We start from the raw sequence: 115343 nt of genomic DNA, 5'->3' as shown, positions 1-115343 counted from the left end.
TTCATGTCGTCGTAGCGCACCCAGTCGCCGTCCTGGATCGCCCCCACGTACTGACCGTTCTCCGCGGCGGCGTTGTTCTCCACGGCGACGCCGTCCTGGGCGTCGTAGTAGTGCGCCTGGAACCGCTTGGCGCGGTAGACGTGGGTGTCGCTCGAGGTGATCGGCTGGGCGCCGTCGACCCCGCCCTTGTCCGTGTAGCGGGCGTCGATCACCCAGAACGCGTCGGCCTCGGCGTGCCCCTCGTCGAGCAGGGTGGTCGCCTCGCCCTCGCACGCGTGCACGGGCGAGGTCGGGTGGGCGTGGTCGTCGTGCCCGAGCGCCGGCTGCACCGACAGGTCGGCGCAGTCGATCGCGCCGTCCTCGGGGTCGGAGACCTCGACCGACCACGGGATGACGTCGTTCCACCCGAAGAACGCCCCGTTCGGCGGCGAGGTGATCTCGACCGTCGGCGCGGTGTTGCCGACCACCACGGACACGGTCGCCGTGCCCGTCTTCGCGTGCTCGGTGTCCTCGGTCACGGTCAGGCGCGCCTCGTAGTTGCCGTTCGCCGTGTACGTGTGGGTCGGGTTCGGCTCCGTCGAGGTCTCGCCGTCGCCGAACTCCCACACGAAGGAGATCTCGTCCCCGTCCCCGTCGACGCTGCCGTCGCTCGAGAACGCGACCTCGAGCGGGGCCGTGCCGGACGTGACGTCCGCCGTCGCGACCGCCGTCGGCGCCTTGCCCGTGTCGGAGTAGTCGATGCGGTAGAGCCCCGAGTTCGGGTTGTCGCGCCCGAAGCCCCCGCCCCACTCGAGCAGGTAGAGCGCACCGTCGGGACCGAACTGGAGGTCGAGCGGCGCGAGGTAGGTGTTGTTGGTGAGGATCGGGTTGATCGCCAGCAGCTCACCGTCCGCGTCGAGGGGGAGCTCCGCGACGAAGTTGCGCGCCCACTCGAAGAAGAGCGGCGTGCCGTCGAAGTACTCGGGCCACTTGCGGTCCGACTCGAGGTCCGGGTCGTAGTGGTACGCGGGGCCCGCCATCGGGGCGCCGCCACCAGAGCCGAGCTGAGGGAACTCCGGCGACGCGCCGTAGGAGTAGTACACGTCGGGCGAGACCGACGCGGGCAGCTCGGTCAGTCCCGTGTTGTTGGGCGAGTCGTTCACCGGGTTCGCGCAGTCGAACGTCGGCCCCGACGTGCTCGTTGCGAAGTCGAAGTCGTTGTACGCGAGGTCGTTCGCGTGGCAGTAGGGCCAGCCGTAGTTGCCCGGCGCGTCGATGACCTGCCACTCGACGTAGCCCGCCGGCCCGCGGTTCGGGTTCGGGCTGCCCGCGTCCGGGCCGTAGTCGGCGAGGAAGACCGTGCCGTCGGGCTCGACGCTGAAGCGGAACGGGTTGCGGAAGCCCATCGCGTAGATCTCGGGTCGGGTCTTGTCGGCGCCGTCCTCCGCCTCCGGGAACATGTTGCCCTCGGGGACGGAGTACGTGCCGTCGGGCTCCGGGGTGATGCGCAGGAGCTTGCCGCGCAGGTCGTTGGTGTTGGCCGACGTGCCCTGCGCGTCGAAGTGCTGGCGACCGGGTCGCTCGTCGATCGGGGTGTACCCCGACGACTGGAACGGGTTGACGTCGTCGCCGACGGAGAGCCAGAGGTTGCCCTCGGCGTCGAAGCGCAGCGTCCCACCGGTGTGGCCGATGTCGTTCGGGTCGGCCGCGCGGGTCGCGGGGACCTCGAGCATGACCTTCTCGGTCGAGAGGTCCATCGAGTTGCCGTCCATGGTGAACCGGGAGAGCCGGTTGAAGCCGTCCGGTGCCGGGGTGTCAGCCGGCGAGTAGTAGACGTAGACCCACTGGTTCGTGGCGAACTCGGGGTCGAGCGCCAGGCCGAGGAGTCCGTTCTCGCCCCCGCCGTAGACCGGGAGGGTCGCTGCCGTCACGGTCGAGCGCTGCTCGGGGTCGTAGACGCGCACCTGCCCGCGCACGAGCTCCGTGAAGAACACCCGGCCGTCGTCGGCGATCGCGATGCCCCACGGGGCCGACGTGTTCGTGTCGAGCGCGACCTTGTCGTAGTTGCTCCAGTCGGTCGCGCTGCAGTCGCCCTCCGCCACACCGGCCGCGTAGCGCGCACCGCCCAGCGCGTGGGCGCGCACCGCGGGCTCCGCGTACGCGGACTTCGCGTGCCCGATCGACGTGATCCACGTGCGACCGCCCTCGTAGGCGGAGCACCACGTGACCGGGTGGTCCGTCATCCGGCCGGGCGTCGAGGCCGGGACCGAGGTCGGGTCGAGCTGGGCGAGGACGTGCTTGTCGCCGCGTACCGACCTGGTGAACCCGTACCACTCCTCGTCCCGCTGCAGGCGGTCCGGGAGCTCGGCCGTCGAGGGGTGCTCGTGGTCCACGACCGTGAGCTCGCCCGGCGTGCCCGCGGCGGAGTGCGCGGTGAACTCCGTACCGATGAGGTTGCGGTAGAACGCGTTGCCCTGCTCCATGTCGAGCGGGTTGTGCATCGCGACGACGCCTCCGCCGCCCCGGACGTAGCGCTCGAACGCGCCCTCCTCCGCCGTGTTCCAGACGTCGCCCGACGCGTTGGCGAGCACGACGACGTCGAAGTCGGCCAGACCCTCGTCGGTGAACGCCGAGGAGTCCGTCGCCTGGACCGCCTCGAAGCCGTGCGCCGCGGCGAGCTCGTCCCACATCGCTCGCGCCTCGGGCACCGAGTCGTGGACGAACCCCGCGGTCTCGGAGAAGATCAGCGCCCGGAACTCGGGCCCCTCCGCGTGCTCGTGGCCGGGGTGGGCCTGGGCGGTGAGCCCCGCCCCCGCGACCAGCCCCGTGGTGATGGCGAGACCGGCGACGGCCGCCACGCCTCTTCTTCGCATCCTCATGCCTGCTCCTTCGTGTCGCACCGTTGCGTGTGAGTCAGGGGGCCCGTCGATCAGGTGGCAACTTTCGTCTGCCTGTCGTCAGAACCTGCCGAGGATGCTACTGTCGGCGACGACACATCGCAATACTGGTCAGTATGGTGATCTCGTCAGAAGGCTGGCACGACAACACACACGCGGAATCACGCCCCCGACCCGTTGGTACGGCCCGGGGCGCTGGAACAAGGGAGTTCTTCCATGGCAGAGATCGGGATCGGCTTTCACACCGATGCCTTCAACTCCACGCACAAGTCCTTCGAGGAGGCCCTCGCCTGGGCGCAGGAGAACGACGTGCACTACATCGAGCCGGGAGTGATCGAGGGGGCGTGCTGGATCCACGGCCTCGGGTACTTCCCGCACGTCTCCCTGCTCGAGGACCCCGCGCTCCTGCGGCGGAAGATGGAGACGTACGGCGTCCAGTTCTCGCAGATCGACGCGGCCTACCCGCTCTCCGGACGCGACGGCATGAGCGTCGGCGTCCCCTACGTGCAGAAGGCCATCGCCTGGGCCGCCCTCGCCGGGTCGCCCCGCGTGGCGACGACCGACGGCCTGCACAAGCCGGAGGGACTGGAGGACCGCGAGGCGCTGGACCTCATGAAGCGCAGCTACCAGGAGATCGTGCGGGTCGCGGAGGCGCACGAGGTGGTGGTGAACATCGAGGTGCACGGCTACTTCACGACCCGCCCCGACTGGCTCGAGGAGATGCTCGACTACTGCGGGGACACGCCGTGGCTCCGCCTGAACCTCGACACCGGCAACACGTTCATCGCGGGCAACGACCCGGTCGAGTTCGCCACGCGCTTCCTCGACAAGATCGACCACGTCCACGTCAAGGACGTGTCGCCCTCGCTGGCCGAGTCGGTCCGCGGAGGGGCCACCGGGATCGCCCTGAGCCACGTCGCCGCGGGCGACGGCGTCAACGCCGAGAACATCAGCGCGATCCTGCGGTTGCTGAGCGACCGTGCGTTCGACGGCGTGCTGAGCATCGAGTGCGAGGGGCAGGGCGGCCCCATGCTCGCCGACTCGCTGGCGTGGCTGCGGAAGGAGGTGGCCGCCGCGGGGTTCACCGAGCGCACGCCGCTGCTGCCCCGCGCCGCGTGAGGCCGCTCCGGGCGCCGGCTCGCCCTCCGCGCCACGCACTGCTCCGTACCGCGGAGTACGGGCCGGCGCGGTAGCCTGGGGTCGTGACCGAGACGACCACCGCTACGGCCGCACGGAGCGACGAGCTCGCCCTCGCGGCGTTCCGCCTGTTCTCGACGCGCGGGATCGTCGGCGTGAACATGGACGCGATCGCTGCGGAGGCGGGTGTCACCAAGGGCAGCCTCTACTGGCACTACTCCTCCAAGAAGGAGGTCGTCCTCGCCGCGTGCGCCGTCTACTACCGGCGGTGGCGCGACAACATGGCGAGTGCCACGGAGGGTGCGCCGAGCAGGCTCGCGGCCGTCGAGGCCGCCGTCGCCTATTCGGTCCGGGACTGCCTCCTGGACGACGAGAACCGGGTGTTCACCACGGAGATCGTCGCGCAGGCCCTCTACGACACCGACGTCCGCGCGAGCTGGGCAGGGTTCCTCGACGAGGCCGAGCGGTACTTCCTCGGTCTGGTGCACCGCGCCGTCGGTGCCGGTGAGATCGACCTCGACGACGTCGACGGGGCCGTCGAGCTGATGTTCTCCGCCATGGAGGGCATCAAGCAGACCGCGCTGTTCCGCCCGCTGTCCGGCACGAGCGAGAGCGAGACGCGCATCCGTCGGCAGCTCATGTCGCTCCTCGGTCGCTGACCCCGCGCCCCGCAGCACCTCCTCTCGCCCCACCCGCGCCCCCGCGCACACCCTGCCGCTCCGCTCCCGCGGACGCACCGCTGACCCCGCCCGGACCGATCGGGCCGCGGGTCTCCTCGTCGCGCGGTCCTCCGGCCGCGCGCCCCACCCGCCTCCGGCGGGACGACGACGTCTCACCTAGGAGAACCACCTCATGAAGAACCCCCGACTCCTCACCACCGGAGCAGCGTTCAGCGCGCTCCTCCTCCTCGCCGCGTGCACCACCGACTCGCCGACGGCCGGATCCGAGACCGACCCGGCGCCGTCGGAGAGCACGGACACCGGCGGTGCCGGCTCCGAGTGGTTCGTCCAGGCGGACTACGACCGTCAGCTCGCCCAGCGCGAGGTCGTGCCCGAGGGCCCGGCGGACCAGCCGTGGCTGCAGGCGATCGAGCCCGAGTACGTGGACACGGCCGAGTACGCGAACGCGGAGGGCGGCAACACGCTGTGCTTCTCGAACGCGTCGGTGTCCAACCCGTGGCGCGTGACGGGCTGGATCACGATGCAGCAGCAGGTCGACGTGCTGAAGTCCGAGGGCGTCATCGGCGAGTTCCGCGTCTCGGACGCGGCGGACGACGACAACAAGCAGATCTCCGACATCCAGGCCTTCGTCAACGCCGGCGACTGCGACGCGATCGTCATCTCCCCGTCCACGACGGCGACCCTGACGCCCGCGGTCGAGGCCGCGTGCGAGTCGGGCACGCCCGTCATCGTGTTCGACCGCGGCGTGAACACCGACTGCATGGTCACCTTCATCCACCCGATCGGGGGCTACGCCTACGGTGCGGCGGGCGCGGACTTCCTCGTCGAGAACCTCGAGCCCGGGTCCACCGTCCTCGGTCTCCGCGTGGCACCAGGCGTGGACGTGCTGGAGAACCGCTGGGCCGCGGCCGACAAGATCTTCTCGGAGTCCGAGCTCGAGGTCGTGGGCACGGAGTTCACCGGTGGTGACGGCGCGAAGATCAAGGACATCGTCACGCAGTACCTGCAGCGCGGGGACGTGGACGGCATCTGGATGGACGCGGGCGACGGTGCCGTCGCGGCGGTCGAGGCGTTCGAGGACGCCGGCAAGCCCTACCCCGTCATGGTCGGCGAGGACGAGATGAGCTTCCTGCGCACCTGGAAGGACTCCGACCTCACCGCGATCGCCCCGGTGTACTCGAACTTCCAGTGGCGCACCCCGATCCTCGCGGCGCAGATGATCTGGGCCGGCGAGCAGGTGCCCTCGGAGTGGGTCCTGCCGCAGTCGCCGATCGAGGCCGAGGAGCTGGACGCGTACCTCGAGGCGAACAAGGACATGCCGTCGCTGCACTACGCGAAGTTCGGCGGCGAGGACCTGCCGGGCTTCCCGGAGGCATGGACCGACCGCTGACCCGTCGTCCGCCGACCGGTCGCTGACGGAGCGGCGTCGGGTCCTGGGGAACCGGGGCCCGACGCCGCGCGCAGCGTCGCCGCGACCGACGACCAGCCACCGCGCGACCGGACCAGGACGAGGTCGGCCCGCGCCCCGGGGACGAGCGCACCGCGGTCGGTGAGACCGGCCGCGCGCGCGGGGCCGGAGGTGACGAGCGCGACCGCCGACGGGAGCGAGGCCAGCCCCTCGCGCACGAGCACGTCGACGGCGGCGAGCATCGCGGACGGCACGTAGTCGGACGCGAGCGCGTCGACCAGCCCGAGCGCGACGAGCTCGCGCGCCGAGACGTTCGCCGCGTGCGACCCGCCGCGCACCGCGTTCGGGGCTCCGGCGACCACCACGAGCCCGGCGGCCCGCGCCGCGCGCGCCGCCTCGACCGTCGTCGGGAACTCCGCGACCGCGCCGCCCCGCGCGACGAGGGCCTCGACGTCGGCCGTCGTCTCCGGGTCGTGCCCGGCGAGCCGCACCCGCCCGGCCCGGGCGAGACCACCGAGCCAGTCCAGCGTCGCCGCCCCGACGTCGGCGCGCGCCTCGCGGTCCGTGCGCCACCGCGCCACGTGGTCGTGCGCGGCGTCCGCCGACATGCCGGCGCGCTCGACGAGCCACCGCTCCATCGTCGCCGGCCGCGCGTACTGCCCGATGCCGGGGGTGTGGTCCTCGTGCGAGACGAGCGGCACCGCGCCCGCCCCGTCGCGCTCCGGCCCGGACGCCGCCTCGTCGAGGACCGCGCGCAGCTCGTCCACCGCGGCCGGGCACCGCACGTCGAGCCGGTGCAGCGCGCGGGCGCCGTCGACGCGGGCCGCGTCGTCCGCGAGCGCCGCGAGCATCTCGCGCGGCTCCGGCTCGCCCGCGGGCAGCCCGACGGGCGTCCGCTCCCCGTAGGCGACCCCGTGGAAGGCGGTGAGGACGCCCCCGGCGGCGAGCCGCGCGGTCGCGGTGCGCACCGCGAGCGGGACGGGCAGCCGGGCGCCCGGCCGGGGGCGCACCTCGTGGCCGAGGACGTCGGTGTGCACGTCGACGAGGCCGGGCAGGAGCAGGGCGCCGCCGCCGTGGAGGTCGGGGCGTGCGCCGCGCGGGGCGGGGCCGACCTCGACGACGCGGCCGGAGCGCACGACGACGCGCGCGTCGTCGACGACGGCGTCCGGGAGGACGGCGGTCACGCCGCCGAGGACGTAGTCGGCCGGGGCGTCGACGAGGTCGCGGGCACCGTGCCCGGGGTTCCGGGCGGGGAGCACCCCGCTGCCGGGGACGCTGGTGGTCGGGGACATGGGCGCATGTTGTCCGGACGACCTGGCGAGACGGTGAACGACAGTTCACCGGCGGTTCACCCGCGCAGGGCCGTCGGTTCGTCCGCGCCTCCCAGACTCCAGTCGGCGCCGGCCCCGGTGCCGCCTCGGACGTCACACCCCCGGAGTCGACATGAAGACCACCACCACCTCCTTCGCCGCCGTGGCCCTGGCGGGCGTCGCGGCGCTCGCCCTGTCCGCGTGCGGCGGGTCGAGCGAGGCCGCCGACGCGTCCGCGACCGGCACCACCGAGAGCGGCTTCCCGAAGGTCCTGCGCCTCGGCGCCATCCCGGCGGAGAACTCGACCGACCTCGCCGCCGGGTACGAGCCGATCATCGCGATGCTGGAGGCGGAGACGGGCGCGACGGTCGAGGTGAGCCAGGCGTCGGACTACGCGGGCGTCATCGAGGGCCTCATCGCGGACAAGGTCGACCTCGCGTTCCTCGGCTCGTTCGCGTACGTCATCGCGACGCACAACGACGCGGCGATCACGCCGCTCGGCGCGGTGATCGAGGAGAAGGGCGCCGAGCCCGGCTACTACTCGCTCGGCATCACGCAGGGCGACAACGCCGAGATCGACGGGCTCGAGGACTTCGCCGGCCGCAGCGTGTGCTTCGTCGACCCGGGCTCCACGTCCGGTTTCCTCTACCCGAGCTCGGGCCTCATCGACGCGGGCGTCATCACGTCGGGCACCGAGAAGGACCTCGCCGCGGGCGTGCAGCCGGTGTTCGCGGGCGGGCACGACGCGTCGGCGCTCGCCGTCGCCGCGGGCGACTGCGAGGCGGGCTTCGCGATGCAGTCGATGGTGGAGGACACGCTGCCCGCCGCGGGCGACCTCGCCGACGGCGACCTCAAGGAGGTCTGGCGGTCTCCCAAGATCTCGGGCTCGCTGTTCGTCGGCAACGACGCGCTCGGTGCGGAGAACATCGCCACGCTCACGACCCTCCTCACGGAGAAGGCCAACTCGGAGTACCTGCTCTCGCAGGGCTTCTGCGACGGCGAGTGCCTGCTGACGGACGAGGACGCGTGGGGCTTCGCGCCCGCGGAGGACGCGGACTACGACGGCACGCGCGAGGTCTGCACGCTCACGAAGTCGGACAAGTGCGAGGGCTGACCGTGCCCGCCGCGCCGGTGGCGGCGGAGCCGCTCGTCCGGGTGCGGGGTCTCGTCAAGGAGTTCGACGGGACCACGGCCCTGGCGGGCGTCGACCTCGACGTCGCGCGCGGCGAGCTGCTCGTCCTGCTGGGCCTGTCGGGCTCCGGCAAGTCGACGCTCCTGCGCTGCCTCAACGGGCTCCAGCGTCCGACCGCGGGCGAGGTGACGGTCGCGGGCACGCGCGTGGAGCACGCGTCCTCGCGCGAGCTGCGCCGGCTGCGCACCGAGGTGGGCTTCGTGTTCCAGCAGTTCAACCTCGTCGGCCGCCTCACGTGCCTGGAGAACGTCCTCGTCGGCGGGCTCGGCCGCGTGCGCGGCCCGCGGTACGGCGTCTCGACGTACTCGCGCCACATGCGCGCCGAGGCGCTCGCCCACATCGAGCGCGTCGGCCTCGCCGACCAGGCGTACCAGCGCGCGGACACGCTCTCGGGCGGGCAGCAGCAGCGCGTCGCGATCGCGCGCACGCTCATGCAGCGCCCCCAGCTCGTGCTCGCGGACGAGCCGGTCGCGTCCCTCGACCCGGAGAACGCGGGCGCGGTCATGGACCTGTTCGTGCGAGTCTGCGCCGAGGAGGGCCTGACGGTCGTGTGCACGCTGCACCAGGTCGACCTCGCGCTCGGCTGGGCGGACCGCCTCGTGGGGCTGCGCCACGGGGAGAAGGTCCTCGACCGTCCCGCCGCGGGCCTCACGCGGGACGAGGCGCTGGCCATCTACCGGCGCGTCGAGCCGGGCACCGACGCGAGCGAGGGCGCGGCCGGGTCCGGCGCGGCCGCCGACCTCGCCCGCGGCGTCGCGCAGCGCTCCCGCGCGCGGGTGCCGGCGTGAGCGCGCCGGCACCGGAGGCGACGCGCGCGGTCCGGGAGGCGCCCGCCCCGCCGACCGCCCCGCGCCTCCCCGCGCGCCCGCGCGCCACGCACCGCCAGCTCGTGCTGCGCGGGCTGGCCGGGGGCGCGGTGATCGCGACGCTCGTCGCGGCCTCGTCCATCGGGCTCGACCTGCCCACGCTGGTCGCGGGCGGCGAGGACGTCGCGAACCTCGTCGAGCGCATGCTGCCGCCGCGCGTCGACGACCCCGCCCGGATCGCCACGCTCGCCGTGGACACGGTCCTCATGGCGTTCCTCGGCACGGTGCTCGCGACGGTCCTGTCGGTGCCGCTCGCGTTCCTCGCCGCCCGCACGACGACGCCGCACCCCGCCGTCGCGGCCGTCGCGCGCGCGGTCATCACGTTCTGCCGTGCCGTGCCCGACCTCGTCTTCGCCGTGCTGTTCGTCCGGGCTCTCGGGCTCGGCGTCCTGCCCGGGGTCCTCGCGCTCGCGCTGCACTCCGTGGGGATGCTCGGCAAGCTCTTCGCGGACGCGATCGAGGACGCCGACCCGGGGCCGCGCGAGGCCGTGCGCAGCGTGGGCGTCGGGAGGCTGCGCGAGCTGCTGAACGGCGTCGTGCCGCAGGTGGTGCCGGCGTGGGTGTCGGCGTTCGTCTACCGCGTCGACATCAACCTACGGACGTCGGTGGTGCTCGGGTTCGTCGGCGCGGGCGGGATCGGGTTCGCCCTCCAGGACGCCCTGCGCGGCCTGGTGTACCCCAAGGCGCTCGGGATCGTCGCCGTCGTCCTGGTGCTGATCGCCGTCATGGAGGTGCTGGCGGTCGCGGTCCGGCGGACGCTGCTCGCGCCGCGGAGGCCACGGTTCCGCCGCGACCGCGCGGTGCGGTGGATCTCGGGAGGGGCCGCGGCGGCGCTCGTCGTCGTCGCCTTCGCCCGCCTCGGCATCGACCCGCTCGAGATCGTCACGTCGGTCCCCAGCCTGCTCGAGGTCGCCGGCCGCACGTTCCCGCCCGACCTCACCTCGCTCGGTCCCGCGCTGTGGGAGGCGATGCTCCAGACGCTCGCGATCGGGCTCGTCGCGACGGGCATCGGGGTCGTGCTGTCCCTGCCCCTGGGTCTGCTCGCCGCGCGCACCGTGGCCCCGCACCCCGTCGTCTACGCGGCCGCCCGCACGACGATCCTCGTCGTCCGAGCGATCCCCGAGCTCATCCTCGCCGTCGTCTTCGTCGCCGCCGTGGGCCTCGGTCCCGTCGCGGGCGCGATGGCGCTGGGCATCGGCTCGATCGGGTTCCTCGGCAAGCTCGTCGCCGACGCGGTCGAGGAGATCCCGCCCGGCGCCGCGGAGGCCGTCCGGTCCGTCGGCGGCGGGTGGTGGAAGGTCCTCTTCTCCGCCGTGCTGCCCCAGGGGATGCCGTCGATCGTCGGCTCGGGCCTGTACCTGCTCGACGTCAACATCCGCACCTCGACGATCCTCGGGATCGTGGGCGCGGGCGGCGTCGGGTTCCTCCTCTTCGAGGCGGTCCGCACGCTCCACTTCGAGGTGGCCGGCGGGATCGTCCTCCTCGTGTTCCTCGTCGTCCTCGTCATCGAGAGGCTCTCCGGATGGATCCGCGCACAGCTGACCTGACCACCGTCGCGCTCTGGGAGGGAGGCACCGCCGTGCGGCTCGCCGAGGTCCCCCTGCCCGACCTCAAACCGGGCGAGGTCCTCGTCCGGGTCCGGCTCGCGACCGTGTGCGGCAGCGACCGGCACACCGTGACCGGACGACGGCGCTCCCCCGCCCCCTCCGTCCTCGGCCACGAGGCCGTGGGCGAGGTCGTGGCCCTCGGGCCCGACGGCGCGCGTGCCGTGGACGGGCACCGGCTCGCCCCGGGCGACCGCGTGGTCCCCGGCGTCGCCGTCGCGTGCGGCGCGTGCGACCGTTGCGTCGCCGGACGGACCGCGAAGTGCCGCGCCGTCCGCAAGGTCGGGCACGAGTCCTTCGAGTCCGAGTGGGCGCTGAGCGGCACGTACGCCCGCCACCTCGTGCTGCCCGCCGGGGCGACCCTCGCCCGGGTGCCCGCCCGGCTGCCCGACGAGCTCGCGGCGCCCGCGGCGTGCGCGACCGCGACCGTGATGGCGGTCGTCGAGGCCGCCGGCCCGCTCGGCGGCCGTCGGGTGCTCGTGAGCGGCGCCGGGATGCTCGGCATCACGGCCGTCGCCGCCGCGCGCGACGCCGGCGCGGCCGAGGTCGTCGTGACCGACCCCGACCCCGCGCGGCGCGGGCTCGCGCTCCGGTTCGGCGCGACCTCCGCGCGCGCCGTCGACGAGCCCGTCGGCCTCGTCGACGTCGCGATCGAGCTCTCCGGGGCGAGCCCCGCCGTCGCGCGCTGCCTCGACGTGCTCGACGTCGGCGGCCGGCTCGTGCTCGCGGGGTCGGTGGCGCCCGCGCCCACGGTCGCGCTCGACCCGGAGCGCGTCGTGCGGGGCTGGCTCACCGTCACCGGCGTCCACAACTACGAGCCGCGGCACCTGGGCGCGGCGCTCGACCTGCTCGACCGCACGCGCGACGCCGTCCCGTGGCGCGAGCTCGTGTCGGCCCCCGTCCCCCTCGACGCCCTGGGCGACGTGCTCGCCGGGCCCCCCGGCACGGCGCCCCGCGTCGCGGTGCGCCCGTGACGGACGAGTCAGGCCTCGCCGAGCTCCAGCACGACGCGGACCGCGTCGGCGCGCACCCACCGCTCCGTGGACAGCAGCGGGCGACCGCCGACGCCGTCGCGCGCGAGGCTCGCGATGAGCCACGCCGGGTCGCCGGGGCGGCAGCCGAGACCCGCGCTCGCGTCGTCGGGAGCCGACTCCATGCTCGCCCGCGTCCAGGCCCGCTCCGGCACCGCGCGCGCGGACTGGCGCAGGATCGTGTCGAGCGACTCCTCGTGCCGCAGCGCCGCCGGCAGCTCGGGCACGAGCGCGGCGGCCAGCCACTCGACGCCCCACGCCGCGGGCATGCCGTCGATGAACGACCGGCGCACGAGGCGAAATCCCGCCGTGCCGGGCGCGGTCTCCAGGGCCGCCGCGACGTCGTCGGGCAGCGGCACCTCGTCGCAGGCGAGCACGACGGCGCGCGGCTCCGCGCCCACGGCCCGCAGCGTCCGGCTCCACGACGGCGCGCGGCCCGGAGCCACCAGGTAGTCGACCCGGCGCCGGGTGAACGTGCCCTGGCCCTGGATACGGCTCACGAGCATGCGGCGCTCGAGCTCGGCGAGCGCCGCGCGCGCCGCGGCCCGCCCGACGCCGAACCGCTGCCCCACCTCCGCCTCGGACGCCACGCGCGTCCCGGGCGGGAGCCGCGCGAGCTCCTCGGCGAGCACGCGCACGATCTCGGTCGACCTCGTCACGGGCGGACCGTACCGCCCGCAGGTGGACCCCCGGTGAACTCGACCCCTGACGGAAGGACCCCCATGCCCCGCTCCACCCCCGCCCACGTCGTCGTCGTCGGGGCCGGCGTCGTCGGCCTCGGCGCCGCCGCCGAGGCGCACCGGCGCGGCCACCGCGTGACCGTCGTCGAGCAGGCGTCCGCCGTCGTCGGCTCCTCGGTGCAGAACTTCGGCCACGTGTGCACGACGGCGCAGGCCGGCCGGGCGCGCGCGTATGCGCTCGCCGCCCGCGAGCGCTGGCTCGCGCTCGGAGCCGCGGCCGGGTTCGCCGTCGCCCCCACGGGCACGCACGTCGTCGCCCGGACGGCGGGCGAGCTGCGGCTGCTCGCCGAGCTCGCGGACGAGCGCGGTGCGGACGAGGTGCGCCTGCTCGGGGCCGACGAGGCCCGGGCCGCGCTCCCCGTCCGGACGGCGGACGTCGTCGGCGCGGCGCACCTGCCGCTCGACCTCCAGGTGGACCCGCGCGCGGCCGCGCCGGCGCTCGCGGCCTGGCTGGCGTCGCAGGGCGTGACGTTCCGGTGGCGCACGGCCGCCCGCGCCGTGCGGACCGGGCGGGTCGAGACGACGCGCGGGCCGCTCGACGCGGACGTGGTCGTCGTGGCCGCGCACCACGACCTCGACCGCCTCCTGCCCGACGTCGCCGCGTCCGTGGGGCTGCGTCGCTGCCGGCTCCACATGCTCCGGGTCCGGCCCGGGTCGCCGCTCGGGCTCCGCACCCCGCTGCTCACCGGCTGGTCGACCGTGCGCTACGCGGCGCTCGCCGCGTGCCCCTCCGCGCCGGACGTCGCCGCGGAGCTCGCGGCGGCCGACCCGGAGGCGGCCCGGTGGGACGTCAACCTCATGGCGACGCCACAGGCCGACGGGACGCTCCTCCTCGGGGACACGCACGCGCGCGGCGACGACGCGCCCGTCTTCCAGGACGAGACCGGCTTCGAGGTGCTGCTGCGCCTCGCCCGCGACCTGTTCGGCCGCGACGACCTCGCCGTCGTCGAGCGCTGGCAGGGCACGTACGCCTCGGCGCCCGACCGCGAGCTCCTCCTGGCCGAGCCCGAGCCCGGCGTCCACGTCGCGACGGTGACGACCGGCATCGGCATGACGACGGGCCTGGGGCTCGCCGCCGACGCGCTGGACCGCGCGGGGCTCCCCGACCTCTCCTGACGGCGCGCGCCCTCCGCCGCCCCTTGAACCGCACCACCCCACCGGAAGGACACACCCCGTGATCGCTCTCGCAGCCTTCGACATCGCCGGCACGACCGTGGAGGAGGGAGGAGCCGTCTACCGCGCGCTGCACGACGCGGTGCGCCGGCACGGCAGCACCGCCGACGTCGACGACGTCGCGCGCTGGATGGGCGCCGACAAGCGCACCGCCATCCGCGCGCTGCTCGCGCTCGGCGGCGACCCGGCCGCCGTGGAGGAGACCTTCGCCGACTTCGAGCGGATCCTGCGCGAGGCGTACGACGCGACCCCGCCCGTCGCGATGCCCGGCGTGCTCGAGACGTTCGCGGCGCTGCGCGACCGTGGCGCGCGCCTCGCCCTCACCACCGGCTTCTCCGCCGACGTCACCGGGCTCCTGCTCGACCGGCTCGGGTGGCGCACGGGCGTCGTCGACGCCGTCGTCACGACCGACGACGTCCCCGCCGGCCGCCCCGCGCCGTACATGGTCCACCGGGCCATGGAGCGCACGGGCGTCACCGACGTCGCGCAGGTCCTCACCGTGGGCGACACCGTGCTCGACCTGCGCGCCGGGACCCAGGCGGGGGCACGCGTCGTCGTCGGCGTGCTCAGCGGCGGGGTCCCGCGCGCGGTCCTCGAGGCGGCGCCGCACACCCACGTCGTCGACAGCGTGGCCGACCTCCCGGCCGTGCTGAGCGAGGTCGCGGACGACGTGCGCGAGGTCGAGCCGGCGCGCTGACGGACGCGTCCTCCTCGTCGTCGGGCGACGGGACCGCAGCGCGACCCCGTCGCCGAGCACGCGACGATCGGGGCGGGGCCGCACCAGAGCCGCCCCGCCCCGACGGGGTCACGCCGTCACGCCGTCACGCCGTCACGTCGGCGCGGTCGAGCGCGACGGTGAACCCGGTGCTCGCCGGGTCGCGCGTCCCGGTCGAGCGGACGGTCACGGTGTGGGCGCCCGGCGCGAGCGGCCCGCTCGTCCACGTGACCGCACCGGCCTGGCGTGACGCACGCCAGCCGTCGACGAGCACGGGCGGGCCGCCGTCGAGCCGGATCTCGGCGATCCCCTGGTCCGTGTCCCGGACCGTGTACAGGTCGACCCGGGCCCCGGTGAAGGTGAAGGTCGCCGTCCGGTCCGCACCCGAGGACCAGCTCGCGGTGCCGGCGTACAGGTCCGGGACTCCCGTCGTGGTCCCCCACCCGGCCCCGTAGGCGAACCGGTGGGTCCCGGTCGTGGTGGACGAGTCCACGGTCGTCACCGTCGGAGCCGCGGACCGGTGGACGACCTTGTCGAGCGCGACGGTCGTGTGCAAGCTCTCCGCGCTCTTCGTGCCCGTGACGGTCACTGTCACGGTGTGGGTCCCCGCGGGGAGCGTGCCGCTGCTCCACCGCAGCGCCGAGCCCGTCCTGCTCGCGGCATAGTTGTCGACGAGCACCGGCGGCCCGCCGTCGACGGTGACGTTCATCCGTCCCTGGTCGGTGTCGCGGACCGTGTAGAGGTCGACGGACGTCCCGGTGAAGGTGAACGACGCCGTGCTGCCCGCCGTGGGTGACCAGCGGGCGGTCCCGGCGTACATGTCGGCGATCCCCGTCGTCGACCCCCACCCCGCGGAGTAGGTGAACGCGCCCGGGCCGGTGGCGTTCGCGTCGACCGTCACGTCTCCGGGAGGTGTCACAGGACCTCCCGGCTGGGGCGAGAGGCGCACCGAGTAGGCGTCCTTCGCCGCGGCCCACGGGATCGCGATCGTCGCCGTGCTGCCGGACAACGTCACGGGCGCGGAGCTCACCACCGCAGGTGCGGCCTGCACGCCGTCGGCCAGGCGTTCGACCACGGCGTGCACCTCGCCGCCGCCGCGCAGCCACGCGGGGACGTTCTCGACACGCAGCGTGAGGGTCCCGGTGAACGTGCCGCGGGAGCCGAGGAGGACGGACGCCCGCGCCGCGCCCTGGTCGCGGGTCGCGAGGACCTCGACGCCACCGGCCGGCACGCTGCGCACGACCTCGCCCGTCGCGTCGGCGGACGCCTTGTAGACCCAGTAGCGGCCCGTCGTGAGCAGGTCGCCGCCCGAGCGCACGAGCAGGCCGTCGAGCAGGCCCTGGTCGCAGCAGTCCGACCAGATGGCGTGCGACGCCGACTCGTACCCGGCGCGCTGGAGCTGCGCGAGATACCAGGCGGAGAAGCCCGGGAACTGCTGGTCGGAGTAGAGGTACTCGTTCATCGCGATCGGCATGCCCGCGAACCCGGCGTCCGCGAGCCGCGCGCGCGCCTCCGCGGCGTCGGCGAGCGGTTCACCGCTGAAGTGCCAGTTCCAGATGTCCGGCATGGTCCCCGCGGCCTTCGCCTGGTCGAGGTAGCTCTGGAGCGTCGGCCAGTGGTAGTTGGGGATCGACGGCCCGACGATCACGGCGTCGGGGTAGAGGTCTCGCAGGGTCCGCACCGCCGCGTTCCACATCTGGTGGTACTGCGCCTGGCTGCGCGGCCAGAAGTACGAGTTCTCCGCCGGCTCGTTCCAGATGTCGAACCGCACCGAGTCCTTGAGCAGCCCGTCCTGGTCGAGCCGGTCGACGAGCTCGGTGAGGAACGCGACCCACTCCGCGCACGTCGGGCCGTCGTCGCACGGCTCGGGGATGGGGTTCGGCCGCGTCCCCGAGCCGTCCGAGCCCCACAGGTCGGACAGGATCATGTCGAACGTCGCGTCGTAGGGCGGGTTCGTCACGCGCAGCGCCTGGTCGCGCATCGCGGCGTAGCGCGGCTCGAACTGCGCCTGCCCGAACGCCCAGCCGCGCGTGCCCACCTCGTCGATCTCGCCGCCGCTGCGGAACGACGTCGGCCGCAGGGGCAGCAGCAGGTCGTCGGACGGGCCACTGCCGTCCCGGCTCAGGCCGTAGAGGAAACCGCGCCCGATGCCCTCGTTCGGGCTCCCCGTCGAGTCCGCGAGGTCCACGGTCACGGTCGCCTCCGCGGCGACGGCGACCGGCGCCGCGGGCGCGACGACGATCCCGACGGCGAGCGCCGCCGTCGCGACCGCGGCCACCAGCGCGGCCGGACCGCGGCGCCGTGCCGTCCCTCCCGGTGGGCGGTGCTCCCGGCCCGGGGTCGTGCGTCGGCGAAGTGCTGTCATGTTCTCGCTCCCTTGCGTGAGATGACCTGCGCACCGCGGGTACGACGGCGCGTCGCCGCCCGGGTCCGGGCGGCCGCCAGGCCCCGGGTCACCCCGGGGCCGACGACGTGTGCTGCCCTCAGTCGGCCGCCGAGCCCTCCGGCGGCGCGACGGGCACGTCGGCGCCGTCCCGGACGAGGACGGGGATCCGCTCGAGCGGCGCGGGCACGCGGACCGTCGCGCCGCCGTCGTACCGCTGCCCGGTCCAGGCGTCCGTCCACGCCGTCCCGGCGGGCAGGTAGACGTCGCGCTCGCGCTCGCCTGCGCGCAGCACAGGCGCGACGAGCAGGTCGGGGCCGAGGAGGAACTGGTCGTCGACGTCCCACGCACGCGCGTCGTCGCCGAAGTCGACGAAGAGGGGTCGCATGGGCGGCAGCCCGTCGCGCGCCGCGCGCGACATCTGCTCGTGCAGGTAGGGGCGCAGGCGCTCGCGGACGTGGAGGTGGTCGGCGAGGATCGCGTACGCCTCGTCGCCGAACGACCAGACCTCGTTCGGCCCGCCCGTCTGGTCGAACCCCGTCGCCGTGCGCGGCTCCCGGTCGCCGTGCAGGCGGAACAGCGGGCAGAACGCGCCGAACTGGAACCAGCGGACCATGAGCTCGCGGTAGGCCGGGTCCGCGGCGTCGCCGCCGTGGAAGCCGCCGATGTCGGTGGTCCACCACGGGATCCCGGACATCGCGACGCCGAGCCCGGCGCGCACCTGCGTCGCGAGGGAGTCCCAGGTCGCCGGGATGTCGCCCGACCACACGGCCGCGCCGTAGCGCTGCGAGCCCGCCCAGGCCGAGCGCGAGAGGAGCACGGTGGGCTCGTGGCCCTCCGCCGCCATACCCTCCGCGAAGAGGCGCGCGTTGTCGCGGGGGTAGGCGTTGATCACCTGAGCCCCGGGGCCGGCGTGCAGGACGACGTTCTGCGGGTCGGCGGGGTTGAGCTCGGGCTCGCTCGCGTCGAGCCACCACACGCGGATGCCGAGGTCGAGGTAGTTCTGCCGCACGAGGTCCCACACGAACGCGCGCGTGCGCGGGTTGCTGGGGTCGTAGAAGCCGACGGCCATGGGCGTCGCCATGCCCTTGTCGCGCACCGTCTGGTGCACCTCGAGGCCCTGGTCCGTCCCGACGAGCAGCCCCTCGTCCCGGTACCTCGCCCAGTGCCGCGACAGCGGCGAGACCGTGGGCCAGATCGAGACCATGAGCTCGACGCCCATCTCGCGCAGCTCCTTGACCATCGCCTCGGGCTCGGGCCACTCCGCCGGGTCGAACGCGAAGTCGCCCATCGCGGTCCAGTGGAAGTAGTCGCACACGAGGACGCTGAGCGGCAGGCCGCGACGCTCGTGCTCGCGCGCGACCTCGAGGAGCTCGTCCTGGGTGCGGTAGCGCAGCTTGGACTGCCAGAACCCGCTCGCCCACGCGGGCAGGTCCGGGGAGTGGCCCGTGGCGTCGGCGTACCGCGCGAGGACGTCGGCGGGCGAGCCGGCCGTGACCCAGTAGTCGATCTGGCGCGACTGCCCGGCCTGCCAGCGCGTGGCGTTCGCGGCGAACTCGACGCGACCCACCGCCGGGTTGTTCCAGAGGAACCCGTACCCGCGGCTCGACACGACGAACGGGACGTTCACCTCGCCGTTGCGCTGCACGAGGTCGAGCGCGAGGCCCTTGACGTCGAGCCGGCCGTGGGTGCGCTGACCCAGGCCGAAGAGCCGTTCGTCGTCGTAGGCGACGAACTCCTGCCGCAGCTCGTACGTGCCCGTGCGGGTCCCCGTGTACGTGCGGGGGCCGGGCGCCCAGGAGTGCATGGGCTGCTCGCGCAGCAGCTCGGCGCCGTCCGACGTCCGGTGGAACGCGACCTCGAGCTCCGGGTTCGCCGCGTCCGACGGCACCGTGACGACCACGGTGAGCTCGCCGACGACGACCGTCGCCCTGGACTCGTCCGTCGTCACGACCGGGGTGGGCGTGCCGGGCGGCGGCGCCTCGAGCGCACCGTGGTCCGCGTCGTCGATCCGGTAGCGCGCGGCGCGCACGCGCACGGAGTCGCGGCCCCAGGCGTCGATGCGGACGACCTCGTGCCGGTGGTGGGCGACGAGGCCACCCGGGACGTTCTCGAAGAGTGCCACTGCTGTCCTTCGTGCTGGGAGGGTTCAGTCCTTGACCGCGCCGGTCGTGATGCCCGCGGCGACGTAGCGCTGGGCGACGACGAGGAGCACGGTCGCGGGGACGGACGCGACGACGGCGGTCGCCATGATCGCGTTCCAGTCCTTGGAGTAGTTGGAGATGTACTGGTAGATGCCGAGCGTGAAGGGCTGTGGTCCGCCGCTCGACGTGAGGATCACGGCGAACAGGAAGTCCGACCACGCGAAGAGGAACGCGAACAGCGAGACCGTGACGATCGCGTTGCGCGACAGCGGGACGACGATCTGCCAGAACGTCCGCAGCGGCCCCGCGCCGTCCATGACGGCCGCCTGCAGGAGCTCGCCGGGGATGCCCTGCATGAACGCGCGCAGCACGATCACGGCGAACGGCACCGCGAGGGTCGAGTCGGCGAGGATCAGACCCGGCAGGGTGTTGAGCAGGCCGAGCTGCGCGTAGAGCGCGTAGAAGCCGGTCGCCATGACGATGCCGGGGATCATCTGCCCCACGAGCAGCGCGAACGTCACACCCCCGCTGCGCGGGGGCGAGAGCTTCGCGAGCGCGTACGCGCCCGGCATCGCGACCAGGAGCGTGAGGGCGACCGCCCCGAGCGCCACGACGAGCGACGTCCCGAGGAAGGGAAGCTGGTCGCCCAGCGCTCGGGCGTACCCCTCCAGCGTGACCGACGCCGGGACGAGCCGGACGGGACCGGCGAGCAGCTCGGCACGCGGTGTCAGGGAGACGACGACCATCCAGTACAGCGGGAAGAGCATCACCGCGCAGAGCAGGAGACCGACGACGGTGCGGGGCCAACGGGTGCCGTGGTTCACGACTCCTCCTCGGTGCGCTGCGCGCGGATGTGCCAGAGCCCGAACACGAGCGCGAGGGCGATGAGGAGGTTCCCCGCCGCGGCGCCGAGGCCGAACTCGAGCTGGGGGCCGAACGAGAGCTGGTAGGACCACGTCGCGAGCGTCTGCGAGGAGTTCGCCGGCCCACCTTGCGTCGTGATCCAGATGACGTCGAAGACCTTGAGCGTGTAGACGAGGCCCAGGAGCAGGACGACCGTCGTCACGGGCCGCAGGAGCGGGAACGTGATGCTCCGGAACGTGCGCCAGCGACCGGCGCCGTCGAGCGCCGCGGCCTCGTGCAGGGACGCGGGCACGGCCTGCAGACCGCCGTAGAGGATCACCATGTTGAACGGGACCCCGATCCAGATGTTCACGACGATCACCGCGAGGAGCGAGTAGCGGGGGTCGACGGTCCACCCGACCGGGTCGACCCCGACGAGCCCGAGCGCCGCGTTGACGATCCCGTTGTCCTTGTCGAGCATCCACCGCCACACCGACCCCGAGACGATGAGGGGAAGGAGCCACGGGAGGAGGAAGAGCGAGCGCAGGAGCGCGGACAGCGGGAAGTGCCGCGAGAAGAACTCGGCGAGCGCGAGCCCGATGCCGTACTGGAAGACGAGCGAGGCCACGGTGAACACGGCCGTGTTCGCGACCGTGGGCCAGAAGAGCGGGTCCGCGACGACGGCCGCGTAGTTGTCGAACCCGACGAACGGCGCCTCGCCCGTGACGAACGAGCGGACCGTGTACTCCTGGAACCCCATCGCGACGTTGCGCACGATGGGCACGGCGTAGAACAGGACGAGGTAGGCGACGACGGGGGCGAGGAACGCCCAGGCGGTCCAGCCCGCCCGGGCGGCACCCGGTCGGCGTGTCGCCGGGGTGCGGCCCCGCCCGCGGGCCGACCCGACGTCGTCGGACCGGCCCGCGGAGGGCTCGGCGTCGCGCACCACGTGGGGCGCTGCGGTCATGGTGGGGCTTCCTTCGGTCAGTCCGTCGATCGGTCCGTCGGCCGTCAGCCGGCGTCGACCGCCGCCTGGGCGTCGGTGAGCGCCTGCTCCGGCGTCTTCGTCCCGCTGAGCGCCTCCTGGACCGCGGTCCAGAGCTTCTCGGAGACCCTCGGGTAGTCGGTGCCGAGGTCGGCGGTCCGGCCACGGGCCGAGCCGACGGCGTCGATGAACGCCGCGAGGTTGGGCGTCTGCTCGATCTGCTGGCTCTCGAGGTCAGGGTCGTCGACGGGCAGGACGTAGCTGAGCCCCTTGGCCCACTCGAGCGAGTTCTGCGGCTCGGTGATGCAGGCGACGAGCTCGGCGGACGTCGCCTGCCGCTCGGCGTCGGCGACGGGCACCGTGAGGAACTCCCCGCCGAGCGGCGCCGGCGCGGTCCCGCCGTCGACGCCCGGGATGGGGACGATCCCGTACTCGACGTCACCGGCGTCGAGCAGCGGCAGCTGCCACGACCCGTTGACCTGGAACGCGAGGTCGCCGGCGAGGAAGAGGTCGTTCGCGTCGGCCTGCGTCGAGTTGAGCACCGAGGCGGACGCCGCCCCGCTCGTCACGAAGTCCGTCCAGAGCGTGAGCGCCTCGACCGCCTCCGGGGAGTCCAGGTCGTCGAGCTCGGCTCCCGCACCCCAGAAGAACGGCAGGAACTGGAACGTCCCCTCCTCCGTTCCGACCGCGCTGAAGGCGATGCCCTGGTGCCCCGCCGCCTGTGCCGCGGCGACCACGTCGCGCAGCTCTGCCCACGTCGTCGGTTCCGGCATGCCCGTCTCGGTGAGGATCGCGGCGTTGTAGTACAGCGCGAGCGTGTTCGAGCCGAGCGGGACGCCGTACGCGGTGCCGTCGAGCTGCCCGGCGGCGAGCGCGTTGGGCAGGATCGCGCTCGTGTCGAGGCCGAGCTCGTCGGTCGAGGCGAGGAGCCCGGTCTCGGCGATCGAAGCGACGAGCGGGTTGTCGATGACGGCGAGATCGGGTGCGTTCTTGGCCTGAGCGGCGAGCAGGAGCTTGCTCGTGAGCGCGCTGGTGTCCATCCCCTCGCGCGTGATCTCGACGCCGGCCTCCGCCGCGCACGTGTCGAGCAGCGTCGCCCAGGCGGACGTCTCGTCGAACTGCGGGTACGGGTCCCACAGGGTGAAGGAGCCGCCCTCGGCGTCACCCGTGCCGGAGCCGTCCGCGGGGTCCTGCGACGACGCGCAGCCGGTGAGGGCGAGCGCACCCGCCGCCGCGGTCGCGACCACCCCCGCGAGACGGTGGCGGTGCTGAACGGTGTGAACCATCGGTCTTCCTCTCTGAATCCAGTGGTCGTGCTTGGCGGTCGTCCCGGCGCCTGCCGGTCCGACGATCGTCGAACCGGTTCGATTCGACGCCACAAAAAAGAAGCTCAGGGCACCGCGGCGCTGCTCCCCCGGTCCACCAGGACCGGCTCGAGCAGCTCCCGGCGCGGCGGCAGGTCCGGGTCCTCGATGCGCTCGGCGAGCATCTGGACCGCACGCTCGGCGATCTCGCTCGCCGACGTCTCGATCGCCGTGAAGGGCAGCGAGAACATCCGGCCGAACCGGTCGGGGTACAGGGTCACGACGCTCAGGTCCTCCGGCACGCGGATCCCCCGCTCGCGGAAGAGCAGCGGCAGGTCGACGAGCGCGCCGTCGTTGTGGACGAGCAACGCCGTCGCGGCACCGCGGCGGTCGAGGACCTCGCCGATCCGGCGCGCACGCTCCGCCGGCTCCGTCGCCCCCTCGACCTCGCGCACGACGATCCCGCGCGCCGCCGCCGTGGACCGCACGGCCTCCCGCACGCGCCAGGCGTACCCGAGGTCCTGGTCGAAGACCTCGCGCGGGAGCGTGAGGAAGACGATCTCCCGGTGCCCCTCGCCGTGCAGGCGCTCGACGAGGCTGCGCCCCGCGCCCGCGAAGTCGAGGTCCACGCGGTCGAGCGCCACGTCACCGTCGGGCAGACCGAGCAGGACGGCGGGCTGGCGCGCCTCGAGCAGGCTCGGGATGCGCGCGTCGTGGCGCTGGACGTCGAGCACGAGGAGCCCGTCCACGAGGCCCGAGCTCGTCAGGCGCGCGATGCCCGCGTCGCCCTCCTGGCGCGTGACCAGCAGGACGTCGTAGCCGCGGCTGCGCGCGTTCTCGGAGACCGAGAGCACGTAGCCCAGCGTCGCCGGGGCGAACTCCTCGGGCGTGAACGGGACGACGAGACCCATGATCGACGTACGGGCCGTCGCGAGAGCGCGGGCACCGGCGTTCGCCGTGAACCCGAGGTCGCGGATGGCCTGCTGGATGCGCTCGCGCGTCTCGGTCTTGATGGGACGGTTGCCGGACAGCGCGTACGACACGGTGCTGCGGGAGACCCCCGCGTGCCGCGCCACGTCGCCGATCGTCACCATCGTCGCTGTTCCGTCCTCGTCGTCCAGGTCGACCCCTCTGTCGAACCGGTTCGACGGACTGTAGCACGCCGCCCCCCTCCCCTGACAAGCCCGCTGACACGTCCTCACCATGTCCTCACCGCCTCGACCACGAGGTTCCTCGCCGCCGAGCACGGGGTTGGTGCCGTCATCCGTCGAATGACGGCACCAACCCCGTGTTCGGCACGGAGCGGGGTCAGAGGCGGACTAGGTCGAAGGTCTCCCAGGGGCCGACCGCCGCGCGGTTCGCCACGAGCGGCTGGGCGCCCGCGCCGTCGGCGCACACGTAGCGCCCGTTGACCTCGGCGCGCAGCGCGACGGCCCCGCCGCCGAGGTCCTCGAGCCGGAATCGTTCCCACGCGCCCACGGCGGCGCGGTTCGCGACGAGCGGCTGCGCACCCGCGCCCTCGGCGCACACATAGCGGCCGTCGACGTCGGCGCGCAGCGCCACGACCCCGCCGCCCAGCTCCTCGAGCCGGAACCGTTCCCACGCGCCGACCGTCGGACCGGCAGCGACGAGCGTGCCGCCGTCGGTCTGGCGGGCCTGGACGTACTGCCCGTTCGCGCGGGCCCGGAGGGTGACGAGCCCGGTCACGGGACCCGGCCCGCCGCCGACCACGGGCGGCGTCGGGCGCACCGCCGTGAGCGCGATCTCGCCGCGCAGCAGCCGGCCGCCGTCGTTCGTGAGGCGCAGGTAGTAGTCCGGCGAGCACGCGGTGCCGTCCTCGTCGAGAGCGCGCATCCCCGACCCGGCCGGGACGTCGGCCGCCGTCGCAGCCGTCTTCGCGATCTGGTTGCCCTCGTTGTACTCGTCGAACATCGAGATGTACGCGCTCGCGACGCCCGCCCGGGCGTGGTTGTAGAACTGCCGCCACATGAAGTCGCCGTGCGCGCGCTGGCCCTCCTGCAGGTCGCCCGGCAGGACGCACGGCTGGTAGTCGATGCCGAGGCGCGTGCACTCGGCGAGGTCGGGCACGGTGGCGCGCTGGTAGAAGTCGTCCGCGCCCGCGACGTTCCCGATCCGGCCCACGAGCCACGGCGAGATCATGTCGAACGACCGGTACACGTCCGCGAAGCCCGGGCGGGAGTCGCCGGTGCCCTCGCGCCACCAGGTGGGGACGCCGCCCATGACGTAGCACCCCTGCGCCTGGAACCAGTCGACGACCTCCTGGCACTCCTGCGGCGTGAACGGACGCTGGGCGTCGTCGAACCCGAAGCCCCAGATCCCGACGACGGGCTTGCCGTTCTGCCGCGCGTACGCCGGCGAGGCGACGTGGGCGGACATCTTCGTCGTCCAGTCCTGCGTGATCTGGTTCCGCATCGCGTACCAGTCGCTCACGTCGTACATGACGTAGAACTTGACGCCCGCGCGCTCCGCGGCGGTGCGGGTGCGGCTCGCCATGACGTCGCGGGTCGGGCCCTCGCCGCCGAACGGGTTGAAGCGCTGGAGCGCGGCCGTGTGGATGCCGTTCTCGGCCATCCAGCGCAGGTGCGTGTCGACCGTCTGCTGGTCGTACGACGAGAAGAGGCGCGCGGGGCGGCCGTCGCCGAGCGCAGGGAACGCGGTCTGGTACGTCGTCGTGTACTCGCGGACGTCGGGCCACGACTTGATGACGGTGTTGGTGGTGGACGGCGTCTGGTCGGCCTGGCGGGCCCAGTGCCACCACGCGTCGATGGGGGCACCGTCGCCCCGGCACGCGAACCAGCCCTGGTAGCCGGCGGTGATCTTGCCGACGACGTCGCCGGGCGGGCTCACCGCGGCGGCCGCGCCCGGGAGCGCGGCCGTGGCAGTGCCGGCGGCGGAGGCGGAGGTGCCGACGGCGGCGGTCGCCGCGGCAGCGGCCGTCAGGCCGAGGAAGGAACGTCGGGTGAAGCTCATGTGCTCAAGTCCGTTTCTCTGGGGGCGCCGGCGCGACGTCGTCGTCGCGGTCCCGGCACGGTCGGTCACGTCTCGTGCAGAGCGTCGGTGAGCTACCCCCTCTCGTCGGGGACGGTCGTGAGCGGGACGGCTCGCGGGCGGTCTGTCGCGAAGGCCACCCGCACGCTCGTGCCCGAGCCGGCGGCGTCGAGCAACGACTCCATGACGTCGAGCACGTGCAGGGCGAGCCGGCCGCCCGCGCGCGGCTCGACGCCGTCGGGCGTGGCGACGAGGTCCGCGAGGCCGTACCCGCGCCCGGCCCCGTGGAAGCCCGCGCTCACCGGGAGCTCGCGCCAGGCGTCCCCGGCGGCCTCGCGGACGCGGACCGCGCCGTCGAACCCGTTCGGGTCGGGCACCTGGAGCGAGGCGAGCGTGCCGTGGACCTCGATCGGGGGCGCCTGGCTCGCCGGGGCGTCGAAGCTCATGACGAGCGTCGAGAGCGCACCCGAGGCGTGCGTGAGGACGCCCGTCACGTGCGTGTCCACGTCGACCGGGATCTCCTCGCCCGCGCGCGGCCCGGAGCCGATCGAGCGCGTCGTGCGCGCCCGGCTCGACGCGCCGACCACGGACGTCACCGGGCCGAGCAGGTGCACGAGCGCGGTGACGTAGTACGGGCCCATGTCGAGCAGCGGCCCGCCGCCGGGGCGGTAGTAGAAGTCGGGGTGCGGGTGCCAGCGCTCGTGGCCCGCCGTGACCATCGTCGCGGTCGCCGCGACCGGCGTCCCGAGCAGGCCGTCGTCGACCGCGCGGCGCGCGGTCTGGACCCCCGTGCTCAGCACGGTGTCCGGCGCGCACCCGACGCGCACGCCCGCGGCGTCGGCCGCGGCGAGGACCCGCGCGGCGGCGGCCCGGTCCGCGGCGAGCGGCTTCTCGCCGTACACGTCCTTGCCGGCTGCGACGGCCGCGAGCGCCACCTCCTCGTGCGCGCCGGGCGTGGTGAGGTTGAGGACGACGTCGACCTCGGGGTCGCGCACGAGCGCGTCGACCGTGAGGGCGCGCACGCCCTGCTCCGCCGCGACGGCCGCGGCGCGCTCCGGGTCGAGGTCCGCGACGGCGACGAGCCGCAGGCCGTCGAGCCGGGGCAGCGTCTCGAGGTACTGGCCGCTGATCGCGCCGCAGCCGACGATCCCCACGCCCGCCGGGCGACCGGTGGCTCCGGCCGTCGCCGCGAGGGTCGGTGCCTCGGCGGTCACAGCGCGTGCTCCTGCCGGCTCGCCCACAGCATCCCGCGCTCGACCATCGTGCGGACGGTCGGGTGCTCCAGGTCTTCGGGCCGGTGCCCGACGGTGCACACGAACACGCGGCCCGCGCCCCACCGTCGCGTCCAGACGGCGGGCGAGGTCGACGGGTCGTGCCAGGGGTCCTCGGGCCGGGCCTCGACGGTCGTCGTCGCGAGGACGTCGTCGTAGTCGTCGGTGAGGACCCAGTACTGCTCGGTGGTGATCTCGAAGTCGTCGAGCCCGGCGACGACGGGGTGGTGGGACTGCTCCGGGACGACGCGCACGGCGTGCGTGACGAAGCTGTCCGTCTCGTCGCCGCGCAGCGGCCCGAGCGGGGTGCCGGGGCCGGCGGTGCGGCGCGGGTGGTGGGCGAACTGCCCGCCGACGAGGTGCGCGTACTCGCTGCTCGCGCGGTAGGAGTCGACGATGCCGCCGTGCCAGCCCGCGAGGCCCGTGCCCGCCTCGACGGCGGCGACGAGCCCGGCGACCTGCTCGGGGCTGATCTCGCTCATGGTCACGCTCTGCACCACGAGGTCGACCTGCGCCATGGTGCGCGCGTCGGCGTACACGGCGGGCGACGGCTCGACGCGCACGACGTACCCCTGCGCGCTGAGAAAGGGGACGAACAGGTCGGTCGTCTCCTCGGGCCGGTGCCCGGACCAGCCGCCGCGGACGACGAGGGCGGTGGGCGGGGACGTGCGGTCGGTCATGGCGACGGCCTCCTGGGCGGTCTCGCGCGGGGCGCGGGCTGGCGGGTCGACGGGCGGTTCGGGTGGTGCGGTTCGGGTGGTTCGCGGGGGCTCGCGGTGCGGTCCGGGCGGGGCGGGGTCAGACGCGCTCGACGTCGAACCGCACGGCGTAGGAGACGGACTCGCCCGGCGCGAGGACGGGCAGGACGCCCGCCTCGCGCGCGGCGACGCGGCCGCCGATCGCGGGGGCGTTCATGGGTTCGAGCCCGAGGACGTTCTGTCCGGGGGCGAACATCTTCCACTGGTACAGCACGGGCAGGGTCGCGGTCGGGAACGAGACGGTCAGGCGCAGCCCCAGGTCGCGGTTCGTCACGACGGCCCGCCCGGTCCCGGGCACGAGGTCGTGCCGGTGCACGCGCTGGCGGTAGCCGTCGGCAGGCGCGGTGATCTCGCGCCAGGGGTCGCCGACGGCGTCCGGCCCGTCGGGCTCGACGTGCTGCGACGAGACGTCGAGCTCCGCGGCCTCGGAGACGAGCGGCCACCCGAGGTTCGCGTGGTAGAGCACGAGGTGCGGCTCGGGCCGCCACCCCTCGTTGGTCACGGTGTCCTCGACGGTGACCGACGTCGTCCCGAGGCCGGCGCGGACCCGGCGCCGGAGCACGAGGTGCTCCTCGTGGAGCGACGCCTGGCGCACGACGCCCTCGACCACGACCTCGTCCCCGACGACCGCCGCGCGCTCGACGCTCGCCGGGACCGCGGTGAGCCGGCCGTGCTGCGGGAACCGCCGCCCGTCGTCCACCGTGGGCGACCCGACGTGGTCGAGGCCGCACGTGACGAGCAGCCCGCCGCCGAACGTCGTGCCGAAGTCGTCCCCCTGGTAGAGCCCGGGCGCGGCGAGACCCGCGGGGGCCATCCACGCGAGCGGGACGCCGTGCACCGTGACCTGGCCGAGGTCGAGCGCGCGGTCGGGCAGCACGTCGAGCTCCAGCCCGCCGCCCGTCACGACGCGCACCCGGCGCGCCCCGCGGGCCGGGCCGTCGGCGTCGACGAGCTGCTCGACGCGCGCGACCTGGCCGAGCCACCCGGCGCGGCGCCGGACCTCGCCGGGGTCCGCCCCGTGGATCGTCCCGGGTTCGTCGCCCGCTGCCGTCATGTCCTGCGTCCTCTCCTGCGGGCCTCCTGCGGGCCCGCCCGTGGGCGGCGGGGTCCGGGTCGCCCCGGACCCCGCCGTCGTGCCGGTCGCGCGGGTGCGCGGCCGGGGTGCGTCAGCCGCAGCGCACGGCGGCGTACGGCGCCGTGAGGACGACGTCGCCGCCGCCCGCGGTGACGGTGACCTGCGCCGTGCCCGCCTCGACCGCTGTCGCCCGCGTCGCGAACGACTGGTAGGCGCTCTTCCCCGGTGCGACGTCGTCGACCGTGCGCTCCCCGAACGGCGTCGCGAGGCGCACCGTCACGGGCTCGTCGCCGCCGTTGCGGGCACGGACCGCGACGTACGCGCGGCCCGCGAGGCACCGCCCGGTCGCCTCGACCTCGACGTCCGACGTCGGGGCGACGACGAACGCGGCGGTGAGCGACGTGTCGCCCGCGACCTCGAACGCGTACCGCGCGTCCTGGGAGACCACGGCGCCGGAGGCGTCGCGCCAGCCGGCGAACGCCGACCCCTCGGCGGGCTCGGCGACCACGGCCACCGCGCTCCCCGTCTCGTACCGGCCCGGCTCCGCCTCGTTGCCCTCGACCCGCACGGCCCCGGCGGCGCCCTCCGCGGCGTCCGCCGCGACGCCCAGCGCCGACGTCGCCATGTGGATGGCGAGCGGGTTGACGATCGTCACCGGTCCGCGGCTCGTCGTGCCGTTGAACCGCATGAGGTTGACGACGCTCACCGCACTCGACGCGTCCGCGTCGACCGTGTGCCCGCCCGGGCCGAGGTTGTCGGTCCCGAGGTTGAAGGCCCGCACCGTGGCGCCGTCGCTCGCGACGATGCCGTCGCGCGTGCCGTACGCGAACGTGTTGAGCACCGTGAGGTCCTGCGACCCGGTCGCCCGCACGAGGACCTCGCGCTCGCGCGCGACCGGGTCGATGACCTGGCCGAACAGGTCGGCCCCCTCGACCCAGCCCGGCAGTCCGTACGCGAGGCGCGTGATGACGTTGCCGTTCGACAGCACGTTCTCGACCGTGCCGCCCGCGTTGGCGCCGACGTGCACGCCCTCGGAGAGGAAGAGCCCGACCGCGCGCCGCACGAGGAACCCGTCCGCCGCGGCGGTGAGGTCGATCGCGTTCCACGCGTTCGTCAGGCCGACGTTCACCACGTAGGCCCCCGGCGCGTCGCCGCGCACGGCGAACGGGTAGGACCGGACGCCGTCCGGGCCGGCCGGGTTGTTCTCCGGGTGGAAGACCCGCAGCCCGCGCAGGCCCGCGTCCTCGCCCGCGAGGGTGACGAACGCGGTCTCGCCGACCGACGGGTCGGGCTCGCCCGGCGCCGCCGGCGCCACGCCGCCCTCGTACGCGAGGAGCACGGTGCCGCCGCTCAGCTCGAGCGAGTCGCGGTTCGCGACGCCCGCAGAGCCGCGCAGCTCCACGCCCGCGGGCACCGTGAGGTGGCCGCGCACGGTGTACCAGCCCGCGGGCAGGTAGACGACGCCGCCGCCCGCGGCCGCGGTGTCGTCGAGCGCCGCCTGGATCGCCGCCGTCACGTCGACGTCGGAGAACCGGCCGGGCGTGCGGGGCACGTCGTACGGCGCCTTCGTGACGTCGACGAGCCGCTCGGTCGGACGCGGCGCGAGGACCGTCTCCGGTGTCGCGGGGACCCCGTCTGCCGGGCCGTCGAGCACGTGCACGGTGCCCTCCAGGGCGCCGTCCACGTCCGTGCCCGTGAGCTTGACGTAACCGCCCGACGTGTTGCGGACCGCAGCCTCGGAGCCCTCGAGGGTGCCACCCGCGAAGGCGGTGCCCCAGCGGTCGTCCGAGACCTCGACCTGGACGGCGACGTCCGTGCGGCGCACCTCGGTGTCGAGGAACGACCCGGTGAAGCTCGCGCGCTGACCCTTGACGATGCGGATGCCGACCTCGTAGTCCGCGACCGAGATCCCGGAGAACTCGTCCCACTCCAGGTCGCCGAGCACCAGGCCCGTGCCGTGCTCGCGCGTCCACGCGTCGAGGACCGCACGCTCCGGCGCGTCGTACGCGGCGCCCGCACCTGCCCAGACGCCGTTGTCGAACGTGACGTCCTGCCACGTTCCGACGTCCGCGCCGTTGTACGCGACCACGCCCTCGAACAGGGCGGTCCCGACGACGTCGCGCACGTTCGCGATCTCGTGCACCTGCGAGCCCGGGCCGCCCTCGCCGCGGTCGTGCGCCATCGTGGAGATCCCGATGCCGCGGTACGAGTTGAGCATCGTCACGTGCTCGACGCTGCTCATCATGTAGTTCTGCTCGCCCTGCCACGCGCGGCCCGGGAGCTCGACCGTGAAACCGTAGGGCACCGGGTCCGCCGCGTCCTGGCCGGGGTAGTACGTCGTCACGCCGACGACGCCCGCGTTGCCGCCCACGCGGAACAGGCTCGGGCCGTCGTCGCCCGACGGCAGGTCCGCGACGACGACCGTCCCGTCCAGCGGGTCGGCGTCCGGCGAGATCGCGCGGTCGGGGTGGTCGCCGCGCAGCGTGCAGTGCGGGAGCACCTCGAGCGTGCCCGTCACGCGGTACGTGCCCGCGGGGAGCCACACCGTGCCGCCCGTCGCGTCCTGGCACGCGTACAGCGCCGCCTGGATCGCCGCGGTCGAGTCCGCCTCGCCTGTGGGGTCGGCACCGAAGTCCGTGACCACCTGGTCCGCGACCACGACGTCCTCCGTCGGGAACACGGTCTCGACGAGGCGGGGGTCGACCGGGACGGCCGGGGCCCGCCGCACCTCGAGGTCGGTCAGCGCGAACGTCGCGCGCTGCGTCGCCCGCTCGTCGAGCGCGAGGCGCACGTAGCGTGCGTCGACGGGCTCGAACCGCGTGCGCACGCCCGTCGCGTCGATCGCGCCGGCGCTCGCGACCTCGTCGTAGGTCGTGCCGTCCGTCGACACCTCCACGCGGTAGACGTGCGCGTAGTCCGGCGTCCAGCGCACCAGCACCTCGTCGATCTCGGTGACGGCGCCCAGGTCGACCTGGACCCACTCGGCGTCGCCGTCGCGCGCGGAGGTCCACGCGGTGCCGCGGTCACCGTCCGTCGCCGCCGCGGCGGGGCCGCCCGAGCTCACGGTCACGGGCTTGCCGCGCGCGAGGTCGGTCGTGACCTGCGACCCGAGGAAGTCCTCGAGCGCGTCCTCCAGGGCGGTCGTCGCGGCGTCCACCGCGTCGCCGTTCGCGTCGGGGTCCTGCGCGACGGCGTCGGCCGCGTCGATCGCGGCGCGCAGCCCGGCGCGCGAGCCCGCCGGGTACTGGCCGTCGCGCTCGCCCTCGCGGGCGGCGGCGTACGTGACGTCGGCCCGCTCGACGAGGCGCCGCAGCGCGATCGCGGGGTCCACCTCCCGCGGGACGACGGTCACCGCGAGCGAGTCGATCCGCACGTCCTGCGGCGACCCCTCGACGGAGAGCCGGAAGTCGGAGCCGTTGGAGCGGTTGGTGAGGACCGCGTCGTCGAGCAGCCACGAGCGCGACACCCACGAGCCGTCGGTGCCGAGCGCGAGGCGCGGCGACGGCTTGAACATGTGCGGGATCGTGTCGCCCGGCGAGTCGTACTGGAGGAACATGTCGCCGCCGCCCTGCTGCACGGTCGCGTCGACGAGCACGCGGTCGCGCGTGTCGAGCGCGTACGCGTCCGAGACGTTGGCGTAGACGAAGTTCGTGCCCTGGGCCCGGCCGGTCTGCCAGTACCCACGGCCGTCCGCCGTCCCGGTGACGAGGCCCGCCGTCGCGTCGCCCGCGCGCACGGCGATCCCGCGCTCGGCGACGGTCGGGCCGAGGTCCACGCTCGTGCCCTGCGCGACGACGCGTACGGACGCGACGGAGAGCTCGCCGTCGGCCGCGGCGAGCGACACCTCGGGGTCGCCGCCCGCCTGCGTGCCCGGTTCCAGCGCCCCGGCGGGGAGCGCGACGACGGTCGACGTCCAGCCGTCGCCGTCGGCGTCCGCCTCCGGCGCGCCCGCGCCCGAGCCCGCACCGAGCACCGAGCCGTCGGCCGCGGTCGCGACCACCTGCTCGCCCGCGCGGTGGTCCACCACGAGGTACCCGGGCACGTCGGCGAGGCGCCCGACGTACGCGTCCGCGACGTCGAGCGCGATCCGCTCGGCGCCGGCCGCGGCGTCGGTGCGCCAGAAGGCGCGACCGCCCTCCTCGCCCGTCGCCTGCGCACCGGTCGTCGGGGCGGTCGCGACCGCGATCCCGTGCGTGCGCGGGGTCGTCGACAGGTCGGCGCCCACCCCGACCGGGTAGCGGTCGACGTCGACCACCGGGCTCGCGACGGCGGGGGCCACGAGCCCCGTCACCGCCATGACGAGGGCCGCGCCGGTGGCGACGACCCGTCCTGCTCCAGCATGCATGCTCATCCTCAACACCCTTGTTCTCGGACTGACTGACGCGTGCGTGCTCAGGGGGTCAGGCGCTCACCCCCTCGGCCGGCGCCTCGGCCGCGGGGTCGAGCGCGTCGCCCGTGCGCCAGTCGTGGCGCGGGACGAACCCGAACAGCTCGCGCACCGCGGTCGTGTCGATGACGGACGCGAACCCGTCGAGGGGCCGCGTCACGCGGGAGCCCGGGTGGAAGCGCTCGAGGAGCTCGGCCGTCGGGACGTCGCTCGTCGTGTCGGGCGCGGCGACGTTGACCACGTGGTGGCCCGTGACGCCCGACGCGAGGATCGCGCGCACCACGTCGACCGCGTCGCGCGTGTCGAGCCACGTCCACAGCTCCTGCCGGATCGCGCCCGGGTCGCGGTGCGCGAGGTCGACCCACTCGCGCAGCCGGTCGCCCGACCCGACGAACGGCATGCGCAGCATCGTCGTCGGCAGGCCGTAGCGCCGCGTGACGTACTCCCCCACCTGCTCGGACAGGAGCTTCGACAGCGCGTACGCGTCCACCGCGACCGACTCCTGCGCCTCGTCGACCGGGACGTACGCGGGCGAGAGGTGCCGCCCCGCCCACGGGTAGCCGTACGCGGAGAACGACGACGCCGCGACGGCGACGCGCACGCCCGCCCGGCCCGCGCCGTCGAGCACGCAGAACGCGCCCTGCACGTTCTGGGCGACCGTCTCGTCGTCGGGCACCTGGCCCGGCGACGCGATCGCCGCGAGGTGCACGACGCCGTCGACCGCGGGCGCGTCCGGACCCTGCCCCGCGCGGAGCACGGCGTCGACGAAGGCCGCGTCGCGCGTGTCGCCGACCAGGCTCGCGACGGCCGCCGGCGCGTCGAACGGCGCGCGGTCGGTGGCGACGACGCGGTAGCCAGCGGCGGCGAGGCGCGGGACGGCGACCCGCCCGATGACCCCGGCGGCCCCCGTGACGAGGAGCGTGGCCCCGGGCAGGAGGGCGGGCCCGGTGGGCGCGTCGGTGGACGTGGTGGAGTTCATGGCGTGGTTCCGATCTGTGCGGTGGTGCGTGCTGCGCGGTCGGGGCCGAGAGGCCCCCGGGGTCACCCCTTCACGGCACCCACCAGGCCGTTGACGAAGTACCGCTGCGTCGCGAGGAAGAGGATGATCACCGGGATCACGACGATCAGCGCGCCCGCCATGAGCTGGTTGTACTGGACGACGTTCGACGACTGGAGCTGCTGGAGCGCGATGGGGAGCGTGAACGTCGACGGGTCGTTCAGCGACACCCGCGACAGCAGGTACTCGTTCCACGTGGGGATCGCGGTGAGCAGCGCGATGGTGATGATCGCGGGCCGCGCGAGCGGCACGTAGACGCGTGCGAAGATGCGCAGCTCGCCCGCGCCGTCGACCCGCGCGGCGTCCCGCAGCTCCCCGGGAACGGACTGGAACGCGTTGGTGAGGAGCAGGATCGACAGGGGCGCGGTGCCGTTGACGAACGGCAGGATGAGGCCGAGGTGCGTGCCGAGGATCCCGAGCTGGTTCTCGAGCAGCACGATCGGCAGGAGCGTCACGACGCCCGGCACGAACAGCAGCACGAGGAACAGGCGGAAGAACGCCTGCCGCCCGGGGAAGCGCAGCACCGCGAACGCGTACGACGCGGCCGAGTACACGACGACGACGCCGAGCGTCGTCAGGCCCGTCACCTTGACGCTGTTGAGGAAGTAGTCGAAGAAGTGCAGCCGGCTCCACGTGTCGACCAGGGTCGACAGCGTCGGCTCGGCGGGGATGAGATTGCCCCCGCCCATGACGATCTCCTGCTGCGTCTTGAACGCGGCCGAGACCATCCACAGGAACGGGTACAGGCTCACGACGGCGTACCCGACGAGGAGCACGCCCACCACGACGCGCGCGACCACCACCTTGGCGGGGGTGCCGCGACGGCGCGGGGTGAGGGCGGGCACGTCGGGGAGCTGCGTGCGGTCGGCGACGGTGGTCATCACTTCTCCCTCGTGACGCGCTGGTTGACGATCGCGACGGCGAGCGCGGCGAAGAACAGGAGCCAGCCGAGCGCGCTCGCGAGGCCGAGGGTCGGGGCGAGCTGCTGCTGGAACGCGAGGTCGTAGGTCTCGAGGCCGAGCACGTTCGTACGACCGGCCGGGCCGCCGTTCGTCATGATGAGGAAGATCTGGAAGCCCTGGAGCGCGTCGCGCACGTTGAGCAGCATGATGACGGCGGTCGTGCCCTTGAGGAGCGGCAGCACCACGGAGAAGTTGGTGCGCCACCACCCGGCGCCGTCGAGCTGGGCCGCCTCGAGGACGGACGAGTCGATCGACTGGAGGCCCGTCAGGTAGAGGAGCATCGCGACCGGGACCCCGGACCAGACCATGATGACGATGAGCGTCGGCAGCGCCGTGGACGGGTTGCCGAGCCAGCCCTGCGGCTGCGCGAGGCTGCCGAGGCCGAGCGCGCGCAGCAGGAGGTTGATCGCGCCGTTGGGCTCCAGCACGTACTGCCAGGCCATGTAGACCGCGATGCCCGCCGTGACGTACGGGACGAAGTAGACGGAGCGCAGGACGCCGGCGAACCGGCGCGCCTGGTTGAGCACGATCGCGAGCGGGAACGCGACCGCGAGGATGAGGATCGGCACGGCGATCATCACGACGAGCGTGTTGAGCGCGGCACGGTGCACGACCGGGGCGTAGATCGGGCTCGCCCACAGCAGGTCGGCGTAGTTCTTCAGCCCGACCCACTCCCACGTGGGCGTGAGGCCGTTCCAGCGCACGAACGAGAGCTGGGCGCCGAAGAAGAGCGTGTACACGCCCATGACGAGGAACAGCAGGAGCGCGGGAGCGATGAAGACGTAGCCCCACGCCACCTCCTTGCCGCGGTAGCGCATCTTCTGCCGGCCGCGGCGCCGGCCGCCGCCGACGCTCCCGTGGGCGGGAGCGTCGGCGGCGATCGTCGCGGGGGTGGTCACTTCGACTGCGACCAGAACGTGTCGATGAGCGTCGCCACGGTCGTCGAGACGGCTGCGACGTCCTGCGTCGCGAGCGGTGTCAGCTCCATGACGGCGTCGCCCACCTGGGCCGCGTCGTACGCCGCGGGGCGGTACGACGTGTCACCGGGGTTGTAGGCGTTCTCGCCCTCGCCGAACGCGCCGATCATCGCGCCGAGGACCGGGCCGACCGTCGAGGACGGGTCGTCGCCGAGGTCGACCGGCGGGACGTCGAGGGCGTCCTTCGCGAACGTGGCCGCCACGTCCTGCTCGGACAGGTACTTGATCCACTGGAGCGCGCCGTCCTTGTTGCCCGTGGTCGCGGAGACCGACAGGCCGGTGAGGCCGAACGGGGCGAGCTGGAGGTCGTCGATCGCACCGCCCTCGGGGGCCGGGACCGGGAAGGTCACGATGTTCTCGGCGTCCATCCCGTTCTGCGCGAGGAAGGCGAGGGTGAACGTGCCGCCGATGTCGAACGTCGACTTGCCCTGCGCGAACGCGATGTCCGCGTCGTCGATCGTCAGCGACTGCGTGCCCGGCATCCAGTACGGCTGGATCTGGTTGTAGGTCTCCAGCACCTTGACGCCGTTGGGCGACGCGAAGTTCTTGGCCGGGTCCTGGCCGAACAGGGCGCCGAAGTCGTCCTTGCCGAGCTGGCCGTAGGCCATCGGCTGCATGAGCCACTCGAGGCCCGTCGTGGAGGACTGGAAGCCGATGCTCACGCCGCCGTCGTCGGGGTTCGTCTGCTTGACGGCGTCGAGCGCCGCGACGAACTCCTCCCAGGTCTTCGGGGCCTCGGTGACCCCCGCCGCCTCGAGGCGCTCCTTGTTGGCGTAGACGATGCCGAACGTCCCGATCGTGAAGGGCACGGAGAACCGCTGGCCCTCCTCGATCCCGGCGGTCTTGGAGCCCTCGGCGAGCGACTGCTCGTAGTACGCCGGGGTGACGGTCCCGTCCTCCGCGACGGCGGGCAGGAAGCGCGAGCTCCAGTCGTCGTCGACGTCGTCGGACAGGTCCTCGAGCAGCCCGGCGCCCCCGAACGTGAAGTCGTCGCCGTGCGTGTGGACCTCCATGACGTCGGGCAGGTCGCCCGTCTGCGCGGCCGCCTGCACCTTGGTGATGAACGCGTCGTCGGGGGTGTACGCCTGCACGTCGACCGAGATCCCGGTCTCCTCCTCGAACGTCTTCGCGGCGTTCTGGAGGGGCTCGACGTGGGACTGCTTGAAGGTCCACATGGTCAGGCTGTCAGGGTCGCCCTCGCCGGAGCCGCCGCCGTTGCCGCCGCCACCGGCCGGCCCGCTGCACGCGGCGAGCGCGCCGGCGAGCAGGGCGGAGGTGGCGATGGTCGCGGTGATGCGGGCGGGGAACGGACGACGTCGGTGTCGGTTCACGGGAAGCCTCTCGGTCCACGGGCGACGCCGGGGCAGCGTCGCGGTTCCGGAAACATAAATCAATTCGATGTACAGTGTCAACGACGGCGACCGGACACCCCGTTGTCCCGGCCCCGTCCACCGTCGCGCGGACCGTCCCGCGCACTCCCGAACCCGCGGAACGAGGTCACCGATGACAGCAGCGCAGCAGCCCGGCACGGACGGCACCGGAGCCGACCTTCCCGAGGTCGGGACCGAGGTCGTCCGCGAGGTCCTGGCCCCCGCGCCGTGGACTCCCGAGCACTCGGGCGCCGGCGACGAGGGCCTGCGGATCACCGCGGTGCGCACGTTCCTCACGGGCCCGCAGGGCTGCCCGTACGTCGTGGTGCGGGTCGAGACCAACCAGCCCGGCCTCTACGGGCTCGGCGACGGCAGCGACCCGCAGCGCCCCCTCGCGACGCGCACCGTGGTCGACGAGTACCTCGGCCCGATGCTCGTGGGTCGCGACCCCTCGGACATCGAGGACCTCCACCGCCTGCTGCTCAACAGCGGCTACTGGCGCGGCGGCTCGATCGAGCACAACGCGCTCGCCGCGGTCGACGTCGCGCTCTGGGACCTCAAGGGCAAGGTCGCCGGGCTCCCCGTCCACCAGCTCCTCGGCGGCAAGGCCCGCGCGTACGCCGACGCGTACACGCACGTCGACGGCGCCGACGCCGCCGAGGTCGCCGAGAAGGTCCTCGCCGCCGTCGAGCGCGGCTACCGGCACGTGCGCGTCCAGGTCGCCGTCCCCGGCCGCGACACCTACGGCACCGCACCCCGCGACGAGGCCGAGGCCGCGCGGCGTCGGGCACGCACCGACCGCTGGGACACGCTCGCCTACCTGCGCCACGTGCCCGGCATCCTCGCCGACGTGCGCGACCGCGTCGGTCCCGACGTCGAGCTGCTCCACGACGCCCACGAGCGCATGACCCCCGCCGAGGCGCGGCAGTTCGTGCGCGCCGTCGAGGACGCCCACCTGTTCTTCCTCGAGGACGCGCTCGCGCCCGAGGACGCCGCCCACTTCCCCGAGCTGCGCGCCGCCGGCACCACGCCCCTCGCCGTCGGCGAGCTCTACCACGACCCCCGCGCCTACCTCCCGCTGGTCGCGGGCCGGTCGATCGACTTCGCGCGCATCCGCATCCCCACGCTCGGCGGGCTCACGCCCACGCGCAAGCTCGTCGCCGTGTGCGAGATGTTCGGGGTGCGCACCGCGCCGCACGGGCCGGGCGACGTCACGCCCGTCGGGATGGCGGCCAACATGGCGCTCAACATCTCCTCCCCCGCGTTCGGCGTCCAGGAGGCGGCGACCTTCCGCGACGCCACGCTCGAGGTATTCCCCGGCGCACCCGTCCCGACCGACGGCCACCTGCTCGCGCCCGAGGCCCCCGGCCTCGGCGTCGACTTCGACGAGGCCGCGGCGCGGAAGTACCCCGTCGGCGCCCCGCTCGAGCACGACCGCTGGGCGCTCCTGCGTGCCACCGACGGCAGCGCCCACCGCGCCTGACGCGGCGGCGGCCACGATGGCTCTGACCTGCGGAGCCGCGCGCCACATCCGGATCCGGTGTTTTGTTTTCCGGGGTTGCGCAATATCGGCGGTGCCCCTACCTTGAGCACCACTGTCCGATGTTCGACGACGAATGTTGAGGGGAAACAGTGATGCGCAAGGGAACGAAGGGGGCCTCGGCGCTCCTTGCGGTGGCGGTCTCGGTGGGGCTGATGGTCTCGACGGCGGCCCCCGCGTCCGCCGGACTGGCGTCACGGCTGTGCAGCACAGGTGGCGAGGTCTTCGGGGCGTCGAACTCGTCGACCGTGCAGTCCGCAGCGAGCGGCAACTGCGGCACGGTCGGCGTCCGGGGCTACTACGCCCACATGGGCGGCGCGTCGTGGACGACCTGGACCTACAAGAGCGGATCCAACGCGATCGCCAAGCGGACCGGCACGAACTTCACCCAGGCCCAGCACAGCGGTGCCGGTACCGGCGTGTTCACGACCAACGTGTGATGGCACGCTCGTCCCGTCGCGCCGGCGCGCTCCTGGGAGCGCTGCTGGTGTCAGGTTGCGGCGGCACCGGCTCCGACGACATCCCGCACTTCGACGCGATCAACGCCGACGAGGACCTCTCCTCGGCTGGTCCGGAGCAGCGCGAGGCGCTGATGGACGGCGAGGTGTCCCAGGACGAGTACACGGCGGGGTTCGAGAGATTTCGGGCGTGTCTGCGCGCTGAGGGTTACGAGCTGCGGGACGTCGAGCTCGTCGGGGTGGTGTGGCAGGGCGGGATCCCGGCCGAGGCGGTCGACTCCGGCGTCGAGAAGACCTGCTACGACCGTGACCTCAGGTTCGTCGACGTCGTCTGGCAGACCTCGAACCAGGAGGAGACGTCGCTGCTGGACGCCCTGAGGTACTGCCTGCAGGAGCGTGGGCTGGGCGTCCCGTCGACGCTCGCGGAGGCGCAGCGCGCCGTGACCGGTGCCGGGCTGGACGAGGCGGCGTGCGTCGCGGAGTACGACGCCCTGTGAGGAGCGACCGGTCCCGTGGCTGGGTGCGCTTGGCGCCGTTGGTGGCGCTGTGGGCCGTGCCCGTGGTCGCGGTCGCCGTGGCGTTCCCGCTCGTCGACGCCGCGGAGGAGCGGAGCGTCGCGGTGCCGGCGCCGACGGTCGTCGAGGTCGGCGCCCGTTCCGACGACGGACGGACCGCGGTCGAGGTCGCGACGGTGCGCGCCGTGGCTCCCGAGGTCCGCGCTCCCGCGGGGGGAGTCGTCACCGCGCTCACCGAGGCGGGTCCCGTCGAGGCCGGGCAGGCGCTGTTCGCCGTCGACGGCGTCGACGTGCTCGCGTACCGCGGCAGCCCTCTGTGGCGCGACCTGCGCCTGGGTGACCGCGGGACGGACGTGCGCGCGCTCGGGGACTACCTCGTGTCGCTCGGGTACCTGGACGCGGTCGGCGTCGACGACCGCTTCGGCCCGGCGACGCGCGAGGCGGTCCGGGCGCTCCAGGAGCGCCTCGGGGTTCCCCGGGACGGGGAGTTCCGCCTCTCGTACGTCGTGCGGGTCGACGACTCGGTGCCGGCGGTCACCGGTCCGCTCGTCGGCCTGGGGGACCGGGTCGAGGCGGGCGACGCGGTGCTGGAGGGCTCGCAGCCCGTGGAAGCGCTGACCGTGGCCTCGATCGCCGAGGGCGGCGGTCTCGGCCGGCTCGCTCGGGAGCCGGTCGTGCTGCGCCTGGGCGAGGTCGAGGTACCGATGTCGAGCGCGTCGCCCCAGGGCGCCGAGCTGGACGGCGTCGTGGCGGCGCTCGAGGAGGCCGCGGCCGCGGGCACGCTCGAGCGGATCGCCGACGAGTCGACGTCGACGGTGCGCTACCGGGGGGCGATCCTCGCGCTCCAGGACCCGGCGGAGCGCGGCGCCGTCCCCTCGACGGCCGTGCGCGTGGACCACGACGGCGCGACGTGCGTCCTGTTGAGCGACGGCTCCACGGCCGCGGCGCAGCCCCGCCGGCTCGAGGTCGCGGAACCCGGGAACGAGCTCGCCACGGTGCTCGTCGACGCCGACCTCGTCGGCTCCCGCGTGCTGCGCGACGCGACGCAGGCCACCGGTACGTCAGGGTGCGGGTAGCGGCGTGCGCGTGGACGTGATCGACGCCGCCATCGCGTTCGGGCCCGTCCCGGTGTTCTCCGGGCTGACCGCGACGTTCGAGCCCGCGCGCGTCACCGCGCTCGTCGGACCTTCGGGGAGCGGCAAGTCGTCGCTGCTCGCCGCTGTCGCGGGGTACCAACGACTCGCGACGGGCCGCATCGAGCTCCACGGACCCGACGGGTCGGCCAGGCCGCCCTCGCCCGGCGTCGTCGCCTGGGTACCCCAGGGCTCCAACGCGCTGGGGCGCCGCTCGGTCCTCGACAACGTCCTCGTCGCGCCGCTCGCGGCGGGCCGCCCCCGACGAGAGGCCCGGGAGACCGCGCGCGCCGCGCTCGACCAGGTCGGGCTCGCGGACCGGGAGGGCGACCAGGCCCGGCGCCTGTCCGGCGGCGAGCTCCAACGGGTCGCGCTCGCGCGCGCCCTCGCGTCGGGCAAGGAGCTCATCCTCGCCGACGAGCCGTCGGCGAACCTCGACGCCGCCAACACCGAGCTCGTGGCCCGGATCCTCGCCGCACTCGTGTCGCACGCGACGATCGTCGTCGCGACCCACGACCCCACGCTCGTCGCCGCCGCCGACGCGACGGTCCCGCTGCGGCCCCAGGCGGTCGTCCGTGCGTGACGGCTGGCGCGTCGCCGACCTCGCGCGCGAGGCCCTGCGCAACACCGTCGGCCGCTCCGCCCGGCTGCTTCCCGTGGTCGCGCTGGCGGTCGTCCTCGGGTCGGGCACCGCGGCCTTCGTCGCGCTCGAGACCACGTCGCTCCAGGACGAGCTGGACGACCTCGCCGAGCGCGGACGCGGCGTCGTCAGCTACGTGCAGGCGAACCCCGACCAGCCCGCCCTCGTCTCACGCGCGTCGTGCGAGGCGCTCGCGGGAGCGCCGGGGGTCGAGGCCGCGGGAGCGGTCGTCCCGGGCGGCAGCGCGCTCGTCGTGCCCGTCGGGCCGGACGTCCCCGTGCAGCGTGCGTCGACCGCCCTCGTCCCCGGGCTCGCCGACGTCGACGCCCTCGTCGGCGCGGGCCTGCTCGACCGGACCGGGCCCGCGGACCAGCGCGTGCTCGTCGGCGACGAGGCGCTCGACTCCGCGCGGACCCCGGCCCTGCGCGAGGGGGTCGGGACGGGCCGTTCCCTGACGGTGCCCCTCCGGCCCGACGACGCCCAGGTCGAGCGCTGCGTCGTCGTGCTCGACCCCCTCGTGGCCCTCGACGACGTCGCCGCGACCCAGATCGCCTCGCTGCACGTGAGCGGCAACGCCGTGGTCGGCACCGAGGCGCTGCGGGCGACGAGCGACCCGGTGCAGGAGTTCCTCGACCGGCCGAGCCGCTTCCTGCCCGTGCTCCTGGGGCTCCTGGGCGCCGTCACCACCGCCGTCACGTACCGGCTGCGCGCGAGCGAGCTCGCCGTGTACCGGCTCTCCGGCACGTCCGCACGCTCGCTGCTCGTCCTCGTCGCGCTCGAGACCCTTCTCGTCGCGGGCGTCGCCGCGACGGCGACGACGCTGGCCGCCGTCGCGCTCCACGCCCGGTACCTCGATCCGACGACGCCCGTCCTGTGGGGCCTGGTCCTCGCCGGGACCTGGGCCGTCGTCACCCTCGCCGCGACCGCGGACCTCGCTGTCCGGCGCCCGACGGACCTCGCGAAGGACCGCTGACCTCGGTCGGCCGGACCTCGCCCTCAGCCGAGGAGGAGGGCCTGGGGCTGGGGCGAGAGGGTCTGGTCGAGCACGAGGCAGGCGGCGCCGACGGCACCGACGTCCTCGCCGAGGTGCGTGCTGACGACGCGGATGTCGTGCATCTTGTCGACGAACGGCGAGCTGGAGATCATCGGCTCGACCGTCGCGAAGAACCGCCGCGAGAGCAGCGGCCAGTTGGGTCCGCCGAACACGACGAGCTCGGAGTCGAGGAGGGCCGCGGCCGCGGCGACACCCGTGCCGACGCGCCGCGCCCAGCGGTCGATGATGACCTGCGCGCCGCGCTCCCCCGCCGCCGCGAGCTCGACGAGCCGGGCGAGCTGCTCCCCCTCGACGCTCGGGCCGCGGCCGGGGACGGCGTCGAGCACGCCGGCGGCGACCGCCTCGTTGACCAGGGCACGCGTGGTGCAGTTCGCGTCGAGGCCGCCGACCTCGCCGGCGTTGCCGGACGCGCCGCGCAGCACGACGTCGTCGACCACCACGCCCATGCCCGACCCGGCGCCGAGGTAGAAGAAGAGGAAGTTGCCCGAGTGCGTCGCCGCACCGGCCCACCGCTCGGCGACGGCGGCCGCGATGACGTCCTTGTCCATGAGGACGGGGAGCCCGGTCGCCTCGGCGAGGCGGTCGCGCAGCGGGACGCGCCCCCACCCCTCGAGGCGGGGCGGGTCGACGACGGACCCGCTCGCGAGGTCGATCGGCCCCGGCACGGCGATCCCGAGCCCGAGGATGCGGTCCCGGTCCGCGCCGGACGCGTCGATGACGGCGTCGATCGTCTCGGCCATCGCGGCGATGGTCGACTCCTGGTCGACCACCGCGGGCGTGGGGCGCCGGAGGCTGTGGACGACGCGCCCGGCGAGGTCAAGCACCACGTACGTGATCACCGCCGGGTCGAGGTGGACGCCGAGGGCGTACCGGCCGCCGGGCACGATCTGCAGCACCGTGCGCGGCTTGCCCGCGCGGCCGCTCTTCTTGCCCGCCTCGGCGACGAGGCCCGACTCGAGGAGCCGGCGGCAGATGTTCGACACGGTCTGCGCCGACAGGCCCGTCGCGCCGGCGAGCTCGACGCGGCTCAGCCCCTCGGGCGCGCGCCGGATCGCGTCGAGGATGACGGACTCGTTGAAGTCGCCCATCCGCGGCAGGTTGGTGCCGCGGCGCACCGCGGACTGCGCGCCCGCCTGGTCGATCGTCACGCCCTGCCTCCTTGCTCGCGCCCGGTCGACGACGACCGGGCCGGGCGCCCGCCCCGCCACATCTTCCCACCGGCGGGCATGGTCCGGCCCCTCACGCGACCTGTCGGGCGAGGAGGAGCGACCAGGGCGCGAGCGTGCGCTCGACCCGCAGGACGCCGTCGGCGGGGACGACCACGGACTCGCGCCGCGTCGCGCGGGCGGCGGCGTCGAGGAGCGCGGTCTCCTCGCGCGTCGGCGACGACGGCGCGCCCATCGCGCGCCACGCGGCGACCGGGTTGGCGTGCTCGGGGTCGAGGGTCTCGAGCTCGACGACGGCGCCGGGCGCGAGCCCCTCGACGACGAGCGCGACGTCGCGGGGCGAGCCCGCCGCCTCCGTCGCGTCGGCGACGGTGCGGTCGTCGAACGAGGCGGGGACCGAGCGCGTGACCTCGGCCGGGTAGTGGTGCACGAGCGCCGTGACGCGGCCGGTCGCGTCGTCGCGCGTCACGACGCCGTCGTCGGCGGTCGCGAGCAGGGTGTCGCCGAGCGCGTGCAGCATGCGGTAGGCGTGGAAGGTCGGCTTGGGCACGCCCTGGAGCGTGATCATGCCGAACCCGCCGTGGAACATCTCGTCGCCCGCGCCGCCCTCCTCGAAGACGTCGGTGAACGTCCAGTACGCGAGGGAGTCGACGGTGCCGATCGAGCGCAGCACCGACCGCGCGACGTAGACGGCGGCGGGCACGGTGTCGTGGGTGAAGTCGCGAGGGGAGGACGACGAGTTCCACTCGGTGAGGTGGATCTCGGCGTCGGGGAACGCGCTGGCGTCGACCAGGCGGCGCAGGAGAGCGAGGTCCTTCGGGGTCGCGTCGACCTCGCGCGTGAGGCGCGCGCCCTGGCCGTGCTCGTCGAGCGCCCAGTCGGTGGGGTACGGGTGCGTCGAGACGAAGTCGACGGGCAGGTGTTCACGCTCACAGAAGTCGAGGAACGCCTCGAGCCACACGGGCTTCCAGTCGACGGCGTCGAGGTCGGCGCCGAGCGTCGCCTCGTGCACCTGGAAGTCCTCGGCCTCCCCGTCGAAGCGGGCGTCGGGCACGAAGTTCGACGTCGCGGGACCGCCGACGCGCAGGCGCTCGTCGACGGCCTTCACGGCCCGGGCCGACGCGGCGTAGAGGGCGAGGTACTCGCTGCGCGTGCCGCGGAAGAAGCCGCGCAGGTTGGCCTCGTTCCAGACCTCGAAGTACCACGCGCGGACCTCGGCGAGGCCGTAGCGCGCGACCCAGTGCTCGACGAGCGAGCGCACGAGGAACGACCACCGGTCGAGGTCGACAGGAGGCGCGCCGTGCGCCCCCCACCAGAACACGGTCTCCGTCTCGCGGGCGAGCGCGCGGGGGCTGAAGCCGAGCTCGACGAACGGCCGCACCCCGGCGTCGAGCAGGGCGTCGAAGAGCGCGTCGACGTACTGGAAGTTCAGGACGGGCGTGCCGTCCTCGCGCTCGGTGTAGACGAACATGTCGTCGTGCAGGAGGCCGTGGAACCGCACGTACTCGAACCCGCACTCCGCGCGCACCTCGGCGAGGTGGCGCTGCCAGTCGGCGCGCAGCCCCTCGTTCGCGCGCCCGGCGCCGACGACCGTGCTCCAGAAGTGGGTCAGGGGTCGCCCCGTCTCCGTCGCGCTCGCGTGCAGGGTGATCGGCTCGGCCACTCGTCCTCCTCGTCGGGTGCGCGCGACGTGCCGACGCACGGGCGCTCGACGCGCTCGCGCCGTCCGACGAGTATAAATCAAACTGATGGATTTTCTGCTCGGCGACACCTCCCCACCCCGGGTCGCGGCCCGCTCCGCGCCCGTGGGCGGCTCCGCGTAGGTTGGTCCCCATGCGGATCGGAGCCCACCTCGACCAGTCGGACGTCATCGCGCAGGCAGCGAGCATCGGCGCGGACGTCGCCCAGATCTTCCTCGGCGACCCCCAGTCCTGGAAGGGACCGGAGTTCACGTTCCCGGGCGGCGCGGAGGCCCTGAAGGACGCCGCCGCGGCGGCGGACCTCGAGCTCGTGGTGCACGCCCCGTACGTCATCAACGTCGCGAGCCCCAACAACCGCATCCGCATCCCGAGCCGCAAGCTGCTCCAGCAGATCGTCGACGGCGCGGCGGCGGTCGACGCGACGGGCGTCGTGGTCCACGGCGGGCACGTCACCGCGAAGGAGGACCCGGAGAAGGGGTTCGACAACTGGCGCAAGGCGATCGACGCGCTCCAGACGGACGTGACCGTCTTCGTCGAGAACACCGCGGGCGGCGACTTCTCCATGGCCCGGCGACTCGAGCGCATCGAGGGCCTGTGGGCCGCGATCCAGCAGGCCGACGGCGCCGAGAACGTCGGGTTCTGCCTCGACACGTGCCACGCGTGGGCGGGCGGCATCGACCTCACCACGGCGGTCGAGGACGTGCGTGCCATCACCGGCCGCGTCGACCTCGTGCACCTCAACAACAGCCGTGACACCGCGGGCTCCGGCGCCGACCGTCACGCCGGCCTCACGGCCGGCACGATCGACCCCGAGCTCCTGCTCGGCGTCGTGCGCGCTGCCGGCACGTCGGTCGTGTGCGAGACGCACGCGGAGGTCCCCGTCGACGTCGCGTGGCTGCGCGAGCAGCTCGGCTGACCATGGCCGACCCACGGCCGATGCGGCTCCGCAACGCGACCGTCGACGCGCGGGATCCGCGCGCGCTCGCCGAGTTCTACCGTCGCCTTACCGGCTGGGAGTACACCCCCGGCCACGAGAGCACGGACCCGGCTGGCGACGACTGGCTGTCGCTCCAGATCCCGGGCGGCGCGTCGCGCCTCGCGTTCCAGCGGTCCGACGCCGACGTCCCGCCGTGGCCCGGCGGCGCGCGGGTGCACGTCGACCTGGACGTGCCCGACCTCGCCGCGGCGCACGAGCACGCCGTCGCGTGCGGCGCGCGCCCGCTCACGGGGACGCCGGAGGAGGAAGGTCACCCCGACGACCTCTTCCGCGTCTACGCCGACCCCGAGGGCCACCCGTTCTGCCTGAGCTCGCCGCCGCTCGACCACGCCTGACCCGACGCCGCGGAGCCGGGTCAGCGCGAGCCAGCACCCCACGCCGGGCGGAGACTGGCCCCATGGCCTCGTCGTCGGGTTCCCCCGCCGCGCGCACCGTCGCGACGCTCGGGCTGCTGCTGAGCACGAGCCTGCTCGTCGCCTGCTCACCCGGGCCCGCCGCGAACCCGACGTCCCCGGTCGGCTCCTCGCCCACGGCCGTACCCGCCCCCGGGCCGTCAGACCGCTCGGCACCGCCCGAGCCGGCGGCGCCTGCTCCCGCTGCGGCGGCACCGGACCGGGGCGGCCCCGCACCGCAGAAGGTGCCCGCGTCGGCGCCGCCCGCGGTCCCGCAGGCGCCCGTCTTCGAGAGCACCGTCTCCGGGATCGACGCCGGCCTCGCGGCGCGCATGACTCCCTCGTCCTGGCGCGAGGGCTGCCCGGTGCCTCTCTCCGACCTGCGGTACCTGACGCTGAGCCACCGCACGTTCGAGGGCGGTGTCGCGACGGGCGAGCTCGTCGTCCACGCGGACGTCGCGGACGGGGTGGTGACGGTGTTCCGCACGCTGTTCGACGCCGGGTACCCGATCCGGTCGATGCGACTCGTCGACGACTTCGGCGGGGACGACGACGCGAGCATGGCGGCGGACAACACGTCGGCCTTCAACTGCCGCCCCGTCGCGGGCACGGACCGGTGGTCCGAGCACTCCTTCGGACGCGCGATCGACGTCAATCCCGTCGAGAACCCGTGGGTCCGCGGCACGGCGGTCGCGCCGCCCGCCGGTGCCGCCTTCGTCGCGCGCGAGCCCGCACCCGGCGTCATCCTGCCCGACGACGTCGTGGTGCGGGCGTTCGCCGCTGCCGGCTGGTCGTGGGGCGGGGCCTGGGAGAGCCCCGTGGACTACCAGCACTTCTCGACGACCGGACGGTAGCGGGAGGGACTCGGCTCGCCCGCGCCCGGGCGGGCGGGTCAGTAACCCGACCCGGCTGCGGGGGCGGCGTCCATGATCTCGGTGCCGTCCGGCGCGACGACGTACCAGACGCCGTTCACTCCCTGACCCGACACGTCGCCCGGGGCCTGGTCGGCCGCGTACGTGTAGACGGGGCGGCCGTCGACCGTGACCTGAAGCTCGCCGTCGACGCCTGTGATGGTGCCGACCTCGGCCGTGACGCCGTCGACCTCGGGGTCCGCGCTCGCCGCGTGGACCGCAGGCCACGCGGCGGCGCACTCGCCCTCGCACGCGCTCGTCCCGGAGCCCTTCGTGTCCTTGTCGTAGTAGTAGACGGTCATGCCCTGCCCGTCGACCACGATGGTGCCGAGCGACGAGTCCGCCGTACCGAGGACCGGCCCCGCACCGCCCGACCCCGTGCCGTCGCCGGTCGCGCCGTCGCTCGTCGTGCCGGAGTCCGTGGACGGGCTGCTCCCGCCTCCCCCGTAGAGGCCACCTCCCCCGCCGGAGCACCCGGCGAGCACCCCCACCAGGGTGGTCGCGAGCGTCGCGGCGACGGCCCAGGTGGGGACGGTGGTGGCGGTCGTGGTCTGGGTGCGTCGCATGTCGACTCCTCGGGAGCACGGTCGGGGTCGCGAGCACGGCCCCTACTCTCATGACGACACGGGCCGCCGCGCGGTTCACCGGGCCGCGCGCCGGGCCCGACTGAACCGATCCGGCTCCTGCCTCGTCTCCCTGGGTGACGGGGTCGACGGAGGATGATCGGAGGAGGGGACGTGCGCAGGAGGACGAAGGTGCTCGTGGGTGTCGGGGTCGGTGTCGTGGTGCTGGGCGGTGCCGCGGTCGTGGTCGGGCCCGGTCTGTACGCGGACTGGTCCAACCGGGCCGCGGCCGAGGAGCCGACCCTCGACGCGCCGTCGGGCGACGGGGCGGCGCTCGACCCGGCCGGCCTCGCGGGGGACTGGACGGTCGCCGACGGCTCGTACGCGGGGTACCGCGTGCACGAGGTGCTGCAGGGCGAGGACGTCACCGTGACCGGCCGGACGGACCAGGTCACGGGGTCGTTCACCGTCGCGGACGGCGCCCTCGCCGCGGCGACGGTCGAGGTCGACATGGCGAGCGTCGCGACCGACGAGCCGCCGCGCGACGCCTACTTCCGCGGCTCCGCGCTCGACGTCGGGACGTTCCCCACCGCGACGTTCGCCCTGACCGAGCCCGCCGACCTCCCGGCGGGCACCGCCGACGTCGAGCTCACGGGCGACCTGACGATCCACGGCGTGACGCGGACCGTCACCGTCGAGGCCCAGGTCGGCACGACCGCCGACGGCGTCCAGGTGGTCGGCAGCGTGCCGATCACGTTCTCCGACTTCGACGTCCAGGCGCCGAGCCTCGGGTTCGTCACGGTCGACGACGCGGGCAGCGTCGAGTTCGGCCTCGACCTCGTGCCGGCGTCCGGGTCGTGACGGACGGGGAGGTGCCGCGCGTGCGTGCCGACGCCGACGACCTGCTGCGGGCGGTCCACGCCGCGCACGGTCCCGCGCTGGAGCGCTACGTCGCGCGCCTCACCGACGACCCTGCGCAGGCGCAGGACGTGGTCCAGGAGACGCTGCTGCGCGCGTGGCGCCACCCCGAGGTGCTGGAGCGCCCCGAGGGCTCGGTGCGCGCGTGGCTCTTCACGGTCGCGCGCAACCTCGTCGTGGACGAGCTGCGCAGCGCGCACCACCGGCGCGAGCTCGCGAGCGCCGACGTCCCCGACCACGGCGAGGCGGACGCGACGCAGGCCGTCCTCGACGCGTGGCTCGTCGCGGACGCGCTCGTGTCGCTCTCGCCCGAGCACCGGGCCGTCGTGGTCGACGCGTACTACCACGGGCGTTCCGTGGCCGAGATGGCGGCGGCGCACGGCGTCCCGCCCGGGACCGTGAAGTCCCGCATGCACTACGCGCTCCGCGCGCTGAGGCTCGCGCTGCAGGAGAAGGGAGTCTCGTCATGACCACCACCCCTCCCCCGGACCCGTACCGCGAGTGGGACGCGGCCTACGTGCTGGGTGCGCTCAGCCCGCGCGACCGGCGCGCGTTCGAGCAGCACCTCACGACGTGCCCCGCGTGCCGGGCGGCCGTCGGCGAGCTCGCCGGCATGCCCGGGATCCTCGGCATGCTCACGGCCGAGCACGCCGACGCGCTCACGGACGGCGCGGGCTCCGGCACCGGCCCGGACGCGGCGGGCGGCGAACGCGACGGCGCGCCGGGCGGGGACGGCGGCACCGTGGTCCCGCTCGCGGCCGTCGCCGCGGGTGCGCGCCGGCGTCGGGCCCGACGCCGCGTGCTGCTCTCCGCGGCGGCCGTCGGTCTGGTCGTGGCGGGCGTCGCGGGCGGGGTGGCCGTCACGCGTCCGGACGACGCACCGCCGCCGGTCGCGGCCGGGACGACGGAGGTCGCGCTGGAGCCCGTCGGGGCGGCGGACGTGCGCGCCGACCTCACGCTCACCCCGGCCGCGTGGGGCACGCGTCTCGACTGGTCGTGCTCCTACCCCGTCGGGGAGTGGGAGGACGGCGCGACGTACCAGCTCGTCCTCGTGGACGACGCCGGCGCCCGGGAGGTCGTCGCGACGTGGTCGTCCACCGACGCGGGGAGCTCGGACGGGCTCGGCGCGTCGTCCGCCGTCCCCGTCGACGGGATCGCGCGCCTCGAGCTCGGCGTCGTGGGGGTCGACGGCGCGCTGGCCGCGGCCGACGTCTGAGCCGGCGACGGCGCGTCAGGCCACCGGCACCGAGACCTCCAGGACCGGGCCGGGACCGCGGGCCGCCCACGTGGGCAGGTAGATCTCGCGGTTGTCCCCGGCCGGGGTGCCGGCGGCGAGCGCGAGCCCGGACGACAGGTGGTCGTGGACCAGGACGAGACGGGCCTGGTCGTCCGCCTCCGCGGCGGTCAGCGCGACGTACGCCTCGTCGTGCGGGCCGTCCGTCGTCAGGGCGAACCCCTGGGGCGGCCGCACGGCCTCGGCCACGGGGACCTGCACGGTGACGCGTGCGGCGAACCCCTCCGTCGCGCGCTCGTGGTACTCGACGTAGGGGTGCCCGGCGAGCGGCACGCCCGCCGCGCGCAGCACCTCGAACACGGCCGTGGTGGCCTCCGCGAGCACGCGCGGCAGCTCGTCGAGCGTCGCACGGCGCCCGGCGCCGAGCACGAGCCGCTCCTCCACCGCGCGGCGGCGGACCTCCACGTCGAGGCGGGGCGCACCGGCGAGCACGGACCGCACGTACTCCCCCGCCGTGAGCGACTCCGTGACGGCGGACCGTCGCGCGCTCCACACGGCGTCGAAGGCCGCGACGGCGTCCGGCGCGCCGAGCACCTCGCCGACCTCGACGAGGGAGAGGCCGACGTCGCGCAGGAGCCGCACCCGCCGGGCGCGCGCCACCTGGTCCTCGTCGAACAGGCGCGGCCCGGCCTCCGTGGCGCGCCGGGCGGTCAGCAGCCCCCGGTCCACGTACAGGCGGACCGCCTTCTCGCTCAGGCCCGTCGCGCGGGCCACCTGCCCCGTCGTGTGCTCGTCCATGCCCGCGACGCTAGGTCCTTCCCCTGGGGAAGCCGCAAGCCCTCGGACGCCGCGGCGCGCGATCGGTCAGTCGTCGTCACCCGGGACGTACGGGCCGCGACGCAGCTCGAGGTCGATCTGCTCGGCGTCCAGCAGGTCGAGCGCGTGCCGCAGCGCCTGCGAGCTGTACGCGCCCGAGGTCCGCGCGTCGAGCAGCGCGACCCGCTGCGCCTCGATCGCACGCAGGCGCAGCTCCTTGTACTGGGCGAAGAGGTCGGCCGACGTCGCGGCGTCGGTGTCGCGGTTCTCCAGCTCGCGCACGACGTCGCGCCGCACGCGCGCGACGACGTCGCCGTCGTAGGTGCTGCCGTCGGCGCGACGCAGGTCGGGCGCGTCGATGACGGCCACGGCGGCGGCGTCGAGCTCGACGCGGACGGCCCCACGGTCCTCGTCGGCGCGGGTCGACCCGCCCGCCAGCCCCAGCCGGCGCACGACCCACGGCAGCGTCCCGCCCTGGACGACGAGCGTCCCCGCGGCGACCCCGAAGGCGACGAGCACGAGGAACGAGCGCTGCGGCGTGTCGGTGGGCAGGGTCTGTGCGGCGGCCAGCGTCACGACGCCGCGCATGCCGGCCCAGACGAGCAGCGTGCCCTCGCGCCACCCGAGCGGCTCGGCCGTGAGGTAGTCGATGTCGGCGGCGCGACGGCGGAGCGACGACCGCAGGCGGCCCACCCGCTCCGGGGGCGCCTTGGCGACCATCGCGGCACCCCGTCGCTCCGGGGTCCCGGGCGCCGGCTGTTCCTCACCGGCGGGCGCGACGGGCGCGACGGGCGTCCCGTCCGGGGCGAAGCGCGCGTCGAGCTTCTCCTGCATGCCCTCGATGACGCCGCGCATCGACTCGCCGCGACGGGCCCGGCGGGCGAGCGACCGCAGGAGCGTCGCGACGTACGCCGACCGCACGACCAGGATGACCACCGCGGCGAGCGCCGCGATGCCGACGGCCCGCCACAGGCTCCCGTGCGCCTCCTGCACGTCGGTGACGAGGGCGAACAGCTCCAGCCCCATGAGGAGGAAGACCGTGCCCTCGAGGAGGAGCTCGACGGTCCGCCAGTTCGACTCCTCGGCGAGGCGGTGCTGCGGCCGCAGGTACTTGGCAGCGCCGTTGCCGGTGACGAGCCCGGCGGTCACGACCGCGACGAGGCCCGACGCGCCGAGCTCCTCCGTCGGGAGGTACGCGATGAACGGGACGACGAACGAGACGGCGGTGCTCAGCGCCGGGTTGGCGAGCCGCCGTCGCACGGTCAGGCCGAGGAAGCCGACGAGGAACCCGAGGAGCACCGCGACGACGACGGCGAACACGAAGTCGCCCGCGACCGCCCACAGCGAGAACGCCGGGGCGACGCCGTCGCTGGCCACCGTGAGCGCGATGGCGGCGATCGCCGACCGCAGGAGCACGAGCGCGGACGCGTCGTTGAGCAGGCTCTCGCCCTCGAGCAGCGTCACGACGCGCGGCGACGCGCCGAGGCGCTTGACGATCGACGTCGCGACGGCGTCCGTCGGGCTGACGATCGCGCCGAGCGCGAAGCCCGCGGCGAGCGGCAGGCCGGGGATCAGCCACGTGAAGAGGTACCCGAGCAGCACCGTGCTGAGCAGGACCAGCACGACCGAGAGCCCGCTGATCGCGGTGAAGTCCCGCCGGAAGTCCATCGTCGGCAGGCCGACGGCCGCGGAGTACAGGAGCGGCGGCAGGATCCCCGCGAGGATCCACTCGGGTTCGAAGTGGATCTCCGGCACCGCGGGGACGAAGCTCACCGCCACGCCGACGGCCACGAGGACCAGCGGCGCCGCCACCCCCGCCCTGGGCGCGAGGATGTTCACGCCGACGATCGCGACGACCGCGAGCGTGCCCACGACGATGAGGGAGAGGATCTGCTCCTCGGTGAGGTTGAACGGGAACTCCATCGGCACCTCCGGCTACCACGGCGCTGCGCCCGGGTCGGCGCGCGCGGGGGGACGGGACAACGCTAACGGCCGGACCGCCGTCGGGCCGCGCGCCGAGCCCGGGACCGGGGTCACCCCACCACGCCGAACCCGGGGTTGCGCGGCACCGGGGAGCCCTGGTGCCGCGCAACCCCGGACTCGGCGGCCTGCGCAGTCGACAGACCTGCGCCGTCGGCACCCCGCGCACGGTCGACGGCGGGTCCTCCTCAGGACGGTGGCCGACGCCGGCTCGGGCGCGCGAGGATCGGCGGCATGAACGTCGTCGCCGCCCCGCAGGACGCTTCGATCCGGCCCGCCACGCCCGCCCCGTCGGACCGGTGGTTGCGGCTCCAGCCCTGGGCCCTGCCGGGGTTCCTCGCGCTCGTCGTGGGGCTCTTCCTCCTCGCGACCCCGACGTGGGGCCGGTCCGGGGCTGTCGGGCTGTGGGAGTCCCCCGTCCTCACGGACGACCTCCTGCTCGGTGCCGGCCTCGTGCTGCCGCTGCTCGACCTGTGCGTCGTCGCCGGGGTGCTCGTCGCTCGCCGCTCCCCCGTCCTCGCCACCGCCCTGACGGCGCTCCCGTTCGTCACCGTCGTGGTCACGGGCGCGTTCGTGTGGGGCTGGTGGCTCGGCGTGCTGTGCGTCGCGGTGGTGGCCGCCGTCGACGGCTGGCCCCGGGCCGTCCTCCCCGGCCTCGTCGCGATCGTGCTCGCGGGCCTGTACGCCTTGCTGCCGATCGTCGCCCTGCTACCGATCGGACCGGTCTGGGCCGTGTCGGACGACCCTCGGTGGGCTGAGTCCGTCGGGTCCGGAACCCTGGTCGAGGTCTCGCCCACGACCGGCGACCACGTGATCATCTGGGCGCTGTACTGCTTCTGGGTCGTCGCCGTGATCGCGGTCGCCGCGTCGCTCGGCGCGGTCGCGCGCTCCCGGTCGGCCGCGCGCGCGGCCGCTGCGGCGACGCGGCGCGCCGCCGAGGCGCAGGCCGTCACCGCGGAGCGGGCGCGCGTGGCGCACGACCTGCACGACGTCGTCGCGCACCACGTCTCGCTCGTCGCCGTGCGCGCGGAGTCGGCGCCGTACGTGCACCCGGGCCTCGACGACACCGCGCGCGCCGTGCTCGCCGCCATCGCGACGGACGCGCGCGAGGCGCTGGGCGAGCTGCGCCAGGTGCTCGCGGTGCTGCAGCGCAGCGAGGACGCCGCGTCCGACCTGGCGCCCCAGCCGGGGGCGGGGGACGTCGTCGGGCTGGTCGAGGCGGCCCGGGCGGCGGGCCAGGACGTGACGCTGACGGGCGGGTTCGACGGCGTGCCCCCGGCGCCGGGCTACGCGCTCTACCGTGCCGCGCAGGAGGCGCTCACGAACGCGCGGCGCCACGCGCCGGGCCGGCCCGTCGTCGTCGACGCGCGGGTCGTCGGCCGGGACGGGCACCGCACGGCGGTGCTGCGGGTGACCAACCCGGTCGACGACGGGGAGCGGAGCGGAACGGGCGGGACCGGGCGCGGCCTCGCCGGGATGCGCGAGCGGGTCGAAGCCCTCGGCGGGACGCTCTCGGCCGGCCCGGACGACGACGGGGCGACGTTCGTGGTCGAGGCCCGCATCCTGCTCGTCGGGGTCGCGAGCCCCGCGGCGTCCGAGCCGGTGGCGAGCGCGTGAGCCCGCACGGGGGCCGGGCGGGCGCGGACACCGCGGACGCCGCGGGCACTGCGACCGGCCCACCCCGCGCCCCGGTGCGGGTCGTCGTCGCGGACGACCAGCCCGTCGTCCGGCACGGGTTCGCGGCGATCCTCGACGCCGCCGACGGGCTGGAGGTCGTCGGGTCCGCGGGCGACGGGCGCGAGCTGCTCGACGTCGTCGCGGCGGCCGGGCCCGACGTCGCCGTCGTGGACGTGCGCATGCCCCGTCTCGACGGTCTCGCCGCGACGCGCGAGCTCGTGGCGCGGCACCCGGGCACCCGGGTCCTCGTGCTCACGACGTTCGACCTCGACGAGTACGTCTACGACGCGCTGCGCGCCGGGGCGAGCGGGTTCCTGCTCAAGGACGTGCCGGCGCAGCGCCTCGTGGAGGGCGTGCGGCTCGTCGCCGACGGCTCGATGCTGCTCGGCCCGAACGTCACGCGCCGCCTCGTGGGCGACTTCGCGGCGCGCTCCGCGGCCCGCCCGTTCCCCGGCGTGGACGACCTGACGGCGCGCGAGCGGGAGGTCGTGCTCGCGGTCGCGCGCGGGCTGTCCAACGCCGAGATCGGGGCGGAGCTGTTCATCTCCGAGACGACGGTCAAGTCGCACGTGTCGGAGTCCCTGCGCAAGACGGGCTGCCGGGACCGCGTCCAGCTCGTCGTCGCGGCCTACGAGTCGGGGCTCGTGCGCTGAGGTCGCCGGGCGCGCCGTCGTCGGACGAGCAGCTCGGCGACGACGAGGTTGGGCACCCAGGAGAGGAACGGCGCGAGCGCGTACGCGCGGTCGAAGGCGACGTCGGGGTCGAGCGCGTCGCCGAGGGCGAGCGACTGGGCCACGACGAGCGCCGTCGTCCACAGGCGCAGCGTCACGCCGGCGTAGGTGAGCGCGAAGCTGCGCGTCATCCAGTCCTGGTGCGCGGCCACGTCGCCACCGCGGACCGCGCGGTACCCGCGCCACGTCGTCCACAGCCACAGGACGGCCAGCGCCCCGAAGCCGAGCGTGCCGACGAGGCCGGCCTGGTTGACAGTGACGAGGACGAGCCCGGCGACGCCGCCGACCGCGACCGCCGTGACGTAGACGCGGCCCGTCCAGCGGTGCGCGCCCGGGTACCGGCGGCGCAGCCCCGCCCAGAGCTGGAACGGGGCGCACACGAGCGCGACCCCGCCCGCGACGACGTGGGCGTAGAACGCGCCGAGGACGAACCCCGGCGCCCCGGCGTACGCGGCGGCGAGCCCGACGTCGTCGCGGGCCAGCGCGGGGAGGGACGCCGTGAGGTACGGCAGGACGGCGAACGCCGCGATGGCGAGCGACGTGAGCGTCAGCGTCGCGACGGCGGTGCGCGCGCCGCGGGTGCGACGCGCGACGTGCGCGGGGCGGTCGGGCCGGGTGGCGGTCATGACGGCACCGAACCACGTCGGCTCGCCCCGACGGATCAGGGAACGCCCTGGTCGTGGCCCTGACCGCTCCCTGAGCGGCGTCGCGCGCGGGCACGGGTTCGCGGTGGGGGCGGTCGGCGGCGCCCTCGGCAGGGTGCCGTTCGGGTCGCGACCGGGCGCGGGCCGTCGGAGGCTGCGGGGGACGGTGCCCGACGACGAGAGGACGACACGTGGACGCGCGCACGGTGCTGGAGGACCTGTTCGGCCGGATCGGACCGACGGCGACGCGCGCCGTCGACGGGCTCGGGGACGACGCGCTCGCCGCGCGCGTCGACCCCGGTGCCAACACGATCGCCTGGCTCGCGTGGCACCTCGCCCGCGGCCAGGACGCGCAGGTCGCCGCCGCCGTCGGGCGGGAGCAGGTGTGGACGCGCGACGGCTGGGCACGCCGGTTCGACCTGCCGTTCGACGACCGCGCGACGGGCTACGGGCAGTCTGCCGCCGACGTCGGCCGCGTGCGGGCGAGCGACGACCTCCTGCTCGGCTACGTGCACGCCGTCCAGGTCGAGTCCCACGACGTGCTCGCCGCGCTGACCGACGAGGACCTCGACCGCGTCGTCGACGAGGCGTGGGACCCGCCGGTCACGCTCGGCGTCCGGCTCGTGAGCATCGCCGTGGACAGCCTCCAGCACGCGGGCCAGGCCGCCTACGTGCGCGGCGTCCTCGAGCGCACGGGTCACGCCTGACGACACGCCCCGATCGGCGCACGCCCGCACGGACCCGCTCACGGGCGCTGCTCGAGCTCGTCCGCGACCACCGCCTGGAGCTCCGCCACGCTCGGCAGCGCCCCGCGCGCCTCGTCGGGCAGCCCCTGGAGGTCCGCGACCGCGACGGGCGCGTTCGTGCTGGCGAGCGAGTAGCGCACGACGGCCCCGCTCCGGCCCGTGCACAGGAGGATCCCGACGGTCGGGGCGTGGATCTCGTCCCGGCGGTACTGGTCGTCGACGATCGCGACGTACGTACCGAGCTGACCGAGGTGGGCGGGCTCGAACTTCCCGATCTTCAGCTCGACGACGACGTAGCGCAGCTGCTCGACGTGGAAGAACAGCAGGTCGACGAAGAACTCGTCGACGGCGTCGCTCTCGTCGTCGGGGACGGTCAGGCGCACCTGCCGCCCGACGAACGCCATCCCGCGCCCGAGCTCGAGCAACGTGTCCTGGAGCCGGTCCATGAGCGCCTGCTCGACCTCGCGCTCGGCGCGCTTCTCGACGAGGCCGAGGTGCTCGAAGACATACGGATCCTTGACCATTGCCTGTGCCAGCTCAGAGTCCGCGGCGTCGAGCGCCGCGGTGAAGTTCGTCGGCGCGGCCCCGAGAACATGGCGCCGGCGGAACTTGATCTGGTACTCGAGCGCGGGTCGGGTCCAGCCGTTCTCCGCGGCCTCCGCGGCGTACCAGTCACGCTCGTCACGGGTGGTGAGCCGCTCGAGGAGGGTGATCACGTGCCCCCAGGGCAATCGGCCAACGGGACGTTGGCCGAACTCCTCGAGCGTCGGCCAGACCTCGGCGACCCTGCGCATGTTCTTCAGGTTCGAGGGCGACCAGCCGCGCTGTTCCGGGAACTCCCGCTGCAGGTCAGCGGCAAGTCGGGTCACGACCTTCGCGCCCCAGCCCGCGGTGCGCTGGCGCTCGAGGATGTCGTGGCCGATCGACCAGTACAGCCGCAGCACCTCGGTGTTCGCGGCACGCGCGGCGCGGAACTGCGTCGCGCGCACGCGCGCCTTGAGGTCGGTCAGCAGCTCGGCGTACCCCGCCGGCTCGAGATCGTCGTGCGGTGATGCCATGTCGTGTCCCCCTGACGGCTCGGCGCGCCCGCCCGGCGCGTTGCGCCAGACCGTAGGGCATCGCGACTTTGCGCTGTCAAGGGGTCGTGCAGACGACTCAGCCGTGCGTCGGGAACACCTCCACGAACCACGACGTGAGGGTCGTGGGGTGCGTGATCGCCGTCCCGACGCAGACGCTGAACGCGCCGCGCGCCATCGCCTCGGCCGCCTGCGCGGGCGTGTGCACGCGCCCCTCGACGACGACGGGCAGCGCGCACGCCGCGACCACCTCGTCGACGAGCTCGAGGTCCGGACCCGACGTCCTCGGCCGCTCGCCCGTGTAGCCGGCGAGCGTCGTGCCGAGCAGGTCGACGCCCGCGTCCTGCGCGGCGAGCGCGTCGCCGAGCGACCCGCAGTCCGCCATGACCAGTGCGTCCGTCGTCTCGCGCAGGCGCGCCACGGTCTCGGCGAGCGTGAGCCCGTCCGGACGCGGCCGGCGCGTGCCGTCGAGCGCGACGACGTGCGCGCCCGCGTCGGCGACGGCGCGTGCGTGGCGCAGCGTCGGCGTGATGAAGACCCCGCCGTCGCCGTCCTTCCACAGCCCGACGACCGGGACGTCCACCGCGGCGACGACCGCCGCGACGTCGTCCAGGCCCTGCGCGCGCACCGCGGCCGCTCCCCCGGCGACGACGGCGCGCGCCATCTGGGCGGTCGTGCGCGGGTCGCGCAGCGGCTCGCCCGGGTACGCCTGGCACGACACGGTGAGCCGACCGCGCATCGCGTCGAGCACACGGTCACGCGTCCAGGTCGTCGACGTCTCCTGCGGTCCGGTCATGCCGTCGTCCTCTCTCGGTGGGTCTCCTCGCGCGGCACGCCGGATCTCGCCCCGGGTTCGTCGGCGGGCAGGCCGGCGAGGCTCCACGCTCCGCGCGCCGCCCCGACGATCGCCGCCTCGTTGCCGAGCGCCGCACGGCGCAGCGGCAGGTCGGCGAGCACGTCGACGACCTCCGCGCGCAGCGCGCCCTCCAGCGCCGACCACCACAGGTCTCCCGCTCCTGCCAGCCCGCCGCCGACCACGACGACCTCCGGGTCGAGCACGGTCACGACTCCCGCGACCGCGCGGCCCACCGCCTGGGCCGCGTCGCGCACGACCGTCGCCGCCAGCTCCTCGCCCGCACCCGCCCGTGCGACGACGTCGCGCGTGTCCGGGCTCGCCGCGTCGCCGCCGAGAGCGAGATAGCGGCGGTGGATCGCCGGTCCCGCGCCGATCGCCTCGAGGTGGCCGGTCCGGCCGCACGGGCAGCGCAGCAGCTCCGCCCCGGGGACCGGCATGTGGCCCAGCTCCCCGGCGACGTGGTGCGCCCCGCGCAGGGGACGCCCGTCGAGCACCACGGCGGCCCCCACGCCGGTCCCGACCGCGACGAGCAGCGCGCTGCGCGCCCCGGCCGCCGCGCCGAGCCAGACCTCGCCGGCCGCGTGCGCGTCGACGTCGTTCTCGACGAACACGGGCAGCGGACGCTCGGCCCCGAGCGGGGTGGCGCCGCCGGAGGCGAGCCGACGACGCAGCCCGCCCGCGACGTCGGTCCCGGGCCAGCCGGGCAGGGTGTCGGTGGCCGAGACGATCACGCCGCGACCGACGTCGACCACCCCGGCCGTGCCCACGCCGAGCGCGCGCAGCCGGGCGGGACCACCGTCGGGCGACCCGGCGGCGGCCACGACCTCGCGCACGAGCCCGGCGACGGCGTCGAGCACCGCCTCCGGACCGGCGGCCGCCGGGGTCGGCACCGAGCGCACCGGCCCGAGCGCACCGTCGGGCGCGACGGACGCCGCCGCCGTCTTGGTCCCGCCGAGGTCGACCCCGACGACGACGTCACGCACGCAGGAGCCCCGCGGCGCGCGTGATCTCCTCGACGCGGTCGGCGACCTCGCCGTCGAGCGCCTCGACCGGGAACGCCATGGTGGCGGTGTCGATGAGACCCTGGCGCTGCACGGCGACCTTGAACGCGCCGACGCCCGCGGCGTCGCCCGAGCGGCCGCGTGCCTGGAACACGATCTCGAAGAGTGCGGCGAGACGGTCCTGCTCCACCCGCGCATCGTCCCACTTGCCCGCCCGCGCGAGGTCCCACAGGCGCACGTAGCCCGCGGCGTCCACGTTCCCGAGGCCGGGGACGACGCCGTCGGCGCCGAGCAGCAGCATCCCGTCGACGACGACCTCGTGCCCCGTGAACAGCGCGAGGGGCGATCCCGCGGCCGCGTTCGCCGCGACGAGCCGGCGGAACGCGACGTCGTCGCCGGACGAGTCCTTGACGCCCGCGAGGACGCCCTCGACGCCGAGGCGCACGAGCAGGTCGGCCGGGAGCTTGGTGCGCACGCGCACCGGGATGTCGTAGGCGAAGAGCGGCACGTCCACCGCGGCCGCGACGGCGCGCAGGTGGCGCTCGATCTCGTCGAGGTCGTTGAGCGCGTAGACGGGCGCGGTCACGACGACGGCGTCCACCCCTCCGGCCACGAGCGCACGGGCCTGCTCGACGACCCTCGCCGTCGTGAGGTCGATCGCGCCGGCCAGGACCGGGACGCGGCCGTCGGCCGCGCGCACGACCGTGCGCACGACGAGGTCCCGCTGCGCGTCGGTGAGGTAGGCGACCTCGCCGGTCGACCCGAGCACGAAGACGCCGTGCACGCCCTCGGTGACGAGGTGGTCCACGAGGCGCTCGAGGGACGCGACGTCGACCTCCCCGTCGGTCGTGAAGGGGGTGAGGACGGGCGGGACGATCCCGTGGAAGGAGGGGGTGGTCACGAGGAGCTCCGGTTCTGGGTTCAGCGGTGGTTCGGTCTGGGTGGTGGGTCGCTCCGCCCCGGCGGGGCGAGGCGCCGCGCGGTTCACAGCAGCGCGGGCGCCGCGGCGAGCAGCGTGCGGGTGTAGTCGTCCTGCGGGTCGTCGAGCACGCGCGCGGCCGGGCCCGACTCGACGATGCGACCGCCCTGCATGACGACGATCTCGTCGGAGACGTGGCGCACGGTCTGGATGTCGTGCGAGATGAAGACCATCCCCAGGTCGAGCTCGGCCTTGAGGTCGGCGAGCAGGTTGAGGATCTGGGCGCGCACGGACACGTCGAGCGCGGACGTGGGCTCGTCGGCGACGATCACGTCCGGCGCGAGCGCGAGGGCGCGCGCGATGGCGACGCGCTGGCGCTGCCCGCCGGAGAGCTGCCCGGGCAGCGCGTCGAGCGCCGGCTCGGGCAGGCCGACCAGGTGCACGAGCTCGCGGACGCGCGCCGCGCGCGACGCGGCGTCGCCCACGCGGTGCACGTCGAGCGGGTCGCGCAGCGCGTCCCGCACGCGCATGCGGGCGTTCAGCGCGGTGGCCGGGTCCTGGAAGACGACGGACACGACCCGCCCGACGTCGCGCCGCACACGCGTCGTGTACTTGTCCACCGGCTGCCCGCGGAAGCGGATCTCGCCCGACGTCGGCGCCTGCAGCCCGACGAGCACCTTCGCCATGGTCGACTTGCCCGACCCGGACTCGCCGACGATCCCGAGCGTGCTGCCGCGGCGAACCGCGACGCTCACGTCGTTCACCGCGTGCACGCGCTGGGCCTTGAAGAGACTGCCCGTGCGGGCCTTGAAGACGACGTGGACGCCCCGCAGCTCGACGACGGGTGTGTCGCGGTCCGCCGTGGTCGTCCCGCCCGCGGCGGACGAGGTCTGGTCGGTGGCGCTCATCGCGTCCCTCCGGTGGTGATCGGGGCGGCGGCGCGGCCGCCCGCCGTGGCGTCGGCCGGTTCCTCCGGCGGCGTCGCGACGAGGTGCTGCCCGTCGGCGTCCACCGCACGCAGCACGGGACGCACGTCCAGGCCGCGGTCGGGCCGCGACGAGCGCGGCGCGAACCGGTCGCCGGTCGGGAAGTCGCGCGGCGACGGGACGGTGCCGGGGATCTGGTGCAGGCGCGTCGAGCGCTGCTCGATCGAGAGCACCGCGCCGAGCAGGCCCTGCGTGTACTCGTGGCGGGGGTCGGCGAGCAGCGCGCTCGTCGGCGCCTGCTCCACGACCTGCCCCGCGTACATGACCGTGATGCGGTGCGCGATCTCGGCGACGAGGGCGAGGTCGTGGCTGACGAAGACCATCGCGAAGCCGAGCTTCTGGCGCAGCTCGTCGAGCAGCGCGACGACCTGGGCCTGGACGGTGACGTCGAGCGCCGTCGTCGGCTCGTCCGCGATGACCAGCTTCGGGTCGCGCGTGAGCGCCATGGCGATGAGCACGCGCTGGCGCTGCCCGCCGGACAGCTCGTGCGGGTAGCTCTTGAGCGTGCGCTGCGGGTCGAGGCCTACGAGCTCGAGGAGCTCCTCGGCCGTGCGCGTGCCACCGCGGCGCGTGAGCTGCTTCATCTGCGACCGGATGAGCATCGACGGGTTGAGCGAGCTCAGCGCGTCCTGGTAGATCATCGCGATCTCGGTACCGCGGAGCGACGCGCGCTCGCGGTTGCCCATCGCGAGCAGGTCCTTGCCCGCGTAGCGGATCTCCCCGCTGATCTCGGCGGACGCGTCGAGCAGGCCCATGATCGCGAGCGACGTGATCGACTTGCCGCAGCCGGACTCGCCGACCAGGGCCATCGTCTCGCCCGGGCGGACCGAGAACGAGACGTCGTCGACGACCGCGACGTCGCCGTGGCGCGCGGGGAAGCGGATCGACAGGTCCCGCACCTCGAGCAGGGGTGCGGCGTCACCGTCGTACGCGGGGCGGTCGGAGCGCGCCGCCTCTGCCGCGCGCAGGGTCGCGAGACGCGCGGCGAGCGGGACCTCGCGACCGACGTGGCGGACGTCCGGCTCGACGTCCCGCACGACCGGCTCCGACTCGACGAGCCGGTCCTCGTCCGCGGTCTCGACCGGCTCGTCGGCGTCCATGGCCGTGAGCTCGGCCGCCACCGCGGCGTCGTCCGAGTCCGTCGCGACGGCCTTGGCGGGCGTCGCGCGGGTGGCCCGCGGGGCGGCGACCATCGCGTCGGTCATGCCCTCGGACAGGATGTTCAGGCACAGGACCGTGAGCATGATCGCGAGGCCGGGGAAGAACGTCGCCCACCAGTAGCCGCCCATGACGAGGTCGCGGCCCGCGGCGATGATGTTGCCCCACGAGGGCTCCGGGTCGGGCACGCCCGCCTGGATGAACGACAGCGACGCCTCGAAGACGATCGCGTCGGCCACGAGCACCGTGGTGAACACGAGCACGGGCGCCGCGCAGTTGCGCGCGACGTGCTTGGCGAGGACCCACGCGGTGCGCGCCCCCATGACCCGGGTGGCCGCGACGTAGTCCTCGCCGTACTGGTCGAGGATGTTGGCCCGCACGACGCGCGTGAGCTGCGGCGTGTACAGGAACGCGATCGTCAGGACGAGCACCGGCAGCGAGCGGCCGAAGACCGAGACGAACACGGCGGCCAGCGCGATGCCGGGGAAGGACATGATGATGTCGAGGACACGCATCAGGGTCTCGGAGACGCTCTTGCGCGCGGTCGCGGCGACCGAGCCGAGCACCGCCGCCGCGGCGAGCGCGATCGCCGTCGCCCCGAGGCCGATGACGAGCGAGTACCGCGCGCCGTAGACGACGCGGGAGAAGATGTCGCGGCCCTGGCGGTCGGTGCCGAACCAGTTCTCGGCGCTCGGGGGCTGCACGGGCGTGCCGGTCGCGAGCGGGCCGTGGCTCGTCACGAGCGGCGCGAAGACGGCCGCGAGCGCCACGAGGAGCACGAAGGCCAGGGAGATCTTGGACCCGAGGGGCAGCGCGCGCAGGCGCAGCCCGGGGGTCGAGAGTCGTTCGGTGAGCTGTCGGCGCACGTCACACCGTCCTGATCCGCGGGTTGACGAGCACGTAGAGCATGTCGACCACGATGTTGATGAGCACGAAGGCGAGCGCCACGGTGAGGGTCACGCCCTGCACGAGGTTGGGCTCGTTGTTGGTGACGCCGTTGAGGATGAGCGTGCCCATGCCGGGCAGCGCGAAGATGATCTCGATGACGACGGCGCCGCCGATGAGGTAGCCGACGCGCAGGCCGAGCACCGTGATCGGCGTGATGAGGGCGTTGCGCAGCACGTTGCGCCCGACGACGACGTGGCGCGGGATGCCGGCGCCGATCGCGGTGCGGACGTAGTCCTTGTCGAGCTCCTCGACGACGGACGTGCGCACGACGCGCGTGAGCTGGCCGACGACGGGGATCGCGAGCGCGATCGCGGGCAGCGCCATGCGGGCGAGGTAGCCGCCGAGGTCCTCGGACGGGTCCGGCAGCGGCCCGCTCGCGGGGAGCCACCCGGCGCCCAGCGTGACGACCTGGATGAGCAGCACGGCGAGCCAGAACGACGGCGTCGCGAGCGACGCGACGGACACGACGCGGATCGCCTTGTCGGGCCAGCGGTCGCGGTAGAGCGCCGCGAGGATGCCCATGACGAGGGCGAGCACGACGGCGATGACGAGGCCCATGAGCGTGAGCTGCAGCGTGATGGGCAGGGCGCGCGCCACCTCGTCGGCGACGGGGACCTGCCGGGCGCTGAACGTGCCGAGGTCGCCGTGCAGCAGGCCACCGAGGAACGCGACGTACCGGACGAGGAGCGGGTCGTTCAGGCCGTTGGCCTCGCGGTACGCCTCGCGCGCCTCGACGGACGCGCCCTCGCCGAGGGCCTGGATCGCCGGGTCGACCTGCGAGAACGACATCACGAGGAACACGAGGAACGTGATGCCGAGGATCATGATCGGCAGCTGCAGGAGGCGGCGTCCGACGAGTCGCAGCAGTGCGCTCACGATCGGCCTCCCGGTGCGTCGGGGGTGCGGTGCATGGTCTGTCCGTTCTGGGTGCCGGGCGGGTGACGGGCCTCTCGCCCGAGGGGGCGGGCGAGAGGCCCGGCACGACGGCCCGGAGCCGGTCGGCGCTGCGGGCTACGAGCCCGCGGCTACTTGACGAGGCCGGCGTCGAGGAACGACAGCCCGGTGATCGGCAGGGGCGAGAACCCGGAGAGCGTGGAGCCGTCCCACGCGGTCGGCAGCTGGCGGTGCAGCAGCGGGTAGAGCGGCACCTCGTCGGAGATCAGGTCGAACGCCTGGTTCCACAGCTCCTGCTGCTCGTCGCCCGACGTGCGCACGGCGGCGTCGAGGATCGTCTGGAGCTCGGCGAACTTCGGGTCGTCGTTCCAGCGGTACCGCGACTGCGACCACACGTTGTCGCCGTACCACCAGCGCATGAGCAGGTCGGGGTCGTTGCCGAAGACCGACGGGTCGCCGGGGGCCACCATGACCTGGAGGTCGCCGTTGTCGACCTTGGTGTACTGGCCGCCGGACTGGCCGATGTCGAGCGTCGTGTCGACGCCGATCGCGTCGAGGTTCTCCTTGATCAGCGGCGCGATGTCCGCGACCCAGCCGGTGTCGGTCGTCATGAGCGTGATCGACAGGTCGCTCACGCCGGCATCGGCGAGGAGGTCCTTCGCCTTCTCCGGGTCGTAGGAGTAGACGGTCGACGCCTCGTGGAAGTTGGGGTGGCTCTGCGGGAGGAAGCTCGTGGCCGCCGCGCCGTTGCCGAGCAGACCGTTGTCGATGATCTTGTCCATGTCGAGCGCGTAGAAGAACGCCTGGCGCACGCGGACGTCGTCGAACGGGGGCAGGTCCGTGTTGAACATCATGAACAGCGTGCCGAACGACTGGACGGACTCGACGTCCACGGTGCCCTCGAGCGTGGGGACGTCGATGTAGGGGACGTCCTCGATCGCGCTGACCGTGCCCGAGCTCATCGCGGTGACGCGCGCGGCGGGGTCGGAGAGCAGGTTCCACACGAGGCCGGCGGCCAGCGCGGGGCGGTTGCCGGTGTAGTCGTCGAAGCGCTCGAACGTGATCTTGTCGTCGGGCGTGGCCTGGGTCATCTTGAACGGTCCGGTCCCGACGGGCAGCGCGTTGAACGCCTCGTAGTCGGACTCGACGAGCGCCTTCGGGACGATCTTGACGACCGACAGCCGCTCGGGGACGAGGCTGAACGGGTACTTGAGGTTGATCGAGACCGTGTCGTCGTCGACGGGCGTGACGGACTCGAGGAAGTCGACGAAGCCGGCGTAGAGCGACTCGTTCGCCGGGTCGAGCACGCGGTCGAAGCTGTAGACGACGTCGTCCACGGTGACGGGCGTGCCGTCGTGGAACACCGCGCCCTCGCGGAGGTCCACCTCGTAGTGCGTGTCGTCGACCTGGGCCGGGAGGTCGGTGCCGAGCGCGGGGTACACGTCGCGCGTCGCGGGGTCGAGCTCGGTGAGTCCCTCGAACACGTGCCAGTTGGCCGCTACTGTCACGGCACCGGTGGTGATCATCGGGTCGAAGCCACCGGAGAGGGAGTACGAGATGCCCGCCTCGATCACGGCGTCCGGGTCGATCTCGCCCTGGGCGGCGCTGCCCTCGGTCGGGTCGTCCTGCGCAGCACCGCCGCCGGAGCACGCCGCGAGGCCGAGCGCGAGCACGACGCCCGCGGCGACCGCAGCGACTCCCCTGCGGGGAGGTGAGCTGACGTGAAGCTTCATTGGTTCTCCTGACATGAGACCGACATCGTTCCGGAGAGAAGATGTCTGATGTCTGACGTTGTGTAGCATGACACTAGGACCAGAAACCGAAGGGGTCAAGATGGCGACACCACGGCGCAGGAGCTTCAGCACGCTCGACGCGTCCCGCGACGGCGGACCCGGCGCGACCGCTCCCCGGCGCACCACCACCGCCGACCGGATCAAGGACTTCATCCTCGGCGAGGGGCTGCGCCCCGGGGACCCGCTGCCCACCGAGGCCGAGCTGTGCGAGCACCTGGGCGTGTCCCGGTCGAGCGTGCGCGAGGCGATCCGCACCCTGTCGACGCTCGACATCGTCGAGGTGCGCCACGGGCACGGCACGTTCGTGGGCAACATGTCCCTCGACGCGCTCGTCGAGGCGCTCGTGTTCCGCGGCGTGCTCTCCCCCGGGGACGACCTGCGGGCGCTGCGCGACGTCGTCGAGATCCGGCAGGCGCTCGACCTCGCCATGGCCGACGTCATCGTCGCGAGCCTCGCCGGGACCTCGAACCCCGACCTGCACGCCCTCGTGGACGAGATGGTGGCCGCCGCGGCCGACGGCCTGAGCTTCCCCAAGCAGGACCGGGCCTTCCACACCGGCCTGCTCGCGCGCCTCGACAATTCCCTCGTCGGCCAGCTCGTCGCCGCGTTCTGGGACGTGCACACCGCCGTCGTCCCCAAGCTCGGCATCTCCGTCGCGGCCGACCTCGACCAGACCGCGCGCGCGCACGGCGAGATGCTCGACGCCGCCGAGGCGGGCGACGTCCAGGCGTTCCGCGCCGCCGTCGTCTCGCACTACGAACCGATCGACCGCGCCCTCGGGGTGACCACCGCGTGAGGCCCACCCTGCCCCCCGACCTATCCGGCGCCCGGGCCCACGCCCGGAACCCCGTCGGGATCGCCGTCGTCGGCATCGGCGCGTTCGCCCGCGAGCACCTCGTCGCGCTCGCCGGCCTGCCCGGCGCGGACGTGCGGTGGGTCGTCGGGCACGACCTCGCCCGGACCCGGGCGCTCGCCGCGCTCGTTCCCGGCGCCCGCGCCACGACGTCCCTCGACGAGGCCCTCGCCGACGACGCCGTCCACGCGGTCGACGTCGTCACCGCGACCCCCACCCACGCGCGCGAGACGATCGCCGCCGGCGAGGCGGGCAAGCACGTCCAGGTCGAGAAGCCCGCCGCGCTCTCCCTGGCCCAGCTCGACGCCATGGTCGCGGCGACGGAGAGCCGCGGCACGACGCTCGTCGTCGGGCAGACCGTGCGGTTCCAGCCCGCGGTGACGGCGCTCGCCGCGGCGGCGCGGCGCGGCGAGATCGGCACCCCGCGGCTCGCGCACGTCTCCTGGTACACCGGCCACGCCTGGCCGGGCGGGTGGCGCGGCTGGCAGCTCGACCCCGAGCTCTCGGGCGGCCACCCCGTGCACAACGGCACGCACATCATGGACGTCGCGACGTGGCTGCTCGACGACGAGCCCGTCGAGGTCTTCGCGCGCGGCTTCCGCACGTTCTCGCCCGAGATGGAGTCGCCCGACTCGTTCCACGTCCAGCTCCGCACCGCGACCGGTGCCCTCGCGACGCTCGAGCTCTGCTACGCGCTGCGCCGCCGCGGGGAGCTCGTGCGGCGCGTGGTGCTCGTCGGCACCGAGGGCACGCTCGCGCACTCGACCACCGCGGAGGACGGCCTGCACTCCGACGCGACGGCCGCGCCGCCCGTGTCCGTCGAGGGCGCGCTGAGCCTCCAGCTCGCGCACTGGCTCGACGTCGTGCGCGGCGACGCCACCCCGGTCGTCACCACGCCGCAGGTCAGGGCCGCCCTCGCGACCGCGCTCGCAGCGCAGCGCTCGCTCGTCTCCGGTCGCCGGGAGCGCGTCGCCGACGTGCCCGGGTACGCCCCGGTGGAGGTGGCCGCGTGAGGACGACCCTGCGCGTCGCGTTCGCGTCGGCGGTGCGCCACGCGGCCGACTACCTGCGGATCCTCGCCGCGGACGACCGCGTCGAGCTCGTCGGCATCGTCGAGGAGTCGGACGCGCCCGGCTGGGTGCGCGAGGACTCGCGCGCCGTCGCCGAGAGCGTCGGTCTGCCGTACGCCGAGGTCGCCGACGTGGCGTCGGCCGCGGAGGCCCTGGTATCCGCCGTCGACCTCGTCGTCGTGTGCGCCGAGCCGACCCGGCACGCGCGCCTCGCGGCGGGGCTGCTGGAGGCGGGGCTCGACGTGCTCGTCGACAAGCCCGTCGCGACGACGCTCGCCGGCGCCGACCGCCTCGCCGCGGTGGCCGCCCGCACGGGCGGCACGTGCGCCGTCGTGAACCGCACGCACGCGCCCGCCCTGCGCCGCCTGCGCGCCTGGGTCGACGCCGGGCACGTGGGCCTGCCGCGCCACCTCGACCTGGAGTTCTTCGCCTCCGGGTCGCACTTCGCGACGTCGGTCGAGCGGCCGGAGCTCGTGGTCGACCGCACGCTCTCCGGAGGCGGGGAGCTGCTCAACTTCCTCGGCTACTGCGCCGACGCGGTACACCACCTCACCGGGCTGCGGACGGTCGAGGTGCACGCGTTCACGGGCGCGCTGTTCCTCGACCCGCACCGCGAGGCCGGGGTCGAGGACACGGCGGTCGTCACGCTCGGGCTGGACCGCGGCGTCACCGCGACCGTCACGCTCGGCCGCGTCCCGTTCGCGCCGGGCGGCACGCCGACCACGTCGTCCGTGCGCCTGCTCGGGTCGCACGGCCACGCGGTCGGGGACGACGACGCGCCCGCCGTCGCGCGGTACGGGGCGGACGGGCGCACGACGCTCGCCCCCGACGCCGGGCAGGTCGCCGCCGCGGCGTACCTGCGGCACGTCGTCGGGGCGGTCCTGGCCGGCGAGCGGCCGGACTACGGCATCGAGGAGGCGCGCGCGACGCTCGCGGTGATCGACGCGGCGTACCGCTCGGTCGAGGCGAGCGACGTCGTGACGGTGGAGCACCGGACGGTGCCCGAGGAGGCGAGGGTCTGATGGAGGTCGTGATCGCTCCTGCGGAGCGGTTGGCGGTGCTGGCTGCGGACGCGATCGAGGAGGTGGTGCGGTCGCGGCCGGAGGCGGTGCTGGGGCTGGCGACGGGTTCCTCGCCGCTGAAGGTGTACGACGAGCTGGCGCGCCGTCACCGTGAGGACGGGTTGTCGTTCGCGGGCGTGCGGGCGTTCATGCTCGACGAGTACGTGGGCCTGCCCGCGGAGCACCCCGAGCGGTACCGGAACGTGATCGAGACGGAGATCGCCTCGCGGGTGGACTTCGCCCCGGGCGCGGTGCAGGGCCCGGACGGCAACGCCGAGGACCTGGTCGCGGCGTGCGCGGCGTACGAGGAGTCGATCGCGGGGGCCGGGGGTGTGGACCTGCAGATCCTGGGGATCGGGACGGACGGGCACATCGCGTTCAACGAGCCGGGGTCGTCGCTGGCGTCGCGCACGCGGATCAAGACGTTGACGGCGCAGACGCGTGAGGACAACGCGCGGTTCTTCGGCGACGACGTGGACCGGGTGCCGCGGCACTGCCTGACGCAGGGGCTCGCGACGATCATGTCGGCGCGGCACCTGGTGCTGCTGGCGACGGGCAAGGGCAAGGCGGAGGCGGTGCACCAGCTCGTGGAGGGCCCGATCTCGGCGCTGTGGCCCGCGACGATCATGCAGATGCACCCGCACGCGACGGTGCTGGTCGACGACGCGGCGGCCTCGCGCCTGCAGCTCGGGGACTACTACCGCCAGACGTACGCGTCCAAGCCGGACTGGCAGGGCCTCTAGCGGGTCGTCGACTCCCGAGAACGGCCCCGCCCCGCGTCGAGCACGACCTTGCTGTCGCTTTCGACCGGATAACGACACGGATGTCGTTCTCGGCGCGGGGATTCACCCGCGATCGAACTGGACGGCCGTCCAGTTGCCTGTCTAGCGTGGGGGCCAGCCGGTGCCCGTGCGATCAGCCCCCTGCCAGCGCGGGCACCGGCGATCACGGCGGTGCCGCCTCACGCGTCCGACACGCCCGCGCCCTTGCTGCCCCGAACCGCCCGTCCGGCGGCGGCACGGTCGCGCCCTCAGGACGGTACCCGTCGCGCTCGACCGACCACGACCCGACGGGAACCACCATGAGCACCACGACCGGACGCCGCACCCTGGTGCGGGCCGCCACAGCCGCCGCCCTCGCCGCCTCCGCCGCTCTCCTCGCCGGCCCGGCCGCCCACGCCGCCGAGGACGACACGTATGTGCCGTCCCAGCCGTCGATGCGCCTCACGACGCTCGTCTCGGCGTGCGAGCAGGACGCCGCGTACCTCGACTACGCGATCGAGGTCGAGGGCACCGACCACGACACCGTGACGGTCACCTGGATCAACCCCGACGGCGAGAGCGTCGTCCGGTCCGGGCTGCCGCTCCAGGGCCGCCTGCTGTGGCCGGGCGCCGTCGTGGACGACCAGGGCAAGGGTGTCGACTGGCCGGGGTGGCGCCTCGAGGACGGCGAGTGGGTCGAGGGCGACGAGTACGACTGGGTCCGCCCCGCCGTCGACGTGAGCTTCGAGGTCAACCCGCACGTCCTCGTGACCACGGTCTACCCGCCCTCGTCGCCCGACTGCGCGACGAACCCGCCCGGGCAGGACGACCCGGCCGGCGTCGTCCCGGTGTCGAACGAGGTGAGCGCGTCCGCGCAGAACCCGAGCCTGGCGGAGACCGGCGCGACGGTCGGGCTGTACGCGGCGCTCGCCGCGGGGCTCGCCGCGGTGGGCGCCGCCATCGTGCTCCTGTCGCGGCGCGCGCGCCGGAGCTGATCCCGCCCCGCACCTCCCTCCTCGACGCCCGCCGGCCGCAGCCCCTGCGACCGACGGGCGTCGTGATGTCCGTACCCCTTGCCGTACCCCTTGACCCCTCCATCCTTCCGGGCTACCTTCCTGACGTCAGACATCTGACGTCATCTGTTCAAGCATCCTCGGCAGCGTCGCCGCGTTCCACGTCGTACCCGCCGCGCCGAGCACCGACCGGAAGGAACGGCATGATCGGACACCTCCGCAGACCCGCGCGCCGCGCGCTGACCCTCGCCACCGCGCTCGCGCTCGGGGTGAGCGGCGCCGTCGTCCCCGTCACGACGGCGGCGGCCCACCACACGGCCCTCGCACCGGACCACGACCTCGCTCCCGCGACCGGTGGCCCGGGCACGTTCGCCGAGCAGCAGCTCGCGACCAACGGCCAGGGCGGCTTCCCCAACTACCGCATCCCGGCGCTCACCGTGGCGCCCAACGGCGACGTCCTCGCCTCCTACGACGGCCGCCCCACCGCGGCCGACTCCCCCGGGCCGAACTCGATCCTCCAGCGCCGCTCCACCGACGCAGGTGTCACGTGGGGCCCGCAGGAGGTCGTCGCGGCCGGGAAGACCACCGCGCCGATCGAGGGCTACTCGGACCCGAGCTACGTCGTGGACCGCGAGACGGGGACCGTCTTCAACTTTCACGTGAAGTCGTACGACCAGGGCTTCGGCGGCTCCCAGCCCGGCGTCGACCCGGCCGCGCGCGACGTCATCCATGCGAACGTCTCCGCCTCGACGGACGACGGGCGCACGTGGACGCACCGCACCATCACCGCGGACGTCACGGCCGACCTGGGCTGGCGCTCGCGCTTCGCCGCCTCGGGTCAGGGCATCCAGCTCCGCTACGGCGAGCACGCGGGGCGCCTGGTGCAGCAGTACACGATCATCAACGGCTCGGGGCAGTTCCAGGCCGTCTCCGTCTACTCCGACGACCACGGCGCGACCTGGCAGGTCGGGACCCCTGTCGGCACCGGCATGGACGAGAACAAGACCGTGGAGCTCTCGGACGGGCGGGTCATGCTCAACTCGCGCGACTCGGCGCGCTCGGGCTTCCGCAAGGTGGCCTACTCGACCGACGGCGGCGTCACGTACGGCGCCGTGACCCTCGACCGCGAGCTGCCCGACCCGACGAACAACGCCGCGATCGTGCGGGCGTACCCGAACGCGCCGCAGGGCTCCGACGAGGCCAAGGTGCTCCTCTTCTCGAACGCGGCGTCGCAGTCCGGCCGCGTCAACGGCACCGTCCGGATGAGCTACGACGACGGCGAGACGTGGCCCGTCGCGCGCGTCTTCCAGCCGGGAGGCATGGCGTACTCGACGCTCGCGACGCTCCCCGACGGCACGGTCGGCCTGCTCTACGAGCCCGACGGCGGGGGCGGCGGCATCCGGTTCGCCAAGCTCGACCACGACTGGCTCCTCGCCGCGCCGAGCAGCACGCCCGGCGACATCGAGGTCACGCGCGCGAGCGTGACGAGCACCGCCCCCGCGGGCGGGTACGCCGTCGGCGACGTCGTCACGTACGCGTTCACCGTCACGAACCTGTCCGACGCCGTCACGACCGTCTCCCCGACCGGGGACCTCGAGCGGTTCGACCCCGCCCAGGGCGCGCCGAACTGCCGCTTCCGCGACCTCGCGGCGCGCGCGGCCTACACGTGCACGTCCGCGCGGCACACGGTCACGCAGGCCGACCTCGACGTCGGCTTCTTCGCCCCGACCACGACGTGGACGTCGACGTCGGGTACGACCGTGACGACGGTCGAGCACGAGGGGCCGGGCGTCTACTTCGGGGCGCCCGGGAACATCGCGGTGCAGGGCGCGCACGCGAACCCGCAGGACGCGTACGCCGTCGGCGACGTCCTGCGGTTCACCTACACGGTGCGCAACCTGTCCACGGCGGCGACCTCCGTGGTCCCGACCGGGAACCTCGCCGGGCTCGACCCCGCGAACGCGGCCCAGAACTGCCGCTACCGCACCCTGCCGGCGGAAGGGTCGTACACGTGCACGTTCGCGCACCACGTGGTGACCCGGGCCGACCTCGACCGCGGGTCGTTCACGCCCGACACGACCTGGACCTCCACGTCGGGGTCGAGCGTGACCGTCGTCGAGCTCGACGGTCCGACGGTCGAGCTCGGTGCCGCGTCCCCCGCGCTCGAGGTCCGCGCGACGTCCCGCTGCCTCGCGGGGCGGCCCTACGTCGCCGTCACGGCGCAGAACACCGGCGACGAGGCCGCCGACATCACGCTGACCACGCCCTACGGGCAGCGCACGGTCAGCGGCGTGCAGCCGGGGAGCTCCGCGTACCAGTCGTTCGCCGCGCGCGCGGCGACGGTCGACGCCGGGGCCGCGAGCGCCGCGGTCGGGGACGCCTCGCTGGACGCGGGCTACGCGGCGGCGACCTGCGCCTGACCGGACGACGCCCTCCCGGCCGAGCGACGCACCCCGACGTGCGTCACCCGGCCGGGAGCGCGTCGCTCGGCGAGGGCGCGTCGACCGACCGCCGCGACAGCAGCGCCGCGACGAGGAAGCACACCGCCCCGACGAGCGTGCCGGCGTCGTCCCACCACTCGCTCACGTAGGTGCCCGTGGCCGGCGAGACGTACGCACCGACGGCCGACGCGCCGAACGCGACGGAGCCGACCAGGTTGAGCCACGTGCCGTGCCAGGTACGGGCGTCGACGTCCCACAGGTGACCCCGGTCGCGCGTCGCCACGACGGCGAACGCGGACGAGACGAGGAACGCCACGGAGCCGTAGGCGTCCGGCTTCCAGCCCGCGCCGAGCGCCGCCGGGTCGTCGACCGCCGCGACGAGGGCCGCCGTCGTGCTCACGTTGAAGCACAGCGTCCCGACGAGCTGGACGGCCGCCGCCCACCAGTCCCAGCGGTCGGCCGGGTGCGTCCCGGCGCGCGGCGGGCGCCGCCCGCTGAGGCCGAGCTGCACGAACGCGGCGGCGGTGAAGAACACCGCGCCGACGACGAACGTGACGTTCGTGGCGACCGCGCCCACGGCGTCGGCGTAGGGCGGGAGCGCCCCGACGAGGAAGCACAGCGACCCGACCGCGAACCCCCACGCCTCGCGCCGCAGACGACGCTCCCGCCGGTCCACGACCGTCAGTGGTGGAAGCCCGAGCGCTTGCCCTCGGCGGGCATGGGCGACGTGAGCCCGTCGAGCCACTCCGTCTCGACCCGGATGTCCTCCAGGAGGTCGTCGGCGAGGTCGCGGCTCACGCCGTTGCGCACGACGATCCGCTGCACGGTGAGGTCCGCGAGGTCGTCGGGCATCGGGTAGGCGGGGACCAGCCAGCCCTTCATGCGCAGCCGGTCCGAGAGGTGGTAGAGGTCCCAGTTCTCCGTGTGGCCCGGCTTGAGCCGCCACGCGAACACCGGGATGTCCGACCCGTCGTTCCACAGGTCGAAGGCGCCGATCTCCTCGATCCCGTGCGCGAGGTACTTGGCGACGTCCTGGCACTCCTGCTGGATCGCGGTGTAGCCCTCCCGGCCCAGCCGCAGGAACTGGAAGTACTGGAGCAGCACCTGGGCGCCCGGGCGCGAGAAGTTGAGGGCGAGCGTCGGCATGTTCCCGCCGAGGTAGCTCACCCGGAAGACCAGCTCCTCGGGCAGCGCGTCGAGCGTGCGCCACACGACCCAGCCGACCCCGGGGTACACGAGCCCGTACTTGTGCCCCGACGTGCTGATCGAGTGCACGCGCTCCAGGCGGAAGTCCCACTCGATCTCCGGCTGGAGGAACGGCGCGATCATGGCGCCGGACGCGCCGTCGACGTGGATCGGGACGTCGAGGCCGGTGCGCTCCTGGAGCGCGTCGAGCACGGCCGCGATCTCCTTCACGGGCTCGTACATGCCCGTGTACGTCACGCCCATGATGGCGACGACACCGATCGTGTTCTCGTCGACGTACTTCTCGAGGTCGCTGCCGTCGAGGCACGGGTGCTCCTCCGAGATCGGCACGTACCGCGCCTCCACCTCGAAGTAGTTGCAGAACTTCTCCCAGCACACCTGCACGGCCGAGCTCATGATGAGGTTCGGCCGGTCCGCCGGCTTGCCCGCCGCCCGCCGCGCGAGCTGCCAGCGCCGCTTGAGCGCGAGGCCCCCGAGCATGCACGCCTCGGACGACCCGATCGTCGACGTGCCGATGCAGTCCTGCACGTCCGGCACGTTCCACAACGACCCGAGGATGCGCCAGCAGTTCTCCTCGACCGCCGCCGTGCGCGGGTACTCGTCCTTGTCGACCATGTTCTTGTCGTAGACCTCGGCGTAGAGGCGGTCCGCCTCGTCGCCCATCCACGTCGCGACGAACGTCGCGAGGTTGAGGCGCGAGTTGCCGTCGAGCATCACCTCGTCGTGGACGACCTGGTAGGCGGACGTCGGCTCCATCTCCGCGTCCGGCATGGTGAAGCGTGGCGCGACCGCCCGCACGCCGGGTCGGGTGTAGGTCGGGCGCAGGACGTGCTGCTCGTCGGTCATGCTGGTTCCTTCCGACACGCCGGAGGTCCGGCTCGGTCGACGGGTGGGTCCACCGCCCCGGACGTCGCTCCCGGGACGGTGGACGGCGCGCGTCAGTCCGCGAGGATGCGGGACTTCTGCGCCTCGAACTCCGCGGGGCTGAGCACCCCCTGGTCACGCAGCGCGGCGAGCTGCGTGAGCTGCGCGATGCGCGCGTCCATGTCCGGCGCCGCCGCGGGCGCGGAGGGCGCCGGGGGCGGAGAGTAGGTCGGCTGCGGCGCCGCGTACTGCTGCGGAGGTGCCGCGTACTGCGGCTCCTGAGCGCTCTCCTGCGCGGCCCAGCGCCCCGCCTGGCGGCGGGAGACGCGGTTGGAGACGGCGGTCGCGGTTCCGGCGACGACGGCGGTGCGCGCGACGCCGCGGATCAGTCCAGGCACGGGATCCTCCTACGGGACAGGCCGGATCAGGCGTCCGGCTCGGTGGCGTCCAGCGACGCGATCAGCGCCTGGACCGGGATGCGCCCGCTCGCGACGAGCTGGGCGCCGTTGCGGCGCAGGGCGGTCGCGAAGGGCGCCGCCCAGACGTTCTCGTAGACCAGCACGACGGCCGTCATGCCGGGCTCGACGGCGCTCGCGGCCTCGTCGAGGTCGTCGTCGCCGAGCAGGCCCGACCGCGACCCCTCGAACACCGCGAGCTCGGTCGACCCGTCGTCGAGCTCCTCGAGCCCGAGGCCGACGACGCTGCCGTCGGCCTCCCGGCGCACGACGACGAGGTCGAGCACGCGGATGATCCCGCGGTCCACGAGGTCCACGAGGTGCGGGAAGGCGGCGTCGCCCGTCGCACGGTCCGTCGGCAGCTCGATGACCAGGAAGTCGATCGGCCCGCTCTCCTCGAGGTCGCCGAGCTCGCTCCCGACCCCGTCGCTGAGTTCCTGCGTCATCGTCGCGTCCTCTCCGCGTCCGTCCCCGCGCGGCGTGCGCGGGCCTGTCCTCAGGCTCGTCGTGGTCGACGGTCGCGTCCTCACCCAGAACGAGTGAACTCACGCCCGGCGGCGGCGACCGCCGCTACCGGTCCGCCCCGTCGGTCGCGGGCAGCAGGTACTCCACGTGCACGGCGTCGATGCGGCCGTCGAGCGCGAACGGCATGCGGTCCGCGTACGCGCGCGACACCGCGCCGCCGTACGCGCGCCCGACGTCGAGGCAGTCGTTCGCGGAGAACAGCAGCGGCGCGCTCACCGGGACCGTGCCCGAGCCGACGTCGGTGCCGTCGACCCGGAGGACGACCTCGAGCGGACCGCCCGGCCGCGGCTCGACGTACGTCGTCACGACCTCCACCGTGTGGTCGCCGGCCGCGAGCGGCGCGCTCGACCGGACCACGGTCCGCTGGATGAGGAACAGGTTGTACTCGTACGTGAGCACGCCGTCGAGCAGGAAGCACGTGAGCCCGCCGCCCGCTCCGCCGAGCTTGTAGAGCATGCCGTTCGCGGCGTCGGGCACGGACAGCCGGATCTCGACCCGGTTGGGACGGTTGCCGAGCGCCGGGGCGCAGAACTCCGGGACGCGCACCGTGTCGCCCGAGAAGTCCCACGCCGTGTACGGCGGGCTGATCCGGTCCTCGGGGTGCATGGCGACCACCCACAGGCCACCACCCACGGGCAGGACGTCGTTGCGGGCCGCCTCGATCGCGAAGAGCTCCCGGAGCTCGGCGAGCTTCTCGGGGTGCTCGGCGGCGAGGTCGTGCGCCTGGCTCCAGTCCTCGTCCAGGTGGTACAGCTCCCACGGGTCCTGGTCCGGGGTCCAGGTCTGGATCCCCGGCGGCATCCCCTGCACCCACGGGAGCCGCGGACCGGTCGCCGAGGCCATCCAGCCGTCGGCGTAGATGGAGCGGCTGCCCATGATCTCGAAGTACTGCGTCCGACGGCGGCCCTCGGCCCCGGCGTCGTCGATCGAGTAGGCGAAGCTCGTCCCGTCGATCGGGTCCTGCGGGACGCCGTTCACGGTCTCGGGGTGGGAGATGCCGACGATCTCGTAGATCGTCGGCACGAGGTCGACGACGTGGTGGAACTGCGTCCGCGGCACGCGGTCGGGCTCGATGCGCCCGGGCCAGCTCACGAACATCGGGTTCCGCGTGCCGCCGAGGTGGGACGCGAGGAGCTTCATGCCCTGGTACGGCGACGAGCCGGCCCACGCCCACGCGGCGTGGTACTGGTTGTCCGTCGCGGGCGTGCCGAGCGCGTCGAGACCACCGAGCTCCTCCAGGGCCGCGATGTGCTGCTCGACCGTCGACGGGATGCCGTTCTGCGCGAGCAGCTCGCTGATCGTCCCGTTCTGCCCCTCGCCCGACGAGCCGTTGTCGCCCCAGATGTAGACGACGATCGTGTTGTCGGCGAAGCCGAGCCGCTCGACCTCGTCGAGCAGGCGCCCGGCCTGCACGTCCGCGTGCTCGCCGAACCCCGCGGCGACCTCCATGAGCCGCGCCTGGAACGCCTTCTGGTCGTCGGGGATCTCGTCCCACCCGGCGAGGCTCTCGGGCCGGGGGGTGAGCTCGGCGTCGTCGGGCACCCAGCCCGCCGCCTTCGCGCCCGCGAGCGCCCGCTCCCGGTAGGCGTCCCAGCCGTCGTCGAACTGCCCGGCGTACTTGTCCGCCCACTCCTTCATGATGTGGTGCGGCCCGTGCAGCGCGCCGGTGGCCCAGTAGACGAAGAACGGCTTGTCCGGCGCGTTCGCCTTGTGGTCGCGCAGCCAGCGCATCGCGTCGTCGGCGATGTCCTCGCTGAGGTGATACCCCTCCTCCGGGGTCTTCGGCGGGAGCGTCGGGGTCGTGTTGCGCACCAGGTGCGGCTCGTACTGCGACGCCTCGCCCGCGAGGAAGCCGTAGAAGTACTCGAACCCGTACCCGGTGGGCCAGCGGTCGAACGGGCCGGACGACGTCGTCTCCTCCGCCGGCGTGTTGTGCCACTTGCCCCACGCGCCGGTCGCGTAGCCGTACTGGCGCAGCACCTCGGCGATCGTCGCGCTGCTCTTCGGGATGTGCCCCGAGTACCCGTCCCAGTCGTTCGCGAGCTCCGCGATCTGCCCGTTGCCGACCCGGTGGTGGTTGCGCCCGGTGAGCAGCGACGCGCGCGTCGGGGAGCACATCGCGGTCGTGTGGAACCGGTTGTACCCGACGCCGTTCGCGCGGACCCGGTCGAGAGTCGGCGTCCGCACCGCGCCGCCGAGCGTCGTCGGGAGCGCGGGACCGGCGTCGTCGATGAGGATCACGACGACGTTCGGCGCGTCCGGGGGCAGGTGCCGCTCCGGCGGGCGCGGGGAGTACGTGGACTCCTGGATCGTCCGCCCGGCGACGCTCCCGGACCGGCGGGGCGGGAACGGCAGGGACCGCTCGGCGGGCAGCGGCGGCCCGACGACCGTCCGGCGGGGCTCGTCACTCATCGACTCTCTCCTGTCTGTCCAGGACCTCACGGACGGCGCGGGCGTGGGCGGCGACGCGACGACCCGTCGACGGTAGGTCCGTCGCGACGGGGAAGGCATCACGCAGATCGTGCGAACGTCGCTCCCGCGGTCCGCGGGCGCGGCTAGCCTCGGACGCATGACGCACCTCGTGACCGACCTGGAGGACCACACCCCGCAGATCTCCGAGGCGGTGGTCGCGGACCTCCGGTCCCGCCTCCGCGCGACCCGGTGGGTCGACGCCCCGGACGGGCTCGGGTGGGACGCCGGCACGGACGTCGCGTACCTGCGCGACCTGGTCGCGTACTGGGCCGACGGCTTCGACTTCGCCGCGCACCAGGCACGGCTCTCCGCGCTCCCGAGCCGGCGCGCGACGATCGACGGGACCCGCGTCCACCTCCTCCACGCGCTCGCGACCCCGCGACCGGGGGATGCGCCCCCGCTCCCGCTCCTGCTCGCGCACGGCTGGCCGGACTCCGCGTGGCGGTACCGCAAGGTCGTGCCGCTCCTGACCGACCCGGGCGACCCCGCGGCCCCGGGCGGCCCGGCGCAGCGCACCTTCGACCTCGTCGTCCCCGACATGCCTGGCTTCGGCTTCTCCGACGCCCCCTCCGGCCCGACCCCGGACAACCGCACGGTCGCCGCCCTGTGGGCCGAGCTCATGACCGCCCTCGGCTACGACCGCTTCCTCGTCGCGGGCGGTGACATGGGCAGCCACGTCGCGCGGTTCCTCGCGCTCGACTTCCCCGACCGGGTGATCGCCGTGCACCGCACCGACGCCGGGCTTCCCCTGTTCACGGGCGACCCCGCGTCCCTCACGCCCCCGGAGCGCGACTGGCTCGACGAGAGCACGCGGTGGCGCACCGCCGAGGGCGGCTACGCGGCGGTGCAGAGCACCAAGCCGCAGTCGCTCGCGGTCGGACTCATGGACTCCCCCGCCGGGCTCGCGGCATGGGTCGTCGAGAAGCTGCGGTCGTGGAGCGACTGCGACGGCGACCTCGAGTCGGTGTACACGCGGGACGAGGTCCTCGCCCTCCTCACCGAGCACTGGGCGGCCGGCAACGTCGGGGCCGGCGTCCGCGCCTACCGCGCGAACGCCGCGATCCCCCGCGAGCAGCTCGCCCGCTACGTCGACGTCCCGTCCGGGTTCTCCGTGTTCGCCGGCGACGTCGTCCGCCCGCCCCGCGCGTGGCTCGACCGCGTCGCGAACACCGTGTACGCGACCGAGCCACCGCGCGGGGGCCACTTCGCCCCGTTCGAGCAGCCCGAGGTCTACGCCCACGAGCTGCGGTCGTTCTTCGACCGCTTCTAGCTCCCGAGGAGGCCGAGGGTCACGGCGCGCTCGACCGCGGCGCCGCGGGTCGTCGCACCGAGCTTGCGGTAGATCGCGCCGACCTGGGTGCTCACGGTGTTGCGGGACACGAAGAGCCGGCGGCCGATCTCCGCCATCGTGAGGTGGGTCTGCAGGTAGGGCAGGAGCCGGAGCTCGGCCGGGGTGAGCGGCGGTGCCCCGCGCGTCGCCGCGACGGTCTCGAGCCGGGCCCGGAAGGCGGCGACCTCGCCCGCGAGCAGCCCGACGCGCGGGCGGCGACGCAGGATCTCGGCCGCCTCGGCGGCGAGGTGGGTCGCGGTCGTGCGGTCCCCGAGGGCGAGGCACGCGTACCCGAGCTGGAGCCGGACACGCAGCGCGAGGTACGGCATGACGTACGTGCAGGGCACCCGGGCGCGCATCCCGCGCGCGACGAAGCGCTCCGCCGCGGTGTGCTCGCCCCGGTGCGCGGCGACGCGGGCACGCACGGCGAAGGCGATCGCCGTGGTCGAGTAGCCCTCCATGTGGTGGGCGTCGACCGTGTCGACCGCGACGCGCGCGTGCCGCTCGGCGTCGTCCCACCGGCCGTCGTCGAGCGCGAGGATCCCCAGCTCCGCCTCGCTGAGCAGCACGGAGTCCGGGTTCCCCGCCCCGGCCCCGCACGCCACGGCCTCGACGAACGCCTCGCGCGCCGCGTCCCGGTCGCCCACGAGCAGGTGGGCCGAGCCCAGGAGGTGGAGCGCCTGGTCCCGCCACGGGCTCCACGCGGGCTCGTGCTCGACGGCGTACGCCGCGCACGCGAGGGACGCCTCCGGGCCGTCGACGCACATCGCGGCCCGCACCTGGCACCGGGCGGACTCGAGCGCGACGCGGTCCTCGTCGGGGAGGAGGGACGCGTCGAAGCCCTCCAGCACGGCGGCCCACCGCTCGGCCGCCGGGGACTCGCCGAGCAGCAGCGCGCGCCACGCGGCGACGACCATGAGCTCGGGGAACGCCTCGACGACGGCGTCGCCGAGGGTGTCGAGCCAGCGCGTCACGACGGCCACCCCGCCGTCCTGGTACGTCGACAGCGCGAGGCGCCCGACGAGGACGGCCGCCTCCTCGACGTCGCCCGCCGCGAGGAGGTGCTCGACCGCGCGGGCCTCAAGCCCTTCGTCGACGTGCCACGCGGCGGCGCGCCGGTGGAGCGGCGCGACGGCGTCGGGCTCGACCCGGTCGAGCTCTGCGAGCAGGAACTCGCGGAACAGGGCGTGGTAGCGGAACCAGCCGCGGTGGTGGTCGAGCGGGACCAGGAAGAGGCTCGCGTCCTCCAGCTCGCGCAGCCGCTCCGCGGCGTCCGTGGTGCCCAGGAGGGCGTCGCACGTCGGCGCCGAGAGCTGGTCGAGCACGGCCGTGGCGCGCAGGAAGTGCTGGGTCCGCGCGGGAAGGAGGGTCATGCACTCGCGGTACAGGTAGTCGGCGACGAACCGGTCGGTCCCCGTGAGGGACGCCGGGTCCTCGCCGTCGCGCACGAGCAGCGCGCAGAGGAAGACGCCCGTCGGCCAGCCCTCGCACCGCTCGACCACGCGGTCCAGCGCCTCGCCCGGCTCGACCCCCGCGGCGCGGAAGATCTCGCGCGCGCCGGCGGCGTCGACCCGCAGGTCGTCGGGGCCGATCTCGACGAGGTCGCCCTCCACGCGCCGCCGCGCGTCGTACCCGGGCGCGCGGCGGCTCGCGACGACGACCTGCGACCCCGGCGGGACGCCGCCGAGCACGACCTCGAGCGCGTCCCGGCAGGCCACCGAGCCCGCCTCGTGCAGGTCGTCGACGAACAGCACGAACGGCGTGCCCGTGCGCGCGAGCGCGGACGCGAGCAGCGGGGCCGACCGGCCGAGCATCGCCGCGCCCGTGCCGCGCATCTCGGCCGCCACCGCGGCGACCTCGGGCGACACGGGCGCGCACGCGAGGGCGAGGAGCGTGAGCAGGGCGCCGGGGTCGTCGTCGAGCCGGTCGAGGCTGGCCCACGCGACAGCGCGGTCCTCGACGCTCGCCCACTCCGCGAGCATCGTCGTCTTGCCGTAGCCGGGCGGAGCCGTCACCACGACGACCCGCGCGCCGTCCCGCCGTGCGCGCTCGACGAGCCCGCGCCGCGAGACCGCACCGCGGCGCGGCGCCGGTGGCTCGACCTTGCCCGCGAGCAGCGCCGTGCTGAGATCCGGTCGCGCGGTGACCGCCTGACGGCTCCCGTCGGACACGCGAGCAGCCTAGGAGCGGCCCCTGGGGGCCTCAACCGGAGCCTGGGAAATCACCCGGGACGCCGGAGCGCGCCGTCCGACGACGCGCTGCCCCCCGCGGGCCCGGGCCCGTCGGCGTCGTCCCACCCCTCGACGGGTTCCAGGCCCAGGGCGAGCGCGACCCGCGGCGCGGCCGCCACGACCGTCGGCAGCCCGACGACCGGCACGACCGCCGCGAGGACCCCCACCACCTCCTCCGCGTCGACCCCGGCCTCGACCGCCCCGTCGATCTCGGCACCGTAGGTGGGGACCGGAGCCCCGACGGCGACGGCGGCCGCGATCCGCACCAGGGCCCGGTCGCGCCCGGAGAGCGCGTCGTCCCCCAGCCCGGTGCCGTCGGCGACGCGCTCGTCGTTGACCGTGAGCCGCCGGAGCACCTCCGCGTGGTCCACGCCGACCACCCACCCTTCCGACGCGGGTCGACCGGGGCCGGCCGCCCCGGGCCCGTCGCCCCTGCCCGATCGCCCCTCCCGCCAGCATGACGACGGTGCGTCGCGGGGTCGTCACGCAGAACGCATGACGGCCGGAGCAAGGGCGGGGCCGAGGCTCGTCCGGGTGCCGCGCCGCCCCAGCACGAACGGCGCGGCACCCGACGGACCCTCAGGCCGGTCGGACGGCTTCCGACAGGCCGGTGAGGACGTCCTCGCCGGTGACGTGCTGACCTGGCACACGGGCCAGGAGGATCTCGGTGAGCGCGGACTCGAGCGCGCGGGGCAGGCCGAGCGCCTGCAGGTGCGACACGCGCACCGACAGCGGCCGGTCCGCCGTGAGCACGCGGTGGGCGCGCTCCTTGTCGTCGTACGGGACACGAGCGCGGTCGAGCACGGCGAACAGGCGCGCGTCGACGTCGTTGTCCCCGAGCCGTGGTCCCCGCCCGAGGTCGACGACGAGGCAGGACGCCGGCGCGACCGCCTCGACCGTGACGTGCAGCCCGCGGTCGTCGCGCTCGACGAGCGCGTCCGCCCGGGCGCCGTCGACCGTCACGACCGGTCCGTCGTCGTCGGCCGCGAGCGCCGGGAACGTCAGGGTCCAGCGCCGCCGGGCGGGCACGACGCGCGCGTCGCCCTCGACCGGGCCCACGACGGCCCTTCCGGTCGCCTGCTCGAACACGACCGGGGTGCGAGCCTCCGCGGGCGGGGACGACCCGTCCGCCCCGGCCGACGCTCCGCCGTCGGCTCCCACCGGGAGGCCCTCGGCGTCCTCGACGAGGTCGAGCGCGCCGTCGGCCCCGACGACCACGAGGACCTCGACGTGCTCCGGGTGGGCCACGCCGTTGCCCGGGACGGTCGCGCCGTCGAGCGGCACGACCGCGCCCGACCGCGCGAGGACGGGGATGCTCGCGAGGTCGCGGTGCAGCCACGCCTCGCGGCCGCCGTCGTAGACGAGCCCGCCGAGCAGGTCGACCCACGTGCCCTCCGGGAGCCACGCGCGCACCGCGGCCACCCCGGCCTCGCGGTCCGCGGGGGCGGTGATCGGCGCGACGACGAGCTCGGACCCGAAGAGGTACTGGTTGCGGGCCACGTAGGCCTCGGGCTGCTCCGGCCACTCGTGGTAGAGCGGCTGGACGAGGGGCACGCCCTCGCGGGCGGCCCGGACGTTCATCGTGTGCAGGTAGGGCAGCAGGCGGTGGCGCAGGCGCAGCGCCGCGACCTGGGCGTCGCGGGCCTCGGGGCCGAACGTCCACGGCTCCTTGCGCGTGAACGGGTTCCCTGCCGAGTGCAGGCGCAGGACGGGCGAGAAGACGCCGAGCTGCACCCAGCGCGTCGCGAGCTCGTCGTCCTTGGTGCCGTGCATGTGGCCGCCGACGTCGTGGCTCCACCATCCGTACCCGATGTTGCTCGCGGTCGCGGTGAAGTAGGGCTGGAAGTCGAGCGACTCCCACGAGATGACCGAGTCGCCCGAGAACCCGACCGGGTAGCGGTGGCTCCCCGGGCCGGCGTACCGGGAGAAGGTCAGCGCGCGCGTCGCGCGTCCCGCGGCGGCCCGCGACCCCGCGCTCGCGTTGTCGAGGTAGTGGACGTGGTTGAGCATCCACAGCGGGTCGACGCCCGGCACGCGCGAGACGCCGCCCTGCTGCCAGTCGACCCACCAGAAGTCGACCCCGTCGCGCTCGAGGCCCCGGTGGAGCACCTCGACGTACGCCCGCAGGAAGTCCCGGTCGGTCGCGTCGAACGCGATCGGGTCGCCGCCCTCCGCGTCCCGGCCGAGCGCGGCCGCCATCGCCGGGTAGGCGTCCTCGAACGCGCGGACCCCGTCCGCGGGGTGCACGTTGAGCGTGACGCGCAGGCCGTCGTCGTGCAGGGACCGCAGGAACGCCGCCGGGTCGGGGAACAGCTCGCGGTTCCACGAGTACCCGGTCCACCCGCTCCCGTGCCGCGGGTCGACGTCGGTCACGTGCCAGTCCATGTCGAGCACCGCGACCGAGAGCGGGACGCCCTCGCGACGGAAGCGCCGCACGAGCTCCGCGTACGACGCGGCCGAGTACCGGTGGAAGCGGCTCCACCACGTGCCGAGCGCGTAGCGGGGCAGGACGGGCTGCGGGCCGGACAGCGCGTACAGCGCCCGCAGCGCGGCGCGGTAGTCGTGCCCGTACGCGAACACGTACAGGTCCTGGCGCGACCCGTCGCGCGGGGCGACCCAGCCGTCGTCGTCCAGGACGAGGCTCGCCGAGTCGTCGATCACGGCCCAGCCGTCGCGCGAGACCACCCCAGGGCCCAGCGGGACCGGCCCGTCCGCCTCGTCGAGCGTGCGCGCCGTCCCGCCGAGGTTGCCCGGTCCGTTCCCGACGGCGTCGGGCTCCAGCGGGACCGCCGTCGCCGGGACGCCCGGCCCGCGCTGCCCGTACCGCCACACCCCGTGGTAGGCCGAGTGCGCGCCGCGCACCTCGACGCTCAGCCCGCTCGCGGTGAACGGGCCGCCGTCGTACCGCAGGCGCAGCCGGTCCGTGACGACCTCGACCCCGTCCGAGGACCCGGTGGCGGACCGGGTGACCCGGAACTCCGGCACCGGCAGGTCGCGGTGCAGCGCGAACGCCGACGCGCGGTCCTCGAACGCCTCGTCCTCCGCGCGCTCGAGGCGCACGAGCCCGTCGGCGAGCACCGTGATCCGGAACCCGTCGCCCCGGATCGTCGCCTCGGGGCGGGCGACGGGGCTGGTCGGGATGCGGGGCGGGAAGGTCATGTGGGGCAGTTCCTGTCGGTGCTGGTTCGTGATCACGGGAGTCGTGACCGCCGGCGTCGTGGTGGGTCCGTGGTGGCGCACGGGTGGGACGCCGACCCCGGGGTCACGGGCCCGGTGCGGCGCCGAACCCGGGGATACGGGTGGGTTCGGCGCCTGAGGTACCTGCAACCCCGGGTTCGGCGGTGGGCGTCAGCCCTGGGCGGCGTCGAGGAGCGCCTGGGCTTCCTTCTGCGCCTGGGCGACGAGCGCGTCGATGTCCGCGTTCTCGTCCGTGAGCACGGCCTGGACCACCGGGTCGAGCAGCGCGTAGATCTCCTGGGTCGAGCGCGCGGGCTCGGGGACCACCGGCTGGTCGAAGATGTTCTCCGTGTAGGAGCTCATCTGGTCCACCGGCACGTTGACGTAGTCCGCGATCCAGGTGCGCGACTCGAGGTACGTCTGCTCGTCGAAGACCGGGAGCTCCGGGGCGCCGACCGGCTGGTCGTTCGCGGCGGCGGTCTCGGCGTCGAGCTTCGCCGCGTCCTCGTCCGCGAGCTTCTGCATGTAGTAGAAGTCGATCCACTCGACGCCGGCCGCCTGCTCCTCGGGCGAGGCCTTCGCGCTCACCGCGGCGAGCGTGCCGCCGCCGAGGACGCCGCCGTCGCCGACGAGCGGGATGACCGTGAGGCCGTAGTCGTCCGGGTTCATCGCGTTCTGCGTGAAGAGGTTGCCGTAGTTGCCGCCGCCCGAGACGTACATGCCGATCTGGCCCGCGGCGAAGTCCTGGTTGATGCTCCCCCAGTCGTAGAGGAAGTTCGCGCCCATCGAGCCGTCCTCCCACCGCAGCGCGTGCAGGTACTCGAGCACCTCGGTGACCTCGGGGGTGTCGATCGTCGAGGTCGCGGTCTCGCCGTCGAACTCCTGGACGGCGCCGCCGAACGCGTCGGTGAGCGTCGTGAGGATCCAGCCCCCGGTGTTGCCCGACGTCATGGTCGCGTAGCCCGCGACGCCCGTGGCGTCCGCGATGGTCTTCGCGTCCGCGCGGACCTCCTCCCACGTGGTCGGCGGGTCGTCGGGGTCGAGCCCGGCCTGCTCGAACAGCGTGCGGTTGTAGTGCAGGCCCTGGCTGTAGGCGGCGATGGGCACGGCCCACATCGAGCCGTCGGCGGCCTGGCCGGCCTGCGCGACGTTCGGGTTGAAGTCCTCCGCGTACGGGAGCGCGGCGACGAGGTCGCTGATGTCGGCGATCTGCTCGCGCTCGATGAGGCCGCGGCCGTCGGTGAACGGGATGGTGAAGACGTCGGGCAGCGTGCCGCCGGCGAGCTCCGTCGCGAACGTCGTGCCCTCCCACGTGTACTCGCGTGCCGTGACGGTGATGTCCGGGTGCTCGCCCTCGAACTGCGCGACGCGCTCGTCGAACTTGGCGCGTGCGTCGTCGTCCAGGCCGGCGTCGATCGAGACCTCGATCTCGACCGCGCCGGAGCTGGCGACGCCGTCACCCTCGGCGTCGTCGCCGGTGCTGCACGCGGTCAGGGTGAGGACCAGGGCGCCGGTGAGCGCGAACGCGCCCACCGTGGTTGCTGACTTCATCGTCTCTCCTCGGTGCGGACTCCCGCGGCCATGATGGCCCACGGTCTGCTGGCTCGGGTTCCCGCGCCGCCCCTCGGCACCCGTGCGGACCGTCCCGCACGAGCCGCCGTCCCCGGCGAGGTTTAGCGCTATATGTTTAACGCTAAACGCGTCTAGGATCGGTCGTCAAGGAGCTCGGTGGTCACGAGTTGGTCACGGGCCTGGGCGCGAGACCGTCGAGCCCGGTGCCGCACGACGACGTACCGTCGGCTCCCGGGCCGACCACCGCCCGCCCACGCCCCGCCTCGACCGAAGGAGCCGCGCCGCCGATGGCCCGCGTCACGCTCAAGGACATCGCCCGGGAGGCGGGCGTGTCCGTCATGACCGTCTCCAACGTGGTCAACGGCAACCTCGGCCGCGTCTCCCCCGCGACCGCGCGCGAGGTCGAGCGCATCGTCGCCGTGCGGGGCTACGTGCCCAACGGCCCGGCGCAGAGCCTCGCTGCGCGCCGCACGCGCCTCGTCGGCCTGCTGCTGCCCGACCGCGCCGACGGCGGCAGCCTGCTGGGCAGCCCGCACGACGTCGCCGTCGCCGGGGCCGTCGAGGCACGCCTGCGCGAGCGCGACCACCACCTCATGCTCCGCGGCGTCACGCACCACCGCGACGTGCTCGACTCCGTGCAGCGCTGGAACCTCGACGGGATCGTCGTCATGGGCTTCACCGACGACGAGCTCGCGGCGCTCGACCTGCCGCGGGGCGTGCCCGCCGTCGTCGTCGACACCTACGTGGACGCCCCCGGCGCCGCGACCGTGCGCGCCGACGACCTCGAGGGCGGGCGGCTCGCGGGCGAGCACCTGCGCGCCCTGGGCCACCGCGAGGTCGTGCTGTGCGGACCCGTGGGCACGACGAGCCAGGTCGTCCGCGAGCGCCTCGCGGGGTTCCGCACGGGTCTCGGGCTCGACCCGGCAGCCGGGGAGGGACGGGCCCTGGTCCGCGGGGAGACGGGGGACGGCGTCGTGCTCCACGTCGTGGCGGCGAACACGACGTACGACGACGGCCTCGACGCCGCAGCGCGCGTCGCGGCCGAGCACCCCGGCGCGACGGCGGTGTTCGCCACGGCCGACGTCCTCGCCGCCGGGATCTCGCGCGGGCTGGCGCAGGCCGGGGTCCGCGTCCCGGACGAGGTGTCGGTCGTCGGGTTCGACGACGCCGAGATCGCGCGCTACGTCGACCCGCCGCTCACGACGGTCGCGCAGGACACCGCGCTCAAGGGGCGCACGGCGGCCGACCTGCTCCTGGACGCGCTCGACCAGGGCACGTCCCGACCGCGGCGGCCCGCCCCGGACGCGGCCCGCGACGAGCCGGCCGACGGCCCCACCGGCGTCACCCGCATCGACGTCGCGCTCGTCGTGCGTGCGTCGACCGCGCCCGCGCGGTAGCCGGCCCGCGAGCCGGGCCTCCGCCCGCGTGGGGCCCGTGGGAGCATCGGCGCGTGACCGACCACGACGCCTCGGTGCTCGCCCCGCTCTGGCTCCGCCGCGTCGGCGCCTGGTCCTGGCGGCTGCTGTTCGCCGCCGCGGTGCTGGGCGTCGTGCTGTGGCTGCTCTCGCAGCTCCGCCTCGTCGTCGTCGCGCTGTTCCTGGGCCTCGTCCTCACCGCCGTGCTGCGGCCTGTGACGCTGCGCTACCGACGCTTCTCCCACCCGGCGGTCGCGGCGGTGCTCGCGCTGCTCACGGGGGTGGCGGTCGTGGTCGCGGTGGTCGGGCTCGCCGTGACGGGCGTGGCGCAGCAGTGGCCCGACGTCGTCGCCCGGGTCGGCGACGGCGTCGGCGAGCTGCTCGACGCCGCGCGGTCGGGCGGGCTGCCCGTCACCATCACCGACGCGGACCTCGACCGGTGGAGCGCGGGCGTCGTCGACTGGCTGCGCGCCCACGGCACGACGCTCGCCGGCGCGGCCGCGACCCGGCTGGGGACGCTGCTGGTGGCGCTCATGGTGGTCGCGCTCGGCGTGTTCGGCGCGGTGTGCTTCCTCATCGGCGGCGAGGGCATGTGGTCCTGGTCGGTCGCGCAGCTCCCCGCGCGCGTGCGACCTGCCTGGCGCACGGCGGGCGACGTCGCGTGGCGGTTCTTCGGCGCCTTCACCCGCGGCGCGGTGCTCACCGCGGCGTGCGTCGGCGGGCTCGGCTACCTCGTGCTGCTGGGCCTCGGCGTGCCGCTCGCCCTGCCGCTCGCGGTCCTCGTGTTCGTCGGCTCGTTCGTCCCGCTCATCGGGGCGCCCGCGGCGATGACCGTCGCGATGCTCGTCGCGCTCGCGTCCGAGGGCGTGTGGAAGGCGGTGCTCGTCGGCGTCGGGATCGCGCTCGTCGGGCAGCTCGAGGGCCACCTCATCCAGCCGCTCGTCATGGGCAAGCACGCCCGGCTGCACCCGTTCGTCATCGGCGTGGGCGTGAGCGCGGGCACGATCGTCGGGGGTCTGTTCGGCGCGATCGTCGCCATCCCCGTGATCGGGGTGACGTGGGCGGTGTTCTCCGCCCTGCGCACGCCGCCCGAGCCCGACGACGTCCCCGGCGCGGGCGAGGACCTCGCCCTCTCGGTCGCGGGGCGGCCAGGAGCAGGACCGGACGACCGGGACGAGGCCCCCCGCGACGACGAGCGGTGACGCCGTCGTCGCCACGACGAGCCTCCAGCGGCCCCTCGGTCCGCGTCGAACACGACGTCGCTGTCGTTCTGGGCCCCCTGGCGACAGCGACGTCGTGCTCGACGAGGAGCAGGGTCGTGCTCGGCGACGGTGGCGGGACGAGCCGGACGGGCGTGCCAGGCCCCTGCGCCGACGCCCCCGGACCTCGCGGGTCGCGCGCCGGGCTTGCGAGCGCTCGGCACCGAACCGAGCCTGGAGGCGGACAGGCCCGGCGGGGCGCCGAGGGGCGCGACCCGCCGCGACGTCGACCGAGGAGGCCCGATGACCGCGGACACCGAACGCCCCGAGCCCGACTCCGAGCGCAAGCCGCGCTCCCCCTCCGACCTGCACAAGCCGTCGTGGGGCTTCGCGCTCAAGGGCGCCGTCCGCGAGTTCCTGGACGACCAGTGCACCGACCTCGCGGCCGCGCTCACGTACTACGCCGTGCTGGCCGCGGCGCCGGCGCTCCTGGCGCTCGTGTCGATCCTCGGGCTCGTGGGGGACGGCGAGAAGGCCGTCGACTCGGTCCTGACGAGCGTCGAGGGAGTCGTCCCGTCCACCACGCTGAGCATGATCGAGCCGCTCGTCGAGCAGGCCGCGAACACCGACAAGGCCGGGTGGGCGCTCGTCATCGGTGTCGTGCTGGCCCTGTGGTCCGCGTCGGGCTACGTCGGGGCGTTCAGCCGGTCGATGAACCGCATCTACGAGGTCGAGGAGGGCCGCCCGATCTGGAAGCTGCGACCCGTCATGCTCGGCGTCACGGTCGTCGTGGTGGTCCTCGCCGCGCTCGTCGTCGCGAGCCTCGTGCTCTCGGGGCCGATCGCCCGGCAGGTCGGCGAGCTCGTCGGCCTCGGGGACACGGCGATCGCCGTGTGGCAGGTCGCGAAGTGGCCCGTGGCGATCCTGCTGGTGGTGGTCCTCGTCGCGCTGCTCTACCACCTCACGCCCAACGTGAAGCAGCCGCGATTCCGGTGGGTCAGCCCCGGCGCGATCCTCGCGATCCTCGTGTGGGCGCTCGCCTCCGCGGCGTTCGGGCTCTACCTCGGCAGCGGCCTCAGCAGCTACGGCGCGACGTACGGGACCCTCGCCGGCGTCATCATCTTCCTGCTCTGGCTGTGGATCACGAACCTCGCCCTCCTGCTCGGCGCCGAGCTCGACGCGGAGGTCGAGCGCAGCCGGGAGCTCCAGGGCGGGATCGAGGCCGAGGAGCGCCTCCAGCTCCCGCCGCGGGACACGCGCGCGAGCGACAAGAAGGCGGCCAAGCGCGAGGAGGCCGTCGAGCAGGCGCGTGCGCTCCGCGGGAGCGGCGGGCGCTCGGCCGACGCCGACCGCCGCGACGCCTAGCGAGGGCTACCGGGTGGGCGCGGGGTCCGGGATCTCGTCGGGCCGGTAGCGCGGCAGACGGCTCGCGGGGAGGATCGCCGTGGCACTCACGCCGGCGAGGATGAGGAGCCCGATCCGCAGCGTGCCCAGGCGCGCCTCCTCGTTGAGCGCGACGGCCGCGTCCACCTGGGCGGGCGTGGCGTCGGTGCCTGCGAGGACCGTGCGCAGGTCGTCGTTGCTCACGAAGTTGACGGTGTCGAGGTCGACCTGAGCGACGAGCGACGGCGGCAGCTCGGGGTGCTCGACGACCGCGCGCCCGACGCTGAACGACAGGATCGTCACGAGCAGCGCCCCCGCGAGCGCGGTGCCGACCGCCGAGGCGAGGTTCTGCGTCGTGCCGCGGATCGAGCCGACGTCGCCCGCGAGGGTCTTGGGCGCCGCGGTGACGAGCACGTTGAACACGAGCGTCACGAGGGCGCCCTGACCGATCCCGAAGACGACGAGGCCGAGGATCGTGGGCAACGTCTCCCAGTTGTTCGTCACGACGAACGACAGCCAGAGCAGCGCGACGGTGGTCAGCGTGAAGCCGAAGACCCCGATCGTGCGCGGCGGGTAGCGACGGTAGAACCGCACGACGAGCGTCGCGGTGACGAACACCGTGAGGTTGAACGGCATCATCGCGAGCGCCGTGTCGAACGGGGTGCGGCCCTGCACGATCTGGATGTACAGGGGCACCGTGAAGTTCAGCGCGGCCTCGAGCGCGACCACGACGAACATCGCGTACACCGCCGCCCGCTCGCTCGGGCGCGCGAGGACGGACAGGTCGACGAGCGGCACCTTGCCGGCGGCGGTCCGGCGCCGCGTCCACCAGAAGAACGTCTGCCCGAGCACGACACCGAGCAGCACGAGCAGGGGCGCGGGCGAGACGCCGACGAGGTCGAACGGTGCCCCCTCCGAGGCGAAGAACAGGCCCCAGGCGTTGAGGTTGTTGAAGCCGAGCGTGAGCGAGACGACCGCCGCGCCGATGAGGACCGCGGCCACGAGGTCGATCCGGATGCCGGGGTCGCCGGCGTCGGACCGCAGCCGGAAGCTGAGGACGAAGACGGCGACGGCGAGCGCCAGGACGATCGCGAACGTGGGCCGCCACCCGATGAGCGTCCCGAGCGCGCCGCCGATGAAGAACGCGCTCATGCCGGACACCGCGCGCGCCGAGCCCAGCGAGCCGATCGCCGTCGCCTGCTGGGGTCCGCGGTAGTTCTCCGCGATGAGGGCGACGAGCGCGGGCACGATGATCGCGGCCGAGGCGCCGGCGACGGCCTGGCCCGTGATGGCCCATGCGACGGTCGGCGAGAGGATCATGAGCAGCGCCGAGCCGGCGAACGTCGCGACGACGACCCGGAAGATCGCGACCCACCCGATGCGCTGCCCGAGCTTCGCCCCGGTCATGACGAGCGCCGCGACCGCGAGGCCGTAGACGACGATCGTCGTGCTCGCGACGGTCGGCGGGACGCCGAAGTCCTCGACCATGCCGCCCAGCGACACCGGCAGGGCGGCGACGTTGAACGACATGAGGACCTGCGCGAGGAACAGGCCGACCATCGGCACCCACGACCGGCGGTCCTCCGTCGCGGGTGCGGTGCTGCTGTCGACGACGTCTCGAGTGCTCACGAGGCCGGGTCCGTTCTCTCGGTCGGGCGGGTGGGCGTCACGGGGACCTGCGCGGACGACGCGAACAGGTTGAGGCCGAGGGTCCGCGAGAGGTACGCGGTCGCGCGCTTCCCGCGCACGCTGTTCCCGGCCGGGTCGAGCGGCGGGGAGAACGTGCCGATCGCCCCCTTGCCGGGCGCGACGGCGACGATCCCTCCTGCCACGCCGGACTTGGCAGGAAGGCCGATCTCGAACAGCCACTCCCCCGAGCGCTCGTACATCCCGGTCGAGGCGAGCACCGCGAGCGTGTCCCGGCACACCTGCGCCGAGACGACGCGCTCGCCCGTGACCGGGTTGACCCCGCCGTCCGCGAGCGTCGCGCCCATGACCGCGAGGTCGCGCGCGCTCACGCGCAGCGCGCACTGCTTGGTGTAGACGTCGACGACCTCGAGCGGGTCGGCCTCGATCCGCCCGTAGCTCTCCAGGAGCCGCGCGACGGCCTTGTTGCGCATGTTCGTCGCCGACTCCGACCGGTACACGACGCCGTCGAGCTCGAGCGGCCGGCCGGCGAACCGGGAGAGCCCGGTGCGCACGTTCTCCCACTGCTCGGCGAAGGACGAGCCGGGCATGAGCGCCGTCGTCGCGAGCGCACCGGCGTTGACCATGGGGTTGCGGGGGTGGCCGTCGTGGAGCTCGACCGCCATGACGGAGTTGAACGCGAGGCCCGTGTTGTCCACCCCGACCCGTTCGAGCACGCCCTCGTGCCCGTAGGCCTCGCACACGAGCGCGTAGACGAACGCCTTGGAGATCGACTGGACGGAGAACTCGACGTCGGCGTCGCCCACGGCGTGGACCGCACCGCCCGACTCGGCGACGCACACGCCGAACAGCGACCGGTCGGCCTCCGCGAGGACGGGGATGTAGTCGGCGACCGCGCCGTCGTCGTTCCCGCGGTAGCGCTCGTGCGCCGCGCGGACGTGCTCCTCGACGCGGTGCCAGCCCGGGAGCGAGCCGGTCGCGACCTCCTGCTCGACGCCGTCGACGTCCAGTCCCATCCCGTTCCCTTCGTCCGGATCGTCCACGACGATCACGCGCGATGCTGCCACGCCCGCACCGGGTGCGCAGGGGGAAGCCGCGGCGGGAGATCACCGCGCGGCGGCCGGGGTGCTGGTCTCGCTCGACGGATCCGTGCCGGGCGTCGTCGCCCTCAGTCGTAGGACGCCGCCTGCCAGTCGTGGTAGATCGACACGTGGGTGTCACCGTCGCCCGTGAGCCGCAGGGCCAGGTAGACGTCCCACCGGAGCTCCTCCGAGGCGAACCCGTCGCCCGGGCCCTGGAGCTGCGTCAGGTACTCCTCCGGCATCCCGAGCGCGTCGCCCACGCACTCGACGTCGTCCCAGGTCGGGCCGGCCCCCGTCCCGACGGCGTCGAAGTCGATCGACCCGTTGTCGCGGTCGACGGTCGCGCCCGTGCGGCCGAGGTCGCAGTCGTCGAACGCGACCGCGACGGCGTCGATGTTCGCCTGGCGCTCGAGGCGCGGGCGCTGGTCGAGGTAGACGACGAGCACGGTCGCTGCGACGAGGACCAGGACGACGGCGAGGACGACGACGAGGACGAGACGTCGGCGCCTCGGGCGCGCGAGGGTCGGAGCCTGCTCACCGGCGGCGGGAAGGTCGGGTGGCAGCGTCATGGGTCCCCCTGGTCTGTGTGGACCGCACCCGGCGGGACGGGCGGCGGTCGATGGTGGCCGCAGAACGCAGAGGAGCGCCGTCGTCCGGCCGCCGACCCTACCGGTCGCGGGGGCCCGTCGTGCCGGGCTTGACGCCAGCGGGCTCTGCCCTACGCTGAGAGAGCGCTCCCTCATGGTCTAAAACGGACATCGTCGATCGGGATCGCTGTCGCCGGGCGTAGGGGCCTCGGCGACGAACGCCACCGGCGCGGGCACCGCCGCCCGCCCCGCCTGCCTGAGAGGTGAGCATGACCCGACCGCACGCCGACGTGCGCCGTCACCCTGACGCGCGCCCGCGGACCCCCCGCAGCACCCCCCGCAGCACCCCCCGAGGCCGGGCGACGACCACGGTCGCCGCCGTCGCGCTCGTCGCCGGCCTCGCGCTCGCCGCGCCGCCGACCGCGGGCGCCGAGCCCGTCGAGAGCCCGGACGTCGTCCGCGTCGGCGCCGGCTCGTACGCGTCCGCGCCGCCCGCCGCGCTCGACGGCCCGAACCGCGACGTGAGCGGGTTCGTCGACAAGGACCTCTACCTCGACGAGTCCCTCGCGGGGACCCCCGTCCCGACGAACGCGTGGTGGACCGACCTGCTCGTCAGCAGGTACTCGGGCGACCTGTGGGCCAACCCCCTCGTCGTGTCGAACGCGCGCGAGGGCACGCGCCTCACGCTCCCGACGCGCTGGAACGACGCCGGGACCGCGCGCGTGCTCGAGTCGCCGATCGTCGTCGGCGCCACGGCCGAGCCCGCGCTCGGCCCGAGCGACGTCGTCATGGCCGACTTCGAGGACGGCTACCCCACGGGCTGGGCCGCGACGGGCACCGCCTTCTCCGGCGGCCCGGCCGCCGGGACCGCGGCGGGCCAGAGCCCCGTCTCGGGCTTCCTCGGCAACCGCCTCGTCAACTCGTTCACCGCGGCCCAGGGCGACGGCGCCACCGGCACGCTCACGTCGCCGACGTTCACCGTCGACCGTGACCACGTCGCGTTCCTCGTCGGCGGCGGCAACCACCCGGGACAGGAGGAGGTGCGGCTCGTCGTCGACGGGCAGACCGTCCGGGCCGCGACCGGCAAGGACTCCGAGCAGCTCGCGTGGGTGACCTGGGACGTCGCGGACCTGCGCGGCCGCACGGCCCGCATCGAGGTCGTCGACCAGCTCCAGGCGGGCTGGGCGCACGTCCTCGTCGACCAGGTCGTGCGCACCGACGACCCCGACGGGCTCGAGACCCGGTTGTCCTCGACGTTCGCGGCGCAGGACGCGACGGTGACCGGCTGGGGCGAGTGGGACGTGTCGTGGCGCCTGCGCGGCGAGGGCGAGACGGCCGACCGGCCGCAGGGCATCGACGTCACCGCCGCGCGCGGCGTGCCGTACGTGTGGTTCGAGCTCGACGGCGTGCAGCCGCGGATCACGGTCGACGAGGACGCGGAGCTGTTCGGGCTCGACGGCGCCCCGCTCACCCTCCCGGCCGACGTCTCGGCGCTGCGCGTCCAGCAGGACGGGCGCTCGTACGGGATCCACCTGCCCGACGGCTCGCACGTCGAGCGCGCGGGGAACGCGCTCCTCGTCACGGCGAGCGCCCCGTACCTCGTCGTCTCGGCCGTGTCGCAGGGCGCGGGCTCGGGCGCCGACCTGGCGGCGATGCACCAGCGGGCGTTCGCCGTCGTGCGGGACACGCGCATGGAGTACGACTACGACGTCGCGAGCGGCCTCGTCACGCAGACGTGGGACGCCGACACCGAGGCGCTGCAGGGCGCGAACCTCGACACGCTCCAGGGCTGGCTCCCCCACCACTACCGCGAGGCGGACCAGGATCTCGCGTTCACGGGCGGCACCTACGACACCCCGCGCGGGCTCCTGCGGACGACCGCGGGGCACGGTGGCTGGGAGCTGCGGTACCCGTTCGAGGGCATCGTGCCGTTCCTGCCCGACCCCGAGGGCACCCCGGGGTACGACCGCGAGCGCATGGTCCGTTACGTCGAGGACTACGCGGCGAAGACGGGGTACGGGGGCGACACGTACTGGGGCGGCAAGGACGTGCTCCAGCTCGCCGAGTACATGGCCGTGGCCAAGGAGATCGGGGCCGACGACGCGTACGCGACGCTCAAGGGCTCCCTGACGACCGCGCTCGACGACTGGTTCACGTACACGCCGGGCGAGACGGAGCACTTCTTCGCGCGGTACCCCACGTGGCAGGCGCTCATCGGCTTCTCCGACTCCTACGGGTCGCTCGAGTTCACCGACAACCACTTCCACTACGGCTACTTCACCCTGGCGGCGGCCTACCTCGCCCTGGAGGACCCCGAGTGGGGCGCGCAGTACGGCGACCTCGCGACGCTCGTCGCGAAGCAGTACGGCAACTGGGACCGTGACGACGGCGCCTTCCCCTACCTGCGCACGTTCGACACGTGGCAGGGCCACTCGTACGCGGGCGGCCTCAGCTCGCCCGGGGGCAACAACCAGGAGTCGAGCTCGGAGGCGATCCAGTCGTGGGTCGGGCTGTTCCTGCTCGGCTCCGCGCTCGGCGACGACGCGATGCGCGACACCGGCGCGATGGGCTACGTGACGGAGCGCGCCGCGGTCCAGGAGTACTGGTTCGACTACCACGGCCGCGCCGGCGCGCCCGCGTCCGAGGGGCCGGGCAACTTCCCGGCCGCGTACGAGCACGGCACGACCGGAATCCTCTTCGACTCCGGCCAGGCGTTCGCGACCTACTTCTCGGGCGACCCGGCGTGGATGTACGGGATCCAGTGGATGCCGACCGGTCCGTGGTTCTCGTGGTTCGGCGAGGACGCCGACTTCGGCACCGAGCTCCTGGCCCGGATGTTCGACGAGCGCCCCGGCGTCCTCGGTGAGTACGTGCCGGGCGACAACGGCGGGAACCTCGCCCGCGCCGCCAAGCAGTGGTACGGCGTCGGCACCGACTGGGGCGCGGACGTGCAGCTCGACCGGGCGGCGGCCGTGCGGTCGCTCCAGGACGGCGTCCGCAACGCGTACCGGCACCACGCCGCGTACGTCACCGCGCGCACGGCGGCGAACCCGCTCTACGACGCCGGCCGGGGCGCGCTGCTGTTCTCCGTCGGCGCCGACGGGGAGCTCGTCTTCCCCGCCGACGTGTGGAACCCCGACGCGCTGCCCGCGGCCCTGCGCCCGGTCGCGCCCCCGGCGGACGCCCCGGACCGGGACCCGAAGGAGTGGGCGACGTCGTGGCCCGCGTTCCGCTACCTGTCGACCGACTACACGGGCGACCCCGGCGCGCTCGAGGACCTCTACGCGTACGACGTCCGCGGCTTCGATCCAGGCGACGCGGGCGACGTCGCGCACGCGGCGGACGTGTACGCCCGCATGGGCGACGCGCTCGGCAACGTCGTGCTCGGCTACGTCGCACAGGTCGACCCGGACATGTACGCGGTGGTGTCGGCCGAGCTCGAGGAGCGCGGGGACCCGGTGGCGCGCGGCGTGTCCATGGCCGGGCTCGTGCACTACACCGGCCTCGCGAACCGCGGGCTGGGGCAGCACACGACGGACCGCCGGGTCGGGACGCCGACGAGCCAGGTGTACCGCGACGGGGACGCGTACACGTACGTGGTGTTCAACCCGACCGACGAGCAGCAGCGCTACCCGGTCTACGAGGGGGCGCGACAGGTGGGGACGATCGACGTGCCGCCCGGGCAGGTCGTGCGGCACCGGCTCGACGCGACGCTCGACCGCGTCGAGGTGAGCGCGGCGGGCTCCGTCCGGACCGTGCCCGCGGGCCAGGAGGTCGCGCTCACCGCGACCGGGTACGACCAGTACGGCGCGGTCGTCGACCTGCCGGGGCTGACGTGGACCGTCGACGCGGGCGGGACGGTCGCCTCGACCGGCGCCCGCACCGCGACGTTCCGCGCCACGCAGGACGCCGACCCCGTGGCGGTCCGGGCGTCGTCCGGTGGCGTCACCGGCACGTACGCGCTGCGCGTCGGTGCGGCGCCCGCCCTGGCCGGCGTGAGCGTCGAGCCCGCCTTCGCGCGCGTCGTCTCCGGCGAGCGGCAGGCGTTCTCCGCGACGGGCGTCGACCAGTACGGCGACCCGTTCCCCCTCGCGGGCGTGGCGTGGTCGGCGGGCGACCGCGGGAGCGTCGCCGACGGCGCGTTCACCACGGGGGCGGTCGGCGCCGGGCGCATCACGGCGACGGCGGGCGGAGTCACCGGATCCGCGGTCGTCGCGGTCGTGGCGGACCTGCCCGACGTCGCGCACGGCAAGGCGGTCACGGCGAGCTCCGCGGTCGGCGCCGGGGCCCGCCCTGAGCTCGCCGTGGACGGCGACGCGAGCACGCGCTGGGAGAGCGAGTGGGCCGACGGGCAGTGGATCCAGGTCGACCTCGGCGCGCGCCACGAGCTCGAGCAGGTCGAGGTCGACTGGGAGGGCGCCGCGGCGGCGACGTTCTCCGTGCAGATCGCGGACGCGCCGGACGGCCCGTGGCGGACGCTGCGGACCGTGACGAAGACCGACGCCTCCCCGGACGCGATCGAGGTCGACGGCGCGGGCCGCTACGTCCGGCTCGACGCGCCGACGCGGCTCCTGCCCGCGTACGGGGTCTCGGTGTTCGAGCTGCGCGTGCGCGGCGTCCGCGCCGGGGACGCCGTGGCCCCGACGACGGTGCTCGTCTCGCCCGGGTCGGCGCACGTGCGCCCCGGGTCCGCCCTCGACCTCACCGCGTACGCGTTCGACGCCGCGGGGCACGGCGGTCCGACGGCGGCGGCGTGGTCGGTGACCGGCACGTCGACGATCAGCGCGGCCGGGCGGCTCACCGCCCAGGGCTCCGGGGCGGCCGTCGTGACGGCGCGGGTCGGCGGGCTGAGCGGGACGGCCGACGTCGTCGTGGGCGGCACGCCCTCCGGCGGCGGGACGGGCGACCCGGGCACGGGGGTCGTCGAGCTCGCCCAGGGCCGGCCGGCCGTCGCGTCGAGCGTGAGCGGGGGCCAGCTCCCGGGGCTCGCGCTCGACGGCGACCCGGGTTCCCGGTGGGAGAGCCAGTTCGCCGACGACCAGTGGCTCCGGGTCGACCTCGGGCAGCGCGCCGCGCTGACGCGGGTCGAGATCGACTGGGAGACCGCGGCACCCGCGCGGTTCTCGGTCCAGGTCGGCGACTCGCCGACGGGCCCGTGGACCACGCTGCGCACGGTCGCCAAGACGTCCGCGGCGCCCGACGTCGTCGCCGTCGCGGGGACCGGCCGGTACCTGCGGATCGACGCACCGGAGCGCCTCACCCCGTGGGGCGTGTCGATCTGGGAGCTGCGCGCCTACGGGACGCCGTCGGCGTGACGCGGCGGGGTCGGCGCGCGACGCGCCGACCCCGCTGCGAGCCCCGCGCGCTCAGGCGCTCGTGCGGCGGACGACGACGGACGGGAACGTGCGCTCGTCGTCGCGGCGGCGGCGGTCCAGCAGGGCCGCCGTCGCGGCGGCCGCGATCCGCTCCACGGGGTGGGTCGCGGTCGTCAGTCCCGGACCGGCCTGCTCCGCGAAGGGCTGGTCGTCGAACCCGGTGACCGCGACGTCGTCGGGCACGCGGACACCGTCCTCCGCGAGCGCGCGCATCGCGCCGACGGCGAGCGTGTCGCTCATCGCGACGAGCGCGTCGACCCCGGGCCAGCGCCGGCGCGCCTCGCGGGCCGCCTCCGCGCCCGCGAGAGCCGTGAGGTCGGCGGCCACGACGCGGTGCGGGACGCCGGCGGCGCGCACGACCGCGTCGTACGCCTCGACGGCCCGCCGCGCGCCGGGGAGCCAGCCGGGCCCGGTGAGCATGACGACGTCGCGCCGCCCGTCGGCGAGCACGTGCTCGACGAGCGCGGTGATCCCGGCCGCGGCGTCGACGTCGTAGGAGGGCACGCGGCCGTCGGCGGGACCGATCGCCGCCACGCGGGAGAGCAGCGTGCGCGGCACGCTCGCGAGCACCTCGGCGGAGTAGTCGACGAGCAGCACTCCGCCGACGCCCGGGTCGCGCGCGAGCCGGGCCAGCTCGTCGCGCGGGTCGCGACCGAGCCAGCGCAGCGCCACGCCGACGCCCTGGGTGTCGGCCGCGCGGCTGGCCGCCGCGACGACGCGCGCGACGTAGGGGTCGCCCAGCAGGTCCGCGGACGGCGACCCGACCGCGACCACGACGCGCTCGCCCCGCCCGCTGGCGAGCGACCGCGCACCCGGGTGCGGCACGTACCCGAGCTCCTCGACGGCGGCGAGGACCGCGCGGCGCGCCGCGTCGGACACGGGACCCGTGCCCCGCACGACGCGCGAGGCCGTGGACCGCGAGACGCGGGCCGCCGCGGCGACGTCGTCGAGCGTGGTGGGCGGCATGGCGATCTCCTGGGCGGTCCGGTCGGCGGTGACGGGCGGCGCCCGGAGCACCACGCTAACCCGCGGAGGGCCGTCGGTGGAAGCGTTCCCACGGTCGTGTCGGGGCCCGGTCCGTCGTCGAGCCCGGGGTCGCTCCTCAGGACCGGCGCGCGGTGGGGACCGAACCCGGGTTCGTCGCGCGCTCCCGGCGTCGGCCAGGGGCGCACGACGAGGACGGTGGCGATCATGGGCGGCCCGTCTCGACGGTGACGCGTGACGCGTGTCGGCGGGTCACGGTAGACCTGTGCCCATGACGACGACGCCGTCCCCCGAGCCCTTCGCGCCCGACGCTCCCGCCTCTCGCGAGGAGTGGTGGATCTGCCGCACGTGCGCGGTCGAGCACGCCGAACGACCGGACGTGTGCGCGATCTGCGCCGACGAGCGCCAGTGGGTCCCCGCGAGCGGGCAGGCGTGGACCACGCTCGCCGAGCTCGCGGCGGCCGGCGAGCGCCTCGTGCTGGAGGAGCTGGAGCCCGACCTGTTCGGCCTGTCGAGCGAGCCGAGCGTCGGGATCGGGCAGCAGGCCAAGATCGTGCGCACCCCCGCGGGCAACCTGCTCTGGGACCCGCCCGGCTACCTGGACGACGACGCCGTCGAGCGGGTGCGCGCGCTCGGCCCGGTCGTCGCGATCGCCGCGAGCCACCCGCACATGTTCGGCGTCCAGGTCGCGTGGAGCCGCGCCCTCGGCGGCGTCCCCGTGCTCGTCGCCGAGGCCGACGCGCACTGGGTCGCGCGGCCCGACCCGGTCATCCAGACCTGGACCGGCGAGCGTGAGGTGCTGCCCGGCGTCGTCCTGTCGCAGCCGGGCGGCCACTTCCCCGGCAGCGCCGTCGTGCACTGGGCGGCCGGCGCCGACGGCCGGGGCGTGCTCCTGTCCGGCGACACGATCTTCGCCAACCCCGACCGCACGTCCGTCAGCTTCATGCGGTCCTACCCCAACCGCATCCCGCTGTCCGCCACCGTCGTGCTGCGCGTCGCCGAGCACGTCGCGCGCCGCCCGTTCGAGCGGCTCTACAACAACTTCGAGGGCGTCGTCCCCGCCGACGCGCGGGAGGTCGTGCTCCGCTCCGCGCAGCGCCACGCCGCCTGGGTCCGCGGCGACTTCGACCACCTCACCTGACCGGTCGCCACCAGCATGTCCGTCGATCAGGGTCATCGTTCCGCGACAAGGAGGAAAGTCATAGCACCGTGACATTCTGGCTCCGTCACGGTACTGGCGGGCGGGTCCTCACCCCGTTCCTCCGCACACCGTTCGGGGAAGGCCGCTCACCTGCCGTCGCGCGCGCCGACTCCACGTCGCCGACCGTCGACGTCCAGGACGAGCAGTGGGGCGCGTCCGGGGCGTGACGAAGGCGCCGGACGGCGCGCTGGGGCCTCGGATCGTCAGCCCCCTCCAGTATGGGCGCCGGGGGCCGCGCCGATCCTTCGGTGACCGTGCGGACCTTCACGGTCTCCGTCCCGGATCCTGCCGTTGCCTCCGGCCGGCCCCGCCGACGAGGGCCGAGAATCGTCGGATGGCGGACATCTTCGAGGCCACCCGGCCGGACGACTACCTGATGCGCCTGGCGGCGTCCGACCTCGGGCGCGGCTACAAGGCGATGGTGACCGTGGAGCTCGCCCTGGCGGACGGCCACACCGTGGTCGACGTCGGGTGCGGCCCCGGTGCCGACCTCCTGGCCTTCAGCGAGGCGGTCGGTGCCGACGGGCACGTCGTCGGGATCGACCACGACGTCGAGGCGGTGGGAGCGGCACGCGAGCGCGTCGCCCACGCCCCCAACGTCACGGTGCGGACGGGCGACGCGCACCAGCTCGACCTCGACACCGGGAGCGTCGACCGCGCCCACACGGATCGCGTGCTCCAGCACGTCGCGGACCCCGGCCGCGCCGTCGACGAGGTCGCTCGCGTGCTCCGGCCGGGCGGGCGAGCCGTGCTCGCAGAACCCGACTGGGGAACTCTCGCGATCGACGGGCCGGACCGCACGACGACGCACGCGTACCAGGCGTACGTGGTCGAGGAGGTGGTGCGCAACGCGTGGATGGGCCGCCGACTCCCCGCGCTCGTCCAGCGCTCGGGTCTCTCGGTCGGCCGGGTCGTCCCGGTCACGGCCGTCTTCCGGGACGTCAGCGAGGCCGACGCGGTCCTGGGCCTCGGGCGCGTCGCCCGGCGCGCGCGGGACGCCGGGCACCTCGACCCGGACGTGTACGAGCGCTGGGTCGCGCACCTCACGACCGCGCCGTTCTTCGCCTCGGTCACGCTGTTCGTCGTGGTCGCCGAGCGCTGACCGGAGCTCGCGCGCGTGTGGGTGGCCCGCGTGACGATGACCGCATGAGCACCCACGCGCACGGCGTCCACCACTCGATCGACTACGTCGAGCTCCCCGTGACCGACCTCGCCGCGGCGCAGGCGTTCTACGGCGCGGCCTTCGGCTGGGAGTTCGTCCCCTACGGCCCCGGGTACGCGGGGATCCGCACGGCCGCGGAGTCGGGCGCGGACGAGGCGGGCGGTCTGCGCCTCGCGGAGGCGGGCGACGTGTCGCGCGGCGGACCGTTCGTCCTGCTGTTCTCCGCGGACCTCGACGCGACCCTCGCCGCCGTGCAGGGCGCGGGCGGCCAGGTGGTCGAGGGCCCGTACGAGTTCCCCGGCGGTCGCCGGTTCCACTTCCTCGACCCGAGCGGCAACGAGCTGGGGGTCTGGGCGACGTCCTGAGGACGACGGCGCGTCAGCCGCCCAGCAGGAGCGACACCCCGATCGTCGCCATGACGACGGCGATCGCGCCGTCGAGCACGCGCCACGCGCCGGGGCGGGCGAACACGGGCGCGAGCAGGCGCGCCCCGAAGCCGAGCGCGGTGAACCACACGATGCTCGCGACCATCGCGCCCGCCCCGAAGAGCCAGCGGGCCGCGTCGGGGTCACCCGCTCCCTCGGCGTGCGCGGCGGCGTAGCCCGCCGCGAGCGACCCGAGGAGCAGCACGGTGTCGAGGTAGACGTGCGGGTTGAGCCACGTGAGGGCGAGCGACGTCCCGACGGCGGAGCGGGCGCTCGTCGCGCCGGTGCCCGACCCCTCGCCGGACGCTGCGTCGAGACCGCCGGGTCGCAGGGCCCGGCGGGCGGCGAGCGCCGCGAGCGTGAGGAGGAACGCGGCGCCGCCCCAGCGCACGACGGCGAGCAGCGCGGGCGCGCCGGTCACGAGCGCGCCGAGCCCGGCCGTCCCGGCGGCGATGAGGACGAGGTCGGAGAGCGCGCAGACGAGCACGACGGGCAGGACGTGCTCGCGGCGCAGGCCCTGGCGCAGCACGAACGCGTTCTGCGCCCCGATCGCGACGATGAGGGACGACCCGGCGGCAAGACCGGCGGCGAGGGGCGAGAGAGCGGCGAGCACGCCCTCGACGGTAGGCATCGAGCCTCGTGAAGTACAGCGAAAGATTCTGCACTTCCCTAAGATCTGCTTCATGATGGACCTCCAGCCCGACCAGCTCCGCACGCTCGCCGCGATCGCCGCCGCCGGGACGTTCGACGCCGCCGCCCAGCGGCTCGGGGTCACCCCGTCCGCCGTCAGCCAGCGCGTGCGCGCGCTCGAGTCGGCCGTGGGCCAGGTGCTCGTGCGGCGCGGGAAGCCCGCCGAGCTCACACCGCCGGGCCAGGTGCTCGTCCGGCACGCGCGCCACCTCGCGCTGCAGCAGGCGGACGTGCTGGCGGAGCTGGGGATCGGGACGGCGGAGCCCCCGAGCGACCCGGCCGGGGCCGACGGCGTCGCGCCGCTGCCCGAGGTCACGCTCGTCGTCTCCGGCGACGCCCTGACCACCTGGGCGCTGCCCGCGCTGGTCGAGGCGTCGGGGTGGGCCCGGCTCGAGGTGCTGCGCGAGGACGAGGAGCACTCCATCGGCCTGCTGCGCGACGGGACGGCGGTCGCCGCGGTGACCTCGGTCGCGGAGGCCGTCCCGGGCTGCCGCTCGATCCTGCTCGGCCAGATGCGCTACCGCCCCATGGCGAGCCCCGCGTTCGCGGCGCGCTGGTTCCCCGAGGGCCCGACCGCCGTCGCGCTCTCCCGCGCGCCCGTCCTCGCGTTCGACCGCAAGGACGACCTCCAGGAGCGCTATCTCCGTCTGCGCGCCCAGGGAGAGGGGGTCGCGCTCGACCCGCCCCGCCACCACGTCCCCGCGTCGAACGAGTTCCGCCGCGCGATCGAGCTCGGCATGGGCTGGGGCATGCTCCCCGACCTCCAGAGCGCCCAGGCCGAGCGCGCGGGACGCCTCGTCGGCTTCGACGACGCCCGGGCGATGCACGTGCCGCAGCACTGGCAGCAGTGGCGCCTGCACTCCACGTCGCTCGACCGCCTCGCGGCGGCCGTCGCGCGCGCTGCTCGTGCTGCGCTCGGCGCCCCCTGACGGGCGGCGACGACCCGGAGCCGGTCGCCCAGGAGCGGCACGCTCGGGGTGTGACCCCCAGGTCGACAGGAACGTCCCGGCCCCGCGCTCCCCCACCCGCGTCGGACGCGTCGGTTCCGACGGGCACCCAGGCGCCGCCGCACGGGGCACACTCGTGAGGTCCCCCGCTCGCAGAGCCGAGCGACCACCCGCACCGAGGAGCACGATGGCGTACTTCTTCCGTACCGGCCCGACGACGTTCCGCGCGAGCCCGCACGTCGGCGGCGCGTGGCGCACCGACGAGCAGCACGTCGCGCCCGCGCTCGGGCTGCTCGCGCACGTGGTCGAGACCGACCGCGTCGCCCGCGGGCGCGACGACCTCGCGGTGTCGCGCCTCGCCTACGACATCTGGGGCGTGTTCCCGATCGGCGACGTGGAGACGCAGGTCCGCGTGGTCCGCCCCGGGCGGGGCGTGGAGCTCGTCGAGGCGACGCTCTGGTGCGGGGGCCGCTGCGCCGTCGCGCTCCGGGCGTGGCTCGTACGGACGGGCGACACCGCCGACCTCGCCGGCGGTGCGCCGGACCCGGTGCCCGGCCCGGACGAGACCCCGCCGTGGGACCCCGCGACCGTCTGGCCCGGCGGCTTCATCGACTCCGTCGAGGTCCGCCGCACCGCGGTCGAGCCGGGCCGCGCGACGGTCTGGGTGCGCACCGACGTCCCGCTCGTCGCCGACGAGGAGGTCGGGCCGCTCGCCCGCACCGCGGGGCTGCTCGACGCCGCCAACGGCATGGCCGTCCGCGCGGACCCGCGGGAGGTCGCCTTCCCCAACGTCGACCTCACCGCCCACCTCTTCCGGTCGCCGCTCGGCGGCTGGGTGGGCCTGGACACCTCGGTCGTCTTCGGCCCCGCGGGTGCCGGCGTCACGCACAGCACGCTCCACGACGAGGCCGGACCGTTCGGGACGCTCGCGCAGGCCCTCGTCGTCCGCACGCTCGCCGCGCCGGAGGGTGCCCCTACCGGCGCGTGACCGTCCCGCCGGGGCTCCCCGCGCGCGACGCGTCGAGCACGCAGCGCTCGAGGTCCCGGACGACCCGCTCGGCCGCGGCGTCGTCCAGGCGCGACGTGTCGGCCGTGAGGACGACGTCGATGCCGCCGTCCGGCGCGTCGACGAGGTGCAGCGTGAGCGTGACGCCGCCCTGCTCGTCGGACGCGTCGGCGCGCGCGAGCCGCCGCGACCGCGTGGGGCGGGCGCGCAACGTCCGGTCGGGTCCGGTGCCGCGGCGGTCGTTGTACCAGCAGGTGCCGTCGTGGCCGGTCGTCGGGTCGGCCGCGGCCTCCGCCTGGAGCCGGTCCTTGTCGTAGTACGCCGACCGGTACGCCGTCATCGCCGCGCGCCAGACCCGGGTGCCCACCTCGTCGAACGGCGCGTCGAGGCCCTCGACGTGCACCAGGCCCTCCATCGCGGTCGTCACCACCGCCTCGGCGAGCTCCCGGCGGAAGCGGTTGCTCACCATGACCTGCAGCGCGAGGTCGTCGCGGCCCGCGGCGACGGCGAGCGCCCGGCACGACGCCGCGAGCAGCACCCCGGACGTGCTCGTGCGCCAGCGCGCGGCCACCCGCTCGGCCGCAGGCCCCAGGCGGCGCGACCGCAGGACCGTCTGCCGGTACCGAGGCCCGCCGTCGAGGGCGGCGGTCGGTCGTGGCGCGAAGACCTCCGCCGGGGCGGCGCGCATGGTGCGCAGCGTGCGTGCGCGCGCCGCGGCGTCGTGCCGCCGCCCCTCGTCGGAGGTCTGCCAGGCCGCCTCGTCGAGCGGGGTCCACGCCTCGACGTCCCGCAGCGCGGCGCCCGCAGCGAGTGCCGTGAGGTCGCCGTCGAGCACCGGGAGCCCCCAGCCGTCGAGCGCGGTGTGCGCGACGACGAGCACGGTGTGGTGCACCGCGCCGTCCACGGTCACGAGCCCGGCCCGCACGGGCAGCTCCGCCGGGTAGTCGAACGCGCGGCCCCAGAGCTCGTCGCGCAGCCGCGCACCGCGCGCGGCGACGTCCGCCACGTCGGTCACACGCTCCTCGACGACCTCGACCGTCCCCGCCCCGCACAGCTCCTGGACGAACCCGTCGCCGCGCGGGTGGACGCGCGTCCGCAGCGAGTCGTGCCGTTCGACGAGCGCGCGCACGACGGCGGTCGCGGCCCCGGTCGGCACCGGCTCGTCGAGCGGTCCGCCCCACACGAGGTTGAACTGGTGGTCCAGCGGCTCGAGGGCGGCGAGCGCCCGTCGGATCGCGGTCTGGCCCCACGTCGCGGGCCCCTCGCCCGCGCGCCCGCGGACCTCGACGTGGTGGACGACCCTCACCGCGCACCTCCCGCGCCGGCCCGCACCGTGGGCGACGGCCGCTCCGTACCCCAGACCCGGGTGCGGAGCGTGTGCCGCCGCGGCCCCGGCGTCGCGCAGGACGCGACCGCGCCGGCGGGTGCCGCCACGTCGCTCACCCACCACTCCTGACCGGACCACGGGCCGCCGTCGGCCCGCACCAGCCCCGGAGACCGGACGTCGAGCCCGAGCACGTCGAGCAGCCGGCCGCCGACCGCCTTGGCGCACGCCTCCAGCCGTGAGAAACGGCGCCACAGGTCCCCGTCCGCGTCCGACCGCGCGTCCGCCGGGGCGAGGAACCGCGCGGCGAGGCGGTGCACGTCGACGCGCGGGTCGCGCACCTGCACGTCGACGCCCACGTCCGTCTCGGCGAGCGCCACGAGCGCGTGGTCGCCGCTGCGGCTGAGGTTCCACCGCTGCCCGACGACGGGGCCCGGCTTCCCGTGCTGCCCCACCTCCCACCGGACGTCCGCGGGCGGCAGGCCCGTACGTGCCGCGAGGATCTCGCGCGCGGCGACGTGGGCGCGCACGTACCGCGCGGCGTCGGCGGGCGAGGCGAGGCGCCGGGCGCGGTCGCGCTCCGCCGCGCCCAGCACCGCGCTGCCGAGCACGACGTCACCCGCCGTCGAGCACGACCTTGCTGTCGGAGTGGAGCCCAGAACGCCACTGATGTCGTGCTCGGCGGGGGGCGGGGTCGTGGTGACGAACCACAGCTCGACCTCGGGCTCCGGATCGACCGCGCTCACGCGACGAACTCCGGCAGGCCGTCGTCGAGCCCTTCCAGCGGCTCGTCGAGCGCCCCCTCGATCGCGCCCCCGAACGTGCCCACGCTGCGCGTCGTCACGACGACCTCCACCCGGCCGTCGACCGCGCGGGCGGCCACCGGACGCAGGTCCGGGACGCCGTGGTGCGCGCCGGGGACGTCGTCCGGGCCGACGGCGAGCACGGTCGCCGTCGCGCCCCGGCCTGCGGCTACCCCGGCGGCGGAGTCCTCCAGGACGAGGCACCGCCGCGGGTCGACGCCGAGCAGCCGCGCCCCCGCGAGGAACCCCTCCGGGTCGGGCTTGCCGCGCGCCACGTCCTCCGCGCACACGAACCGCGCCGGCACGGGCAGGCCGGCGGCCGTCAGGCGCGCGAGCGCGACCTCGCGCGCCGCCGACGTCACCACCGTCCAGACCCGCGGGTCCAGGCCGTCCAGGAGGTCCGCGGCGCCCGGCACGGCCACGACGCCCTCGGTGTCGTCGCACGAGATGCGGTGCAGCCACTCGACCTCGCGCGCGACGTCGGCGCCCGGCGCCACGAGGCGGACCACCTCGACGTCGCGGCGGCCGTGCGACGCCGCGACCACCGCGTCGCCGTCGAGCCCGAGCCGGGCCGCCCACGCGAGCGTGTGCCGCTCGATCGCGGCCGCGGAGTCGACGAGCGTCCCGTCGAGGTCGAGCAGCAGGGCCGCGCCACGCCACGCCCAGACGCCGGCGGACGCGTGCGCCGACGGACCGGTCGAGGTCGCGCTCACAGGAGCTCCACCGCGCGCGCGAGCCGCACCTCTGCGTGGAGGTCGGCGTACCGCTGCGCGAGTCCGGGCGCGTGCTGCAGCCCCAGCGCGGCGAGGCTCGCCCGGCCCGGCGCGTCGCCGTCCACGCGCGCCGCGACCGGCAGCACGTGCGCCGCGTCCGCGGCGGCGAGCGCCACCAGGACCTCCGCCGCGGTGAGGTGCGCCGTGTCGGCATCGGTGAGCGGCACCGGGGCCCCTGCCGCGGTGAGGTGCGCGGCGTCGGCATCGGTGAGCGGCACCGGGGCCCCGGCCGCGGTGAGGTGCGCGGCGGCGGACGGGTGCGCCGTCGTGCGGTGCGGCTCGCCCGTCATCGCGCCCGGCGGCGCGGGGACCACCCTGCGCGCCGCCCACAGCCCGCGCGAGACGTAGCGGCGGCCGGGATCGACGCCGAGGAGCCCGCGCGGCTCGACGTGCTCGCACGCGAGGATCTCGACGACAGCCCGGCCGCTCCGGCCGTCGGGCGTCTCACGTGCCGCGCCTGCGTCCGGCACGTCGAGTGCTTCGGGTGTCAGGGGTGTCACGGGACGGTCGGACGGGCCAGAGGGCGTCCCGCCCGCGCCCGCGGCGTCGTCGGTCCCGGCGACGCGGTACTCGTCGGCCCCGGCGACGCGGTGCTCGTCCGTCCCGGCGACGCGGTGCTCGGCGGCGCCGTCGAGGTCGACCTGCGCGGTGAGGCGCCGCACCGCGTCCTCGGCGCGCGCGCCGCACGCCGGGCAGTCGTGCACGACGACGCGCACCGGCACCGCCGGACCCGCCGCCCGGCACACGACCTCGGCGTCGCGCTCCCCGAGGAGCCGCGCGGCGGCGAGCGCGACCTGGTCGACCGCGGCGCCGTCGCTCGCTCCCGCCCCGACGACGGGTGCCGAACCCGGGGTTGTGGGCGACCCTGGCGTCGAACCCACCCGTATCCCCGGGTTCGACGGGGTGCCGGTCCATGTCTCGCCCGCAAGCAGCGCGTCGAGGCCGAACGCGACGAGCTCGTCGACCAGGTCCTCCGGGCGGTCGGCGGGGAGGAGGCCGGAGAGCACCCACGTCCGGACGGCGGCGGCCCGGTGCGCCGGCGCGTCGGGGCCGGCGGGCGGGGGCCAGTCGCTGCGCGCGACGTCGTGGCCCAGCAGCCAGCACGCCGCACCGAGCTCGCCGAGCGCGTCGCGCGAGACGCGGCGGAGCTCCGGGGAGGCGCCCGCGACGAGCACCGACACGTCGTGCGCGACGGCCGCCGGGTCGACGCCGAGCCACCACGACCACGCGTCCCAGCCCCAGCCGAACGGGTGCTCGAGCGGTTCGCCCGCGCCCGGACGGAGCACGCGCAGCGTGCAGCGCGACCGTTCGAGCGTGACCGCGACCGGCCGTGCGGTGGCCGGCGAGCGGGCCGGCTCGCGATCGAGACCCGGCCGGTCCCAGGCGTCCGGGTCGACGGCGTCGCCCGCCGGGACCGTCGCGTGCCGGGCCCCGTGCGCGTCGTTGCCCGCGAGGCTCGGGCCGTCGCCGTGCTCCAGCAGGTGCGGCAGCGTCGCGACGACGGGGTAGCCCTCGCGCGCGCAGAAGGTCACGACGGCCTCGTCGTCGTCCCGCTCGTCGTCGGGCAGGGTCGCGAGGTGCGCGGCGAGGCGCAGCGCGCCCTCCGCGGGGAGGACGAGGCCGAGCGTGGGCACCCACTCGTCGTGCCCGAGCGGCGCCCACGCCTGCCCGGCGACGGCCGCGGCGCGCACGAGGTAGGCGTTGCGCGGGCTGTTCCAGTTCGAGTAGAGCGCGACGGCGTGCCGGCCGCGGGCGCGCACGGCCCGCAGGACGAGCTCGGCGAACCCGGGGACCGGGGTGACGTCGTCCTGCAGCACGAGGTGGTGCGTCGCGCCCGGCGCCACGGCGGCCCACGCGCGCTTCGCGGTGCGCAGCGGGCTGGGCGGGCCGTCCGGGTCGGGGTCCTCGACGACCCGCACGTCGAGCGGCGCGCACGCCGCGACCAGGGAGGAGACGTCGCCCCGCGCCGGGTGGTGCATGACGACGACGCTCAGCACGGGCTCGGGGGCGTCCGAGCCCGGACCGGTCGCCGTCCGCGAGACCGCGCCCGTTCCCGGCACGCCACGGACCGGCACGTCGCGGACCGGGGCGTCGCTGACCAGTGCGGTACGGGCCGGGGCGTCCTGGGCAGGCGGCGTCGTCCCCCGCGCGGTCACGGCGCGACCTCCACGGCCGAACCGGCCGTCCCGGCCGTCTGAGCCGTCTCGGCCGTCTCGGCCGGAGCTTCGGTGGCCCGCCGTCGGACGAGGCGCACCGCGACGGGGAGCATGACGACCAGCCCGACGACGTTCGTCACGGCGATCGTCGTGTACAGCGCGGTGGGACCGCCGCCCGCGCGCGCGAGGACGCCGCCGACACCGAGCGAGACGGCGTGGTAGAGCACGTTGAGCGTCACGGCGACGCGCCCGTACCCGAGCTGCTCCAGCAGGGTCAGGAGGTACAGCACGAGCCCGACACCGGCGTACGACGGGCCGACCACCCGCAGGTAGAGCGCCGCCTGCGCGGCGACGTCCGGGTCGGCCGAGAGCTGGCCCGCGACGAGCGGCGCGGTCAGCAGGACGAGCGCCCCCACCACGACGTACACGCCCGCGACGACGACCGTGCCCGCGCGCAGCGTCCGCGGGAGGAGCCCGAGATCCCCCGCACCCCACTGCTGGTTCATGACGATGCTCACCGCCGCGGCGAGTCCGATGGCCGGCACGATCACGAGCGTCTGGACCGTCGCGGCGCCGCCGAACCCCGCGACCACGTCCGTGCCCGACGGACCGAGGACCCACACCATGACGAGGTTCGTCACGGTGAGCAGGAGGTAGGACAGACCGACCGGCAGGCCGACGCCGAGCAGCAGCCCGCGCACGTCGACCCGCTCGACCACGGCGCCCTCGGGAGGAACGCCCGCCGTCGTCGGCTCGGCGGCCGGCGGGCCGGAGTGCGGGTCGGAGGAAGCAGCACCCGCCGGGCCGGACGGTGCCGCGACCGGGGCCGGGGTCGTGGAGGACGGAGGCGGGGGCGGCGGGGGCGGGGTCGGCGTCGTCCACGACCCGGCGGGCAGGGCGCGGAGCGCCCGTCGCCATGCCGCGGCGAGCCGCTGCGGCGCGGGGTGGTGACGCAGCGCGAGCAGACGGCGCAGCCCGGGGACGTGGCCCGGCCGCGGAAGGAGGCGGGCCCGCACGAGGAGCGCCCAGGCGACGGCCGCGCCGACGAGCGTGGAGCCCGTGATCGCGACCGGGACAGCGAGCACGCCGAACCCGGCCACGAGCCCGACGAGCCACACGACGAGCACCTGGAGCCCCGCGACGAGCAGCGCCACGGTCGCCGACGCCCCGGTGCGCGCCCACCCGCGCAGCGCGGCGGCCGCGACCGCCGTCGGGACGGACAGCACGCTCGCGAGGACGGTCCAGCGCGCAAACGCGACGAACTCGGCGACGAGGGGCGCAGGCACCGACAGCACGTCGGCGAGCGTCGGCGCCGCCAGGACGACGAGCAGGGCGACGCCGCCGAGCACCACCGCGCCCGCCGCCACGAACCGCCCCAGCAGCGCCGTGGTGGCCGACGTCGGGACGACGGCCGCGCCGCCGTCCTCGCCCGCGCCGGCCCCTCCGGTCTCGGCGTGGTTCCCCGTGTCGATCTCCCCGCCCCGGGCCCGCGACCCGTGCAGGCGCGCGAAGCCGACCTGGGTCGAGACGTCGAGGCCCTCCTGGACCGCGAGGACGAGGAACGTCACGGGGATGAAGAGCGACCGGACGTAGAGCGCGTCGTCGCCCATGTGCCCCAGCAGCGCCGCGATGACGAGCTGCGCGAGCGCCCCCACGACGAGCGCGGCGCAGATCGGGGCGGCGAGGCGCACGACGCGGCGGCGCAAGGCCCCGACCGTCGGGCCTGCGACAGGTGGGGGCGGCACGGGCGGCAGCGCCTCCGGTCGCGGCGAGGCGGTCGCGACCGGGGTCGCGGCCGCCTCCCTAGACGAGCTCGGCATGCCGTGCCCTGCCCTGCAACCAGCCCTGCGCGAGGGTGAGCCGCTGGACGGTCCGCGTGCCCTCCATCATCTCCAGGCCGGGCACGTCGCGGACCAGCTTGTCGAGGTACGGGTGCTCCCACCGCGCGCCCGGGCCGAGCAGCGGCGGCACCGCGTGCGTGACCTCCTCCGCGAGGTCGAGCGCGGTGGCCTTGGCCGCCGCCGGCAGCGTCCCGTCCGCCGGGTCCGCGTCCGCGGCGCGCGCGGCCTGGAGCACGAGGGCGCGCGCGGCGTGGAGCCGGTCGTCGAACGTCTCCAGGTGCCACCGCTCGGCGGCGGTCAACGACGACCGCTCGGCGCGCACGTAGTCGAGCGCCGCCTGCGTGAGGCCCACGGCGAGCGACGCGACGACGGGGCGCAGCCGGTTGAAGGTGCGCACCGCCCCGAGGAGACCGTGGCGCGACGGCGACAGGTGCCGCCCGAGCGTGTCCTGCTCGAGCAGGGGCACGTCGTGCAGCCGCGCCTCGCCGAGCTGCACCGCGCGCATCCCGGTGGTCACGAGCGGCGCGGCGTCGAAGCCCGGCCGGTCGGTGTCGACGAGGTAGACCCCGACGCCCAGCGGGCCCGGGCGGTGCCGCGCGAACACGACGCCGAGGCTCGCGCGCGCGACGTTGCCCACGTACTTCTTGTGCCCGCGCAGCACGGGAGCGCCGTCGGCCTCGACGACCGCCGTCTCCAGCGCCGCGGCGTCCGAGCCGCGGTCGGGCTCGGTGAGGCCGAAGAACGTCCACGTGCCCGGCTGCGCCACGCGCCGGTAGAAGCGGTCGCGCTGCTCGTCGTCGGCGAGGTCGTCCAGCACGACCCCCGACATGGACGGCCCGGGCGCCCCGACGACGACGGACGCGTCGCCCCACGCGAGCGTCTCGGCGACGACGACGCGCTCCACGCACGTGCGCACGTGCACCGGCACGCCCCGCACGCGCAGCGGGTCGTCGAGATAGCCGGGCGGGAACCCGCCGAGCTGGCGGTACGGCAGGGCGCCCGAGTCCAGGAGCACGTGGAGCGCCGCGGGGTCGGCGTCGATCGCGAGGGCGTGCTCGCGGAGCGTCGCGCCGACGGGCCGCAGGTGGTCGCGCAGCGCGACGAGGTCGACCGTGGTCATGCGTCCTGCCCCTCCTCGCTGCCGGGTGCGCCGCCGGGCGTCCCGCCGGGTGTGCCGGAGACACGGCCCGGCAGCGTCCCGCTCGCGTGGCCCAGCAGGTCGATCGTGCGCGCGAGCCGCGCGGCGTCGCCGTCGACGTACCCCGACGCGCCGAACAGGTTGTGGACGGCACGCGACGAGCGGTCGAGGACCGCCGTGACGCGCGCGAGCGAGGACCCGGAGACCGCGGGTCCGCGGTCCGGCGACCCGGCGGCGGCGTCCCGCGCCGCGACCCCGCCCAGGAGCGCCTGCGCCTCGAGGTGCGCGAGCGCGGCGTCCGCGAGGACGAGGCGGACGGGCGGCAGGTTCACCGTCGCCGTGCCGCCGACCGTGCGGCCCCGCAGCCGCTCCACGGCCCGGTCCGTCAGGCGCTCGCACAGCCCGGTCCGGACCCACGCGACCCCGACCCGCCAGGCGGCGTCGGCCGTGCTGATCGCGACGGTCTCCTTG

93 protein-coding genes (2 of these 93 cut by a window edge) are annotated in these 115343 nt (G+C 74.8%); 40 read left to right on the top strand and 53 right to left on the bottom strand.

Annotated features, from left to right (window positions below):
- A protein-coding gene (locus tag JOE63_RS02480; RefSeq protein ID WP_204538858.1) for a ThuA domain-containing protein crosses the window boundary here: on the bottom strand, positions 1-2837 show its 5' portion. The gene continues 1045 nt to the left of window position 1, outside the view; 2837 of the gene's 3882 nt are visible here — the first part of the coding sequence; its start codon is at positions 2835-2837; the stop codon falls past the left edge of the window.
- Positions 2838-3092: 255 nt separating this feature from the next.
- On the opposite strand from JOE63_RS02480, the gene JOE63_RS02475 reads away from it, so the two are divergent.
- The 3 genes from JOE63_RS02475 to JOE63_RS02465 all read left to right on the top strand — a co-directional run bounded on the left by JOE63_RS02475 (position 3093) and on the right by JOE63_RS02465 (position 6083).
- Complete coding sequence (locus tag JOE63_RS02475; RefSeq protein ID WP_204538855.1) at positions 3093-3995, top strand: sugar phosphate isomerase/epimerase family protein; 903 nt, start codon at positions 3093-3095, stop codon at positions 3993-3995.
- Between the two features lie 83 nt (positions 3996-4078).
- Entirely contained in the window at positions 4079-4672 is a 594-nt protein-coding gene (locus tag JOE63_RS02470; RefSeq protein ID WP_052877837.1) for a TetR/AcrR family transcriptional regulator, read from the top strand.
- A 193-nt stretch (positions 4673-4865) separates the two neighbouring features.
- Positions 4866-6083 carry a substrate-binding domain-containing protein gene (locus JOE63_RS02465; RefSeq protein ID WP_204538852.1) on the top strand — a complete coding sequence of 406 codons (1218 nt, stop codon included), beginning with the start codon at positions 4866-4868 and terminating at the stop codon, positions 6081-6083.
- On the opposite strand, the gene JOE63_RS02460 is transcribed toward JOE63_RS02465, so the two are convergent.
- Positions 6023-7393, bottom strand: a complete 1371-nt coding sequence (locus tag JOE63_RS02460; RefSeq protein ID WP_204538849.1) for an alpha-D-ribose 1-methylphosphonate 5-triphosphate diphosphatase — start codon at positions 7391-7393, stop codon at positions 6023-6025. The two genes, JOE63_RS02465 and JOE63_RS02460, sit on opposite strands and share 61 nt — an antisense overlap.
- A gap of 151 nt (positions 7394-7544) precedes the next feature.
- On the opposite strand from JOE63_RS02460, the gene JOE63_RS02455 reads away from it, so the two are divergent.
- From JOE63_RS02455 to JOE63_RS02440, 4 genes are read left to right on the top strand one after another with little or no spacing between them, the layout of a single operon-like run.
- Positions 7545-8525, top strand: a complete 981-nt coding sequence (locus JOE63_RS02455; protein WP_087470584.1) for a phosphate/phosphite/phosphonate ABC transporter substrate-binding protein — start codon at positions 7545-7547, stop codon at positions 8523-8525.
- Between the two features lie 2 nt (positions 8526-8527).
- Positions 8528-9391 (top strand): phosphonate ABC transporter ATP-binding protein, encoded by an 864-nt coding sequence (gene phnC, locus JOE63_RS02450; RefSeq protein ID WP_307839901.1) that lies wholly within the window; start codon positions 8528-8530, stop codon positions 9389-9391.
- Positions 9388-11016 carry a phosphonate ABC transporter, permease protein PhnE gene (phnE, locus tag JOE63_RS02445; protein ID WP_204538847.1) on the top strand — a complete coding sequence of 543 codons (1629 nt, stop codon included), beginning with the start codon at positions 9388-9390 and terminating at the stop codon, positions 11014-11016. Before phnC ends, phnE begins: the two co-directional genes overlap by 4 nt.
- The gene (locus tag JOE63_RS02440) at positions 10992-12047 is read left to right on the top strand and encodes a zinc-binding dehydrogenase (protein ID WP_087470582.1); all 1056 of its coding nucleotides are present in this window, start codon (positions 10992-10994) and stop codon (positions 12045-12047) included. Before phnE ends, JOE63_RS02440 begins: the two co-directional genes overlap by 25 nt.
- Before the next feature lie 8 nt (positions 12048-12055).
- Here JOE63_RS02440 and JOE63_RS02435 read toward each other — a convergent pair whose 3' ends face one another.
- Positions 12056-12763 (bottom strand): GntR family transcriptional regulator, encoded by a 708-nt coding sequence (locus JOE63_RS02435; RefSeq protein WP_047234184.1) that lies wholly within the window; start codon positions 12761-12763, stop codon positions 12056-12058.
- Between the two features lie 63 nt (positions 12764-12826).
- Here JOE63_RS02435 and JOE63_RS02430 point away from each other — a divergent pair, with 63 nt between their 5' ends.
- Both JOE63_RS02430 and JOE63_RS02425 read left to right on the top strand, forming a co-directional pair.
- On the top strand, positions 12827-13960 hold the full coding sequence (locus tag JOE63_RS02430; RefSeq protein WP_204538844.1) for a TIGR03364 family FAD-dependent oxidoreductase: 1134 nt from the start codon (positions 12827-12829) through the stop codon (positions 13958-13960).
- Positions 13961-14018: 58 nt separating this feature from the next.
- On the top strand, positions 14019-14714 hold the full coding sequence (locus JOE63_RS02425; RefSeq protein ID WP_087470579.1) for a phosphonatase-like hydrolase: 696 nt from the start codon (positions 14019-14021) through the stop codon (positions 14712-14714).
- A 124-nt stretch (positions 14715-14838) separates the two neighbouring features.
- On the opposite strand, the gene JOE63_RS02420 is transcribed toward JOE63_RS02425, so the two are convergent.
- From JOE63_RS02420 to JOE63_RS02350, 15 genes are all read right to left on the bottom strand, one after another.
- The gene (locus tag JOE63_RS02420; RefSeq protein ID WP_204538842.1) at positions 14839-17097 is read right to left on the bottom strand and encodes a hypothetical protein; all 2259 of its coding nucleotides are present in this window, start codon (positions 17095-17097) and stop codon (positions 14839-14841) included.
- Between the two features lie 118 nt (positions 17098-17215).
- Positions 17216-19240, bottom strand: a complete 2025-nt coding sequence (locus JOE63_RS02415; RefSeq protein WP_204538839.1) for a glycoside hydrolase family 31 protein — start codon at positions 19238-19240, stop codon at positions 17216-17218.
- Positions 19241-19264: 24 nt separating this feature from the next.
- Positions 19265-20083, bottom strand: a complete 819-nt coding sequence (locus JOE63_RS02410; protein ID WP_244286333.1) for a carbohydrate ABC transporter permease — start codon at positions 20081-20083, stop codon at positions 19265-19267.
- Positions 20080-21069 (bottom strand): carbohydrate ABC transporter permease, encoded by a 990-nt coding sequence (locus JOE63_RS02405; RefSeq protein ID WP_087470576.1) that lies wholly within the window; start codon positions 21067-21069, stop codon positions 20080-20082. The genes JOE63_RS02410 and JOE63_RS02405 overlap by 4 nt, the downstream gene beginning before the upstream one ends.
- Positions 21070-21113: 44 nt before the next feature.
- Positions 21114-22373 carry a sugar ABC transporter substrate-binding protein gene (locus tag JOE63_RS02400; RefSeq protein ID WP_204538835.1) on the bottom strand — a complete coding sequence of 420 codons (1260 nt, stop codon included), beginning with the start codon at positions 22371-22373 and terminating at the stop codon, positions 21114-21116.
- A gap of 104 nt (positions 22374-22477) precedes the next feature.
- Positions 22478-23485, bottom strand: a complete 1008-nt coding sequence (locus tag JOE63_RS02395; RefSeq protein WP_087470574.1) for a LacI family DNA-binding transcriptional regulator — start codon at positions 23483-23485, stop codon at positions 22478-22480.
- Between the two features lie 214 nt (positions 23486-23699).
- Entirely contained in the window at positions 23700-25382 is a 1683-nt protein-coding gene (locus tag JOE63_RS02390; RefSeq protein ID WP_087470573.1) for a lectin, read from the bottom strand.
- Positions 25383-25474: 92 nt separating this feature from the next.
- Positions 25475-26614 (bottom strand): Gfo/Idh/MocA family protein, encoded by a 1140-nt coding sequence (locus JOE63_RS02385; protein ID WP_204538832.1) that lies wholly within the window; start codon positions 26612-26614, stop codon positions 25475-25477.
- A complete protein-coding gene (locus JOE63_RS02380) occupies positions 26611-27351 on the bottom strand; it encodes a ThuA domain-containing protein (RefSeq protein ID WP_204538829.1) in 741 nt (246 codons plus the stop codon). Before JOE63_RS02380 ends, JOE63_RS02385 begins: the two co-directional genes overlap by 4 nt.
- A gap of 118 nt (positions 27352-27469) precedes the next feature.
- Positions 27470-28483, bottom strand: a complete 1014-nt coding sequence (locus JOE63_RS02375) for an aldose 1-epimerase family protein (RefSeq protein ID WP_087470570.1) — start codon at positions 28481-28483, stop codon at positions 27470-27472.
- 112 nt (positions 28484-28595) lie between these two features.
- Positions 28596-32855 carry a discoidin domain-containing protein gene (locus tag JOE63_RS02370; RefSeq protein ID WP_204538826.1) on the bottom strand — a complete coding sequence of 1420 codons (4260 nt, stop codon included), beginning with the start codon at positions 32853-32855 and terminating at the stop codon, positions 28596-28598.
- 49 nt (positions 32856-32904) lie between these two features.
- Positions 32905-33870 carry an NAD-dependent epimerase/dehydratase family protein gene (locus JOE63_RS02365; protein ID WP_204538823.1) on the bottom strand — a complete coding sequence of 322 codons (966 nt, stop codon included), beginning with the start codon at positions 33868-33870 and terminating at the stop codon, positions 32905-32907.
- A 62-nt stretch (positions 33871-33932) separates the two neighbouring features.
- Entirely contained in the window at positions 33933-34829 is an 897-nt protein-coding gene (locus JOE63_RS02360; protein WP_087470567.1) for a carbohydrate ABC transporter permease, read from the bottom strand.
- A complete protein-coding gene (locus JOE63_RS02355) occupies positions 34829-35809 on the bottom strand; it encodes a carbohydrate ABC transporter permease (protein WP_197088843.1) in 981 nt (326 codons plus the stop codon). Before JOE63_RS02355 ends, JOE63_RS02360 begins: the two co-directional genes overlap by 1 nt.
- A complete protein-coding gene (locus JOE63_RS02350) occupies positions 35806-37218 on the bottom strand; it encodes an ABC transporter substrate-binding protein (protein ID WP_204538820.1) in 1413 nt (470 codons plus the stop codon). Before JOE63_RS02350 ends, JOE63_RS02355 begins: the two co-directional genes overlap by 4 nt.
- Before the next feature lie 172 nt (positions 37219-37390).
- On the opposite strand from JOE63_RS02350, the gene JOE63_RS02345 reads away from it, so the two are divergent.
- The 6 genes from JOE63_RS02345 (at position 37391) to JOE63_RS02320 (ending at position 42516) form a co-directional block, all read left to right on the top strand.
- The gene (locus tag JOE63_RS02345) at positions 37391-38740 is read left to right on the top strand and encodes an enolase C-terminal domain-like protein (protein WP_204538817.1); all 1350 of its coding nucleotides are present in this window, start codon (positions 37391-37393) and stop codon (positions 38738-38740) included.
- A gap of 152 nt (positions 38741-38892) precedes the next feature.
- On the top strand, positions 38893-39237 hold the full coding sequence (locus JOE63_RS02340) for a hypothetical protein (RefSeq protein WP_157759534.1): 345 nt from the start codon (positions 38893-38895) through the stop codon (positions 39235-39237).
- Positions 39237-39752, top strand: coding sequence for a hypothetical protein (locus JOE63_RS02335; protein ID WP_204538814.1), 516 nt, complete (start codon positions 39237-39239; stop codon positions 39750-39752). The genes JOE63_RS02340 and JOE63_RS02335 overlap by 1 nt, the downstream gene beginning before the upstream one ends.
- A 23-nt stretch (positions 39753-39775) precedes the next feature.
- The gene (locus tag JOE63_RS02330; protein ID WP_204538811.1) at positions 39776-40846 is read left to right on the top strand and encodes a peptidoglycan-binding domain-containing protein; all 1071 of its coding nucleotides are present in this window, start codon (positions 39776-39778) and stop codon (positions 40844-40846) included.
- A 4-nt stretch (positions 40847-40850) separates the two neighbouring features.
- Positions 40851-41486 carry an ABC transporter ATP-binding protein gene (locus JOE63_RS02325; protein ID WP_204538808.1) on the top strand — a complete coding sequence of 212 codons (636 nt, stop codon included), beginning with the start codon at positions 40851-40853 and terminating at the stop codon, positions 41484-41486.
- Positions 41479-42516 carry a hypothetical protein gene (locus tag JOE63_RS02320; RefSeq protein ID WP_204538805.1) on the top strand — a complete coding sequence of 346 codons (1038 nt, stop codon included), beginning with the start codon at positions 41479-41481 and terminating at the stop codon, positions 42514-42516. The genes JOE63_RS02325 and JOE63_RS02320 overlap by 8 nt, the downstream gene beginning before the upstream one ends.
- Before the next feature lie 23 nt (positions 42517-42539).
- Here the strand turns inward: JOE63_RS02320 and JOE63_RS02315 are convergent, their stop codons facing one another.
- Complete coding sequence (locus JOE63_RS02315; RefSeq protein WP_374058979.1) at positions 42540-43745, bottom strand: ROK family transcriptional regulator; 1206 nt, start codon at positions 43743-43745, stop codon at positions 42540-42542.
- 91 nt (positions 43746-43836) lie between these two features.
- Positions 43837-45426: a GH39 family glycosyl hydrolase gene (locus JOE63_RS02310; RefSeq protein WP_204538802.1), complete on the bottom strand. Its 1590-nt coding sequence runs from the start codon at positions 45424-45426 to the stop codon at positions 43837-43839.
- Between the two features lie 170 nt (positions 45427-45596).
- On the opposite strand from JOE63_RS02310, the gene JOE63_RS02305 reads away from it, so the two are divergent.
- From JOE63_RS02305 to JOE63_RS02295, 3 genes are all read left to right on the top strand, one after another.
- On the top strand, positions 45597-46379 hold the full coding sequence (locus JOE63_RS02305; protein ID WP_087470559.1) for a deoxyribonuclease IV: 783 nt from the start codon (positions 45597-45599) through the stop codon (positions 46377-46379).
- Positions 46380-46381: 2 nt separating this feature from the next.
- Positions 46382-46795, top strand: a complete 414-nt coding sequence (locus JOE63_RS02300; protein WP_239576590.1) for a VOC family protein — start codon at positions 46382-46384, stop codon at positions 46793-46795.
- A gap of 62 nt (positions 46796-46857) precedes the next feature.
- A complete protein-coding gene (locus tag JOE63_RS02295; RefSeq protein ID WP_087470558.1) occupies positions 46858-47706 on the top strand; it encodes a M15 family metallopeptidase in 849 nt (282 codons plus the stop codon).
- A 38-nt stretch (positions 47707-47744) separates the two neighbouring features.
- Here JOE63_RS02295 and JOE63_RS02290 read toward each other — a convergent pair whose 3' ends face one another.
- On the bottom strand, positions 47745-48329 hold the full coding sequence (locus tag JOE63_RS02290) for a COG4315 family predicted lipoprotein (RefSeq protein ID WP_087470557.1): 585 nt from the start codon (positions 48327-48329) through the stop codon (positions 47745-47747).
- Between the two features lie 171 nt (positions 48330-48500).
- Between JOE63_RS02290 and JOE63_RS02285 the strand changes: the two genes are divergently transcribed.
- From JOE63_RS02285 to JOE63_RS02275, 3 genes are read left to right on the top strand one after another with little or no spacing between them, the layout of a single operon-like run.
- Positions 48501-49187 carry a YceI family protein gene (locus tag JOE63_RS02285; protein ID WP_087472655.1) on the top strand — a complete coding sequence of 229 codons (687 nt, stop codon included), beginning with the start codon at positions 48501-48503 and terminating at the stop codon, positions 49185-49187.
- Positions 49188-49207: 20 nt separating this feature from the next.
- Positions 49208-49714 carry a sigma-70 family RNA polymerase sigma factor gene (locus JOE63_RS02280; RefSeq protein WP_279627894.1) on the top strand — a complete coding sequence of 169 codons (507 nt, stop codon included), beginning with the start codon at positions 49208-49210 and terminating at the stop codon, positions 49712-49714.
- Entirely contained in the window at positions 49711-50460 is a 750-nt protein-coding gene (locus JOE63_RS02275) for a zf-HC2 domain-containing protein (RefSeq protein WP_204538799.1), read from the top strand. The genes JOE63_RS02280 and JOE63_RS02275 overlap by 4 nt, the downstream gene beginning before the upstream one ends.
- A 15-nt stretch (positions 50461-50475) precedes the next feature.
- On the opposite strand, the gene JOE63_RS02270 is transcribed toward JOE63_RS02275, so the two are convergent.
- Entirely contained in the window at positions 50476-51276 is an 801-nt protein-coding gene (locus JOE63_RS02270) for a MerR family transcriptional regulator (RefSeq protein WP_087470556.1), read from the bottom strand.
- A 66-nt stretch (positions 51277-51342) separates the two neighbouring features.
- Complete coding sequence (locus JOE63_RS02265; RefSeq protein WP_204538796.1) at positions 51343-53217, bottom strand: cation:proton antiporter; 1875 nt, start codon at positions 53215-53217, stop codon at positions 51343-51345.
- A gap of 291 nt (positions 53218-53508) precedes the next feature.
- Here JOE63_RS02265 and JOE63_RS02260 point away from each other — a divergent pair, with 291 nt between their 5' ends.
- Both JOE63_RS02260 and JOE63_RS02255 read left to right on the top strand, forming a co-directional pair.
- On the top strand, positions 53509-54891 hold the full coding sequence (locus JOE63_RS02260) for a sensor histidine kinase (RefSeq protein ID WP_204538793.1): 1383 nt from the start codon (positions 53509-53511) through the stop codon (positions 54889-54891).
- Between the two features lie 74 nt (positions 54892-54965).
- Positions 54966-55604 (top strand): response regulator transcription factor, encoded by a 639-nt coding sequence (locus tag JOE63_RS02255; protein WP_204543398.1) that lies wholly within the window; start codon positions 54966-54968, stop codon positions 55602-55604.
- Here the strand turns inward: JOE63_RS02255 and JOE63_RS02250 are convergent.
- The gene (locus tag JOE63_RS02250) at positions 55580-56308 is read right to left on the bottom strand and encodes a DUF2306 domain-containing protein (RefSeq protein WP_204538790.1); all 729 of its coding nucleotides are present in this window, start codon (positions 56306-56308) and stop codon (positions 55580-55582) included. The two genes, JOE63_RS02255 and JOE63_RS02250, sit on opposite strands and share 25 nt — an antisense overlap.
- A 209-nt stretch (positions 56309-56517) precedes the next feature.
- On the opposite strand from JOE63_RS02250, the gene JOE63_RS02245 reads away from it, so the two are divergent.
- On the top strand, positions 56518-57033 hold the full coding sequence (locus JOE63_RS02245) for a mycothiol transferase (protein ID WP_204538787.1): 516 nt from the start codon (positions 56518-56520) through the stop codon (positions 57031-57033).
- A gap of 38 nt (positions 57034-57071) precedes the next feature.
- Here the strand turns inward: JOE63_RS02245 and JOE63_RS02240 are convergent, their stop codons facing one another.
- The 8 genes from JOE63_RS02240 to JOE63_RS02205 all read right to left on the bottom strand — a co-directional run bounded on the left by JOE63_RS02240 (position 57072) and on the right by JOE63_RS02205 (position 66643).
- On the bottom strand, positions 57072-58130 hold the full coding sequence (locus JOE63_RS02240) for a PDDEXK nuclease domain-containing protein (RefSeq protein ID WP_204538784.1): 1059 nt from the start codon (positions 58128-58130) through the stop codon (positions 57072-57074).
- 97 nt (positions 58131-58227) lie between these two features.
- Positions 58228-58944, bottom strand: a complete 717-nt coding sequence (locus JOE63_RS02235; protein ID WP_204538781.1) for an N-acetylmannosamine-6-phosphate 2-epimerase — start codon at positions 58942-58944, stop codon at positions 58228-58230.
- Positions 58941-59987: an ROK family protein gene (locus tag JOE63_RS02230; RefSeq protein ID WP_204538778.1), complete on the bottom strand. Its 1047-nt coding sequence runs from the start codon at positions 59985-59987 to the stop codon at positions 58941-58943. The genes JOE63_RS02235 and JOE63_RS02230 overlap by 4 nt, the downstream gene beginning before the upstream one ends.
- Positions 59980-60906: a dihydrodipicolinate synthase family protein gene (locus JOE63_RS02225; protein ID WP_204538776.1), complete on the bottom strand. Its 927-nt coding sequence runs from the start codon at positions 60904-60906 to the stop codon at positions 59980-59982. Before JOE63_RS02225 ends, JOE63_RS02230 begins: the two co-directional genes overlap by 8 nt.
- Before the next feature lie 83 nt (positions 60907-60989).
- Positions 60990-61832, bottom strand: a complete 843-nt coding sequence (locus tag JOE63_RS02220) for an ABC transporter ATP-binding protein (RefSeq protein WP_087470549.1) — start codon at positions 61830-61832, stop codon at positions 60990-60992.
- Positions 61829-63934, bottom strand: a complete 2106-nt coding sequence (locus JOE63_RS02215; protein ID WP_204538773.1) for a dipeptide/oligopeptide/nickel ABC transporter permease/ATP-binding protein — start codon at positions 63932-63934, stop codon at positions 61829-61831. The genes JOE63_RS02220 and JOE63_RS02215 overlap by 4 nt, the downstream gene beginning before the upstream one ends.
- A 1-nt stretch (position 63935) precedes the next feature.
- The gene (locus JOE63_RS02210; RefSeq protein ID WP_064316380.1) at positions 63936-64892 is read right to left on the bottom strand and encodes an ABC transporter permease; all 957 of its coding nucleotides are present in this window, start codon (positions 64890-64892) and stop codon (positions 63936-63938) included.
- Positions 64893-65041: 149 nt separating this feature from the next.
- Positions 65042-66643, bottom strand: coding sequence for an ABC transporter substrate-binding protein (locus JOE63_RS02205; protein ID WP_239576588.1), 1602 nt, complete (start codon positions 66641-66643; stop codon positions 65042-65044).
- A 100-nt stretch (positions 66644-66743) separates the two neighbouring features.
- On the opposite strand from JOE63_RS02205, the gene JOE63_RS02200 reads away from it, so the two are divergent.
- From JOE63_RS02200 to JOE63_RS02175, 6 genes are all read left to right on the top strand, one after another.
- Positions 66744-67499, top strand: coding sequence for a FadR/GntR family transcriptional regulator (locus JOE63_RS02200; protein WP_087470546.1), 756 nt, complete (start codon positions 66744-66746; stop codon positions 67497-67499).
- Positions 67496-68569, top strand: coding sequence for a Gfo/Idh/MocA family protein (locus JOE63_RS02195; protein ID WP_204538767.1), 1074 nt, complete (start codon positions 67496-67498; stop codon positions 68567-68569). The genes JOE63_RS02200 and JOE63_RS02195 overlap by 4 nt, the downstream gene beginning before the upstream one ends.
- On the top strand, positions 68566-69648 hold the full coding sequence (locus JOE63_RS02190) for a Gfo/Idh/MocA family protein (RefSeq protein WP_204538764.1): 1083 nt from the start codon (positions 68566-68568) through the stop codon (positions 69646-69648). Before JOE63_RS02195 ends, JOE63_RS02190 begins: the two co-directional genes overlap by 4 nt.
- Positions 69648-70430 carry a glucosamine-6-phosphate deaminase gene (nagB, locus tag JOE63_RS02185; RefSeq protein ID WP_087470544.1) on the top strand — a complete coding sequence of 261 codons (783 nt, stop codon included), beginning with the start codon at positions 69648-69650 and terminating at the stop codon, positions 70428-70430. The genes JOE63_RS02190 and nagB overlap by 1 nt, the downstream gene beginning before the upstream one ends.
- A gap of 338 nt (positions 70431-70768) precedes the next feature.
- On the top strand, positions 70769-71443 hold the full coding sequence (locus tag JOE63_RS02180; protein WP_204538761.1) for a peptidase: 675 nt from the start codon (positions 70769-70771) through the stop codon (positions 71441-71443).
- A 221-nt stretch (positions 71444-71664) separates the two neighbouring features.
- Positions 71665-73881 (top strand): sialidase family protein, encoded by a 2217-nt coding sequence (locus JOE63_RS02175; RefSeq protein ID WP_204538758.1) that lies wholly within the window; start codon positions 71665-71667, stop codon positions 73879-73881.
- A gap of 43 nt (positions 73882-73924) precedes the next feature.
- On the opposite strand, the gene JOE63_RS02170 is transcribed toward JOE63_RS02175, so the two are convergent.
- The 5 genes from JOE63_RS02170 to JOE63_RS02150 all read right to left on the bottom strand — a co-directional run bounded on the left by JOE63_RS02170 (position 73925) and on the right by JOE63_RS02150 (position 79364).
- A complete protein-coding gene (locus JOE63_RS02170) occupies positions 73925-74578 on the bottom strand; it encodes a hypothetical protein (RefSeq protein ID WP_204538755.1) in 654 nt (217 codons plus the stop codon).
- A gap of 5 nt (positions 74579-74583) precedes the next feature.
- Positions 74584-75954, bottom strand: a complete 1371-nt coding sequence (locus tag JOE63_RS02165; protein WP_204538752.1) for a glutamate decarboxylase — start codon at positions 75952-75954, stop codon at positions 74584-74586.
- 92 nt (positions 75955-76046) lie between these two features.
- Positions 76047-76370 (bottom strand): SHOCT domain-containing protein, encoded by a 324-nt coding sequence (locus JOE63_RS02160; protein WP_087470539.1) that lies wholly within the window; start codon positions 76368-76370, stop codon positions 76047-76049.
- A 26-nt stretch (positions 76371-76396) separates the two neighbouring features.
- The gene (locus JOE63_RS02155; RefSeq protein ID WP_087470538.1) at positions 76397-76873 is read right to left on the bottom strand and encodes a DUF6325 family protein; all 477 of its coding nucleotides are present in this window, start codon (positions 76871-76873) and stop codon (positions 76397-76399) included.
- Between the two features lie 124 nt (positions 76874-76997).
- Positions 76998-79364, bottom strand: a complete 2367-nt coding sequence (locus JOE63_RS02150) for an arylsulfatase (RefSeq protein WP_204538749.1) — start codon at positions 79362-79364, stop codon at positions 76998-77000.
- Between the two features lie 157 nt (positions 79365-79521).
- Here JOE63_RS02150 and JOE63_RS21310 point away from each other — a divergent pair, with 157 nt between their 5' ends.
- The gene (locus JOE63_RS21310; RefSeq protein WP_204538746.1) at positions 79522-80694 is read left to right on the top strand and encodes an epoxide hydrolase family protein; all 1173 of its coding nucleotides are present in this window, start codon (positions 79522-79524) and stop codon (positions 80692-80694) included.
- On the opposite strand, the gene JOE63_RS02140 is transcribed toward JOE63_RS21310, so the two are convergent.
- The 4 genes from JOE63_RS02140 to JOE63_RS02125 form a co-directional block, all read right to left on the bottom strand.
- Positions 80691-82925 (bottom strand): AAA family ATPase, encoded by a 2235-nt coding sequence (locus tag JOE63_RS02140; protein WP_307839900.1) that lies wholly within the window; start codon positions 82923-82925, stop codon positions 80691-80693. The genes JOE63_RS21310 and JOE63_RS02140 overlap by 4 nt on opposite strands.
- A 50-nt stretch (positions 82926-82975) precedes the next feature.
- The gene (locus JOE63_RS02135) at positions 82976-83356 is read right to left on the bottom strand and encodes a carboxymuconolactone decarboxylase family protein (RefSeq protein WP_087472648.1); all 381 of its coding nucleotides are present in this window, start codon (positions 83354-83356) and stop codon (positions 82976-82978) included.
- Positions 83357-83564: 208 nt separating this feature from the next.
- Positions 83565-86144 carry a glycoside hydrolase family 31 protein gene (locus tag JOE63_RS02130; protein WP_204538743.1) on the bottom strand — a complete coding sequence of 860 codons (2580 nt, stop codon included), beginning with the start codon at positions 86142-86144 and terminating at the stop codon, positions 83565-83567.
- 189 nt (positions 86145-86333) lie between these two features.
- Positions 86334-87713 (bottom strand): ABC transporter substrate-binding protein, encoded by a 1380-nt coding sequence (locus JOE63_RS02125; RefSeq protein WP_204538740.1) that lies wholly within the window; start codon positions 87711-87713, stop codon positions 86334-86336.
- A gap of 308 nt (positions 87714-88021) precedes the next feature.
- On the opposite strand from JOE63_RS02125, the gene JOE63_RS02120 reads away from it, so the two are divergent.
- The 3 genes from JOE63_RS02120 to JOE63_RS02110 all read left to right on the top strand — a co-directional run bounded on the left by JOE63_RS02120 (position 88022) and on the right by JOE63_RS02110 (position 91713).
- Entirely contained in the window at positions 88022-89131 is a 1110-nt protein-coding gene (locus tag JOE63_RS02120) for a LacI family DNA-binding transcriptional regulator (protein ID WP_087470533.1), read from the top strand.
- 53 nt (positions 89132-89184) lie between these two features.
- A complete protein-coding gene (locus JOE63_RS02115; RefSeq protein ID WP_204538737.1) occupies positions 89185-90351 on the top strand; it encodes an AI-2E family transporter in 1167 nt (388 codons plus the stop codon).
- Between the two features lie 300 nt (positions 90352-90651).
- A complete protein-coding gene (locus JOE63_RS02110; RefSeq protein ID WP_204538734.1) occupies positions 90652-91713 on the top strand; it encodes a YihY/virulence factor BrkB family protein in 1062 nt (353 codons plus the stop codon).
- A 6-nt stretch (positions 91714-91719) separates the two neighbouring features.
- Here JOE63_RS02110 and JOE63_RS02105 read toward each other — a convergent pair whose 3' ends face one another.
- From JOE63_RS02105 to JOE63_RS02095, 3 genes are all read right to left on the bottom strand, one after another.
- Entirely contained in the window at positions 91720-93360 is a 1641-nt protein-coding gene (locus JOE63_RS02105) for an MFS transporter (protein ID WP_307839899.1), read from the bottom strand.
- Positions 93357-94394 (bottom strand): glutaminase A, encoded by a 1038-nt coding sequence (gene glsA / locus JOE63_RS02100; protein ID WP_204538731.1) that lies wholly within the window; start codon positions 94392-94394, stop codon positions 93357-93359. Before glsA ends, JOE63_RS02105 begins: the two co-directional genes overlap by 4 nt.
- A gap of 152 nt (positions 94395-94546) precedes the next feature.
- Complete coding sequence (locus JOE63_RS02095) at positions 94547-95029, bottom strand: hypothetical protein (protein WP_087470529.1); 483 nt, start codon at positions 95027-95029, stop codon at positions 94547-94549.
- A 287-nt stretch (positions 95030-95316) separates the two neighbouring features.
- On the opposite strand from JOE63_RS02095, the gene JOE63_RS02090 reads away from it, so the two are divergent.
- Positions 95317-100362: a glycosyl hydrolase gene (locus JOE63_RS02090; RefSeq protein WP_204538728.1), complete on the top strand. Its 5046-nt coding sequence runs from the start codon at positions 95317-95319 to the stop codon at positions 100360-100362.
- Between the two features lie 51 nt (positions 100363-100413).
- Here the strand turns inward: JOE63_RS02090 and JOE63_RS02085 are convergent, their stop codons facing one another.
- Positions 100414-101388, bottom strand: a complete 975-nt coding sequence (locus tag JOE63_RS02085) for a LacI family DNA-binding transcriptional regulator (protein ID WP_204538725.1) — start codon at positions 101386-101388, stop codon at positions 100414-100416.
- Between the two features lie 289 nt (positions 101389-101677).
- Between JOE63_RS02085 and JOE63_RS02080 the strand changes: the two genes are divergently transcribed.
- From JOE63_RS02080 to JOE63_RS02070, 3 genes are all read left to right on the top strand, one after another.
- Entirely contained in the window at positions 101678-102547 is an 870-nt protein-coding gene (locus JOE63_RS02080) for an MBL fold metallo-hydrolase (protein ID WP_204538722.1), read from the top strand.
- A 394-nt stretch (positions 102548-102941) separates the two neighbouring features.
- Positions 102942-103709, top strand: a complete 768-nt coding sequence (locus JOE63_RS02075; protein ID WP_204538719.1) for a methyltransferase domain-containing protein — start codon at positions 102942-102944, stop codon at positions 103707-103709.
- 44 nt (positions 103710-103753) lie between these two features.
- On the top strand, positions 103754-104134 hold the full coding sequence (locus JOE63_RS02070; RefSeq protein ID WP_204538716.1) for a VOC family protein: 381 nt from the start codon (positions 103754-103756) through the stop codon (positions 104132-104134).
- Positions 104135-104147: 13 nt separating this feature from the next.
- Here JOE63_RS02070 and JOE63_RS02065 read toward each other — a convergent pair whose 3' ends face one another.
- Positions 104148-104825: a LysE/ArgO family amino acid transporter gene (locus tag JOE63_RS02065; protein ID WP_204538713.1), complete on the bottom strand. Its 678-nt coding sequence runs from the start codon at positions 104823-104825 to the stop codon at positions 104148-104150.
- Between the two features lie 52 nt (positions 104826-104877).
- On the opposite strand from JOE63_RS02065, the gene JOE63_RS02060 reads away from it, so the two are divergent.
- A complete protein-coding gene (locus JOE63_RS02060; RefSeq protein WP_204538710.1) occupies positions 104878-105813 on the top strand; it encodes an ArgP/LysG family DNA-binding transcriptional regulator in 936 nt (311 codons plus the stop codon).
- A 205-nt stretch (positions 105814-106018) separates the two neighbouring features.
- Complete coding sequence (locus JOE63_RS02055) at positions 106019-106819, top strand: thioesterase family protein (RefSeq protein ID WP_204538708.1); 801 nt, start codon at positions 106019-106021, stop codon at positions 106817-106819.
- On the opposite strand, the gene JOE63_RS02050 is transcribed toward JOE63_RS02055, so the two are convergent.
- The 7 genes from JOE63_RS02050 to JOE63_RS02020 all read right to left on the bottom strand — a co-directional run.
- Entirely contained in the window at positions 106806-108143 is a 1338-nt protein-coding gene (locus tag JOE63_RS02050; protein ID WP_204538705.1) for a condensation domain-containing protein, read from the bottom strand. The genes JOE63_RS02055 and JOE63_RS02050 overlap by 14 nt on opposite strands.
- Entirely contained in the window at positions 108140-108907 is a 768-nt protein-coding gene (locus JOE63_RS02045) for a 4'-phosphopantetheinyl transferase family protein (RefSeq protein WP_204538702.1), read from the bottom strand. Before JOE63_RS02045 ends, JOE63_RS02050 begins: the two co-directional genes overlap by 4 nt.
- Positions 108904-109677: an HAD-IA family hydrolase gene (locus JOE63_RS02040; RefSeq protein ID WP_204538699.1), complete on the bottom strand. Its 774-nt coding sequence runs from the start codon at positions 109675-109677 to the stop codon at positions 108904-108906. The genes JOE63_RS02045 and JOE63_RS02040 overlap by 4 nt, the downstream gene beginning before the upstream one ends.
- Positions 109674-111893 carry a hypothetical protein gene (locus JOE63_RS02035; RefSeq protein ID WP_204538696.1) on the bottom strand — a complete coding sequence of 740 codons (2220 nt, stop codon included), beginning with the start codon at positions 111891-111893 and terminating at the stop codon, positions 109674-109676. The genes JOE63_RS02040 and JOE63_RS02035 overlap by 4 nt, the downstream gene beginning before the upstream one ends.
- Positions 111890-113599, bottom strand: a complete 1710-nt coding sequence (locus JOE63_RS02030; protein ID WP_204538693.1) for an MATE family efflux transporter — start codon at positions 113597-113599, stop codon at positions 111890-111892. The genes JOE63_RS02035 and JOE63_RS02030 overlap by 4 nt, the downstream gene beginning before the upstream one ends.
- Positions 113600-113696: 97 nt before the next feature.
- Complete coding sequence (locus JOE63_RS02025) at positions 113697-114854, bottom strand: acyl-CoA dehydrogenase family protein (protein ID WP_204538690.1); 1158 nt, start codon at positions 114852-114854, stop codon at positions 113697-113699.
- A protein-coding gene (locus JOE63_RS02020; protein WP_204538687.1) for an acyl-CoA dehydrogenase family protein crosses the window boundary here: on the bottom strand, positions 114851-115343 show its 3' portion. It continues 350 nt past the right edge of the window; the window shows 493 of its 843 coding nt (coding positions 351-843); its start codon lies beyond the right edge, outside the window — the gene reads right to left on this strand; it ends in the stop codon at positions 114851-114853. The genes JOE63_RS02025 and JOE63_RS02020 overlap by 4 nt, the downstream gene beginning before the upstream one ends.

Origin of the sequence: Cellulosimicrobium cellulans, from assembly GCF_016907755.1 — a bacterium.
Lineage (GTDB): Bacteria > Actinomycetota > Actinomycetes > Actinomycetales > Cellulomonadaceae > Cellulosimicrobium > Cellulosimicrobium cellulans_D.
Note: the sequence above shows the minus strand (reverse complement) of the source record. Positions and strands in the feature narration are given on the sequence as shown.

What these genes read in the sequence shown, in the direction of transcription:
- JOE63_RS02395 (WP_087470574.1), bottom strand. Translation starts at nt 23,485, where the DNA reads ATGGTGACGATCGGCGACGTGGCGCGGCACGCGGGGGTCTCCCGCAGC.
- JOE63_RS02270 (WP_087470556.1), bottom strand. Translation starts at nt 51,276, where the DNA reads ATGGACGAGCACACGACGGGGCAGGTGGCCCGCGCGACGGGCCTGAGC.
- JOE63_RS02260 (WP_204538793.1), top strand. Translation starts at nt 53,509, where the DNA reads ATGAACGTCGTCGCCGCCCCGCAGGACGCTTCGATCCGGCCCGCCACG.
- JOE63_RS02265 (WP_204538796.1), bottom strand. Translation starts at nt 53,217, where the DNA reads ATGGAGTTCCCGTTCAACCTCACCGAGGAGCAGATCCTCTCCCTCATC.
- JOE63_RS02275 (WP_204538799.1), top strand. Translation starts at nt 49,711, where the DNA reads ATGACCACCACCCCTCCCCCGGACCCGTACCGCGAGTGGGACGCGGCC.
- JOE63_RS02360 (WP_087470567.1), bottom strand. Translation starts at nt 34,829, where the DNA reads ATGACCACCGTCGCCGACCGCACGCAGCTCCCCGACGTGCCCGCCCTC.
- JOE63_RS02200 (WP_087470546.1), top strand. Translation starts at nt 66,744, where the DNA reads ATGGCGACACCACGGCGCAGGAGCTTCAGCACGCTCGACGCGTCCCGC.
- JOE63_RS02205 (WP_239576588.1), bottom strand. Translation starts at nt 66,643, where the DNA reads ATGAAGCTTCACGTCAGCTCACCTCCCCGCAGGGGAGTCGCTGCGGTC.
- JOE63_RS02220 (WP_087470549.1), bottom strand. Translation starts at nt 61,832, where the DNA reads ATGAGCGCCACCGACCAGACCTCGTCCGCCGCGGGCGGGACGACCACG.
- JOE63_RS02390 (WP_087470573.1), bottom strand. Translation starts at nt 25,382, where the DNA reads ATGAGCTTCACCCGACGTTCCTTCCTCGGCCTGACGGCCGCTGCCGCG.
- JOE63_RS02080 (WP_204538722.1), top strand. Translation starts at nt 101,678, where the DNA reads ATGACGACGACGCCGTCCCCCGAGCCCTTCGCGCCCGACGCTCCCGCC.
- JOE63_RS02430 (WP_204538844.1), top strand. Translation starts at nt 12,827, where the DNA reads ATGCCCCGCTCCACCCCCGCCCACGTCGTCGTCGTCGGGGCCGGCGTC.
- JOE63_RS02175 (WP_204538758.1), top strand. Translation starts at nt 71,665, where the DNA reads ATGATCGGACACCTCCGCAGACCCGCGCGCCGCGCGCTGACCCTCGCC.
- JOE63_RS02290 (WP_087470557.1), bottom strand. Translation starts at nt 48,329, where the DNA reads ATGCGACGCACCCAGACCACGACCGCCACCACCGTCCCCACCTGGGCC.
- JOE63_RS02300 (WP_239576590.1), top strand. Translation starts at nt 46,382, where the DNA reads ATGGCCGACCCACGGCCGATGCGGCTCCGCAACGCGACCGTCGACGCG.
- JOE63_RS02120 (WP_087470533.1), top strand. Translation starts at nt 88,022, where the DNA reads ATGGCCCGCGTCACGCTCAAGGACATCGCCCGGGAGGCGGGCGTGTCC.
- JOE63_RS02465 (WP_204538852.1), top strand. Translation starts at nt 4,866, where the DNA reads ATGAAGAACCCCCGACTCCTCACCACCGGAGCAGCGTTCAGCGCGCTC.
- JOE63_RS02155 (WP_087470538.1), bottom strand. Translation starts at nt 76,873, where the DNA reads ATGACGCAGGAACTCAGCGACGGGGTCGGGAGCGAGCTCGGCGACCTC.
- JOE63_RS02305 (WP_087470559.1), top strand. Translation starts at nt 45,597, where the DNA reads ATGCGGATCGGAGCCCACCTCGACCAGTCGGACGTCATCGCGCAGGCA.
- JOE63_RS02055 (WP_204538708.1), top strand. Translation starts at nt 106,019, where the DNA reads ATGGCGTACTTCTTCCGTACCGGCCCGACGACGTTCCGCGCGAGCCCG.
- JOE63_RS02180 (WP_204538761.1), top strand. Translation starts at nt 70,769, where the DNA reads ATGAGCACCACGACCGGACGCCGCACCCTGGTGCGGGCCGCCACAGCC.
- JOE63_RS02405 (WP_087470576.1), bottom strand. Translation starts at nt 21,069, where the DNA reads ATGACCGCAGCGCCCCACGTGGTGCGCGACGCCGAGCCCTCCGCGGGC.
- JOE63_RS02125 (WP_204538740.1), bottom strand. Translation starts at nt 87,713, where the DNA reads ATGAAGTCAGCAACCACGGTGGGCGCGTTCGCGCTCACCGGCGCCCTG.
- JOE63_RS02370 (WP_204538826.1), bottom strand. Translation starts at nt 32,855, where the DNA reads ATGAGCATGCATGCTGGAGCAGGACGGGTCGTCGCCACCGGCGCGGCC.
- JOE63_RS02295 (WP_087470558.1), top strand. Translation starts at nt 46,858, where the DNA reads ATGGCCTCGTCGTCGGGTTCCCCCGCCGCGCGCACCGTCGCGACGCTC.
- JOE63_RS02065 (WP_204538713.1), bottom strand. Translation starts at nt 104,825, where the DNA reads ATGCCTACCGTCGAGGGCGTGCTCGCCGCTCTCTCGCCCCTCGCCGCC.
- JOE63_RS02165 (WP_204538752.1), bottom strand. Translation starts at nt 75,954, where the DNA reads ATGACCGACGAGCAGCACGTCCTGCGCCCGACCTACACCCGACCCGGC.
- JOE63_RS02025 (WP_204538690.1), bottom strand. Translation starts at nt 114,854, where the DNA reads ATGACCACGGTCGACCTCGTCGCGCTGCGCGACCACCTGCGGCCCGTC.
- JOE63_RS02365 (WP_204538823.1), bottom strand. Translation starts at nt 33,870, where the DNA reads ATGAACTCCACCACGTCCACCGACGCGCCCACCGGGCCCGCCCTCCTG.
- nagB (WP_087470544.1), top strand. Translation starts at nt 69,648, where the DNA reads ATGGAGGTCGTGATCGCTCCTGCGGAGCGGTTGGCGGTGCTGGCTGCG.
- JOE63_RS02250 (WP_204538790.1), bottom strand. Translation starts at nt 56,308, where the DNA reads ATGACCGCCACCCGGCCCGACCGCCCCGCGCACGTCGCGCGTCGCACC.
- JOE63_RS02150 (WP_204538749.1), bottom strand. Translation starts at nt 79,364, where the DNA reads ATGAGTGACGAGCCCCGCCGGACGGTCGTCGGGCCGCCGCTGCCCGCC.
- JOE63_RS02475 (WP_204538855.1), top strand. Translation starts at nt 3,093, where the DNA reads ATGGCAGAGATCGGGATCGGCTTTCACACCGATGCCTTCAACTCCACG.
- JOE63_RS02060 (WP_204538710.1), top strand. Translation starts at nt 104,878, where the DNA reads ATGATGGACCTCCAGCCCGACCAGCTCCGCACGCTCGCCGCGATCGCC.
- JOE63_RS02455 (WP_087470584.1), top strand. Translation starts at nt 7,545, where the DNA reads ATGAAGACCACCACCACCTCCTTCGCCGCCGTGGCCCTGGCGGGCGTC.
- JOE63_RS02335 (WP_204538814.1), top strand. Translation starts at nt 39,237, where the DNA reads ATGGCACGCTCGTCCCGTCGCGCCGGCGCGCTCCTGGGAGCGCTGCTG.
- JOE63_RS02240 (WP_204538784.1), bottom strand. Translation starts at nt 58,130, where the DNA reads ATGGCATCACCGCACGACGATCTCGAGCCGGCGGGGTACGCCGAGCTG.
- JOE63_RS02380 (WP_204538829.1), bottom strand. Translation starts at nt 27,351, where the DNA reads ATGACCGACCGCACGTCCCCGCCCACCGCCCTCGTCGTCCGCGGCGGC.
- JOE63_RS02235 (WP_204538781.1), bottom strand. Translation starts at nt 58,944, where the DNA reads ATGACCGGACCGCAGGAGACGTCGACGACCTGGACGCGTGACCGTGTG.
- JOE63_RS02400 (WP_204538835.1), bottom strand. Translation starts at nt 22,373, where the DNA reads ATGGTTCACACCGTTCAGCACCGCCACCGTCTCGCGGGGGTGGTCGCG.
- JOE63_RS02130 (WP_204538743.1), bottom strand. Translation starts at nt 86,144, where the DNA reads ATGACCTTCCCGCCCCGCATCCCGACCAGCCCCGTCGCCCGCCCCGAG.
- JOE63_RS02070 (WP_204538716.1), top strand. Translation starts at nt 103,754, where the DNA reads ATGAGCACCCACGCGCACGGCGTCCACCACTCGATCGACTACGTCGAG.
- JOE63_RS02090 (WP_204538728.1), top strand. Translation starts at nt 95,317, where the DNA reads ATGACCCGACCGCACGCCGACGTGCGCCGTCACCCTGACGCGCGCCCG.
- JOE63_RS21310 (WP_204538746.1), top strand. Translation starts at nt 79,522, where the DNA reads ATGACGCACCTCGTGACCGACCTGGAGGACCACACCCCGCAGATCTCC.
- JOE63_RS02110 (WP_204538734.1), top strand. Translation starts at nt 90,652, where the DNA reads ATGACCGCGGACACCGAACGCCCCGAGCCCGACTCCGAGCGCAAGCCG.
- JOE63_RS02460 (WP_204538849.1), bottom strand. Translation starts at nt 7,393, where the DNA reads ATGTCCCCGACCACCAGCGTCCCCGGCAGCGGGGTGCTCCCCGCCCGG.
- JOE63_RS02420 (WP_204538842.1), bottom strand. Translation starts at nt 17,097, where the DNA reads ATGACAGCACTTCGCCGACGCACGACCCCGGGCCGGGAGCACCGCCCA.
- JOE63_RS02375 (WP_087470570.1), bottom strand. Translation starts at nt 28,483, where the DNA reads ATGACGGCAGCGGGCGACGAACCCGGGACGATCCACGGGGCGGACCCC.
- JOE63_RS02340 (WP_157759534.1), top strand. Translation starts at nt 38,893, where the DNA reads ATGCGCAAGGGAACGAAGGGGGCCTCGGCGCTCCTTGCGGTGGCGGTC.
- JOE63_RS02075 (WP_204538719.1), top strand. Translation starts at nt 102,942, where the DNA reads ATGGCGGACATCTTCGAGGCCACCCGGCCGGACGACTACCTGATGCGC.
- JOE63_RS02085 (WP_204538725.1), bottom strand. Translation starts at nt 101,388, where the DNA reads ATGCCGCCCACCACGCTCGACGACGTCGCCGCGGCGGCCCGCGTCTCG.
- JOE63_RS02345 (WP_204538817.1), top strand. Translation starts at nt 37,391, where the DNA reads ATGACAGCAGCGCAGCAGCCCGGCACGGACGGCACCGGAGCCGACCTT.
- JOE63_RS02440 (WP_087470582.1), top strand. Translation starts at nt 10,992, where the DNA reads ATGGATCCGCGCACAGCTGACCTGACCACCGTCGCGCTCTGGGAGGGA.
- glsA (WP_204538731.1), bottom strand. Translation starts at nt 94,394, where the DNA reads ATGGGACTGGACGTCGACGGCGTCGAGCAGGAGGTCGCGACCGGCTCG.
- JOE63_RS02095 (WP_087470529.1), bottom strand. Translation starts at nt 95,029, where the DNA reads ATGACGCTGCCACCCGACCTTCCCGCCGCCGGTGAGCAGGCTCCGACC.